Source organism: Bacillus sp. AFS015802 (genome assembly GCF_002561455.1).
Classification (GTDB): Bacteria; Bacillota; Bacilli; order Bacillales; family Bacillaceae_B; genus Rossellomorea.
The window spans coordinates 57,672-173,014 of record NZ_NTUP01000013.1; the positions used below are offsets into that span (position 1 = coordinate 57,672).

At 42.4% G+C, this 115,343-nt stretch carries 103 protein-coding genes, 1 tRNA gene, 1 riboswitch and 3 other annotated features (2 of these 108 cut by a window edge); of the genes, 17 read left to right on the plus strand and 87 right to left on the minus strand.

Going from position 1 to position 115,343, the window contains the following annotated elements; genetic code table 11:
* The 4 genes from pyrH to CN378_RS09300 form a co-directional block, all read right to left on the minus strand.
* Positions 1–22, minus strand: partial view of a UMP kinase gene (pyrH, locus tag CN378_RS09285; protein WP_483295072.1) — the 5' portion only. The gene continues 707 nt to the left of window position 1, outside the view; only the first 22 of its 729 coding nucleotides appear in the window; the start codon lies at positions 20–22; its stop codon lies off the left edge, out of view.
* A gap of 232 nt (positions 23–254) precedes the next feature.
* Positions 255–1,457, minus strand: a complete 1,203-nt coding sequence (gene thrS, locus CN378_RS09290) for a threonine--tRNA ligase (RefSeq protein ID WP_098351612.1) — start codon at positions 1,455–1,457, stop codon at positions 255–257.
* A gap of 50 nt (positions 1,458–1,507) precedes the next feature.
* Positions 1,508–1,731 (minus strand) — a binding site (T-box leader).
* 35 nt (positions 1,732–1,766) lie between these two features.
* Positions 1,767–1,991, minus strand: a binding site (T-box leader).
* A gap of 73 nt (positions 1,992–2,064) precedes the next feature.
* Positions 2,065–2,886, minus strand: coding sequence for an undecaprenyl-diphosphate phosphatase (locus tag CN378_RS09295; RefSeq protein ID WP_098351613.1), 822 nt, complete (start codon positions 2,884–2,886; stop codon positions 2,065–2,067).
* A gap of 297 nt (positions 2,887–3,183) precedes the next feature.
* Positions 3,184–4,041: a YitT family protein gene (locus CN378_RS09300; protein ID WP_483295075.1), complete on the minus strand. Its 858-nt coding sequence runs from the start codon at positions 4,039–4,041 to the stop codon at positions 3,184–3,186.
* 475 nt (positions 4,042–4,516) lie between these two features.
* On the opposite strand from CN378_RS09300, the gene CN378_RS09305 reads away from it, so the two are divergent.
* A complete protein-coding gene (locus tag CN378_RS09305) occupies positions 4,517–5,764 on the plus strand; it encodes an ATP-binding protein (RefSeq protein ID WP_098351615.1) in 1,248 nt (415 codons plus the stop codon).
* A 135-nt stretch (positions 5,765–5,899) separates the two neighbouring features.
* The gene (locus tag CN378_RS09310) at positions 5,900–6,247 is read left to right on the plus strand and encodes a hypothetical protein (RefSeq protein WP_098351616.1); all 348 of its coding nucleotides are present in this window, start codon (positions 5,900–5,902) and stop codon (positions 6,245–6,247) included.
* Between the two features lie 89 nt (positions 6,248–6,336).
* Here CN378_RS09310 and CN378_RS09315 read toward each other — a convergent pair whose 3' ends face one another.
* From CN378_RS09315 to CN378_RS09340, 6 genes are all read right to left on the minus strand, one after another.
* Positions 6,337–8,190 carry an LTA synthase family protein gene (locus tag CN378_RS09315; RefSeq protein ID WP_098351617.1) on the minus strand — a complete coding sequence of 618 codons (1,854 nt, stop codon included), beginning with the start codon at positions 8,188–8,190 and terminating at the stop codon, positions 6,337–6,339.
* The gene (locus tag CN378_RS09320; RefSeq protein WP_098351618.1) at positions 8,187–9,797 is read right to left on the minus strand and encodes an aminotransferase class V-fold PLP-dependent enzyme; all 1,611 of its coding nucleotides are present in this window, start codon (positions 9,795–9,797) and stop codon (positions 8,187–8,189) included. Before CN378_RS09320 ends, CN378_RS09315 begins: the two co-directional genes overlap by 4 nt.
* Positions 9,798–9,808: 11 nt before the next feature.
* Positions 9,809–10,384 (minus strand): glycerol-3-phosphate acyltransferase, encoded by a 576-nt coding sequence (locus CN378_RS09325; protein ID WP_257141086.1) that lies wholly within the window; start codon positions 10,382–10,384, stop codon positions 9,809–9,811.
* Between the two features lie 66 nt (positions 10,385–10,450).
* The gene (locus CN378_RS09330) at positions 10,451–11,179 is read right to left on the minus strand and encodes a YwaF family protein (RefSeq protein WP_257141087.1); all 729 of its coding nucleotides are present in this window, start codon (positions 11,177–11,179) and stop codon (positions 10,451–10,453) included.
* 233 nt (positions 11,180–11,412) lie between these two features.
* Positions 11,413–12,858 (minus strand): sensor domain-containing diguanylate cyclase, encoded by a 1,446-nt coding sequence (locus CN378_RS09335; RefSeq protein ID WP_098351619.1) that lies wholly within the window; start codon positions 12,856–12,858, stop codon positions 11,413–11,415.
* A gap of 100 nt (positions 12,859–12,958) precedes the next feature.
* Positions 12,959–13,756: an alpha/beta fold hydrolase gene (locus CN378_RS09340; protein ID WP_098351620.1), complete on the minus strand. Its 798-nt coding sequence runs from the start codon at positions 13,754–13,756 to the stop codon at positions 12,959–12,961.
* A gap of 475 nt (positions 13,757–14,231) precedes the next feature.
* Between CN378_RS09340 and CN378_RS09345 the strand changes: the two genes are divergently transcribed.
* A complete protein-coding gene (locus tag CN378_RS09345; RefSeq protein ID WP_098351621.1) occupies positions 14,232–15,125 on the plus strand; it encodes a glycerophosphodiester phosphodiesterase in 894 nt (297 codons plus the stop codon).
* Positions 15,126–15,170: 45 nt separating this feature from the next.
* Here the strand turns inward: CN378_RS09345 and CN378_RS09350 are convergent, their stop codons facing one another.
* Positions 15,171–15,467 carry a TIGR04104 family putative zinc finger protein gene (locus CN378_RS09350; RefSeq protein WP_098351622.1) on the minus strand — a complete coding sequence of 99 codons (297 nt, stop codon included), beginning with the start codon at positions 15,465–15,467 and terminating at the stop codon, positions 15,171–15,173.
* Between the two features lie 190 nt (positions 15,468–15,657).
* On the opposite strand from CN378_RS09350, the gene CN378_RS09355 reads away from it, so the two are divergent.
* Complete coding sequence (locus CN378_RS09355; protein WP_098351623.1) at positions 15,658–16,434, plus strand: MBL fold metallo-hydrolase; 777 nt, start codon at positions 15,658–15,660, stop codon at positions 16,432–16,434.
* Between the two features lie 42 nt (positions 16,435–16,476).
* On the opposite strand, the gene CN378_RS09360 is transcribed toward CN378_RS09355, so the two are convergent.
* From CN378_RS09360 to CN378_RS09370, 3 genes are all read right to left on the minus strand, one after another.
* The gene (locus CN378_RS09360) at positions 16,477–17,082 is read right to left on the minus strand and encodes a YitT family protein (RefSeq protein WP_098351624.1); all 606 of its coding nucleotides are present in this window, start codon (positions 17,080–17,082) and stop codon (positions 16,477–16,479) included.
* A gap of 129 nt (positions 17,083–17,211) precedes the next feature.
* On the minus strand, positions 17,212–18,279 hold the full coding sequence (locus CN378_RS09365; RefSeq protein ID WP_098351625.1) for a bifunctional transcriptional activator/DNA repair enzyme AdaA: 1,068 nt from the start codon (positions 18,277–18,279) through the stop codon (positions 17,212–17,214).
* 144 nt (positions 18,280–18,423) lie between these two features.
* Positions 18,424–18,969, minus strand: a complete 546-nt coding sequence (locus CN378_RS09370; RefSeq protein WP_098351626.1) for a hypothetical protein — start codon at positions 18,967–18,969, stop codon at positions 18,424–18,426.
* Positions 18,970–19,150: 181 nt separating this feature from the next.
* Between CN378_RS09370 and CN378_RS09375 the strand changes: the two genes are divergently transcribed.
* Positions 19,151–19,447 carry a hypothetical protein gene (locus tag CN378_RS09375; RefSeq protein ID WP_098351627.1) on the plus strand — a complete coding sequence of 99 codons (297 nt, stop codon included), beginning with the start codon at positions 19,151–19,153 and terminating at the stop codon, positions 19,445–19,447.
* Positions 19,448–19,688: 241 nt separating this feature from the next.
* Entirely contained in the window at positions 19,689–20,075 is a 387-nt protein-coding gene (locus CN378_RS09380) for a hypothetical protein (RefSeq protein WP_142323589.1), read from the plus strand.
* Between the two features lie 58 nt (positions 20,076–20,133).
* Here the strand turns inward: CN378_RS09380 and CN378_RS09385 are convergent, their stop codons facing one another.
* The 7 genes from CN378_RS09385 to CN378_RS09415 form a co-directional block, all read right to left on the minus strand.
* Positions 20,134–20,739, minus strand: a complete 606-nt coding sequence (locus CN378_RS09385) for an alpha/beta hydrolase (RefSeq protein WP_098351629.1) — start codon at positions 20,737–20,739, stop codon at positions 20,134–20,136.
* Between the two features lies 1 nt (position 20,740).
* Positions 20,741–21,733: a ring-cleaving dioxygenase gene (locus tag CN378_RS09390; protein ID WP_098351630.1), complete on the minus strand. Its 993-nt coding sequence runs from the start codon at positions 21,731–21,733 to the stop codon at positions 20,741–20,743.
* Between the two features lie 172 nt (positions 21,734–21,905).
* Positions 21,906–22,751 (minus strand): STAS domain-containing protein, encoded by an 846-nt coding sequence (locus tag CN378_RS09395; RefSeq protein ID WP_098351631.1) that lies wholly within the window; start codon positions 22,749–22,751, stop codon positions 21,906–21,908.
* A 914-nt stretch (positions 22,752–23,665) separates the two neighbouring features.
* Positions 23,666–27,112: a methionine synthase gene (gene metH / locus CN378_RS09400; protein ID WP_098351632.1), complete on the minus strand. Its 3,447-nt coding sequence runs from the start codon at positions 27,110–27,112 to the stop codon at positions 23,666–23,668.
* Complete coding sequence (locus tag CN378_RS09405; RefSeq protein WP_098351633.1) at positions 27,093–28,943, minus strand: bifunctional homocysteine S-methyltransferase/methylenetetrahydrofolate reductase; 1,851 nt, start codon at positions 28,941–28,943, stop codon at positions 27,093–27,095. Before CN378_RS09405 ends, metH begins: the two co-directional genes overlap by 20 nt.
* A gap of 17 nt (positions 28,944–28,960) precedes the next feature.
* Complete coding sequence (gene metC / locus CN378_RS09410; protein WP_098351634.1) at positions 28,961–30,145, minus strand: cystathionine beta-lyase; 1,185 nt, start codon at positions 30,143–30,145, stop codon at positions 28,961–28,963.
* Positions 30,138–31,262, minus strand: a complete 1,125-nt coding sequence (locus CN378_RS09415) for a methionine biosynthesis PLP-dependent protein (protein WP_098351635.1) — start codon at positions 31,260–31,262, stop codon at positions 30,138–30,140. Before CN378_RS09415 ends, metC begins: the two co-directional genes overlap by 8 nt.
* Positions 31,263–31,354: 92 nt before the next feature.
* Positions 31,355–31,465: riboswitch (SAM riboswitch) on the minus strand.
* A gap of 308 nt (positions 31,466–31,773) precedes the next feature.
* Between CN378_RS09415 and CN378_RS09420 the strand changes: the two genes are divergently transcribed.
* Entirely contained in the window at positions 31,774–32,907 is a 1,134-nt protein-coding gene (locus CN378_RS09420) for a zinc-dependent alcohol dehydrogenase (RefSeq protein WP_098351636.1), read from the plus strand.
* Positions 32,908–32,988: 81 nt separating this feature from the next.
* Here CN378_RS09420 and CN378_RS09425 read toward each other — a convergent pair whose 3' ends face one another.
* The 18 genes from CN378_RS09425 to CN378_RS09505 form a co-directional block, all read right to left on the minus strand.
* Positions 32,989–33,987, minus strand: a complete 999-nt coding sequence (locus CN378_RS09425; RefSeq protein ID WP_098351637.1) for a tryptophan--tRNA ligase — start codon at positions 33,985–33,987, stop codon at positions 32,989–32,991.
* A gap of 53 nt (positions 33,988–34,040) precedes the next feature.
* Positions 34,041–34,284, minus strand: a binding site (T-box leader).
* A gap of 67 nt (positions 34,285–34,351) precedes the next feature.
* Entirely contained in the window at positions 34,352–34,978 is a 627-nt protein-coding gene (locus tag CN378_RS09430) for a metal-dependent hydrolase (protein WP_098351638.1), read from the minus strand.
* A gap of 97 nt (positions 34,979–35,075) precedes the next feature.
* Positions 35,076–35,702 carry an NUDIX hydrolase gene (locus CN378_RS09435; RefSeq protein ID WP_098351639.1) on the minus strand — a complete coding sequence of 209 codons (627 nt, stop codon included), beginning with the start codon at positions 35,700–35,702 and terminating at the stop codon, positions 35,076–35,078.
* Between the two features lie 22 nt (positions 35,703–35,724).
* Entirely contained in the window at positions 35,725–36,381 is a 657-nt protein-coding gene (locus CN378_RS09440; RefSeq protein WP_098351640.1) for an HAD-IA family hydrolase, read from the minus strand.
* Between the two features lie 224 nt (positions 36,382–36,605).
* Positions 36,606–36,785, minus strand: a complete 180-nt coding sequence (locus CN378_RS22310) for a hypothetical protein (RefSeq protein ID WP_142323590.1) — start codon at positions 36,783–36,785, stop codon at positions 36,606–36,608.
* 113 nt (positions 36,786–36,898) lie between these two features.
* A complete protein-coding gene (cls, locus tag CN378_RS09445; protein ID WP_098351641.1) occupies positions 36,899–38,113 on the minus strand; it encodes a cardiolipin synthase in 1,215 nt (404 codons plus the stop codon).
* Between the two features lie 137 nt (positions 38,114–38,250).
* A complete protein-coding gene (locus tag CN378_RS09450; RefSeq protein ID WP_098351642.1) occupies positions 38,251–38,796 on the minus strand; it encodes a VanZ family protein in 546 nt (181 codons plus the stop codon).
* Positions 38,797–38,878: 82 nt separating this feature from the next.
* Positions 38,879–40,783: a selenocysteine-specific translation elongation factor gene (gene selB / locus CN378_RS09455; protein ID WP_098351820.1), complete on the minus strand. Its 1,905-nt coding sequence runs from the start codon at positions 40,781–40,783 to the stop codon at positions 38,879–38,881.
* A 205-nt stretch (positions 40,784–40,988) separates the two neighbouring features.
* Positions 40,989–41,180, minus strand: coding sequence for a hypothetical protein (locus CN378_RS09460; RefSeq protein WP_098351643.1), 192 nt, complete (start codon positions 41,178–41,180; stop codon positions 40,989–40,991).
* Between the two features lie 22 nt (positions 41,181–41,202).
* Positions 41,203–41,799: an SCO family protein gene (locus CN378_RS09465; protein WP_098351644.1), complete on the minus strand. Its 597-nt coding sequence runs from the start codon at positions 41,797–41,799 to the stop codon at positions 41,203–41,205.
* 102 nt (positions 41,800–41,901) lie between these two features.
* Entirely contained in the window at positions 41,902–42,198 is a 297-nt protein-coding gene (locus tag CN378_RS09470; RefSeq protein WP_098351645.1) for a hypothetical protein, read from the minus strand.
* Positions 42,199–42,303: 105 nt separating this feature from the next.
* Positions 42,304–43,464, minus strand: a complete 1,161-nt coding sequence (locus CN378_RS09475) for a Ger(x)C family spore germination protein (protein WP_257141088.1) — start codon at positions 43,462–43,464, stop codon at positions 42,304–42,306.
* Positions 43,445–44,920, minus strand: a complete 1,476-nt coding sequence (locus CN378_RS09480; protein WP_257141089.1) for a spore germination protein — start codon at positions 44,918–44,920, stop codon at positions 43,445–43,447. Before CN378_RS09480 ends, CN378_RS09475 begins: the two co-directional genes overlap by 20 nt.
* Positions 44,921–44,979: 59 nt before the next feature.
* Positions 44,980–46,059 carry an endospore germination permease gene (locus CN378_RS09485; RefSeq protein ID WP_098351647.1) on the minus strand — a complete coding sequence of 360 codons (1,080 nt, stop codon included), beginning with the start codon at positions 46,057–46,059 and terminating at the stop codon, positions 44,980–44,982.
* Between the two features lie 146 nt (positions 46,060–46,205).
* A complete protein-coding gene (locus tag CN378_RS09490; protein ID WP_098351648.1) occupies positions 46,206–49,340 on the minus strand; it encodes an SbcC/MukB-like Walker B domain-containing protein in 3,135 nt (1,044 codons plus the stop codon).
* On the minus strand, positions 49,337–50,482 hold the full coding sequence (locus CN378_RS09495; RefSeq protein WP_098351649.1) for an exonuclease SbcCD subunit D: 1,146 nt from the start codon (positions 50,480–50,482) through the stop codon (positions 49,337–49,339). The genes CN378_RS09490 and CN378_RS09495 overlap by 4 nt, the downstream gene beginning before the upstream one ends.
* Positions 50,483–50,637: 155 nt before the next feature.
* Entirely contained in the window at positions 50,638–50,775 is a 138-nt protein-coding gene (locus CN378_RS09500) for a YvrJ family protein (protein WP_098351650.1), read from the minus strand.
* A 146-nt stretch (positions 50,776–50,921) separates the two neighbouring features.
* Complete coding sequence (locus CN378_RS09505; protein WP_098351651.1) at positions 50,922–51,446, minus strand: hypothetical protein; 525 nt, start codon at positions 51,444–51,446, stop codon at positions 50,922–50,924.
* Positions 51,447–51,747: 301 nt separating this feature from the next.
* On the opposite strand from CN378_RS09505, the gene CN378_RS22600 reads away from it, so the two are divergent.
* A tRNA-Sec gene (locus tag CN378_RS22600) sits at positions 51,748–51,843 on the plus strand.
* 58 nt (positions 51,844–51,901) lie between these two features.
* On the opposite strand, the gene CN378_RS09510 is transcribed toward CN378_RS22600, so the two are convergent.
* Positions 51,902–53,227 carry an ATP-binding protein gene (locus CN378_RS09510; protein WP_179884861.1) on the minus strand — a complete coding sequence of 442 codons (1,326 nt, stop codon included), beginning with the start codon at positions 53,225–53,227 and terminating at the stop codon, positions 51,902–51,904.
* Between the two features lie 197 nt (positions 53,228–53,424).
* Here CN378_RS09510 and CN378_RS09515 point away from each other — a divergent pair, with 197 nt between their 5' ends.
* Positions 53,425–53,850, plus strand: coding sequence for a DUF2621 domain-containing protein (locus tag CN378_RS09515; RefSeq protein ID WP_098351653.1), 426 nt, complete (start codon positions 53,425–53,427; stop codon positions 53,848–53,850).
* A 163-nt stretch (positions 53,851–54,013) separates the two neighbouring features.
* On the opposite strand, the gene CN378_RS09520 is transcribed toward CN378_RS09515, so the two are convergent.
* From CN378_RS09520 to CN378_RS09535, 4 genes are all read right to left on the minus strand, one after another.
* The gene (locus CN378_RS09520; protein ID WP_098351654.1) at positions 54,014–54,493 is read right to left on the minus strand and encodes a site-2 protease family protein; all 480 of its coding nucleotides are present in this window, start codon (positions 54,491–54,493) and stop codon (positions 54,014–54,016) included.
* A 167-nt stretch (positions 54,494–54,660) separates the two neighbouring features.
* On the minus strand, positions 54,661–55,140 hold the full coding sequence (locus CN378_RS09525) for a CcdC family protein (RefSeq protein WP_098351655.1): 480 nt from the start codon (positions 55,138–55,140) through the stop codon (positions 54,661–54,663).
* A gap of 122 nt (positions 55,141–55,262) precedes the next feature.
* A complete protein-coding gene (locus tag CN378_RS09530) occupies positions 55,263–55,622 on the minus strand; it encodes a response regulator (RefSeq protein WP_098351656.1) in 360 nt (119 codons plus the stop codon).
* A gap of 130 nt (positions 55,623–55,752) precedes the next feature.
* Positions 55,753–56,460: a cytochrome c biogenesis CcdA family protein gene (locus CN378_RS09535; protein ID WP_098351657.1), complete on the minus strand. Its 708-nt coding sequence runs from the start codon at positions 56,458–56,460 to the stop codon at positions 55,753–55,755.
* A 265-nt stretch (positions 56,461–56,725) separates the two neighbouring features.
* Between CN378_RS09535 and CN378_RS09540 the strand changes: the two genes are divergently transcribed.
* Positions 56,726–56,902: an aspartyl-phosphate phosphatase Spo0E family protein gene (locus CN378_RS09540; RefSeq protein ID WP_098351658.1), complete on the plus strand. Its 177-nt coding sequence runs from the start codon at positions 56,726–56,728 to the stop codon at positions 56,900–56,902.
* Between the two features lie 100 nt (positions 56,903–57,002).
* On the opposite strand, the gene CN378_RS09545 is transcribed toward CN378_RS09540, so the two are convergent.
* From CN378_RS09545 to yneA, 9 genes are all read right to left on the minus strand, one after another.
* Complete coding sequence (locus CN378_RS09545) at positions 57,003–58,805, minus strand: ABC transporter ATP-binding protein (RefSeq protein WP_098351659.1); 1,803 nt, start codon at positions 58,803–58,805, stop codon at positions 57,003–57,005.
* 3 nt (positions 58,806–58,808) lie between these two features.
* Positions 58,809–60,557 (minus strand): ABC transporter transmembrane domain-containing protein, encoded by a 1,749-nt coding sequence (locus CN378_RS09550; protein WP_098351660.1) that lies wholly within the window; start codon positions 60,555–60,557, stop codon positions 58,809–58,811.
* A 155-nt stretch (positions 60,558–60,712) separates the two neighbouring features.
* Positions 60,713–61,834, minus strand: coding sequence for a CamS family sex pheromone protein (locus CN378_RS09555; protein WP_098351661.1), 1,122 nt, complete (start codon positions 61,832–61,834; stop codon positions 60,713–60,715).
* 187 nt (positions 61,835–62,021) lie between these two features.
* On the minus strand, positions 62,022–62,243 hold the full coding sequence (locus CN378_RS09560) for a YneF family protein (RefSeq protein WP_034759902.1): 222 nt from the start codon (positions 62,241–62,243) through the stop codon (positions 62,022–62,024).
* 84 nt (positions 62,244–62,327) lie between these two features.
* On the minus strand, positions 62,328–62,765 hold the full coding sequence (gene sirA, locus CN378_RS09565) for a sporulation inhibitor of replication protein SirA (protein ID WP_098351662.1): 438 nt from the start codon (positions 62,763–62,765) through the stop codon (positions 62,328–62,330).
* Positions 62,766–63,033: 268 nt separating this feature from the next.
* On the minus strand, positions 63,034–65,037 hold the full coding sequence (gene tkt, locus CN378_RS09570; RefSeq protein WP_098351663.1) for a transketolase: 2,004 nt from the start codon (positions 65,035–65,037) through the stop codon (positions 63,034–63,036).
* 187 nt (positions 65,038–65,224) lie between these two features.
* Positions 65,225–65,458 carry a DUF896 domain-containing protein gene (locus CN378_RS09575; protein ID WP_060673267.1) on the minus strand — a complete coding sequence of 78 codons (234 nt, stop codon included), beginning with the start codon at positions 65,456–65,458 and terminating at the stop codon, positions 65,225–65,227.
* A 105-nt stretch (positions 65,459–65,563) separates the two neighbouring features.
* Positions 65,564–66,214, minus strand: a complete 651-nt coding sequence (locus CN378_RS09580; RefSeq protein WP_098351664.1) for a YneB family resolvase-like protein — start codon at positions 66,212–66,214, stop codon at positions 65,564–65,566.
* An 11-nt stretch (positions 66,215–66,225) separates the two neighbouring features.
* Positions 66,226–66,552, minus strand: coding sequence for a cell division suppressor protein YneA (gene yneA, locus CN378_RS09585; RefSeq protein ID WP_179884862.1), 327 nt, complete (start codon positions 66,550–66,552; stop codon positions 66,226–66,228).
* Positions 66,553–66,706: 154 nt separating this feature from the next.
* On the opposite strand from yneA, the gene lexA reads away from it, so the two are divergent.
* A complete protein-coding gene (gene lexA / locus CN378_RS09590; RefSeq protein WP_098351666.1) occupies positions 66,707–67,327 on the plus strand; it encodes a transcriptional repressor LexA in 621 nt (206 codons plus the stop codon).
* A 205-nt stretch (positions 67,328–67,532) separates the two neighbouring features.
* On the opposite strand, the gene glnA is transcribed toward lexA, so the two are convergent.
* The 4 genes from glnA to hflX form a co-directional block, all read right to left on the minus strand.
* Positions 67,533–68,867 (minus strand): type I glutamate--ammonia ligase, encoded by a 1,335-nt coding sequence (gene glnA, locus CN378_RS09595; protein ID WP_098351667.1) that lies wholly within the window; start codon positions 68,865–68,867, stop codon positions 67,533–67,535.
* Positions 68,868–68,903: 36 nt separating this feature from the next.
* Positions 68,904–69,320 (minus strand): MerR family transcriptional regulator, encoded by a 417-nt coding sequence (locus tag CN378_RS09600; RefSeq protein ID WP_098351668.1) that lies wholly within the window; start codon positions 69,318–69,320, stop codon positions 68,904–68,906.
* A 148-nt stretch (positions 69,321–69,468) separates the two neighbouring features.
* On the minus strand, positions 69,469–70,737 hold the full coding sequence (locus tag CN378_RS09605; protein WP_098351669.1) for a methionine gamma-lyase family protein: 1,269 nt from the start codon (positions 70,735–70,737) through the stop codon (positions 69,469–69,471).
* Between the two features lie 17 nt (positions 70,738–70,754).
* Entirely contained in the window at positions 70,755–72,008 is a 1,254-nt protein-coding gene (gene hflX, locus CN378_RS09610) for a GTPase HflX (protein ID WP_098351670.1), read from the minus strand.
* A gap of 204 nt (positions 72,009–72,212) precedes the next feature.
* On the opposite strand from hflX, the gene CN378_RS09615 reads away from it, so the two are divergent.
* Positions 72,213–72,821, plus strand: a complete 609-nt coding sequence (locus CN378_RS09615) for a trimeric intracellular cation channel family protein (RefSeq protein ID WP_098351671.1) — start codon at positions 72,213–72,215, stop codon at positions 72,819–72,821.
* Between the two features lie 56 nt (positions 72,822–72,877).
* Here the strand turns inward: CN378_RS09615 and spoVK are convergent, their stop codons facing one another.
* The 6 genes from spoVK to CN378_RS09645 form a co-directional block, all read right to left on the minus strand.
* A complete protein-coding gene (gene spoVK, locus CN378_RS09620; RefSeq protein WP_098351672.1) occupies positions 72,878–73,825 on the minus strand; it encodes a stage V sporulation protein K in 948 nt (315 codons plus the stop codon).
* Positions 73,826–74,214: 389 nt separating this feature from the next.
* The gene (gene hfq / locus CN378_RS09625) at positions 74,215–74,451 is read right to left on the minus strand and encodes an RNA chaperone Hfq (RefSeq protein ID WP_098351673.1); all 237 of its coding nucleotides are present in this window, start codon (positions 74,449–74,451) and stop codon (positions 74,215–74,217) included.
* Between the two features lie 28 nt (positions 74,452–74,479).
* Complete coding sequence (gene miaA / locus CN378_RS09630) at positions 74,480–75,439, minus strand: tRNA (adenosine(37)-N6)-dimethylallyltransferase MiaA (RefSeq protein ID WP_098351674.1); 960 nt, start codon at positions 75,437–75,439, stop codon at positions 74,480–74,482.
* A gap of 235 nt (positions 75,440–75,674) precedes the next feature.
* Entirely contained in the window at positions 75,675–78,059 is a 2,385-nt protein-coding gene (locus CN378_RS09635) for a penicillin acylase family protein (RefSeq protein WP_098351675.1), read from the minus strand.
* 113 nt (positions 78,060–78,172) lie between these two features.
* On the minus strand, positions 78,173–78,739 hold the full coding sequence (locus tag CN378_RS09640; RefSeq protein WP_098351676.1) for an MFS transporter: 567 nt from the start codon (positions 78,737–78,739) through the stop codon (positions 78,173–78,175).
* Positions 78,736–80,187: an FAD-binding oxidoreductase gene (locus CN378_RS09645; protein ID WP_098351677.1), complete on the minus strand. Its 1,452-nt coding sequence runs from the start codon at positions 80,185–80,187 to the stop codon at positions 78,736–78,738. Before CN378_RS09645 ends, CN378_RS09640 begins: the two co-directional genes overlap by 4 nt.
* 203 nt (positions 80,188–80,390) lie before the next feature.
* On the opposite strand from CN378_RS09645, the gene CN378_RS09650 reads away from it, so the two are divergent.
* Positions 80,391–80,837, plus strand: a complete 447-nt coding sequence (locus tag CN378_RS09650; RefSeq protein WP_098351678.1) for a DUF4385 domain-containing protein — start codon at positions 80,391–80,393, stop codon at positions 80,835–80,837.
* A gap of 50 nt (positions 80,838–80,887) precedes the next feature.
* Here CN378_RS09650 and mutL read toward each other — a convergent pair whose 3' ends face one another.
* The 4 genes from mutL to CN378_RS09670 all read right to left on the minus strand — a co-directional run bounded on the left by mutL (position 80,888) and on the right by CN378_RS09670 (position 87,111).
* A complete protein-coding gene (mutL, locus tag CN378_RS09655; protein WP_098351679.1) occupies positions 80,888–82,753 on the minus strand; it encodes a DNA mismatch repair endonuclease MutL in 1,866 nt (621 codons plus the stop codon).
* A gap of 12 nt (positions 82,754–82,765) precedes the next feature.
* Positions 82,766–85,387 carry a DNA mismatch repair protein MutS gene (gene mutS, locus CN378_RS09660; protein ID WP_098351680.1) on the minus strand — a complete coding sequence of 874 codons (2,622 nt, stop codon included), beginning with the start codon at positions 85,385–85,387 and terminating at the stop codon, positions 82,766–82,768.
* Positions 85,388–85,556: 169 nt separating this feature from the next.
* Positions 85,557–86,159 carry a DedA family protein gene (locus tag CN378_RS09665; protein WP_257141091.1) on the minus strand — a complete coding sequence of 201 codons (603 nt, stop codon included), beginning with the start codon at positions 86,157–86,159 and terminating at the stop codon, positions 85,557–85,559.
* Between the two features lie 133 nt (positions 86,160–86,292).
* Entirely contained in the window at positions 86,293–87,111 is an 819-nt protein-coding gene (locus CN378_RS09670; protein ID WP_257141092.1) for a hypothetical protein, read from the minus strand.
* 130 nt (positions 87,112–87,241) lie between these two features.
* Here CN378_RS09670 and CN378_RS09675 point away from each other — a divergent pair, with 130 nt between their 5' ends.
* Positions 87,242–88,168 (plus strand): VanW family protein, encoded by a 927-nt coding sequence (locus tag CN378_RS09675; RefSeq protein ID WP_098351681.1) that lies wholly within the window; start codon positions 87,242–87,244, stop codon positions 88,166–88,168.
* Positions 88,169–88,258: 90 nt separating this feature from the next.
* Here CN378_RS09675 and CN378_RS09680 read toward each other — a convergent pair whose 3' ends face one another.
* The 12 genes from CN378_RS09680 to CN378_RS09735 form a co-directional block, all read right to left on the minus strand.
* On the minus strand, positions 88,259–89,614 hold the full coding sequence (locus CN378_RS09680) for an aspartate aminotransferase family protein (RefSeq protein ID WP_098351682.1): 1,356 nt from the start codon (positions 89,612–89,614) through the stop codon (positions 88,259–88,261).
* Between the two features lie 21 nt (positions 89,615–89,635).
* The gene (locus tag CN378_RS09685) at positions 89,636–91,102 is read right to left on the minus strand and encodes a CoA-acylating methylmalonate-semialdehyde dehydrogenase (protein ID WP_098351683.1); all 1,467 of its coding nucleotides are present in this window, start codon (positions 91,100–91,102) and stop codon (positions 89,636–89,638) included.
* A 162-nt stretch (positions 91,103–91,264) separates the two neighbouring features.
* Positions 91,265–92,857, minus strand: coding sequence for a PucR family transcriptional regulator (locus tag CN378_RS09690; protein WP_142323591.1), 1,593 nt, complete (start codon positions 92,855–92,857; stop codon positions 91,265–91,267).
* A 52-nt stretch (positions 92,858–92,909) separates the two neighbouring features.
* Positions 92,910–93,098, minus strand: coding sequence for a hypothetical protein (locus tag CN378_RS09695; protein WP_098351685.1), 189 nt, complete (start codon positions 93,096–93,098; stop codon positions 92,910–92,912).
* A gap of 20 nt (positions 93,099–93,118) precedes the next feature.
* Complete coding sequence (locus CN378_RS09700; protein ID WP_098351686.1) at positions 93,119–93,325, minus strand: hypothetical protein; 207 nt, start codon at positions 93,323–93,325, stop codon at positions 93,119–93,121.
* A gap of 36 nt (positions 93,326–93,361) precedes the next feature.
* Positions 93,362–94,828 carry an NCS1 family transporter gene (locus CN378_RS09705; protein ID WP_483295076.1) on the minus strand — a complete coding sequence of 489 codons (1,467 nt, stop codon included), beginning with the start codon at positions 94,826–94,828 and terminating at the stop codon, positions 93,362–93,364.
* Positions 94,829–94,963: 135 nt separating this feature from the next.
* Positions 94,964–96,391, minus strand: coding sequence for a dihydropyrimidinase (gene hydA / locus CN378_RS09710; RefSeq protein ID WP_098351688.1), 1,428 nt, complete (start codon positions 96,389–96,391; stop codon positions 94,964–94,966).
* 16 nt (positions 96,392–96,407) lie between these two features.
* On the minus strand, positions 96,408–97,694 hold the full coding sequence (gene preA / locus CN378_RS09715; RefSeq protein WP_098351689.1) for an NAD-dependent dihydropyrimidine dehydrogenase subunit PreA: 1,287 nt from the start codon (positions 97,692–97,694) through the stop codon (positions 96,408–96,410).
* 24 nt (positions 97,695–97,718) lie between these two features.
* Positions 97,719–99,074, minus strand: coding sequence for an NAD(P)-dependent oxidoreductase (locus tag CN378_RS09720; protein WP_098351690.1), 1,356 nt, complete (start codon positions 99,072–99,074; stop codon positions 97,719–97,721).
* A gap of 83 nt (positions 99,075–99,157) precedes the next feature.
* Positions 99,158–100,048 (minus strand): nitrilase-related carbon-nitrogen hydrolase, encoded by an 891-nt coding sequence (locus tag CN378_RS09725; RefSeq protein ID WP_098351691.1) that lies wholly within the window; start codon positions 100,046–100,048, stop codon positions 99,158–99,160.
* 429 nt (positions 100,049–100,477) lie between these two features.
* The gene (locus CN378_RS09730) at positions 100,478–101,926 is read right to left on the minus strand and encodes a carbon starvation CstA family protein (RefSeq protein WP_098351692.1); all 1,449 of its coding nucleotides are present in this window, start codon (positions 101,924–101,926) and stop codon (positions 100,478–100,480) included.
* Positions 101,927–102,263: 337 nt separating this feature from the next.
* Entirely contained in the window at positions 102,264–104,432 is a 2,169-nt protein-coding gene (locus tag CN378_RS09735) for a DNA topoisomerase III (RefSeq protein ID WP_098351693.1), read from the minus strand.
* Between the two features lie 150 nt (positions 104,433–104,582).
* On the opposite strand from CN378_RS09735, the gene CN378_RS09740 reads away from it, so the two are divergent.
* On the plus strand, positions 104,583–105,572 hold the full coding sequence (locus CN378_RS09740; RefSeq protein WP_257141093.1) for a YeiH family protein: 990 nt from the start codon (positions 104,583–104,585) through the stop codon (positions 105,570–105,572).
* 138 nt (positions 105,573–105,710) lie between these two features.
* On the opposite strand, the gene CN378_RS09745 is transcribed toward CN378_RS09740, so the two are convergent.
* From CN378_RS09745 to CN378_RS09780, 8 genes are all read right to left on the minus strand, one after another.
* Positions 105,711–106,247: an outer spore coat protein CotE gene (locus tag CN378_RS09745; RefSeq protein ID WP_060673296.1), complete on the minus strand. Its 537-nt coding sequence runs from the start codon at positions 106,245–106,247 to the stop codon at positions 105,711–105,713.
* A 262-nt stretch (positions 106,248–106,509) separates the two neighbouring features.
* On the minus strand, positions 106,510–106,941 hold the full coding sequence (locus tag CN378_RS09750; RefSeq protein WP_098351694.1) for a YlbF/YmcA family competence regulator: 432 nt from the start codon (positions 106,939–106,941) through the stop codon (positions 106,510–106,512).
* Between the two features lies 1 nt (position 106,942).
* Complete coding sequence (gene miaB, locus CN378_RS09755) at positions 106,943–108,508, minus strand: tRNA (N6-isopentenyl adenosine(37)-C2)-methylthiotransferase MiaB (protein WP_098351825.1); 1,566 nt, start codon at positions 108,506–108,508, stop codon at positions 106,943–106,945.
* Between the two features lie 258 nt (positions 108,509–108,766).
* Complete coding sequence (locus tag CN378_RS09760; protein ID WP_098351695.1) at positions 108,767–109,672, minus strand: NAD-dependent epimerase/dehydratase family protein; 906 nt, start codon at positions 109,670–109,672, stop codon at positions 108,767–108,769.
* A 2-nt stretch (positions 109,673–109,674) separates the two neighbouring features.
* Positions 109,675–110,835: a DegT/DnrJ/EryC1/StrS family aminotransferase gene (locus CN378_RS09765; RefSeq protein WP_098351696.1), complete on the minus strand. Its 1,161-nt coding sequence runs from the start codon at positions 110,833–110,835 to the stop codon at positions 109,675–109,677.
* A gap of 10 nt (positions 110,836–110,845) precedes the next feature.
* Positions 110,846–111,496, minus strand: a complete 651-nt coding sequence (locus CN378_RS09770) for an acetyltransferase (RefSeq protein WP_098351697.1) — start codon at positions 111,494–111,496, stop codon at positions 110,846–110,848.
* A 5-nt stretch (positions 111,497–111,501) separates the two neighbouring features.
* Positions 111,502–112,452, minus strand: coding sequence for a glycosyltransferase (locus CN378_RS09775; protein WP_179884863.1), 951 nt, complete (start codon positions 112,450–112,452; stop codon positions 111,502–111,504).
* A gap of 28 nt (positions 112,453–112,480) precedes the next feature.
* Positions 112,481–113,773, minus strand: coding sequence for a nucleotide sugar dehydrogenase (locus tag CN378_RS09780; protein ID WP_098351699.1), 1,293 nt, complete (start codon positions 113,771–113,773; stop codon positions 112,481–112,483).
* 214 nt (positions 113,774–113,987) lie between these two features.
* Between CN378_RS09780 and CN378_RS09785 the strand changes: the two genes are divergently transcribed.
* Positions 113,988–114,674: a galactosyltransferase-related protein gene (locus tag CN378_RS09785; RefSeq protein WP_098351700.1), complete on the plus strand. Its 687-nt coding sequence runs from the start codon at positions 113,988–113,990 to the stop codon at positions 114,672–114,674.
* A 133-nt stretch (positions 114,675–114,807) separates the two neighbouring features.
* Positions 114,808–115,343 carry the 5' portion of a CsxC family protein gene (locus CN378_RS09790; protein ID WP_098351701.1) on the plus strand. It continues 265 nt past the right edge of the window, so only the first 536 of its 801 coding nucleotides appear in the window; it begins with the start codon at positions 114,808–114,810; its stop codon lies beyond the right edge, outside the window.

Sequence of the window (115,343 nt, forward strand, 5' to 3'; positions counted from 1 at the left end):
TTAACACCCTCTTATATCCCATCTTCATTCCCCCTCATGACATAAAAAAAGCTAAAAAGTAAATGAATTACCTTTTAGCTCTTAAATGGGAAGAAGAAATAGCGGTGCATTTCTGTAGAATAGCGCTCATTCTTCCTCCCCCTTTCATTCTATTCAGAATTTTCCTTCTGTTAGTTTATAGAAAATACAGGAAATGGTCAAGTGCATTTTCATCATTTTTTTCACCTTCATTTTATTCAACCATCCCTACTCATTTACACCATCTCTTCTTTTAACCTGTTAATAACCTCCTTTATCTTTCTTACACCTATGTTCCCTTGTTTTCTTTTTCTGAGGGATACAGAATCCTGTTGGATTTCTTTGTCACCTATTACCATCATATATGGGACCCTTTGCATCTCGGCATCCCTGATTTTCATTCCCATCTTTTCAATCCGTTCATCGATTTCCACCCTGAAGCCTTCTAATTCCAGCTGTGACTTCACCTCTTGGGCAAACGGGATATGGGCTTCAGAGATTGGAAGGATCTTCACCTGATGAGGTGCAAGCCAAAGAGGAAAATCTCCTCCGAAGTGTTCAATGATGATAGCCAAAAACCGTTCGATCGATCCATATATAGCGCGATGAATCATAATCGGTCTTTGAACCCTATTATCTTCACCTATATATTCACACTCGAATTTTTCGGGCATTTGAAAATCAAGTTGTACCGTTCCACACTGCCAGCTTCTTCCCAGACAATCGAGAATATGAAAGTCGATTTTCGGTCCGTAAAAGGCTCCATCTCCCTGATTGACGTGATAGTCGACTCCCCTTGCTTCCAGTACTCCCTCCAGATCCCCTTCCGCCTGATTCCAAAGTTCAACAGACCCCATAAAATCTTCTGGGCGAGTTGAGAGCTCAACCTTATATTCGAAGCCGAACTTCCCATAAAAACGATCAATAAGATCGAGTACTTTATGCAGCTCTGCACGGATTTGATCTTCTCTTACAAAAAGATGGGCATCATCTTGTGTAAAGGAGCGGACCCTCAATAACCCACTCAAAGACCCCGAAAGCTCATGACGGTGAACCAATCCAAGCTCTCCATAACGAAGGGGTAATTCCCGGTAACTCCTCCGTTTGCTTTTATAAATCAGCACTGCTCCTGGACAACTCATCGGTTTGATGGCATATTTCTGATCATCCACTTCAGAGAAATACATATTCTCGTGGTAATGGTCCCAGTGTCCCGACTTCTCCCACAGCTCCTGTTTCATCATGACCGGTGTCCTGATTTCCTGATAGCCCGCCTTCCGGTGCTCCTTCTTCCAAAAGTCCTCCAGCTCATTTCTCAGCAGCATCCCTTTAGGTAAATAAAACGGCATGCCTGGCGCTTCCTCCATGGATATGAATAATTCAAGCTCCTGTCCTAATTTCCTATGATTACGCTTTTCAACCTCAGATTGAATGGACATCTCTTTTCCTCCTTTAAATTTTTAATATAAAAAACCGCACTCATCCCTAACCAAGGGACGAATGCGGTCGTGGTACCACCCTAATTCCGAAGTACTAAAATTTATGAGTTCTTCGCTCAAGTAAGATAACGGTTTTCCCGATTATGGATACTATCAATTCCCCATAATAGCTCCGAGGCGGTAAATCACTTCCTTTCTACAGGGCTTGCAGCCGAATGGCCCTGTTCTCTGGTAAGAAAGCATAAATGATTCGTGTCCTCTTCATCGCACGCTATTCAATTCAACTAAAAAGACCGCACTCATCCCTAACCAAGGGACGAGTGCGGTCGTGGTTCCACCCTAATTTCGAAGTGCTCACATTGTGAATCCTTCGCTTAAGTAAGATAACGGTTTTCCCGATTATGGATACTAAAAGTTCCCCATAATTGCTCCAAGGCGGTAAATCATTCCTTCCTCTTCAGGGCTCTCAGCCTGTGACCCTGCTCTCTGAATAAGAGAATAGTGAATGACTCATGTCCTCTTCTTTGCTTTCGTATAGTATATTCCAATTACCATCAAAGTGTTATTGAAATTATATGGTAGTATTTTCTAACTGTCAAGAGTCATTTTATACAAAAACAATTAAAATAATGACGACAAGAATAAGACGGTAAATGGCAAAGGGGATTAACTTGATTTTATTGATCACCTTTAAGAAAAAGTGAATGGACAAATAGGCAAAAAGAAATGCACTGATAAACCCTACTAGTAAAAAGGGCATGAATTCAGCATTAAAATACATCCAGTTTTTCATAAGAGACAGGGCACTTGCACCTAACATGATCGGTACAGCCATGATAAATGTAAAATCCGAAGCTGCACGATAACTTAAACCGAGTAGAACGCCTCCGGAAATGGTAGACCCCGACCTTGAGAAGCCTGGCCATAGTGACAGACATTGAATCAGGCCAATCATAAACGCTTTCTGATGGGTGATTTCATCAACCGTTTCAACCGTCTGTTCCTTAGGACGGAATATATCCGCAGCGATCATAAGAAATGCACCTATGGCTAGTCCGGCAAGAACCGTGTTAAGTGAAAAGAGATGTTCGTCAATGTAATCCTCAAAGAGCAAACCGAGGAGAACCGCAGGAAGTAAACCAACCAATATATGTGTTAATTTTAAACGCGGCGACCTGCTTTCATTACGTGAATTCAATCCCAGTAACCCCTTGAATCTGTCACGGAACACAATGACGACGGCCAAGATGGAGCCCAATTGAATCACTACTTTAAACGTATTTGCAGGATATTTACCCAGCACTTCTTTCGATTTGATCCATAAGTCGTCCACTACAATCATATGACCAGTAGAGGATACAGGGGCAAACTCCGTTAGACCTTCTACCATTCCCAGAATAAATGCTTTAATCAGGATTACATATTCCATTGATTGCTTTTCTCCTCTAGTAAAGATGAAATTGTTTTTGCATTGTTACGTGGAAAGTCGACCATCGGGGGCTGTACCCAAAAGAATGGAGAATATTCTTTATAACAATCTAGAATATATTACTACAAGTATTGAAAGGCGACAATAAGAATTTTTTCATACAAATCCACCTATGTTATGGAGTCAAATTATGACATGCTTCCGTTTGGTCTTGTACGCAAAAAAGCACAGAAATAGGAGATTTCCCATTCTGTGCTCATAGATGTACCTTAAATAGACTGCCAATCTATAAGGAAATTAATGAATATCTTTCTTCTTAAACCTTCCACCCCTTACTTCTGCAATATCCGCAATGGCCAGAAAGGCAGATGGGTCATGCTCAGCCACGATGTCCTTCAACTTTGCCTCTTCAAGTCGTGTAATGACGCAGAATATTACTTTTTTGTCATCACCTGAAAAGGCACCTTCTCCCTTCAAATAGGTGACCCCCCTCCCTAAACGGTGCAGGAGGGCATCCCCAATCCCTTCATAATTTTCACTAATGATCCAAACAGATTTAGATTCATCCAACCCTTTTATCGTGATATCGATGATTTTAAATGCTACATAATAGGCAAGGAGTGAATACATCGCCCTGTCCCAGCTAAATACAAAGCCTGCACTGGCTAAAATGAAAAGGTTCACAAACATGATGATTTCTCCAACAGAGAAGGGAAGTCTTTTACTGGATAAGATGGCAAGGATCTCTGTTCCGTCCAGGGAACCACCGTAGCGGATGACCATCCCGACTCCTATTCCAAGGACGATGCCTCCGAAAAGGGAAGCAAGCAAAATATCCTGCGTAAAGGCTGCAACGGGATGAAGGAAAGTTGTAGAAATAGAAAGAATGATGATGCCATAAAGGGTAGAGAACGCGAAGGTTTTTCCGATTTGTTTATAACCGATGAAGAAAAAGGGGATGTTCAGGATGAAGATAAACAGTCCAAGCTTAATGCCGGTTATGTGGGAAAGCATGATGGAGACACCGACGATTCCTCCGTCGATGACCTGATTGGGAACAAGGAAAATCTCAAGACCGACAGCCATGATCACTGCTCCGATCGTTATCAGGATGACCCTCTTCACCACCTCTTTCAGGGGAATCTTCTTATGCATGACCTTCACCTGCCGGGGTTCATGTACAATCTGTCCTTCCATCATCTTCATTCCTCCTCGTATAAGGTACCTTTACAGTACAGCCTCTGAATAAGAAATTGTCCAGATTCCACCATAGAAACTCACCGATATGTATTGCTCACCTGACCCTTCCCCACAACAATAGCTTGTATAACTTATATATTCTATCCTCCACGCTAAAATACCTGCAAATCAAGAGGGACGGACCTTTCCTTTCACTCTCTCCAACCATCATTGTAGAGCTGAAATCCACTTCACACCTGCTTTAACAATAGGTTAACCTGGGTAGACTGCTTTTAAAAACAAGCTTTACAGAAGGTCCGTCCCTCAAACAATAGTAAGATTTGACTAATAGAGGGAAATGAAGTATTTTTATTACTTGTATGTTCATGTTATGTACAGGCTGGGAGCGGTTGTGTTCTCACGTTAAGTAGTTTTTTTGGAGGCTTTTCTTTTGATTACATTAATCAAAGCACTATTGGTCAATATTACGATTTTATTTTCTTTTACTTATAATGCAAATGTATTATTTCCTTTTAAGGAAAAACAGGATTCCGGTTTCAAACATAAGATCACGTACGGACTGGTTGCATCATTCGGAGCACTGCTGTGCATGCTGTATCCGATTGAAACCCTTGGGGAGACCCACTTCGATTTACGGATGATCGCGATTCTGATTGCCACTATTTATGCCGGATTATTGTCAGGCTCGATTGTTTTATGCTGCGTGATCGTTTTCCGCTATCTAATCGGTGGTCCATACGTTGCGGTAGGCATTGCTGTTTCAGTGCTGCCCTTTATAATTGGGATTATTTTCCGTAAGATGCTATTGAAGACACAGTATAAATGGCTGGCGAGTACTGGGATTTTCCTTATTCATTCGCTCCTCTACATCATGATCATTAATTTGTTTATACCTATTCTTCACCTGCCATTTTATTTCATTTATTTTACTATTTTCTACTTAACCTTTCTTGCTCTGGTGTTCATCATTGAACATTTGATTCGCACCAATAAGCAGATTGAAGAGATGGTATACCTGGATAAGTTGAACATGGTTGGACAGATGGCGGCTTCCATAGCACATGAGATCCGCAATCCCCTTGCAACCGTAAGAGGGTTCATTCAGCATCTAAGCGAGGATTCAGAGGATGAACGATTGAAGAGATACTCCCCCCTCATACTGAATGAATTGGATCGAACAAACAAAATTATTACGGACTACCTTAGCGTGGCAAAGCCAAGCGGATTTCACCTGTCCAGGCTCAACCTTGAAACCGTCATCGGGGACTGTGTGGATTTATTAAGACCCTTTGCTTCCTACTCCAATACATCCATCGTTTTTCACGGTAGTGGCTCCCATTATATTAAGGGAGATGAGGATCATATGAAGCAAGCCTTCATGAACATCATTAAGAATGGGATCGAATCCATCGAGGGCCGAGGGGAAATCTCGATCAGTCTAAAAGAAGATCCTTTCTCACACTCTATCATCATCATAATCTCGGATAATGGGAAAGGGATGACCGGAGAGCAATTAAAGAAAATCGGTTTACCCTTCTATACGACGAAAACAAAAGGCACAGGATTGGGGAGTATGGTGACAAATAAGCTCATTCGTGAAATGGGTGGCATGATTGAATACGAAAGTGAATTGAAAAAGGGAACTGTCGTAAAGATCAAATTACCACTTCTACCATAAAAAGAATCTCTGTAAAGAGCTTAGGCCCACTAAGCTCTTTTCTTATGGGGATTCCTCGTCCCTTCCTTTTCGAACTGTGATACACTTATTTTATCAGGATTTTCCAACAATCATTTTGAAAGAAGGAATCGAAGGATGAACAAAAGATGGACGTTTCTTTTTTTATGTGCAGTAATCGTGACACTCTGTATGATTACGATTCTCAACAAACCGAATGAAAAGGATTTTGAAAAATGGTTACAGGAAGAGTATATGATCGACTGCAACGAAGACTGCTCCATCATCGAAATGGAAAGTGTCAGTGGGGATATAACTGAGAGAATCAAGTATGCTGACGTAAGTGGCACCTATTCTCCCGGTTTGTTCACACTGCAGATAAGCAGACAATACAAAAGTCTTAATGACCCTAAGCAAATGATCAATATTAAGGTGATAGGATTTAACGGAAGATTTTACCCATTGCAATCGAAGGATGAATGGTAAGGTGGTTTGTTTACATAATTATATTATAGTTATCAAATTAGGTTCTTTTTTAAATGAAAACCCCGGCTCTCTTAAGCCGGGGTTTTCATCTATTCGAGGAACCTCAATAAATCGCCGTATAGAATATCATCTGACATCCTTAACTCTTTTCTGACGGTTTCCTTAAATGGCTCGCATAGAGATTCACTTACAGATTCCTCACTCTTTTTCTTGTAACATACATTGTCTTGAAAAATGTACTTATCTGTTATGAAATCGCCATCCCGGAAAATGACGGGATGATTTTCATCACGGGTGAACAGGCTGTGACCAAAAGAAAGAGTATTCTTTGATTCAATGCCCATCAGATGCAGGACCGTCGAACGGATATCGATCTCCCCTCCGATGGTTTCAATCGTTCTGGCTTCTTCACCCGGAACGTGGATGATAAGGGGGACCTGCTGAAGCTTGGCGTGATTGACCGGAGTATCCTTCTGACCCAGGAGCTCAAATACCCCTGGCTCATATTTCTCTGATATTCCGTAATGATCTCCATAAAGCACCACTACCGTATTATCATATAGACCGTTTGCCTTAAGCTTCTCAAATAAGGTCTTGATTGCTTCGTCCTCATAACGCACCGTTGTGACATAACGATTCACGACATCTTCATTCGTAGCGGCTTGGTCGATGAACTGGTCCCCTTCATCCAATAGGAAGGGGAAATGATTCGTCAACGTGATGAGACGGGTATAAAATGGCTGAGGGACTTTCTCAAGATGGGAGATGGTCTGTTCAACAAAAGGAATATCCTTTATCCCATAATTCACCGAATTTTCTTCTGTTACTCTATAGTCCCTCTTGGAGAAATAGCGATCATAGCCCAGCGACTCGTACATCATTTCCCGGTTCCAGAACGTCCTTTCATTCCCGTGAAAAACAGCCGCATAATAATCTTCCCTCTTTTTCAGGATATGAGGAAGGCTTTGATACTGATTATCGGGTTTCCTCACGAAAGCGGAACCGCTTGATAAGGGATATAGCCCTGTATCAATCATAAATTCGGCATCCGATGTTTTTCCTTGTGCCGTCTGGTCGTAAATATTACTGAAGTAAAAACTGTCCTTAATCAGTGAATTCAAAAAAGGTGTAATTTCTTTTCCATTCACTTTTTCGTTGATCACGAAATTCTGTGTGGACTCCAAACTGACTAAAATCAGGTTCTTCCCTTCAGCAACCCCAAAGAGATCGGAGGGTTTTTTCTTCATTGATTTCGTATACTTAATGGATGCCTCGGTATCTGATTTACTCGCGAATATTTGGGAAAATGGGTTCGTTGCTGCAATTCCGATATCGAACATGTGGTAATTGTATGGACCTACGGATTTCACCATTTGTTCTCTGTCATAGGATTCGGCAAATAAATAGGGTGATTTCACTAAACCCATTGCAACGGTAATCAATAGCAACGCAAGGCTCAATCCAATATAAGTGAACTTCCATCGGCTTGTCATCGTGAAGGGAATCGTCTGCTTCTTTTTTACCATCCATCCGGCAACGATGATATCAACCAATAGTAAGAGATCCCACGGGCTCATCAATTCAAACGTGCTGGGTCCGATGCCTCCTACGTTCTTAAACTGAAAAAGGATGGGGACCGTGACGAAATCCGAATAAAACCGAAAGTAGAGAAGGTCCCCATAAAGGAGTCCGGTAGCTATTCCCATCATAAGCAGGACCAGGCCCCGTTTAACTTCCTTAAAAAAATAAAAGCTGAATCCGATTAAAATCATTAATGAACCGACCGGATTCATTAATATTAGCAATAAGTCCAGGTAAGACTCTATACGGAGATTGAATCCTATGAAGGATACCAAAACGGTCTTGATCCAAAGGGTTAGAATGGCAAACCCCAATAATTTATGCGTTTTAAAACGATGGAAAAATTCTGCAGCCCTACTCATTTCACTACCTTTGAATCCATCATGCGTTGATATTCCTTGATGAGCATTGTCATTGCTTTCAAAACCTTTCGTTCATTATATGATCCCATGAGTGCTACCTGCACCCAGTTCCTTTTTATCAGGTATTCACTTTCGTAGCTTAAAAGAATGCCCTTACTTTTGCAGGCATCACCAAATTGTCTACTACACTGTTCCCTGTTTAGTGCAATTGTAATCACCCCAGGGGAATAAAGTGCATCCCCAAGTAAATGAAAGCCTCCTTCCTTCAATACTTCCCTCACTTGCCTGGAGATTTCAAGCGATTTTTTATAGTCCATTACCTGGAGGGCTTCTTTCAATGCACCTAAAAGATTTGATGAGTGCGTGTAAGGAATGCTTTTATTCATAGCATACATCCCCACATCCAGGTATCTTGGGATCGAGGCAGATGGATTGATTTCTTCCCGGTGAAAAATGATCGCCAGTCCTGGATAAGAACCTATCCCCTTACCGCTGACCGAGGTTGCGAGGTATACTTCTTTCAAATCCAACGGCACGGTTCCGAGTGAGCTGCATGCATCAACACAGAGTTCTACACTGTATTTTTGACAGAGTGAAAGGATTTCCCCGATATTGTATAAGTACCCCGTCGATGTCTCACAATGAACGGTCCATAGCCACCCTATGCCGGGATCACACTGAAGAACGCTTTCTATTTCCTCAACCGTGATCGGTTCATTCCAGTCCTTCTCAATGGTATGATAGGACAGATTGGATCGATTTCCGTGATCGATTAAACGATAGCCAAATTCCCCATTTGCCAGGATAAGACCTCTTCCTGGAATCCTTTTCAGCTGGGCTGCAACCATATCATTGGATAATGTCCCGGTCCCCACTGCCAGCTGTACATGATTCGCATTGGTCATTCCCCTTAAGTTCTTTCTTACTTCTTCCATTTCCCGGATAAATGAGCTGCTTCTATGAGATGACGAACCTCTTTTAAGCGCCTCTTCTACTCTGCTGTGAAGGGGGACGGGACCAGGAAGGAACGATTGGGTGATAGTCTCCTCAGACTTTCGTATCATTAAACGCTGAAATGCTTTCGTTGAATTCTCAAAGCTTTCCCGGGTCAGATACATGGGCTGAAATCTTGCACTCTCATCACCAACGAGATCAGCAAATGGGATAAAACCGATGCGATTGTATAGTTTAAGCTGACGCACGGTCCCGGAAATAAGAGCCATCGTATATCCCATTTCTAAACAATAGGATACCAGACGGTCACATAATTGATAGAAGACCCTCGTACTTCTATACGCTTCTTTAACTGATAGCAGCCTGATTTCACAAGGAATGGCCCGCTCTGGTAAATACCCATCAAGATCATTCAGCTTTTGATCCAGTGAGAAAGGGCGTTTGGACCTTACAGCGATCATGCCCACGACTTCATCCTGAGCCTTTGCTATCACATATGTATTTTCATCGTCAAATTTATCTACAAGCTTACGAGTATCATTTTCTTCATGCTGAGGAATTTCTTCTACGAACGTTTGATAATTTAACGAGTAAATTTGTTGAAATTCATCTGCATCCCCAGCTATCTTATATTGCAGAGTATGATTATGCATACTTGTACCTCCTATGTTTCGGCAGAATGATGAAATGATCTGTTATGGAACATGAGGACAGTCACAAATAAAGCCCCTAATCCTGCTGCTACTATGAATGAACCCTCAATCACATAGGCTGTTATCGGGATGCTCCCCATCGAAATAAACCCGGCTAACGAATACTTCCTAATGCTTATATATGACAGGGCCATTATGATAGCGAAAACACCGATGCTTACCGGGCAGAGGAATAATGCGGAAGCCAGATATACAACAATTCCCTTCCCACCGTGAAACCCAAGTTGGATGGGATACAAATGTCCCAGCATGACCATTATCGAGCTCAGGATCAAATAACCCTCCCCGCCAATCAAGGTAGAAGTCAGGGATAATGCCAGAATCACTTTACCTGCGTCGATCAGAAGGGTCATGAAAAATCCTTTTTTCCCTGCGACCCTTCCTGCATTGGTTGCACCAACATTGCCGCTCCCCATTTTCCTGATATCTTTCCCGGTGAAGATTTTCACAACATAAAAAGCTCCCGCGATGCTGCCCATTCCATAAGAAAGCAACATGACTGCAATTAACATCAAACTTTGACTCATCATACCTGCTCCCCATTATTCTTATATGTTAATAGACGAATCAACCGAGAAGAAAGTTTCATATATTTACCTATTACCTCTCCTCTTCTCCCTCACTAGATAAAACGGAGCATATAGAAGGAGAAATAAGAGAAGACTGACCCCTTCGAGGGATAAAAGGTACCATGGATATTCCCCCAAATAATCGATTGGACTCGCATTATACGGTTTATGTGAGAGAAACATGTAATTCGCTCCGGTGATCCTGTTCACAATGTATACGATAACAGCAATCGTATTCAAAGCCAGGAAAGCCCTGACGAGGGAGCCGATCGACAAACTGTATCCTTCGATCCATACCATATACAAACACGCTAATATAATGGTTAAATGTGCCAGGAAGAATTGAAAATATCGAAAGTGAGGAAAACCAAAAAACAACTCCGGAGTGACGATGGCTATGAACGCACCCGACATACTGGCAAAGAAACTAATCTCAAAGATTCTATAGCTTTTGCTTATGAGCATGATCGTACAGAGATATAGGGATAGCGAACATAGTTGGAAAGGCAAGTTAATCGTTACATCCCACTGATCGTTTATGATATACCAAACCTGAAATGACACTTCACTCAGTACCAGCAAAACGATCAATAGCCATTTCAGCACGCTCTTCAGACTGCCCTGAACATGATCCCTGCTTACAAATAACCCCACCATGCAACCAAGACAAATGATAATGGCCACAAGATGAGAAACCGAAAACAACACAAACGGATACTCCTCATACCTAAAATTCATAACCTCTACAACCACACCCCCAATCCCCCTGCATATCTATACTATATTCTCCCATCCACCCTTCATTTCCTTTAAAGGGACGGACCTTAATTTTTTCACACAAACTCCCTATTTTAAGCTTTCATCCGCCTTTCAATAGGGACGGACCTCAACACCTGTTTTCCATACCCCAAATGAGATACAAAAAATCCCTGTCAGGAACACTTATGGTTCCTGACAGGGATTTTCCACTATCCAGCCCAATCACTTCAATCTATGGTAAATCGATTCCCTCCCAAACGCTTCGATTGATACATAGACCGATCTGCCCGTTGAATCACAGACTTAAAGTCGTCCTTCCGATCACCAGAGGAGACGCTCACCCCAATACTCACACCCACAAACAACTCTTGATGCATATCAAAGGCGAAAGGCAGAGAAAATGCAGACAAGACGTTTTCAGCCAATGCTTCCACTGCATATTGGTCCTCATTCTTCACAAGTAGAACAAATTCATCGCCTGAAATACGGTAACAAGCTACCTCATGCGATTCTTTCAAAGCATTCAACCGACTGCCAATTTCCCTGAGGACGAAATCCCCAACAGAATGGCCATAGGTATCATTGATCCTTTTAAATTGATCGATATCCAAAAATAATAAGGCATATGGTACATCGCAATCGAGGAGGTCTTCGTGCAGCGCCTTTCTATTTTTCAGCTGGGTAAGTTCATCGGTCCTTAACAACCTCTGAATTTCGAGATGTGATTCCATTCGAAGAAACTCCATGTTCATCCATTCAGTACCCATATTCAGTAAGTCTTCATGCACCTTCATTCTTTGTGAAAAAGCGGTATCTCCCTTTTCCTCCGCAAAGAAAAAGCAGCCTTTTGCCTTGCCACTATCAACGATCGGTAAGAGATGGACCTGGGTATCACCGCAATGTATGCATCCTTTATCGTTGCTGTGTTTCAAATATGTCTGCATGCCGCTTCGTAATTCACCATCCGGAAGCAGAGGAAGTTCCCTTTCAGCTTTATAAAAGAGAAGATCATCATGATTCCAATAATATATACCCATTTTCTCTGTACCTATTAATAGAGAGAGGGCATGCAGCAACTCCATTTGCTTCTCATTAATAGAGCCTGGTGATGTAAAGGTCGCATGAAACCTTTTTAAAAAGGCTTCCCGGCTTTCTTTCATCTTTAATTCTTCCTGAAGTTCTATTTCTGTCGTCACCCACTTACCAAAGCTTAACAGTAAATCCAGTTCTTCATGTGAAAACGTTCTCGGTTTGGTTCCGACAATACAAAGGGTTCCGATGACATGCCCTGACTTCACCTTCAACCCGACACCTGCATAAAACCGGATCCCGTATGTCTCTCCATAATGGTATACAGGAGCATCCGGATCCTGCAGAGTGTCCTCCACTACGAAAGAGGTCTTACCGTTTATCACGTATTGACACATCGACTCGGTTACAGGTGAACGAGTTACATCTCTTTCTTCTTCATAAAGGCCCGCGGACGATTTGAATAGCTGCTCGCGATCTGTCAGCAAATTGATTTGACAAATATCCACTTTAAATACTTCTTTCACTATCCTGGTAATCCGGTCGTATCGTTCTTCCCTGCCGCACTGATAGATGCTCATACAAGTGAGGGCATGTACACGGTCCTGGTTTGTTAGATCGTTCTCCCCGCGAGAATGGTCCATATCTTCACTCCCTTTATATGTGACGTTATGTACGATGATCTCTGTTCATGAATTACACAAAAAATCTCCCATTCCGACGAAGAAATGGGATCTATACATGCTATTGAACCTTCCGCAGAGTGAACTCCTGATTATTATGGATAAAATCAAGAGCCAGCCGATTAAATTCAGTCGGTCTCTCTACATTGCAAACGTGACCGCAACCATCAAGGAAAACCTTCACAGCAGAAGGGTCTCCCTTTGTATCCTCATCAAGTGAATCGATAAACAAATGATCTTCTTTTCCCGAAATGTAAAGCTTTGGAATATGCGATGCCTTTTCCTGAACGGTGGCATAGGTCGATTTCATATATGGGGTAAGCTGATACCACCCCAGAAAATCCTTCCGGTTCATTTTCTTTGCTTCCCGGATAAATAGTTTCCTTGAAATTCTATGATTGCTTTTAGGCATCATTACATATGCAAATAGTTTATACAACCACATGAATGGAATCATGCTCTTCACTGCATGACCTACCTGAAGCAAAGTGTTGGCAAATAGCGTAAAACGAGTGATGCAGCCTCCCAGAACCGCCGTTTTCACCCGATCCGGCACTTGTTGCATCAGTTCATGAATCACCACTGAACCGAGAGATATCCCGATGAAGTGGGCTTGTTCGACCCCGATTTCATCAAGGACCTTTACTACCTCACGAACGATTAAATTAATTGTAAACGGATCTTCATATGTTTCAATTCCCGGTGAATTTCCATGACCAGGCAAGTGTATCGTCACTACGTGATAATGTTTCTTAAAGGTTTCCAATTGTTTGCAGAAGATACTTGAAGTCCCCCCGATTCCATGGAGGAAAACCGCATACTCTTTGCCGACTCCCTGATGTACGATGTATTCTAGCATCCATTTCTCCTTATAAACAGCACAACCTACCAAAAGACTGGAATGGATCAGGTGATTAACCAAGCACCGTTTTCCTTTCGTTACGATTATCATGAATAGGAAATTCGGTTTTATGATTCAATCGCATGATGCACTCTACCCTCTTGAAGCCTTACCTTAATGTATCTCTTATTCTATCCTATCTATAGGTTCTTTGTCATATAGAATCCGAAGAAATTCCGAACATTTTGTGATGGATCAATATGGTTCAATATTGAAGATTCAATACAAGGCCATACTTCGTGATATAAAAAAAGGATACAGGATTTTTTTCAAATCCCCTCTCACTTCTTCAATCTTTCGACATGCGCCTTTCGCCTCAGCTGTCATATTGCATTAATACAATGTTCACAGAACCTTTTCAATCAAAGAGATTTCCTTTCATATTCATTTTATATCCTTGAATTGAGCTTACAATCAGAAGGGAGACAATAAAATGAATACTCTTGTAAAAAATGTTTGTTTATCTGCAGCAATAATAGGAATCGGGGCCGCTACCGTCCAGCCCGCCTTTGCGCAATCTGGTCATCCATCTATGAATGACAATAAGATTCTCAACATCGCCCACAGAGGGGGATCAGGTTACGCTCCGGAACACACCCTTGCATCCTATGAAGTGGGAGACGAAATGGGTGGGGATTACATAGAACTTGATCTCCAAATGACAAAAGACGGTGAATTGATCGCCATGCATGATGAAACACTTGATCGAACCACGGATGGATCAGGTCTGGTAAAGGATTATACGTTGAAGCAAATCAAAGAACTGGATGCGGGCTCCTGGTTCAATGACATGTATCCCGAAAAGGCTAAGGCTGAATATAACGGCCTTGAAGTACAGACTCTCGAGGAAGTCATCCAACATTTTGGAAAAGACAAACACTATTATATTGAGACAAAGTCACCTGAAGTATATCCGGGCATGGAAGAAAAATTACTGAAGATACTTGATGAATATAATCTGACACGACAAAACGGCCCTTCCAGTAGAGTGATCATTCAGTCCTTTAGTGAAGCGAGCCTTCAGAAAATCCATGACATGGATGAAGATATCCCCCTTGTCCAGTTAATCGACTATAAGAAGGATGCAACCATCACAGAGGCAGAGCTTGACCATTATGAGGAATATGCAGTAGGTCTTGGGATGAGCTTCAAGAAAATCGATGAAGAATATGTAGAAAAAGTGCGCAATCACGATCTTCTTATCCACCCTTATACTGTCTTGGAAAAGGAAGATATGAAAAGATTGATCGAGTGGGGAGTAACAGGAATGTTCACGAACTATCCTGATCGTTTAGAAGAAGTATTGAAAGAAATGAAAAAGAAATAGAGTAGATAGACAGAACAGAGCTGCCCGGTCGGCAGCTCTGTTTTTTTATCCGTGTTTGTGCTCATATTTAACAAATAACGGAAGTATAAGGGAAATCATAAAGGCCATTAGGACAATGAGGGCGAATGTAACCGGTTTTGATAACCCTTGTTCAGGTGCAATCACTAAACCGAATATCACGGCTGGAACGATAATGAGAAAGGAAACTAAAAATTTTGAACCAAAGCTGATCGTATGCCTTTTTCCACATTGACTGCATTCAATCGGCTTATAAGAGCTCCAGATCGAAAATAATAATTCTTTCCATTGAAATTGATTCTTACATACAGTACACTTCTGCAAAACATTTCCCCCTAGGTATTACAACTGCATTTTTCTCTAGTTTACCATTTTTGGCATCAAAGGAATAGGCCATATTAAAGGTCCGTCCCTCATCTCTCTATCGGTTTCGGAATAATAAGGATAAAAGAAGGGATTTCATTCTTTCAGACGAATATTGTACTATAACACTAATTTGTAAGGAGTAACGACAGTGATACAATCATTCAAGTTAAATGTCCAGACATTGGGTCAAAGAATGCCCGTATATATGTTTCAGGTCGATGATGTTTTGGTCGATACGGGACCCTATAGTATGAAAAATGAAGTCCGTTCCATTTTTAAAGAGCTTCCGATCAAACGAGTCATTCACACTCATCATCATGAGGACCATACCGGGAATAGTGCCTGGATAGAAAGATTTTATTCCATTCCTCAATGGATTCATCCCCTTGGAGTGAAAAAATGCACTCAAAGAACCAAACTGCCTTTCTACCGGGCGTTGTGCTGGCATAATCGTTTATCCTTTCATCCCATGCCCCTTCAGCAGAAGGTTTTTGAGACACAACACCATACGTTTGAAGTCGTCCATACACCGGGACATGCCGAGGACCACATTGTTCTTATTGATGAAGAAAAGGGCATTTGCCTTTCCGGTGATCTATACTTATTTCATTCCCCCACTTCTAATTTTTCGTTCGAATCAGTTCCTGAATTGATCCGTTCCATAAGCAAAACATTGTCATACTCTTTCGAGGAGGTATATTGTTCTCATCAGGGATACCTGAAACAAGGAAGAAAGCTATTGGAGAGGAAAAGGGATTATCTTCTTCACCTTCAAGACTCAGTGACCAAAGCTCATTTGGAAGGAAAATCACCAAAGGAGATCCGAAAACAATTATTGCCCAAAAACAGACTATTTCAATATATCTCACTCTTTGAAAACTCCCCCAGCCACACCGTAAAATCAATCATCAAAGATATATCCTAAAGAAAAGGTCCGTCCCTCAAGTGTGAGGGACGGACCTTTTCTTTAATAGTTTTCCAGGCGGGGAAGGCTTCGCTTGATATCGAGCTTGATAATGATATCCACTATCCTGGTTCCAATAAACTGACAAGCTATGGCAAATAGAATGATATTGAAATCTACGACGATTCCTGTAAAAAGTAACACACTACCATTAATAATGAATAATGTTTTCCCTGGTGAGTACCCTCTCAGCTTAGAAATGATAAGGGCTAAAATGTCCATTCCCCCTGAGGATGCCCCCATCCTGAAAAGGATACCGACACCGATACCAAAAAGGATGCTCCCAATTAGAAGATCCACGAACACAAATGAAACAGCACCAGTGAAAAAAGGGTCTAAAACGTCTACCACCACTGATGTGACTGTTACGCAATACATGGTCCAGCAGGCATTGTCCTTACCAAGCCATTTCGCAGCTGCACCCAAAAAACAGGCATTCAACCCCCATAAGCTAACGGCAAATGGGATATGCAGCAGGTAGTTAAGCAGTACACTCACACTTGCTGCACCACCGGAAGGAATGAAGTGGGGAAACAGAAACACAGCCATGGCCAAACCTTGTACACTTGATGCTATCCCTAATAATGCAGCTTTTTTCAAAATATCCATATGTACATTGCTCCATATTCTATAAAGGACTCTCTTTCATAGTCTAGTAGCTCTTAATAGAATCTGCAACAACTATTAATTATGAACACCTTGAATCTCCTAACAGACTATGAACCTATCTCCCGTGAATCATAAAACCTGCCCATTCTTATTCGCCACCTTCTTCTCATGCTCAATCAGCCATTTTTTTCTGGAAAGACCTCCTGCATATCCCGCCAGATCACCACTTGCTCTGATCACTCTGTGACAAGGTATGACGATGGCCAGCTGGTTACAACCATTGGCTTTGGCCACTGCACGAACGGCCGACGGATGATCAAGGTTTTCTGCAACCTCCGTATAAGACCTTGTTTCTCCAAATGGAATTCTCTTTAGTTCATTCCAAACATTGTTTTGAAACGGGGAGCCAAGCATATGGAGAGGAGTCTGAAAAGCTGACAAGTCTCCATTGAAATAAGCGTTCAGTTCCTTTTCAATCGAACGAAGAGGCTCTGAGGTCCCAGGGATGATGGCCGCTTTTGTTTTCTCCCTCAACCTTTCCACTTCCCGCTCTAGTCCCCTTCGGTCAACAAACTCTAATAAATAAAGAGCTTTTTCATCAGAAATCCCGATCATTGGCCCGAGTTTTGTATCGATCCACGCTACTTTAAACACATGACTGTGCTGGGAGAAAGTTGGAGACGTTCCCATTATCCTTGAAAAAGCATCTCTAAACCCGCTGCCAGATTCATAACCTGTTGCATGTTGGGCATCAATGACCAGCGCTCCAGATCTGATTTCCTTCATGGCCAGCCCCATTCTGCGGGCTCTCGCATATTCAACAAATGTCATGCCGAACCTTTTCTTAAATTGGCGCCGTGCAGTGGATGCATCGATGGATAACTCTTGAAAGTCCTTATCCTTCCAACGCTTTTCCGGATTGCCCTCTACCTCCTCCACCAACATTTTCACCACTTCTGATACACTATTCGGATGAGATAAAGGCTTACATCTCTTACATGGACGAAAGGACCCCAGCAATGCTTGTTCTGCTGTTTCGAAAAATTCACAGTTTTCGAATTTTGGTTTTCTGGCTGGACAAGCCGGACGGCAAAACACACCCGTTGTTTTCACTCCTACGTAAAAAACACCTTCATAGTCTGTTCTCTTTTCCACCAATGCTTGATAATATTCCAGTTGCAATTCAAAAGAAATCATCCTTAACCCCTCCACCTTTTGTTCATAATTCTATTATAACGACAATAAAAAAACGATGCCGCCGAAAATCAGGCATCGATTTTTTATGCAATGGGACCGTTAAGATTCATTTATAATATTAAAATGTTCTACATCAGTAATTTTTTACTTATCTACCTCTATCACAATATCCCCAACCCGTTCACGATTATCCTCAACCGTGATCTTCCACAAACCGGCTTCCTTAAACGACAAGATTATCGGTACCGAATAAGCTCCTTGAGTGAATCTTGATAACCCATTCTTCACTTCGATTTGCTCCACTGAGTCCTCTTCCCCTTTTTTTTCAAGAAAAATGATCAGATTCTCATGATGTCCCCATACCAATAATGATGTCTGATATTCTTTTTTAGCCTTAAACGTCTTATTGAATGCTATGGCTGCTTCATTCTTCTCCCCCTGGAACAATTCGATCTCACCTTCATCATTTTCGACTTGAATAATCGCACTTTCACGCCACTCCTCATTCTTCACAACGACATAATTCAAAATAAATAAGATTCCTGAAATCACGGTCAACGTGATCAAAATATTTCTGAATGAATTTGTCTTTTTAAAAGAATTCAATAATTCAGATTGAGGAGCAACTCTTCCAGCTATAAGAAAAACCCCTACAATGCCGAGTAACAAACACCCTAACACTAAATACATATAATCCCCCCTCTTTCACCTTACTACCTATACATACGAAGCCCACACACAAAAGTTTCATATTTTTGTAAGCCAGCGTGGGAAGAACCTCTTCTGTTTTTCTGAGAAAAAGCAGGGATTTCCCTTTCCGGTGGAAAATGTATCACTATAACGATAAATGAATAGAATAGGAGTTTTTCACATGAAACTGTCAACCGAGCAATGGAACAAGGGAAAAGCCTATATCCAACAGAATGCAAGGGCTCTTGAGCAAAAGTTATTCAACTATTACTTTGAAGAGGGAAGTAAAGATGAAGCCATTGAGGAGTTATCAACTTATCAGAACACAGACGGGGGATTCGGTCACTCCATCGAGCCCGACTTCCGCCTGGCGATTTCCTCCCCCTCTCGCTACGACGATCGGATTACAGCATGCAAAAGTGTTAAATCTCCCTGCCAATCATCACATCGTCCAACAGGCAATGGATTATTTGGATAACGCATACAACGAGGAAATCAACGGTTGGAATGCAGTGCCAGAGGGAGTTAATTCTGTGCCCCATGCTCCCTGATGGCATTTCGACCGAGAAAAGGGACATTGCAGCGTCCAAACGACCTGGGCAAATCCAAATGCAGAAATCGTCGGATACTTTCACCGTTTTCAACCTGGGCATCCCCGGCTTCATGAGTGGACAGAACTGGCGGTCCATGAGCTTTCTAAATTAGAAACACCGATTGGAATGCACGATTTCCTTTGTTACCAGCGGATGCTGAATGAAGTAGATGGAGATACGAAATCCAATCTGTTCAATATCCTTGCTTCACATGTACAAAATACGGTGTGCACCGATCCAACAAAATGGAATGCTTATGTCTTAAAGCCGCTGCAGGTAGCCGGTAGTCCTTCTTCACCATTTTATGAGTCAATGGGAGATGTAATTCATATGCAATTGGAGAAGGAGATTGAATTCCAGCACCCTGATGGGTATTGGGAGCCCAATTGGTCATGGTTTGGCCGCTATGATGAAACATGGCCGGTTGCCGAGAAGGAGTGGCGGGGGATTTTGACCCTGGAGATGCTGAGGATCCTCAACTCATATCAATACCTTGACATTTGGCATGATTGATAGCTATATATACCCTGCAGAAAAACTCCGGAAAACGTTTGATCCGGAGTTTTTCCTATCATATAAAGTTATTCTCAAACCAATGCTTCGCTTCATCCACTTCTTCACGTCGAAGCTCATGTCCGCCTTCTGTCCAAAACTCAGTAACGTGAGAACCGGCCTCTTTTAAGTTTTCCACCAGTTCCTTTGTCTCACCCAAGGGAATCAGTGGATCTCTCTTACCCGCTCCAATAAAGACAGGAACGGTGGATAAATCCGGTAATTGCACCCCGCGTCTCGGAACCATGGCGTGAAATAAGATTCCGCCTTTTAATGCTCCCTTCATGTGGTACATCAAGCTTGCCGCTATGTTTGCTCCATTGGAATAGCCCAGGGCTACGACGTTGTGACGATCAAACCCGTATTCCTTCGCGCTTTCCTCAATAAATTGATTCAACTCATTCGTACGGAATAATAAATCTTCTTCATCGAAAACACCTTCACGTAAGCGTGCAAAAAAACGGGCCATTCCATTCTCTTCCACGTTCCCTTTCACACTTAATACGGAAGCTTCCGGTGCAATCATTTCAGCGAGGGGCATTAAATCGCGTTCATCCCCCCCTGTCCCATGAAGCAATAAGAGTGTCGGCCATTTTTTGTTTCCTTGTTTGAATAGATGCTTCACCTTATTGTCCCCCTTTTTCTTTCGTATCCAATGGTTTTAACTTCGCTTCAATGGACTCTCTTTGGGCTTCAAAATATGGTGGAAGGGATAAATTTTCTCCTAATGTATCAAATTCCTCATCCGTTTCAAACCCGGGACCATCTGTCGCAAGTTCAAATAGGATCCCATTAGGTTCACGGAAATAAACGGAACGGAAATAGTAACGCTCAACAAAACCTGAATTCGGTAAACGGTTTTCCGTTATCCATTCGACCCATTTCTTCAATTCGTTTTCGTCTTCAACACGGAATGCAACATGGTGGACACTTCCTCTTCCCGGTCTTTCTTGAGGGATGTCACTTCTCTCTTCAAGATACACTTCTCCCCCGGTTCCGCCTTCCCCTGTTTCAAATACCCGGATGTCTTTTTGTCCCTCTGTGTCAGAAGGAAAACTCCCTGTTTCTTTAAATCCTAAAACATCAGTCAAAACAATGGCTGTGTTCTCCCCACGTGCAACGGTTAGGGTGATAGGACCTAACCCAACCACCCCATGTTCTACAGGAACCGGACTCTTATCCCATGGTATTCCACCAGCCACTCCTTCATTCGATTCATCTGATACCAGCATAAGTCGCTGTCCTTCAAAATCACGGAAGCTCAATGTTGCGCGTCCAGTGCGATGGGAAATGTCATCATGATCCACATCCAACTCTTCAAATCGGCGCTTCCAATAAGTCAGTGATTCATCTGTGTTCACTCTTAAGGAAGTTAATGAAATACTGTTCGTGCCTTTATAGGTGTTCCCTGCATGGGGAATCTCAAAGAATGTAAGGTCCGTTCCAGGATTACCTCTTTCATCTGCATAAAAAAGATGGTAAACAGAAGTATCGTCCTGGTTGATTGACTTTTTCACCAGTCGAAGTCCCAGTGTTTTGGTATAAAATTCATAGTTTTTCCTCGCATTTGCTGTTATGGCTGAAACGTGATGCTGCCCTTTTAATGGTTTCAAGTTCATTTTATATTCACTCCTCAAGAAGTAGTATTTCCTTATACCTTTATCATACACAATAATTATCTTTAATTCAAGATATTTAATTTCAAAGCTTTATTTTTAAATATTAAAAATGGCTGAAGTAAAAATAAAAAGCATCCATACAAAAGGTACGGATGCTTCTCAATCTTTTCGGTTAAACGACTTCATTGTTTTTGATCGTCAGTGCCTGTGACAAAGTTGATGTAATGGTAAGGTTCTCAAAATTCAAACCAAGTTGAACCGCGGTTTGGGCAATTTCCGGTCTCAGCCCTGAAAGAATCGGTTTCACACCGATTAGCTGAAGCGCATCGATTAGCTGAAAGATTTGATGCGCTACCATCGTATCGATTAAAACGACGCCTGATAAATCGATAAATAATTGGGAAACTTCCATTTCGACACACTCTTCTAATGCATTCTGTAAAATCAGTTCCGCTCTTGATGGGTCAATGTTACCAACAAGAGGCAGCAGGGCCGTTTGAGGATTCAATGATATGATCGGTGAGCTTAATTCATTAATGATTTCCTGCTGATTCTGTATCTGCTGATCCACCACTTCCGACTGCAATTCGACAAAACGCAGCATCACTCGATCGAATGAATCTTGAATCACTTTGTTCCACATGTTAAAGGGCTCAAAGATGTCTTCATCCATGTGTTCTTCGGCATATTCTTTCAAAAAATCCAGGTATTGATTTCTGACCCTCATAAATTCCTTAAGTATATAGTGAGTGGGGGTTTCTAAATGTTCTTTATCTTTGGCAATGGACAGGACCCATTCATCGATTTTCTTATAAAAGGTCTCTCGATCCTCTGCAAACACATTGCAAAGAATTCCATGAAACTCAAAGTTTTGATTTTTTAATGTTTCTATCACCTTTGGGTCAGCTGAAGAATAAACACCGGTTGTCGTACTTTTATCCAATGAGTTATACCATTCATCTGTCAATTGACGAGCCTTGCTTAATAAAAATGTATGTAATTCTTTGCTTCTATGCATGTATGATTCCTCCTATGATATCCATCAAAATGATCAATTTCCTCTTCCCTATAAGACGTCATGTGAAGTCGGGAAATCACACTCTTCCAAGTAGCATTTAATCAGATCAACAGCCAGTATGTCTCAAGAATTTTTCGACATTTTCCTCTACCACCCCCTATTATATAACACATTCAGGTCATAATGCCATTCGGAGTATTTTTCTGTTCGGAATTATTTTTGAGTGGATTCTTTTTTCCAGACAGATCTACTTTGTGATTTGATCATTTTTACGAATTAATAATAAGATTTTTCAAAATAATTACATCATTTTGTAAATAAGGTCTACAATTCACAATATAAAGTGTATAATGGGGGTATAAACTAAGATACTGGATAAAGTGAGTCTCGATATACTATTTCGATGAAAGAATATCTCAACTGGATACCAACCATAAATCTTAATATGATGTCGTAATCCTGCTACTTGGTCATTTGTCAAAATAGTTGGGAGCTGATGAGAGAGTGAAAAACAATCTGACAAGAAGGTGTATTGAAACACTTGCTATCCAAAGTGCCTATCATTTTTGCGAGTCAATCGGAATAAAACCCAGTTTGCTCAATCTATCGATGGTCTCGGGATTCTCAGAAGAACGAATATTGGAAATACTCGAAACGAAGTTTAGTAATCAAAGTGTTAAAGCAGAAGATCACTCTTTTTAACTCTGTATTTTCCCCTTTATTACTCTACAAGCCGATTACCCTTCATCCCCAAATGAAAGTCCTTTTCTTTACGTACCTATCCATTTTTATTCTGATATAGATGAACCTCTGTTACCCTGTCAATAGAAACATAAGAACAGACTTTAGAACGTATCCAGCTAAAGAGCAAAAAGGCAACTTCACACTGGGAAGTTGCCTTTTTCGTATAATATTTATAATACGTTGAAGTATCTTGCTTCCGGATGAGCGAAGACCATTGCCGTTACCGAAGCTTCCGGTTCCATCATACATCCGTCCGTCAACTGGATTCCGATTGTTTCCGGTTGTATAAGCTTAAACAGCTTTTTCTGATCTTCGAGTTCTGGACAGGCGGGGTAACCGAACGAAAACCGTTGGCCTTGATAATGGGTCCGGAATCGGTCCTGCATGGTCAAGTCAACTGGATCAGGAAAGCCCCATCTGCTCCTCATCATCTCATGCACCCTTTCGGCCAGCCCCTCCGCTGTTTCTAATGCTATTGCCTGCAGGGCGTGACTTTCCAGGAACCGTCCTTCTTCCTTCAACTCTTTCGCCCACTGCCTGATTCTCACACCGGCCGTTACGGCAAAGAAACCGACATAATCCATTTCTCCGCTGTCTACCGGCCGCAAATAATCGGCTAAACACAAATGCTGATTTCCCCTTTGTCTTGGAAAATGAAATCGTTCTATTTCTGTGGAAAAATCATCCGGTTGATAAATAATCACATCATCTCCGTCTGATTGAGCAGGAAAGAATTGATATCTGGCGGAGGCCTGAATCATCCCTTCCCTTTTTGCTTTTTGGAATAACTCATCCGTGACGGCTTTTAGACCGACAGTCCGTTCGTCCCCTTCTTCCAGTAATCTTGATATTTTACCTTTTATCCCCAAATGATGACCAAGAAGCATTTGCTGATTAATATATGGATGTATTTGATCAAGGGAAAACTCTCTGATGGTGTGTGGAATGAAGTCAGATGGAACATAAACTTTTACATCCTTTGCAACAGTTGAGCGCACTTTCACTGCAACTGAAGATGTAATTTGATTCGGTGAGTCTTCATTCAAAACGGCTTTACTTAATTTTTCGCGACTCTCTGCTTCGAGCTTCAGCCTGGTTTCTTCATGTTGGATTCCATTCATGATGCCAAGTCCATCCATGGCATCCTTCGCATAAAGAACCAATCCATCATATTCCCGTCCGATTTTGTTTGTTGTGAATTTCCGTGTGAGAGCCGCTCCCCCCACTACGAGAGGGACTGAAATATCTGACTGCTTTAAATCTTGAGCCGTGATGACCATTTGCTGGGCAGATTTCACAAGGAGCCCGGACAAACCTACGATATCGGGCTTCTCTTTCCGGATGACTTCAATCAGTTCCTGCGGTGTTACTTTAATACCTAAATCGATCACATTAAACCCGTTATTACTGAGGATAATATCAACGAGATTCTTACCGATATCATGGACATCCCCCTTGACCGTAGCTAAGATCACCTTCCCCTTAGTAGATGAACTTTCGGTTTGTTCCATATGCGGTTCCAAATGAGCAACGGATGCTTTCATCACTTCTGCACTCTGTAATACTTCCGCTACAATCAGCTGGTTATCATTAAATAATCTCCCCACTTCACTCATTCCGGCCATCAGGGGACCGTTAATGATATCTAGGGGCGCATCATATTTTTGAAGAGCAAGGTTCAAGTCATCAATCAGACCTTCTTTTGTCCCTTCAACTACATAATGAGCCAGTCTTTCTTCAAGGGTCATGGTGTTGACGGGAACCTTTACTTCTTTCTTTTTGCCTCTGTAGAATGCTGTAAATTCGGCAAGGGTCTCATCTGTCGTCTCAAATAAGAGTTTTTCGGCCATTCGGATTTCTTCCTCAGGTATAGAGGCAAAACGCTCTAACTTTTCCGTATTGACTATGGCATAATCAAGGCCGGCTTTCGTACAGTGATAAAGATACACAGCATTGAGCACTTCTCTGCCAACAGGAGGCAGTCCGAAGGAAACGTTGCTGACCCCCAGTATATGAGGACATTCCGGTAAGGCTTCTTTAATCTGCCTGATTCCTTCAACTGTGGCATTGGCTGATCCGATGTATTGCTGATCTCCTGTTCCGACAGGGAAAACGAGAGGGTCAAAAATGATGTCTTCTGAGGCGATCCCGTATTTTTCTGTTAACAGTTTATGTGAACGAAGGGCAATCTCTACTTTACGGGCGACTGACACTCCCATTCCTTTTTCATCGATCGTCCCCACCACAACCGCCGCTCCAAATTCCTTTATCAGTTTTGTAATCTTCTCAAACCGCTCTTCCCCATCTTCAAGGTTAATAGAATTTATGATGACTTTTCCTTGGGAATATTTCAAAGCGGTCTCAAGTACCTTTTCATCCGTAGAATCAATGACCAGAGGAACCTTCACTTTTTTTACCACTTCCTGGATAAACGCATTCATATCATCTACTTCTTCACGATCGGGATCAGCAAGGCAAATATCAATTACCTGAGCTCCATTTTTCACTTGTGCTCTCGCTATCTCTGATGCTTCTTCTATCTTATTCTCTGCAATCAAACGTTTAAATTTACGTGAACCTATGACATTCGTCCGTTCACCGACCAAAATGGGTCTTCTGTCTTCGTCTTCGTAGACGAACGCCTCAATTCCCGACACTGCATGAGGGTGTGACTCATTGGGTTTACGGGGAGGTAATCCCTTCACCACTTCAGATAGGGCCCGGATGTGCTCCGGTGTCGTTCCACAGCACCCTCCAACAAGATTCAGCCATCCTTTCTCTGCAAAACCTTTCATTTTTACACTGAGTGAATCAGCGGTCTCATTGTAATTCCCCTCTTCATCCGGAAGTCCTGCATTAGGATAACAGCTGACATAGGAAGTGGCCAGACTCGATAAGGAACGGATATGGTCACGCATGAATTCAGGGCCTGTTGCGCAGTTGAGACCGACGACCAAAGGATTTAAATGTTCAAGGGATAAATAAAACGCTTCAATCGTTTGCCCGGCAAGTGTAGTGCCCATCGGCTCAATGGTTCCGGATAATAAAATCGGGATTTCTTTCCCCCTGGACTCAAAAGCCGACCGGATTCCGAGGTTTGCCGCTTTAACATTTAACGCATCCTGACTCGTTTCAAGTAACAGTACGTCCACTCCTCCATCGAGAAGACCTTCTGCTTGAACCCGGTAGTTGTCTGCCAACTCATCGAAGCTCACCCCTCCTGTAACGGATAGGGTCTTGGTGGTGGGACCAAGAGAGCCTGCCACAAATCTGGGCCAGCAGCCGGTTGAGATATCTTCTACTGCTTTTCTGGCGATTTCAGCTGCCACTTTATTGATTTCGTATGCTTTATGACCCAACCCATATTCGTCCAACACAATCGGAGTGGCTCCAAACGTATTCGTTTCAATTACATCGGCACCTGCTTTCATATATTCCAGGTGAATCTGATAAATGACCTCCGGCGCTGTCAAAACCAAATTTTCATTACATCCTTCAAGCTCTTCCCCGCCAAAATCTTCAGGGGATAAATTCGCTTGTTGAAGCATCGTTCCCATTGCTCCATCGAGTACGAGTATTTTTTTCCTAAGCTGTTCTTCAAACAAAGTGATGGCCATAGGGAACCTCTCTTTCTGTGATGGTTTTCTCTTGTATATGATGAATGAGCTCAATGCTCATATCGTACCTGACAAAAGGAGTGATTAGATAAATACCATTGAAAAGATCTATTGCCGTATCAAGTAAGTCTTTCGCTATTTCCATTCCGACGGCTCTTGCAATGACGGGATCACTTCCCGCTTCCCTCATTCTTAGTCTTGTTTCTTCCGGAACATTGATCCCCGGTACTTCATGATGGAGAAACTCTGCATTTCTCGAACTGATCAATGGCATGATTCCGATAAAAATCGGAACATCTAAATGCTGCGTAGCTTCATGTACCTGGACCAGCTGTTCTTTGCCGAAGATCGGCTGAGAAATGAAATAGTCAGCCCCTGCTTTCTTTTTCTTTTCAAGCCTTTTTACAGAAGCATCCAAATGACGGAAATTCGGGTTAAAAGCTGCGCCTACTGAAAATTGAGTGCGTTCCCGGAGTGATTTACCGGAAAAGGATATCCCCTCATTGTTCTGTTTAATGAGTTCGATGAGTTCAAGGGAAGATAAATCATAAACGGAGGCTGCCCCGGGGAAATCTCCAATCTTGGCCGGATCACCCGTAATCGCTAATATATTGTGTATACCTAATGTGTGTAAGCCCATTAAATGGGACTGAAGTCCAATCAGGTTTCGATCCCGGCACGTAATGTGAACGAGGGGGGTCAGGTCATATCTGGACCTGACCAGGCTTCCAATGGCATCATTACTGATACGGGGCGATGCCAGCGGATTGTCAGCAAGCGTAAGTGCGTCAATCCCGGCCCCCTTCAAAGCCTCAGCTCCTTGGAAGAATAGCTTCGTGTCTAGATGCTTAGGTGGATCTAGTTCAACAATGATCGTTTTCTTTTCCCTTACCTGCTCATGCAGCAGGTTACCCTTGACAGAAGATGCTGATAACTGAACAACCTTTTTCTTTTTTACGACTTTTTCCTTCACGGGCTCCCGGCTTTTTAACCTGCTTGCCACTGAACGAATGTGATCGGGTGTCGTACCGCAACAGCCCCCAATGATCCTCGCACCTTGCTGTCGCAATTCATTGCTGATATCCCCAAAGTAGTCAGGTTCAGCAGAATAATAGAATCGGCCTTCTTCATAGTTCGGGAGGCTTGCGTTCGGATAAACGGACAGAAACGCCCTTTTAGGCAACGGAACTTCTTCCAATGAGTTCACCATATGGAATGGACCCATGCGGCAATTGATGCCGACAACATCGGCCCCCAATAATTCTAATTGCCCGAGGGCATCTTTTATTTCCATCCCATTTTGAAGAACTCCGGTTTCATGAAGGGAAACTTGAGCAATGACAGGAATGTCCGCTTCACGCTTCGCAATGTTTAACACAGTGGTCAATTCCTCGAAATCGTAATAGGTTTCAAGTAAAATGCCGTCTACACCCTCTAATAATAAACAGTATAGCTGTTCCCTGAAGCTTCTCTTGATTTCTTCCAACGACACATTTTGTTTAATCGCCCTGATTCCCCCGATGGTGCCCAGAATATAGGTGTTGTCACCCGCTGCTTTTCTTGCCAGACGCACGGCAGCCGTATTTATTTCCTTTACCGAATCCTCCAATCCGTATCTGGAAAGCTTTTGGTAATTGGCCCCATACGTATTGGTCTGAATGATATCTGCTCCAGCATCTATATACTCTTTGTGGACTTTCAATACTTCATTTGGGTGGGAAAGATTCAATTCTTCAAAACATCTATCCACTCCATATGAATACAACAGTGTCCCAATCGCTCCATCAGCGATCAAAATTCTCTCTCTCAGTGCTTCCAGTAACGGTTTCATGACATCCCCTCCTTTATTTATAAGTTGATTACGTTGTTTCTTTTGATCTTTTGGATACTATCCAAACCATGTTGAAGATCCTTAATCAATTCATCCACGTTTTCAAGGCCTACTGATAATCTCAATAAACCATCCGTGATCCCCCTTCGTTCCCGTTCCTCTTTCGGCATGGAAGCATGTGACATCCTTGAAGGATACGAGAGGATGGATTCAACTGCTCCTAAACTGACGGCGAATACAGGGATGTTGACATGTTGTATGAGCTGCTTCACTTCCTGTTCCCCTTTTAACCGGAAGGAAAGAACCGCGCCGGGGCCCTCTGCCTGGCGAACCTGGATTTCACGACCGGGGTGATAGCTCAAACCCGGGTAATACACTTCTTCAACTTCCTTTCTCTTTTCTAAGAAGCTTGCAATCTTATAAGCCGATTCAGAAGACTCCTTCAACCTTACGTGCAGTGTTTTCAATCCTCTTAAGAGCAGCCAGCAATCCTGGACCCCAAGGACAGCACCAAACGAATTCTGCAGGAAAGCAAGTTTTCCAGCAATCTCTTCATTTCCAGTGACGGCAAGCCCCGCTAACACATCACTGTGTCCGGCAAGGAATTTCGTTGCACTGTGGAGGACAACGTCCACACCGAGTCTGATCGGTCTTTGAAGCAGTGGGGTCATGAATGTATTATCAAGGAACGTCAAACACCCATTTGCCTTGGCGAGCTTCACGACCCCCTCAATATCCGTGATGTTCAGAAGTGGATTTGATGGTGTCTCCATATAGATCACTTTCGTATTGTGCTTGATTGAACAAGCCACTTCATGTAAATCCTTCATGTTCACAAAAGAATAATCAATGCCGAACTTAGTGAGAACCTCCGTGATCATCCTGTAGGTCCCTCCGTACACCTCTTCTGATACAAGGACATGATCTCCACTTGACAATAATAAAAAGCTTGTTGAGATTGCCGCCATTCCCGAGGAAAAGGCAAAACCCCTTACCCCGCCTTCTAATTCAGCGATCGTTTCTTCGACTGTTTCCCTCGTTGGATTCCCCGACCGGCTGTAGTCGTACGTTCCATACTGATCAAAGTTCTGTTGATGGAAGGTTGTCGCATGATGAACCGGCGTAGAAACCGCTCCTGTCTCTTTATCGAAACCGTGAGAATGAATGAGTGACGTTTGAAGTGAAAATGGTTTTTTACTCATACGTAAGCACCTCTTTTTCCAATTGATGAAATACATTCTCCAAGTCTTCAATCAGGTCATCAATATATTCAATTCCTACAGAAAACCGCAGGAGTCTGTTGCAGATCCCCATCCTTTTTCGTTCTTCTTCAGGAATGTCTGCATGGGTCTGGGTGGCAGGATAGGTGATGAAGCTTTCAACTCCCCCTAAGCTTTCAGCAAATGTGATCACTTTTAAATACTGGAGGAATGGCCCTACCCATTCTTCCTTTGCCAGCCGAAAGGAAAGCATGCCGCCTTTACCCGGATATAAGACGTCCGTTATACATCCATGCCCTTCAAGATACTCCGCCAGTTTTCTTGCGTTCCTTTCATGCTGGGCCATTCTGAGACTAAGGGTTTTCATCCCTCTCAATAAGAGCCAACAATCAAAAGGTGCCAGAACCGCGCCGATTGAATTCTGAATGGTGTAGATCTTTTCCGCCAGTTCCTCTGTCTTCACGACCACAACACCCGCCAGGACGTCGTTATGTCCACCCAGGTATTTCGTGGCGCTGTGAATAACAATATCCGCTCCTTCTGTTAGTGGCTTTTGAAGAACGGGTGTGAAGAAAGTATTATCGACAATCAAGAGCAACCCATTTTGTTTTGCAATGCCGGCAACCCCAGAAATACTCGCTTCATTCATCAATGGATTGGTCGGCGTCTCAAGAAAAATGGCTTTGGTTCTGTTCGAGATCTGTTCTTCTATAGAGCCGGAATCACTTGTATCGACAAAATGAAATTTGATACTGTATTGTGCTTCATACTGAACGAATAAACGGTAGCTTCCTCCGTATAGATCTTTGGATACAATCAATTCGTCGCCTGTTGAGAACAAGCCCAGGATCGACTGTATCGCTGCCATTCCCGAACTGAAGGCAAATCCCCTGTGCCCTTCTTCCAATAAACTAAGTGTTTCCTCTAATGTGCTGCGGGTCGGATTTCCGGTCCTCGTGTAATCATAACCGGTCGATTGGCCGATCCCCTTATGTTCATAAGCCGTCGATAAATGAATGGGTAAGCTGACAGCACCCGTTGCAGGGTCTTTCCGATTTCCCGCCTGGACAAGCAACGTATCGATATGTTTGTTCAACATTCTTCTCTCCTTTTCTCTCCCTGAAAACGAAAAGGGTAAAAACAAAAAAACCTTCTTATTGAAAATAAGAAGGTTTTGTACGTTCGTTCTCCCTCTTATCGTCCAAGTTGACATCAACTTGCTGGAATTAGCACCATACCTAAAACTCGCGGCTGGTTGCTGAGGTGTCTTCGGGCCAGTCCCTCTACCTCTCTTGATAAGAAACAATATGAATTTGTAAAGTGCTTTCCCATAACTTATACCAAACAGATAAGACTGTCAATGAAAAGTTTGAATTTTAAATTAATTTTTTCATTTGGTGAATTTCCCAACGTTGCGGACGCTTGAATAAATAATGGTAATTAAATCCAATTTAAAAATTGATGAAGTACTGTCCAAACAAGATTTTTATAACAAGACTTCCTCATCGGCTTATCGAGCTTTTCTAAATCGGGCCGCCCTAATGTTTAACACACTCCAAAAGAGTTTAAACACATAGAAGAATCTTACAAAATTTACAGGAGTGATGATAGTGAAGGGTGTTACGTTCCAAGGAAAAGAAAAGATGGTCGTGAAAGAAGTAGCGGATCCAGAAATTCAGGTGAATACTGATATTATAGTAAGGATTACTGCAAGCGGAATTTGCGGTTCAGACTTACATTTATACAAAGGGGGGATAGAACCGGAACAAGATTATGTTGTGGGACATGAACCGATGGGTATCGTCGAAGAGGTCGGATCGGAAGTGAAATCGCTTAAAAAGGGGGATCGCGTTGTTATCCCTTTTAATATTGGCTGTGGGAAGTGTTTTTTCTGTGAGAACCAAATGGAAAGCCAATGTGATGAATCCAATCCCCATGGAGAAGTTGGCGGTCTTTTCGGATTCACCGAAATGAATGGTGGATATCCAGGTGGTCAAGCGGAGTATCTGCGGGTACCATATGCAGACTTCACATCATTTAAAGTCCCTGAATCAAGTCAACTGGAGGATGAAAGTGTTCTCTTCCTTTCAGATGTTATACCCACTGCTTACTGGAGCGTAGAAAACAGTGGTGTAAAAAAAGGGGATACGGTCATAGTGTTAGGTAGCGGTCCAATTGGGTTGATGGCCCAGAAATTCGCTAAATTGAAGGGCGCGGAAAGAGTCATTGCTGTAGACCAGGTAGATCATAGACTTGCTCATGCAAAACGTACCAATCAAGCAGAAATATTTAATTTTCAAAATCATAGCGATATAGGGTCTATCCTGCATGAAGAAACAAAAGGGGGCGCTGATGTTGTGATAGACTGTGTTGGAATGGATGGGACCGTTCAGCCAAATGAATCGTTCGGTTCTGACTTTGATAATCAATTTGGGACGATAAGTCCGATCAAGACAGCTTCAGAAGCGGTTCGGAAGTTCGGAACTGTTCAATTGACGGGTGTATATGCTACAGAAGCAAATCGATTTCCCTTAGGGGACTTTTTCAGCAGGAATGTTTCCATTAAAATGGGACAAGCACCCGTGATTCATCTGATGCCAAAATTATACGATATGATTGAAGAGAAGCAATTTGATCCTACCGACATCATCACCCATACCTTTTCGATTGAAGAAGCGGCCAAAGGGTATGACATTTTCGATAAGAAGTCCGATGGAAATATTAAAGTAATCCTCAAACCTTAAAGATATAGAAAAAGCCACAGTCTGACAAGATGCGGCTTTTTCTATATTTTCTTTAGATACATTTTCTATAACAAGTGTTGATCAATGATACAAACCGATCTTTTGTTTGATTTCTTTCATAAAAGGGATGATTTTTTTTCTTGCCTTTTCGGCACCATTTTGCAGAATCTGATCCATTGCCTCTGTGTCACTTAACAATTCGTTATACCTGTCACGCGGTTCTTTCATAAACGAGTTCATCACAGAAAACAATTCTGCTTTTGCTTCTCCCCAGCCAATTCCGGAATGAAACCTCTGTCTCATTATTTCGGTTTGTTCTGACGATGAGAATTCTTTATATAACGAAAAAATGACGGATGAGCCGGGATCCTTTGGTTCCTCGGGAAGAGAGGAATCCGTTTTAATTTTATTGATTAGTTTTCGAAGCTTGTTTGGTTCTTCGAATAATGGGATTGTATTGTTATAGCTTTTACTCATTTTTCGTCCATCAAGTCCCGGGAGGACAGACGTCTCCTCCTGTATGCCATAGTCGGGAAGAACAAACGTTTCACCATATTGTTTATTAAAACTTTCCGCTATGTCCCTTGCAATTTCAACATGCTGAATTTGATCCTTTCCAACCGGAACTAATTCAGTTTGAAATAAAAGAATATCCGCTGCCATCAATATCGGATAGGTGTATACTCCCATGTTGACTCCAGAATCCACTTCTCTGCCACCATTTTGATTTTCTTCAACTATTGATTTATACGCATGTGCCCGGTTCATTAGCCCTTTTGGTGCAAAACAAGATAGGATCCAGCTTAATTCAAAGATTTCCGGAACATCAGATTGACGGTAAAAAATCGCTCTATCTGGATTCAAGCCTAAAGCTAACCACGCTGCCGCCACCCCATAAGAAAGTTCTTTCATTTCAACGGGATCATGGATCTTTGTTAAGCCATGATAATCCGCAACAAAATAAGCGGTGTTATAAGATTGATTCTCTGCCAAACCCAAGGCCGGTTTAATCGCACCGATATAATTCCCTAAATGAATACGCCCTGTTGGTTTGATACCGGTCAAAACTTGTTTTTTCATCATTATCCCTCCCTTAAATCATGAAAGAACACAAAAAGGGCTTCCCATCCTTGTAAAAGGACGAGAAACCCGTGGTGCCACCTTCATTCGTTTACCTTCCGTAAACGCGCTTTTCATGTACAGAAGTTCAGACTTCTCTACATTGTCTCTTTTACCGGTGAGACCATCCGCCATAACCTACTGTTTTCAGCCTGGTAGCTCCAAAGCCCATTCAACGACCTTCCCACACTGATTTCCACCAACCATCAGCTCTCTGAAGTGTTTCGCTCGCCTACTCTTCTTTATCATTGCCGTTGCAAGTATTTACTTGTTTCCATTATTTTAATGCATCGGAAAATAATGGTCAATAGGTGTTCGCATATGATTATATTTCTTTCGAGGATAGAGGAAGAAAAAGCTTTATGCCTCTTTTATTAAAAGGAAGAAATTTCATATCCGCGATCAGGTGACTGCTATACCCGATTACACACGCTTCGAATACTCCATCTATCATTAAGGAAGACTCCAGATAATGGGCAATCACACCATAAAAGATGATTCCAAGGACTGAGTGGGTATAACTGCGATGTGGAACGAATGAGGCAATGAAAATATATATCCCCAACAACCATAGCCACGTTTCATTCAATTGCCAACCGCATGCCGTCACGCCGATCCCGGTGATCATCAGCATCCTTCTCTGTGTGATGAAACTTGAGAGAATCATCATTCCGGCGCCATAACCGATCCCAAGCCACTGTTCTTTACCGATTCCTTCAAGATAGCTGTATACCATCATTAAAAAACCAATGATTTGTGCCACTGACCTGATCATTTTCGAGGAAAGAGTGACCCTGTTACTAAGCTTTCCATCAATATCCATATCAGGCATGAGCCCGGATACCCCGCCTATTGCAACAAGTGCTGCGGTTATATCCGGACCAGATCCAAATGAGTTGGCCACAATAAATCCTGTTGCTGCCCCGATTGCCATATGTGCTGTGCCGTTCAAGTGTGACCTCCTACTCTCATATTTCATTATGTATGTACTAGATTACTATAATAGCCTTTATACTCCTTATTGACTATGGGAAAGATGCATTAGTTTCTTAAAGTCGCCCTGATATCCGATTGATGATTTCTAAAAGATAGGATCTTTCGTGGGGGACGAAATGATGGTAACCCACCTTATGACCCAACCGTTGTTTTATCCCTTCCTTAGATATAAGAAATCCCTCTATATCGATTTCTTGTTTGACATCTAGAATGAGCGATTGAAAATCTTTCACCGTTGAACGGAAGATACCAGAGACTTCTTCCCGCTGAAGGTGAAATTGTTCATATGATACCGGCTTTGTGTAGAGAAATACGTTAGTAAACTCCCTGTCCGCCATTCCTTCTTGTAAGAGCTCCCCTTTTACGACTCCCAGAGGATGCAGTTCCTTAAACGGTACGGGTATCCCCAGCTCTTCATGGACTTCCCTCACACCGTCTTCGATCTTCTCATCAGCCAGTATATGGCCTGCAGCTGTAATATCCAAAAGGCCCGGGTAATCCTTTTTATTGTCACTTCTTAATTGAAAATAAACAAAGCTTTCCTTTCTGCTGTCATCATAATGGGCAAGCCAACAGTGAAAGGTCTCATGCCAATACCCTTTTGCATGAACCTCTGACCGGCTTGCCACTCCAATCCTAATACCATTACCGTCCAAGACGGCCAGTTTTTCGGTCTCCACGAAATCCCTCCTCTGCTTTATATCATTTAACCTTTTCCAAATAATCTTTGATTTCCATCAGATCATGGACCACAATGTCTGCTTCAAGCAATTCGTTTTCCTGTGAAAAATCAAAGGCACAGCCGATTGAAAGAAACTGATTCTCCTCAGCCCCTTTGAAGTCCGATTTTCTATCACCGATCACCACCCCGTGAGTGAGGCCATGATTCTCCTTCACTTTGCGCAGTAACTCACCCTTATCCTTTGATTCAATCTCCTGGATGCTGTACCAGGAAGAAATCCATTGATCCAACGAGTAATATTTCACGATCGCATCCAAATAATGAGGATAACCATTGCTTGCCACAAAGATTGGAAACCCTCTTGCGGCCAAATAGGCCAACAGGTCCTCTGTATGGGGATAGAGAGCCCCCATCCCACTTAAGATGTTTTCAATCAGCTTATCTTGAAATATCTCATTCACTTTTTCATGTACGTGTATGGCGTGATGAGGTAAAAGGGTCTCCCATACAACAGAAAGGGGAACCCCCATGATTTCCCTGCATTCTTTAAGGGGAGTATCCCCCTCCCACATCTCTTCATCTCTAAGTAATTGGAAGGTATCATGAAGTGAAGCTTCCAGTATGCGGTTGGTTTGAAATAACGTACCATCCATGTCAAAAATCATTGCAGCTTTCATTATATTCTCCTTCATTCCCATTCGTACAATCAGAATCTTTCATGATCCATTCTGAACTTTTCGGATAGGCTCGACTAAAGCCTCTCTTATCATATCAAATTCAGGACCATTTTGAAGCAATCATCAAAGGTATTCATTGCCCTTTAGCGGACTTCTCAGCCAAAAAAAAGACACTTGAGAACTTCCTCTTGTGTCTTTTTACTTTCAAAGTATTTTCCGTTTTTCTAAGACGCGTTTGGAAGGTAAAAGAGGACCGTCAACATCATGCCGATCACAGAGAAAATTACAATCGTGACTGCCACCGACCGGTGATACTTCGAAACATGTTTCTTCTTTGACACGTTAAAAAACGTAAATGCCATTAACGAAAGAACAAACAAAGCTATAAACAAGAGCTCGCTCATGGACAATCCCTTTCTTTAGTAAGGTGTATACATCTATACTATATGAGAACACTTTACCATAATTTCTTATTCAACAAAAATGATTAAACCCATCTGGATATTTCAAGTAATCGTCAGAAATAAAAATAGAGCCACGGGGGAGTTTTTTGCAAAGCTTTTTCCCAGGACGGTAACTCGTTAAAAGCTTGCTCCGTCAACTTTTCACTATCCTTTATATCTTCTTTGATGAGGGACTCCAAACGCCTGGCAACTTCTTCGTCCCGGATGATGCAGTTGCCCTCATCATTTAAATAAAAGCTTCTCGGATCCCAATTCGCTGTCCCGACGTCTGCCCATTCATGATCAATGACCATGACCTTGCCATGGAAGAAACCTTTTTGATACAGGTAAAGATTCACTCCCTCTTTCAAGAGGCCCTTTTCAATCCGGTAGCTCGGGGGCTTGGTAAACCAGGCATCTGTATGATCAGGTACAAGGATATTCACCTTCACCCCTCTTTTGACAGCGTTTTTTAATGCAGTGATCAGTTTATTGTTTGGGATAAAGTAGGGGGTAGTAATGGTCACACTCTGTTCTGCTTCATCGATCCATTCGGTGGTTCTTTCGACCAGACCGTCTCCCGTAGAAAAGAGAAAATGAACATTGCCTCCCAAGCTGTCATTGGAGGTGTATGGATCGTGATCACTCTTCATCCTTTCCCCACCGTCCTCATCCCAATCCGTCTTGAACTGCCTATATACTTCTTTTCCTGCATCGCCTGTCATCCGTAGGTGGTAATCTCTCCAATAGCCCAGCTTCGGATCTTTCCCAAGATATTCATCACCCATATTGAAGCCTCCGATATAGGCAATTTTCTCATCTATGGAGATAAGCCTGCGATGGTTCCGGTGGTGAAGGGAATAGAAGGCGTTTTTAAAGGAAATGGGCCTGCTTTTCAGGACCTTCACCCCGCCCTTTTTCAGTTTCCTGATTGTATCCCGATGGATATCAGATCCAATAAAGTCGACGGACAAGCGGACGTCTACCCCTTTTTGAGCCTTTTCAATCAATAAGTCAAAAAAACGATTGGAGACTACATCATCCCGAATGATAAAAAAGTGGATCCATACGTGATTCTCAGCATGCTCGATATCTTCAAATAGGTTTTCATAAAAGCTTTTTCCCGTATTAAAGATATCGATTGAAGCGTTCCTTGAAAGCGTCTCCGTGATCGGGTGAGTCTCTGTATAGTTTTTCATCCCCTGTCTTACATCCCAGTTCATAATGAGGATGAATAGGATGGAAAAACCAGCGAACATCACAAATCCCTTTACTCCTTTTTTCAACATGAGAACTCCCCTCCCTCGCTATGTACTAGTATCTTTTGTCTAAGGGAGGGGACTATGCATCCTCGGTTAAAGTTTATCATCCAGTTCAGTCAATCAAAGTCAAAAAAAGCGTCAACGCTATGTCGACGCTTTCACCTTTATTTCTTATTTATTACCAGCAACTTATATATATAATGGGCGATGACAAATAGTATGCCTCCAACGAATGATCCCAGTGTATTCATTATCCAGTCGTCAATATCCGTTGCTCTTCCCAAGGGCAGATAATATTGGGCGAGCTCAATTCCAAAGGAAAACATCCCCCCTAAGAACGTGACCATTAAAATGAGTTGTTTCGAGTGTCTCATCCACCATGCGAGAAAAAAGGTGAAAGGAATAAATAACACAATATTGGCCAGGAGATTCCGAATCGGCACATCCAAATGATTTCTGTAAATTAAATTCAACTTAAGATTGGAAAAAGGATCGAAATTCACGGACCCCTCGGACACGTTTTCCAGGGGAGTCAAGGTGATCAAACAGATGCCCCCTATTGAGATACAAGTAAATAATACAGGAAGTAAATTCATCCATCTGCCCTTCCCTCTTCTTTTTTTCCAAAAGGAGATCGCAAAGATAAGGGTAACCGTCAGAATGATCATAATTGGAAGAACCCAGCCAAATGCGCTCCATAATTCTTTCATAATTTCCGAATCCTACTTTCCTCTATGCTGCAGACCAATCAGCAACATTTCTCTTTTAATAGCTTTTATCAACAAGAGCATTTTATATTTCAAACTTCCTTTTCAACCCTTTGTCCATAAAGCCAATCCACTTGCGTTTTTCGTCAATACGAACCGTTAAGCCTTCCTTATCAAGCTTTTCTAAAAACGGGATCATATATTTTCTGGATAAGCCCAATACTTCTTTCGCTTCTCCTACATGAAATGTTTCATCTGTATGCTGCTTCAAACGAAATAATGCATCGTTATAGACCTTAATTGAGTATGAAATCCGCTCATCCAAAGGTACTATTTTCTTCTCTTGCACGAAAAAATGATAAAAGTCCGAGTGCCATTTCTCGGGAATCCCAACCTGTTTAAAATACTCTTCCATGTCACGCACCTGTGTTCCGTCACGTTCCAGTGAAACGAGTAGCTGACTGCACCTTTTCTCCCATTCAGGGGGGAGACGGGGGAAGAAGCCGTCTAAATGAACAACTCCATTTTCTTGCCCATACCTCCCTTGCTCCAATGCATAATCTACCAGAGCCCCAGGATATTCACTCAAGTGTTGTTTTAATTCCCCTCGATTGACTCCCTTTAATAACGGGAAATCATCATGAAATTTTGTGAGGATTTGGTCAAGCATATTCTGGCATTCTTTAACGATCTTACGGTGGGTAATGGTTGAATCGGAAAGGTGGATCCAGTCCTTTTCCTGTAGTGATTCATCCAATCTTTCTTCTTGAAGGGAGACTTCTTTCATTAAAAAGTCCCTCCTTACAGATTTATGTCGATCAAGTACTTTTAGCACCCGTTCACCTGGCGTCCCGTCCATTTCGGATTGAAGGAAAGCAATCGTCTCTTCCCCAAACGGGTATTTGCCCCCGTTCGGCTTGATGATCCATCCACCACCGATCGTTTCAACCGGTGATGGTCTTCTGACAATAAACCGGTCACCCCTTTTAACCACGATGTGTTCATCAAGACGAATCTGACATAGGATCGTGTCGGTGTCAGCATGCACCTTATTTCGATCAAAGAATACAAGCTTACCCATGACCTCAGAAGTCCCTGAGTGAACCATGACCGTCATTCTTTGCCTGATATCATATTGGGATGCATTCAACACCTTGAGGGAGACGTCAATGGTGTTCGTTATAAAAAAATGAGTGGAGCTGACAAGTACATTTCCCCGTTTAAGCTCTTTATAGTCCACTCCGGAAAGATTGACAGCAGCCCGTTGACCTGCGTATCCCTTTTCGGCCTTGTGATGATGTACTTGTATTTGTTTCGCTCTTGTATGTATCCCTTGTGGCAGGACACTCAGTTCCTGACCCGTTTCCAAACTTCCTTCATAGATGGTCCCTCTGACCACAGCTCCCTGCCCCTTTATCGTAAAGACCTGATCGATGGGTAATCGAAAATCACCGGAAGTATCCCTTGAAGGCATCTTCTTCAAAGAAGAAATGATCGCTTCTTTAAGTTCAACCACCCCTTCTCCCGTTACACTATCCGCTAACAGAATCGGAGAACCTTCAAAAACCGTATCCTTCAATTCTTCGATTACTTCTTCACGGGCCATCTCCCTTAAATCTTCTTCAACTTTAGCCGTTTTCGTCAGAACTACGATGCCTTGTCTTATTCCTAAAAGGGACAGAATATCAAGATGCTCCTTTGTTTGAGGCATCACACCTTCATCAGCGGCGACAACAAGGATGACCAGATCAATTCCTGCCACACCTGCAATCATCTGCCTGATGAAACGCTCATGACCGGGAACATCCACTACAGAGATTTCCATACCCTCATCCTGATATAAAGAGGCGAAGCCGGGTTCTATTGAGATTCTGCGCTCCTTTTCCTCTTTAAGACGATCCGTATCTACAGACGTAAGTGCCTTTGTGAGAGTCGTTTTTCCATGATCGATATGTCCGGCCATCCCAATCGTGTAATATCTTTTCCTCATCCTCCCACCACTCTCTATGTTTTCTTTTTGAATCTGAAAATCAGCACTCCTGCCATGATGGCAAAGCAAATCCCAAACAGAATCCCTTTCCATACTTCCCCTTCAGAAAAGGATTTCACCACCCAGATAAAAATAAATAATGAGATTAATACGTCAAAAATCAGTATTCCTTTAGAATTTCGAATATATATTCACCTGCTGTCCTTTAAGCTGTAGATTCTTTCACTTTATCATGTTTCTTCATCAATGCTCCACCATGGCGATATTCACCCGTCAAAAGGACGTTTTGAACCGCGTATGGATCCCTACCGGCTTCCAACCCCATTATATTTATTATAAGCGTTACAATCCCGATATCGGAATGGGAAATGATAAAAAAAAGAGAATCACCTGACATTCTGTGATTCTCCCTGAAAAAACTATTCAGATCCTTCTTTGATTAATGTTTTCATATCTTGAACAATTTCGTCATAAGGAACATCACTATTGCCACTGTAGGTTTTGACCACTGTACCTTCCTGGTTCACCAGGTAGAAGCTCGTCCCATGGATCATCTGATCTGAATTGGGGTCGTCCGCTACGATCGAACGGAATGAATGCTCGGCAAGATCCTTCACTTCATCAAATTTGTAGCCCGTTAAAAGATCCCATTTACTCGTGTCTGCTTCAAAGTTCGATATGTATTCTTTCAATGCGTCTGGCGTATCTTTTTCAGGATCTACACTGAAGGAAACTATTTTGTAATCCTTTACACCCTCTTCTTTAAGCCTCTTCTGTAACTTAGTCAAGTTGAACGTCATTGGGGGGCAAACTGTTTCGCAGCTGGTGAAAATGAAATCCGCAATCCATACCTGTCCTTTTAAATCCTTTAAGCTGACTGATTGATTATTCTGATTCGTATAGGAAAAATCCTTCACTTCATAATCTGTTTCTGCTTGAAAGTCACTATTGCTGCAACCTGCAAGGAGAATCCCGATGATCGCCATCACCACAATGAACGTTTTGGTTTTTGACATCTATATCTCCTCCGACTTCTATCTTTCTCTCCCATTCTATGTTAGTAAAAAGAGGATAAAAAAACAATTCCTACAGGGGATTTTCATTGTCTATTTTGTGAATCATTCGTTTCTATCCTCTACCTTCTTCTTTGAAAATAAATAATGGAGAGTGAACCCATGAACGACCATTATCGTAAGGAAGGCCAGGAAATAATAAAACACCCCCATCACTCCGTCCGATTTATCCTCTGTTATGAGCCACCATACGGATGCAAAGAGAAGGAAGAGAAATTGGAGTGCCACTCCTTCTAAAAATGGTTTCTTATAGGTATTAAAATCCAAGAGCCGCTTCCAGCTCCAACCAATTGCAACGACGGCAGATACTACTAATAACAATAAATAAATGCTTATTTTCACCGTGATTCCTCCTTCTGTTAACCTACCTCCATGTTATGCAATCTTAATGTAAAATGAAAGAGAAAATGGAAATACACCCGGTGTTTTCCATTTTCTCTTTCATGTTTACCTCGTTTCTTTAATATATCGGTAAGCATTAAAATGCTTAATTTCAAGTTTTACCTTTACTTGCTTCAAGGAATCATCGGTAAGGTAAAACCGATCATTACGATTAACGAGCTCATTAAATTCACCTGGGTGGGAGCGATACCACTTTTCCCCGACATCAAGAAGATCCATTTCCTTCTCGATCCCCATTTTATATACTTTTGTGATTTTTTCTTCCAACGATTTTTGAAGTTTATCCTGTAATCCTTTAAAGGGCACATCTTTTATCTTCTCCAACATTTCCGCTTCCACAGTTACTTCCAATGAAAATTCCGGAAAGTTTGAATGACCTTTAGTGTATTTCACTTTAGGTTCATCAGCGGTCAATTTGAACGTTGACAATAACTCTCCCTCGTCATACAGGGCATAATCGAGGGAATTCTTTTTATTCTGGAGCCAGTCTACAGTCATGGAATCATCGGCAGAAATATAACCTTTAAATGTTTCATCCTGAAAGACACTATATCCATTCAGAAATAGGGATGCAACTTCCCCATCTGAATGCCATGACTGGCGATCGATATTGACATTTGGAATCAATGCCGTGCCCATCGGTTCGTAATATTCCCTTAAGAAATGCATCAAGCTCGTTGAATCGATATCATTCTCGATTCCCTCTGACTTTTCTTCGGTCAGAAGTACTGTGTAAACAGGGGGATAATCAAATAATCCCTTTGTGCTAAAAATATCTTCTATGTCTGTGTCCGTCACGAACAATTCGAGACTCGGTCTCAGTGAACGATTCCTCCCAATATCCTCCAACACTTCTTTGAACTTATACTTTAACAGGTTCCTGGAAAGGACGAGTGTCTTGGTGTGACCGAAAAACAAAGGGGGCCTTGATACGCGGTATAAGTTACTGACCGCCATGTTAAGAGTTTTTCCTTTTGCTGAACCGACAAAGGTGGGGATGGGATCCGTCGACCTGCTTCCTTCCTGCTTCGCCACATTGGCAAAATTCAAGCCCTGAAGGTAAGCCGTGTACTCATCCTTCGCTTCATCATAATCCAAACCGATTGCGACAATATAGGTCAAATCCTGTATATTCTTTGATCCTGTGCACCCTGTTAATGCAAAGATTGAAAGAATGATCATGAATTTAATGCTCTTGTGATCCATTTTCATCCATCCCTTTCCTCGTTTGGTCGTCTGGACTGGTGGAAGAGGTCCGCTGCTTATAGAATTGGATCGGCATCCTGAAAAACGCGCGGATGGCTTCTTTCCAGCCAATAGGGGCAACCGTTCCTAAATACGGAGTCCCAAACGACGAGAGGGTGGAGAAATAAAGGATCGTCAGGATGAAGCTCATGACGACACCAAACAAACCAAAGAATGTACTTACCAATAATACTACGAACCTGAGTACCGTGGTTCCATATTTCAGGGATTGATTGACGAGGGTAAAGGAGGATATATATGTAATGGCACCAATGACCAGCATAGTGGGAGATGTCATGCCTGCCCTGATGGCAGCATCCCCTACAATCAATCCCCCCAATACGGAAACAGTCTGTCCGATCGCTCTTGGTAGGCGCACACCCGCTTCGTTAAAGAATTCAAACAAAAACAGGACAATAAACATTTCCACCGGTGCAGACAGCGGTAATCCGAACCGGGACATCGAGATGGTTGCCACAAGCAGATAGGGGATCTGTTCAATGTTATAGGCGGAGAAAGCCACCCATAGGCCAGGAAGGAATGCAGATATCAATATTCCGACCATCCTTATGATTCTCTCCAGTGACACATACACATAATTGATGCTGGAGTCTTCCGGCGACTTGATTTGCAGCAATAAATTGACCGGGGCTAAGGAAATAGTCGGAAACCCGTCTACAATCAGGGCAAACCTTCCTTGATTCAACGAATCCACGATGAAATCCGGTCTGCCCGTATAGTCAAAACTTGTGAAGATCGAATAGGGATTATCATCAAGAAGCGATTCCAGATGTTGATTCCCAGTCAGCACATCGATATCTATCTTTTCCAGCCTGGCATACAATTCATTCAGCACCCTGTTATCAATGACATCATCCAAATACATGATGGCGATATCCGTGCGGGACCTTGTTCCTATTTTAAACTTTTCCACACATAGTGACGGGGTGAACAGTCTTCTTCTTATTAATGAAATATTCGTATTCAAGTCTTCAACGAATCCATCTTTAGGTCCGCGGATGGAGGTTTCCAATGACGATTCTTCCGGGACCCTTTTTGGCAAATTCCCTGCATGGATGGATAAAATCCTATCCTCAATGAAAAATAGGACAAACCCGGAGAACAGGGTTGAAGATATTTCATCCATCGATTGATTCGTGACATCCCCCGCTTGAAACATACTCTCTATTCTTTCTGTATAAGAATCACCTATAACATCTTCGAGCTTCGGAAAAATATATTGATCCAGATAATGCCGGTCGACCAGACTATCAAAATAAACGATCTGAATTTCCTTTTCTTTAAAGAAATGAGGTTCAATCAATAAATCCTGACTGCGTGAAAATAAATTCCTTACTTCTTCCAAAGTACTTCCCTTGGCTTCCTTCTTCATCTTTTCATTAGAGGCTTTCTTCATAAAGAACATCCTTTACTAAATCGCTCTGGTGTCTGTTGGTGGGATCCCATCTCTTTTTCTTATTTAATAAACCGTAAAATGATGGCTGAAACGATGATCTGTATCATGAAAAGGATGACCGTCATCGGAAAAAACAAGTCAAATAAAAACATATAAAAGTCATAGGTATCAATACGGAACAGCACCAGCCCGAAGAAAACAATAAAAATAGGGACCAATACTTTCAACGATATCCGATATTGATCTTTCTTCTTCAAAAGCAGCGCCCCCAGAAGAAACATAAACAGACTGATCCTGATCAATGCCCCACTAAGCCACTGATAAAGCGCAAAGAAATCCAAATGGGTGATGAACTCCCCTATGGATAGAATCCTCCATTGTTCATACGCAGGATATCTCAAGTTCGCTGATTCCACTGGACCGAATTCCATGATCGATGCTGTAAGGGGACCGAACATAAGCCCCATGAAGATCAAGCCAAGGACGATTAAATGATGAAACTTTATCTTTCCTTCGCTATACGGCTGAATCAGTACGATCAAGTATAATTCGAGCAGACCGCTCAATACAAAGATCATCCCTTTCATGACCGGTTGATAGCCATCACTGAGGATCGGGAATAAAAGGCTTGGATCCTTTAGATTAGTATTGGTGATTGCAATGAAAAATCCGAATATCATGACCAGGGGTAATAATATCCCGCTTGCGATGGCCATATGTTTAATTCCTGCCCACGTGATGAGAAAGCAGATGATGAGAATACCACTCCACACGATAAATGAAGGCACATCTGCCAGAAAATAGGCGCTTAACCATAGTATTAAATCAACAAAGGTTATGTATGCACTAGAAAATAAAAATAAACCGATGGGAAGAGAAAACAATAGGACCGCCCACCTTGGCCATTTCTGTTGAAGCAAATGAAAGAAGCCTTCCTTCGGGGAATGCTTGATGATGTAAAAGATGAATAAAGACATGATTAAAAGGATGGGGTAGCTTGCGAGGATACTGATCCATCCATCCCGGCCGGCTGCCCGAAGAATATTTGGGATCAGCATGACATGGTTTAATAGGCCCGTTGAAAGAATCAACAACAACAGTAACTGTCTCGGAATCAAGATTTTTCGGATACTCTTCATAAGAACTCTCCAATGGTTTCATCGTTTTACCTCTATTTATGTCCCAGTTAACCAATTTAAAACATCCCGAACGCACCCATTAGATAAATCATCTCCATATAAAAAAGGCCAAGGAAGTTCCTTGACCTTTTTAAAAGCGATGAGAACTAGGCTAAGAATTGGAATTCCGCCCTGCTTCCACTTTGTGAAGATATGACCTCGAGCCGGGCATCGATTCTCTCTTTCAATTCGGGAACATGTGAAATTAACCCTACTAATCGGCCGCTGCTTTGAATATCCATCAATGCTTCGATTGCATGATCGAGGGATTCCGGATCGAGAGTCCCGAACCCTTCATCAACGAACATCGTCTCTAAGGAGACTCCACCGGCGTATTGCTGGACGACATCTGCCAGTCCCAGTGCCAGAGCCAGGGATGCCTTGAAGCTTTCCCCGCCGGATAACGTCTTGACATGTCTCTCCTGACCCGTGTATTGATCAAAGACTAGGAGTTCTAAACCGCTCTGTACATTTCCTTTACTCCGGTCCGTTTTCCGGATCAATTGATATCTTCCGGAAGTCATTTTGGTCAATCTCTCATTCGCCACCTGAAGGATGTCCTCAAGGAAAGATGCCAGAACATATCGTTCGAATGTGATGCGATTGGCATTCTGTCCACGCGCTACCTCTGCCAGATGTCCCACCGTTTGGTATCTCGACTCAAAATGCTTTATCCCTTCGTTTATGGTTATGACTCTCTTCATGATGAGCTCATTCTCTTTTCTATTCGTCATGACCTTATTAAGCTCGTCATTTACGCTTCTTAATTCCTGTGTAACCTGGATGATGCTTTCTTCAATCTTTTTGACATCGGGCGGCTGTTTATCTTTTAACAGCTGATCCATATCAGATAGACGATCAGAAACCGAACGCAGGTCCTCACCGAATTTTTTCACCTTTTCCTGAAGTGCCTGGATTTCCTCTTCAGATTTTTTCGCTTCCTGGAACGCTTTGTAGTGGGAGAAGCCTTGTTGGCTGAGAAGTGCCAGAAACGATTCTCTTTCGGTTTTCATCTCGGCATTCACTTTCTCTATCTGAGCTTCTTTATCCTTCAGTTGTGACTCCTTTACACTGTATAGATTTATCAGCTCATAGTACTGCTTTTGAGCGCGTTCAAATGAGGCCTTTAATTCTATTTGTTTATGTTTCTCTTTACTCAGTACATTTAGAAACTGAGTTTTTGTTCGGAGGTCCTCGGGGATGGACTCCTTCACTTTTTCAAGTGTGGTATTTTTGGTGTGGTACAACGTATTGAGTTCTTGAAGATTTTCTTGATTCTTCCCTCTCAAGCCTTCTAGTTCCTCAAGTTTTTCCCTTCCCTTTCTTATTTCTTCCCTTACAGCCCTTATCTGGTCCACATCTTTTTTCTTTGCCGTAATGTCAGTCTTCAAGGAATCGATCTCTACTCTCATCCCGTTAAGCGTACCATCGACTTCGAGGGGATTAAAGTCATGTTTTTTTTCACGTATTTTGTTAATGGCATACTCCATCTGCTCCTGAATGCCCTGCGTTTTCGTTTCCACTTGAGCGATGGCGAGGCTCAGCTCTTTCTCTTCCCGTTCCAATTCCTGCTGCTTTCTTTTGGCAGCCTTCAGATCTTCCGCGGACGGTAAAGAATCTACCTTTACGGCTGGATTCGGATGATGCTCTGATCCACAGACGGGGCAGGGAGCATGATCTGATAAACCTCTGGCGAGTAAAGCTGCTTGAGCGGAATTCCACGTTTCTTCTAAAAACGCGACCGTTTCAGACGAATCCCGGACACGATGTTGTAGTTGACCGTATTGTTCTTTGAATGTTTCTTCCTCGGTTTTTACACGTTGGAGGTTTTGCTCCATCTTTTGAAGTTCACTGACCTGGTCCAGTAAGGAAAGCTTCTCCTGTAAGGTTTTTTCAAGATGAAACAAATCTTCCTGACCCGACTCTCCTTCTTTAAGGCGTTCCTCACGTTCTTTTATCCCATTCTGTAAAAATGAGATTTGCTCTGTCTGTTTCGTGATGATCTGCTGCTGTCTTTCGTATCTTTCTTTCAATTCCTCCGTATCAGTAACTAACGCATCCAAAGAGTCTATATCGTTTTCCATATTTTCAAGCTGAGTGATTCTCTTTGAAACTTGATCCCTGAGATTTTCATTTTTCGTTTCTGCTTCTAACGCCGTTTTAGCTGTCATGAGCTTTTCAGAGAAGACTTGTTTTTCCTCGGATAGTCTCGCTGATTGACTTTTCAGTTCATTTAGATCCCGGTTAAGTTTATGGCAATACTCATCTTGTTGAATCAAACGTGAAGCTCTTTGGGCGAGTAGGATGGCTTCATCAATGGATTCCATTTCAGGCTTAAGTGTTAAAAGATATTGTTTCTGATTACTTAGTTTCTCCTGAAGATCGTATTGTTCGACCAGGCCTTTTGCTTCTGCCATTTCCTTCTGAAGGACATCCCGTTTCTCCTGGACGTTTTCATATTGTTGTTGAAGTTCCTTCTCCTTTTCTTCCATTTTTTCAATCTGAGGGGGGAGAAGGTGAAGAATTTGATGATCATTCAAAGGATTTTCCAATAGTAATGATTGAAGTTCTTCATTTTCTTCAAAGTGAATTCTAAGTAATTCCCTTGTCCGCTCCTCCATGGAGGTTTCGACGGCCCTTTTCAAATCGTCTGCCTCGGATTTCAGTTTTTCCTGGATCGTTTTATATAGTTCTGTATGAAAGAGGCGCTGCAAGATGAGCTCTTTGTCTTTACTATCCGATGTAAGGAGCTTCCGGAATTCTCCTTGAGGAATCATAAGGATCTGCCTGAATTGGTTGGCATCAAGCTGGATCAGCCCTTTGATCTTCTCGTCCACCTCTCTTACATTTGCTGCAAGGAGCTGTTCATTCCCACCTTCATCGTAGACGTATAGTTCGGACCTCGCATTGATGGTTGTATATCCCTCACCCCTTGCTTTCTTTTTGTCCTGTTGGGGTGAACGCCAAATGCGGTACGTTCTGCCTCGTAAACTGAAGAGAAGTTCTACTTCTGTTATATCATCGTTACTCGCAAATTGACTTCTTAATTCGGTCGGACTTCGGTCTTCTCCGCTTGCCTTTCCATAAATCGCGTAGGATATCCCATCGAAGATCGTTGTCTTTCCGGAACCTGTTTTTCCCGATATCACGAACATCGTGCGGTTACCAAGCTCGCGGAAGTCAATGGTTTCTCTGCCTGCATACGGTCCGAATGCTTGCATCACCAGTTGGAGGGGCTTCATGAATGATCGACCTCCTTTCTCGCTAATTCAATCACATTTTTTACTACTTCTTCTTTTTCCACTGTGAAATCACCTGTCGTCATATCACTGTAGAACTCTTTGAATAAGTCGAGTTCCGACCGTCTTTTATCCTCGAGGACTTGGAAGGTATTTTTCTTTTTGGCATCTGTCAGATCCCTTTTTCTCTCAAGGTGAAGGACGTTCGGGTAAACTTGTCGAAGTTGATTGATCGGATCGATTAACGTACCTTCGTCATGAAGGGTAATCTTCAGATAGTCATCCACTTTCTGAGACTGATAGAAAGATGGGTCGAGCAGTTCTTCCATAAGCCCCTGCAGTTCTCTCATATCCTGTTTAGGCTGAAGGACTTTTTCCCGCAAATGAAATCTTCCATCCTCCTCCATTTCTACAATGGTAACCGATTTCCTCTGAGCAGCTTCAGAAAAAGAGTACTTCAACAGAGAGCCTGAATACCTGATCGTTTCATGTTTAATCGCGTCCGGGCTATGAAGATGTCCCAGGGCAGTGTAGTGAAAAGGGCTGAACACGTCTGCCGCCACACAACCTGATCCCCCGACGGAAAGGGTCCGTTCCGAATCCGACGTTTTCCCGCCCAGCACGAATGCATGACCAACGAATACATGTGGTTCATCAGGGTTCATATTTTCTTCGATTCTCTTCACAATGGCTTCCATCGCTGCATGATGACTATTAATCGAATCTTCTTCCAGTACTTGTCTGACGGTGCCGGGTTCGGCATATGGAACACAGTGGAAGTTCACCCCACGAATGTTGATGGGCGTAAAGTCATTGGTTACCTTTCCCTTTAAATAAAAATGGCTATGACGGTACCAGGAAGATCCAAAGGAAAGCCTCTCTGCACTATCATGATTCCCTGATACAGCAACGATCGGTGTGTTAAGCTCTACATTGATGCGGAATAATACCTCGTCCAACAGCTCCACGGCTTCTGTAGGAGGCACAGATCGATCGTAGAGGTCACCTGCAATGACGACAGCATCGGGTTCCTCCTCTTTCACAAGCTCTACGAATTGCTCCAATATGTATCGTTGTTCTTCTGTCATATATATGCCATGCACCAATTTACCCAGGTGCCAGTCAGCGGTATGTATGAATTTCACCTCTGTTGTCTCCTTTCCAGTCGTTCTTATCTCTATCTAAATTATATCAAACCCGCAAGGTTTTCGTGCAAGGAAAAACCATTCAAGAACAAACGTTCCCTTTTTTGATCCATCCATCATAAAAAAAGAGACCGTACCAGCCGGTCTCCTTTCCATTATTCCTTGAGCTGCTGAGGCAGTGTCTGGATCGATGTGATGACGGCATCGAGCTTTGTCTCGATTCGATAAAGAAGATACATCGTGACCACAATCGGAAAGCCTACTTCAGAAACAATTGAGATAATAGAATCCATCCTCTCCCTCCTTTCATATGTTATATAGGAAAAGAATGAGGAAAAGGATACCAAAAACGAAAAAAACGAATCCATGATTTTATGGATTCGCTTTTCATCTTACCTCATACTATCTTCACTATGAGAAAAATGTTTCCTCTTTACTATTAACCGTTTAAATCGCTGATTAAGCTTGAGCTTACCAGACCAGCTTCATCAAGGATTTCTTTGATTTGGTTTTCTGCTTCATTTAATTTTTCATCGGCTTGCGTCAGATCCGCTTCGCCATCTTTAGCCAGTGCTTCGGCTTTCATATTATAGGATTCTACAAGGGTGGATTTAAATGATTCCACTGCTTCCTTCTGATCTCCCAGACCTTTAGGGATCTCCATTCCTTCGACTGCTTCAGCGGATGCTTTCGCTGATGCTTGAGCAGATTCTTTCAGTGTAGCAAGTTCATCCCCTGACGGAGGCTCTTCCCCTGCCATCGCTTCTTCATAGCCATTTAAATCGATATCAACACCATTGACGGTGGTGGTTAAGTTTAAATAGAAATCCATTAAATCTCCAGCCACATCCGTGTTCTCATCCACGCTTGCCGCTTCGTCTTTTTTCGTTTCATCAGAACCTGAATCTGAACACCCAGCGAGTGCTAATGATAAACCAAGACCTAGTAACCATACTTTTTTCATACTTGTTTCCCCTCTCTGTCTACATCAATATGTGCAAGTATTGAAAGCAAGCAGTTCCATCAGGAAATCGCTTACTTCATCTATAATAAGCCGGCAAAAAGTATCTTATCACGGGGATAATCCAATGGTAAAGAAATATTTGCAGATTTCTCCAAAGTTTAAATCTTATAAATATTTCAAATAAACAACATTCTTGAACTACTTTGTGAACATGAATTTCTAGGTCGTTCGTACGAGAACCTCTTTAAAACATTTGAACAAGCTTTTATCCCATGGTATAACTTATATATGCTTTATTTTCGGGGCTGATTGTTAAGCTGGTGCTTGCCGGAGTCTTCAAAACTTCAGGGAGGCGCGTGCCGTCTCCGCTGGGTTCGATTCCCAGGCAGTCCCGCCATTTTATAAGAATACCCATACATACTAAAGAACCCTTATGCACGCATAAGGGTTCTTTTTCAATAATTTTGCAACGCTTCCCTTCTCTTTCTATCTGACGCCTGTACGCCTTCAAACAAGATGTGAAAGGTTGTTCCTTCACCCTGTTCGCTTTGTACCCGGATATCTGCTCCGTGATCGCGAAGAATTCTCAGACATATTGTAAGGCCGAGACCGGTCCCTTTGGTTTTGGTCGTGAAGAAGGGCTCACCAAGTTTATCCAGGGTTTCCTTCTTCATCCCTACACCCTCATCCTTGAACGTAAGTTGTACTTTGCTGTGGGCGGTGATTCCTGCGTTTATCGTAATCGTTCCTCCATGAGGCATGGCTTCTATGGCATTTTTTATTAAATTGATAAATACTTGTTTTAACTGATTTTCATCGCCGCGGATATACAGCTCTCTTTCATGAAAATCCGTTTGAATGTCGATATTATATAAAATGGCATTCGTATTCAATAGTCTCGCTACATGATCAAGTGTATCAACGATATTGATTCGCTTATATGTGACGGATTGCGGTTTGGCAAGAATCAATAACTCACTCAGCACAAGTTCGATCCGCTTGATTTCAGAAAAGACAATCCCTAAGTATTCCTTCGTTTTCTCATCGGCATCATCCCGTAATAACTGCAGGAAACCATTTATTGACGTCAAAGGATTTCTAACCTCATGGGCGATCCCGGCCGCCAATTGCCCCGCAACAGAGAGTTTCTGAGACTCGATTGCCAGCGTTTCGTTCATTTCGATTAATTCTTCTTCATTATGTACTCTTTCGGTTATATCTGAAATGGTCCCCACTGTACCCAAAAGTTCCCCATTTCCGTTATAATTCAGCTTGATATTGACTTCACCCCAACGAAACTGACCGTCCCTCTTTTGGTAAGAGAGATCCATCTTGGTTTTTTCCCTTTTTAAACTGATGCTTTGCCTTACAAGTCGGAGAATTTCATGACGTTCGTGCAGGGAGATGAAATGGAGGGCATTCTTATGCAGGCTTTCTTTGACTGTGTAACCCGTATAGTCTTCCCAGGATTGATTGAGGAATTGAAACTCGCCTTTGGCATTTGTATGAAAAACCACTTCATCAATACTTTGAAGGACATGCTGCATCTCTTCATTGAGAAGCTTCACTCTCTCTTCACTCTTTCTAAGTGCAGCTAAGGTCTTATGGCTGATGTCATAATTTTTCCCCATATAGTAGCTGATAAAGAGAATCAATAAGGTGAACACCATATCCACCCTCATATCGACGGGATAATGAAGAACAAAATAATAAATAAAATCCCACGTGATGACTAATAAAAGTCCAGTGAATATCGAAGCTATCCTGCCTCTGTATTTCATCCTTCGAGCCTCCTGTCCGTAAGCTTTTAGAATACGATCGAAATAGAAAGAATTTTCACGATATTTGTTATTTATTAGTATATCATTTCTAATTAAGCACAGTATAGACTTCTTTTGTAAAAACCATGATATTCTTGTCACAGACATTCTCCTTGTCTATAATTGAATAGGATACGCTTTTAAACTGAGGTGAAAACATGCTTGAAGGTTGGTTCTTATATTTCATCCTTTTTTGGGTCGTTTTTTTAGTGGCTTCATTTGCCATAGGGGGATTCTTCATGTTCCGGAAATTCTTAAAGAGGTTCCCTAAAGAGGATGGCAAATCGGATTTGGATTGGGAAGAGCATTATGTGAATGAAACGATCCATCTGTGGGGCGAAGATGAAAAGAAAATGCTTAATGAATTGGTTACACCCGTCCCGGAATTATTCAGGGACGTAGCGAAGCAAAAAATCGCAGGGAAAATCGGTGAATTGGCATTAAATGAAAGGGCAGAAGCCATTACACGGGAATTGGTCATCAGGGGATATATTTTGGCCACTCCCAAAAGGGACCATAAGTTTCTCAGAAAAAAACTCGATGACATGCAAATAGAAGTTACCCCCTACGAACATTTATTCTAAGATAACAGGCAGGGAACATAATGGGATCGATACTTGTTATTCCGATTGTTTTATATTTAATTTTCATGGTTGGTGCGGCTATTCTGTATGTAAAATGGAAGAAAGCCCAAAAAGGTAAACGTTAATTCGTTTACCTTTTTTAAATGCTTATTTTCTATTTTGATTAATCAATGGGATCTTCTGCTTTGCCAAATCGTATGACGTCGAGAATCGCTTGACCATCACTCGGTTTTCCATCTCCATTCCTGAAAGGAAACAAGGAAAAAAAGATAAAGTAAACCGAGAAATATACAAATTGATAGAAAAAGATGTGGACAGGTATGACGCCCTGATAAATCAGAAAGTTAATTGAAAGTATCGCAATCAGGTTGAATAAACTGCCTGACATATAAATGAGTACATGTACCCATACTTTATCATATTTTAACTCACGATATTGACACCATCCCTCCATGAAATACATCCTCTTCACTTCCAACGGGCCAATATTGATCAGGTGCTTACCGGTTCCGATCGCGAATTTAATCTTGGCCCCGAATAATCGCGCAATCAGGATATGACCTGCTTCATGTACAATCGTCACCAATGGCAGCGTAAGAAAGAATGCCAGAAAAAATGTCCATATATCTGCTAACGTAAACAATCGTTATCCCACCAATATCTTTTAGTATTTTTTCATCTTCTCTCTCTTTGCCCGAAATGATTCACCAATAAGCTTATTTGGCAGCATTGTAATAAAATCGTAATCCTATAGTGGTATTTCCGCCAATATAAAAAGCAGGGTGAGTCACCCTGCTTTTTAATGGTGTATTAAATTGAATTCGTCGTCAGATCTTGATTTTCCTGATGCAGCTTTCTATATTGGAAATACATGGTTATTCTCCACGGGACGATCATGCCAAAAGCAAGTATCCAAAACATTCCGCTCAGTTCTCCATAATCAATCGAAGTACTAAGTATCGACTTGGCTACAATTCGGATTAACAGGAGGCCGATTAAAATGAAAGCAAACGCTTTGGAACGCTTTAAATAAATATCATTATCTCGAATCTCGAACTTGGAAGTCTTGATTAACAAGAGAGAGAATACCATCCCAACTGTAATGGCCTCTAAAAATTCACTTACATTGACCCGGAAGACAGGAAATAAGAACATCAATGCACCTGTACTCATAAAGAGTGGCGGTAAAATGATTTTCTTACCGCTTACCGGTTTCTTCTGAGCCTTCATCCTGATAAATATCACCATAAATCCCATGCAAATCGCTACAATGGATGAAGCAATCATCATAAAGCATCATCATCCTTTTATAATCTACTTTCATACCTTCCTATATTATAGCCCAAATGGAGGAAAAACGAAAACACAAAAAAGAGAGAGTGAATAGAAGCTTCAATCTCTCTTTCGGTTCATTACCCTAACACTCTTTTAATGGCTTCATCTACCCGTACTTCATCAAAGGGTTTGACAATAAAGTCCTTAGCCCCCGCTTCAATGGCCTCCACTACGACCTTTTGTTGTCCCATCGCCGAACACATGATGACCTTGGCTTGAGGGAATTCGGCGAGAATCTTCTTAACGGCTTCTATACCATTCATATCCGGCATGGTTATATCCATCGTTACCAGGTCAGGCTGAAGCTCACGATACTTCTCCACGGCCAAAAGTCCGTCTTCAGCTTCCCCAACGACTTCATGGCCGCTGGATGAAAGCATGTTTCCAAGAGTCAATCTCATAAATTTCGCATCATCCACTACAAGTATCGTTGCCACGGATGTTTCCTCCTCGTATACACTATCGATGTCCATTAAGTATATTTACCTGATTCATCCATTTAAACTATACCATAAAACGTAATATTTATTCAATTTTAATCTGTTGATGAGCACCTGATAATTGGCATTAAAATCCTTGAAAGCCACCGAATATGGATGTAAAGTAGGCAAGGATGACTGTCATCCAGTCAAAGAACAGCATGATCCCGACAACAATCATGACGTATCCCCCTACTTTCACGATCTTCCCGCTGTTCTTTCTGATCCATTGCATTCTGCCGATGAAGAATGACAGGATGAAGAAAGGAATGGCAAACCCTAATACATAGGCTGTCATATACATGACACCGGATCCGGGATTGGTTGCTGCAAGTGCCAGTACCGAAGCAAGGATCGGACCTGTACAGGGAGTCCATCCTGCAGCGAATGCCATTCCGATCAGAATGGAACCCACGAATCCTGCAGGTCTATTCTTAAACTCAATTCTGCGATCCTTCATCAACGCTTCCGGGGTGAAGATCCCTATGACGACTAATCCGAAGATCACGATGAATATGGCGCCGAGCTGCCGGATGAGATCCTTATAATTTAAGAAGAAGTTACCGACCAGGGAGGCTCCAAAACCGATTGCTATGAAAATGGCAGAAAAACCAATCAGGAAAAACAGTGTATGTAATAAGCTTCTTCTTTGGAGCATGGCATTATCCGTTTTCAATTCATTTACACTCATACCCGTTATATAAGAAAGAAAAGCGGGATATAAGGGGAGGCAGCATGGGGAGATAAAACTGAGAAAGCCGGCCCCGAATGCTAAGAAAATATTAATATCAGACATCTCTACATCTCCTACATTACAGTATATATATTTATTCTATCAAACAATCCTTCAAACTATGAGGAATGATTATGTGAAAGATTTGTGACCATTTCGTTACAACCCCTTTTCACTCTTTCATTTGTATTAAAGTCTCTTTTCTTTTTATGAAACCGATAATTTTACTTTGAAAAAAAGTGCTGTTTTCGTTATACTAATAAAAAGTTACAGTTATTACTAGTTTTGTATTCCACTTGTCAGGATATACAAAAGAAAGGAAACAGCCGTGTCTAAAAAAGAGCTTCTCGAACGAATTGAAAAAAAGCGCGCTCAATTAATTGATATTGTTGCTGAAAACGGACTTACGTCACCTCAAGCTATTCAATTTAGTCAGGAACTTGATCGTCTGTTAAATAGCTACAACTCACAATACATAAAAAAATGCACACCCCAAATGAGCTGAACCTGACCTTTCACACAAATAAATGATTCCCATATAAAGCTTACAGCGAAAAGGGAGACTCCGAATCTACGGAGTCTCCCTTTTATACGGCCAAGGCCTACTACGTCCCTGATACGGCATCCTCCATGCCATGGACCAACCCATTTTGAAGGAGGTACATTTTATGGTATATGCCTTTTTGAAGAAGTAACTCCTGATGGCTGCCACGCTCTACAATTTCCCCATGATGGAGCACCAGGATCAGATCAGCATCCTGAATGGTCGAAAGCCTGTGAGCAATGGCAATGGTTGTTCTGCCTCTTCTCATTTTCGTGAGGGCATCCTGGATTGCTTCTTCCGTTTCTGTATCAATATTTGCTGTGGCCTCATCGAGGACAAGAACCTTAGGTTTGGTGGCAATTGTACGGGCAAAGGCGATCAGCTGACGCTGTCCGCTTGATAATGTTGAACCCCTTTCGACCACAGGATGCTCATATCCTCCCGGAAGTTTTTCAATGAATGTATCCGCCTGAACGAATGCAGCTGCCTCTTCAACTTCTACATCAGACATCCTCTCATGATGCATCTTGATATTATCCCGTATGTTTCCATAAAAAAGGAAGGGATCCTGGAGGACGAGCCCCATCTTCCGACGAAGCTCTCCCATCGGGTACGATTTGATGCTACGGCCATCTATGGAAATGTCGCCACGGTGAAATTCATAGAATCTCATTAGTAAATTGATAATGGAGCTCTTACCGCTTCCGGTATGCCCGACGAGTGCGACTGTTTCACCCGGCTTCGCTGTGAAGGAAATATCCTTAAGGACATCATTCTTCCCGTCATAAGAGAATGAAACATTGGTAAACGTTATTTCCCCTTTCACGATCGTTCCATCCCCATCTTTCATAGTCTGACCAGGGGTAAGCTCTTGTTCATCCAACAGCTTAAAAACACGCGATGAGGCAATGATGGCCTGTTGAAACATGGACAATCTCATCATGATTTGATTGACTGGTTCGAAAAACCGGTCCAGATAGTTCACAAAGGCATACAGGACACCTATTTCAATCGGCTGATTGAACGATGTGATTCCAAAATAGCTTAAAACCACAATTAAAGCGGCGACATACACAAGATCGATGGCGGGCCTTAACAATAATCCATCCACCTTGATATTCCTCATTCCTGCGAGATAGTGCTTTTCATTGATTTCCCCGAATTCTTTCCTAAGTCTTTTTTCCTGCCGGAATACTTGGATGATCGACATCCCCTGAAGAGACTCACTGAGCTTGGCATTGAGCTGACTCAATCTTTCACGCATATCCTGATAGAAAACGGAGCTGTATGTGCGATACATCTTCATGATCATGAAGATGACCGGTAAGATGAATAAGCAGAAAAAAGCCAACCGGGAATTGAGGGCGAACATGGCTATGAAAATCCCCGTTAAAAGGAAAGCCCCTTGAATGAATGATACCAGGACACTTACGAACATATCCTTAATCGCTTCTGTATCATTCGTTACACGGGAGACAATGCTTCCTGCGGGGGTTTGATCAAAGTACTTCATACCAAGGTTTTGAACCTTCGTAAAGACGTCCACCCTCAATTCCTGGATGATTTTCAGGGCTATTTCCTGAAATTTTAATAATTGGAAGTACGAAATCAAGACATTTCCCACCTGAATGAATAAATAGGCCGCCGCTAAACCCATGAGCGGGGCATAAGGGAACAATCTGGGCGTTAAATAATCATCAATGAAGACCTTTATGATGATTGGCCCCAACACGTCACCTATAGTGGTCAGCAGCAATAATGAAAAAGCGACCAATATTGTTTTTTTATGAGGCTTTGTATATCTCATGAGGCGGAAAAAGATATTCCGCTGCTCTTTCGGTGTCAACGTTTGTATACGATCCATTATTCACCCTCCATGTTCCACGAGTTCTTCTAACTGTTGACGAAGATACATCTCCCTGTACCAGCCTTTTTTCTTCATTAGTTCCAGGTGGGTACCTTTTTCGATGATTTTCCCTTCCTCGAGGACGATGATCAGGTCTGCATGTTGAATGGCACTGAGTCGATGAGAAGTGATCATCGTTGTCTTACCGGTCCGGTTATACTTAAGGGAAGTCAGGATGGACTCTTCTGTTTTGGCATCCACTGCCGAAAGGGAGTCATCGAGTATGAGTACTTCAGGATCCATTAAGAGCGCCCTTGCAATCGATATCCTCTGCTTTTGTCCACCCGACAGGGAGACTCCCCGCTCCCCTACCATCGTGTCATAGCCTTCAGGGAACCGGCTGATATCGTCATGAATGTGGGCTAGTGCTGCTGATGACTCAACGTCTTCTTTCGATGAAAGAGGATTCGTGAACGCGATATTTTCTATAATCGTGGCTGAAAAAAGAAAGTGATCTTGTGGGACGTATCCGATGCATTCACGCAGACGCCTTAATTGATAATATTTGATTTCATTGCCACCATATTTCATTTCACCCTTATACCCGTCAAATTCTCTCAAAAGGAGCTTTAACAGCGTGGTTTTACCTGCACCCGTCTTTCCCACGATACCGATGGTCTGGCCCTTTTTTATGGTAAAGTGAATGTCTTCCAGCGCATGCACTTCCTCACCAGGGTATGAAAAAGAGGTAACCTTGTATTCTATATCACCGGTTGGGGCTTGATCCATGGCTTCGGGACCATCCTGTATATCTACCTTTTCATTCAGGAGCCCGGCAACCCGATCATACGATGCACGGCCTCTCTCCACAATGTTAAATAACCATCCAAATGCAAGCATTGGCCAAATCAGGAGCCCGAGATAGGTGGTGAAGGAAATCAATTCTCCTATCGTCAGCTCACCGCTTATGACAAATCTTGAACCGAATACAATCGACAGGAAGAAAGAAATCCCTACTATAATGGAGATGGTCGGATCAAATAAAGAATCTACCCTTGCAACGGAAATATTCTTCTGAACCACCTCTTCTGATTGCTTCCTGAACGACTCGATGTCCTCCTTCTCCTGCCCAAAAGTTTTTATGACCTTCATTCCCGTTACACTTTCCTGGGTTTTATCATTCAATGCAGAGAAGGCTTCCTGGGCTTTATGAAACCTTTTATGAAGGAGTGTCCCATAATAACTTGTCAGCATCGCCATGAACGGCATGGGGATCAGGGCGATGAGGGTCAGCTTCCAGCTAATCGTAAAAGCCATTGCCAACACAACAAAGCCTCCCGTAGATAAGGAGTCCACAAGGGTCAATACCCCTACGCCCGCAGTCTGTTGAATTGCCTGAAGGTCATTTGTTGCGTGTGCCATCAAATCCCCTACACGCCTTTTTTGATAAAAGGCCGGAGACATTTTAGTAAAATGATGATAAAGGTCGTTCCTCAGTAAGCGGGAAAGCTTGGTGGCGGATCCGAAGATCATGATTCTCCATACGAAACGGAGGCCGTACATAGATAGCGCAGTGAAGATCAAAATCAACATCCATTTCACCATGTCTTCTGTCGAGAGCGAGTGCTCCTTTATACGATCGACCACGATCCCAACGACCTTCGGTGGGATCAATTGAAGAAAAGCCACCAATAACAGAAGGAGGGTTCCTGTGATATATGACTTTTTCTCCTGCAGAAAAAACCACTTCAAATCTAAAAAGACTTTCATACTGTTTCCCCCGAATCATTATTAAATCGACTCTTTATTTTACCAAATTTCAAAAAAATGAGAAATCATTTTTTTCATTACTGGTCCTTTTCATTCCAAATACAAAAAAGCATCCCTTATCATGTTAAGAGATGCTTTCAGGTCTTTATTCATTCTTAATGGATTTGCACAAATGGTTCTTGGTCTACTTCTTTGACGATGGTAGCTTTAAGTCCCTTTGGGGTTTTCACATAAAGGTAAACAGGCGTATGCGGGAAGTAGTCGACGATTTCAGGACCGATCGCCTGAGCAAACCCTATCAATTCGGTTTCCTTCACCATGCCAGTATGTACATCAATGACCAGTTTGTTTAATGCATCCTTCTTATAGAGGCCTTTTCCGACAAATTCAATATCCTGATGAGAGAAGTATTTTGACACATAATCTTCTAAATCCCGGATTCGGTTATACAGATCCCGGTCCTTTTCTTCCCCTTCGTCACTCGGGAAGTAGTAATATTTATCCGATACATCATCCCAATTTTTAATACTATTATCGTTTCCGTCCAAGTAGGTAGTGGAGATATAGTTCCCAGGAACCACACTATTTAACGGCTGAAGTTTATAAATAGAAATCATGATGGGGATATTTTTCAATTCTTTGATTGCCCTGACACGACTGGCTACCGTGCCGGCCACTTTCTTTCCGTATTCCTCCATCATTTTCTCGCTGATGTTCGCTTCATCAAAATGCATTAGCTTCTGATCGTCTTCCACACGGATGTAATCGATCGAGTTCATCGCAAGACCGAGGGAAATCCCCTTGATATTCCCTTCCGAATCTACATAATTCTGCTCATGTATGTAAGCCAGATACATGGGGTTTTTCTTTTCCAGCTCCATCTGCTGTTCCCATGTCATGTCATCAGAAATTTTAAGCTCCGGGTTGAGACCCAGTTTATTGGTTTTGGACTTCCTCCCAAGCCAGGAATTTAACTTCTTTAAATACTGCCCCTCTTGATAAACATATTTTTCAGGAGAAAAATGCTCAGTGGACAATGACATAAGACCCGTCTCAATTTCATCCATATCACTGCGGTTATTGATGGTCATTGTAATGAGGCCGCGATTCACAGCTTTTTTTTCCTTATTCACTTTATAATTTAAATATTCCCGCGCGTCACCTGCAGCGCTATTTTGAATTTCAAGCGTTTCATCATCTATCACTTCTTGAGGCTTATTGCTGCATCCGGCAACAAGAATCAAAAGAGACAGTGAAACAATCATCCATTTTTTCATATGACTCCCTCCGGACTATATTTTATCATACATTCAATTTTAATCTCTCTGATAATCTTTAAGTTTTTATGAATTCACGAAAATAATCCCATTTTCCTAACCCATTTAAGGATCTTTGAATGGTTCCCCTCGCAACAGGATGCCCGATAAATAGAAAAAGCACTCATCACCTGAGTGCTTCCATCTATTACTTCATGTTCTTATTCATTGCATTCATCATTTGATTGATCTTTTTCTGGGATGGTTTTTGCCCCATTTGCATCATCATCATGCGTAACATTTGCTCGTTGATTGGTGGATTTTTCTTAAGATAGCTCATCATATATTTACGAGCAATGAAAAATCCTAGTGCCACTCCGGCAAGTAATGCCAGAACGCCTACTAGAATAAGTAATCCAGTCGTTCCCATACTCTTACTTCCTCCTTCATGTTGTCCTTTTAAAAGTGTACTAAACCCTGAAACATTATACAATATTTTGGTCGAAATTTCATATTAATATATAAACTTTCTTTGTTTTATCGGTTTTAACCATCCAAAACGTTCATTTTTTATATCTATTGCCAAAAGCTGGCCCATATTTCTTCTTAAAATTTCAAAGTAGATGTACTCTGATTCATCGTGCCCCCAGGCATTCAAGGTCATCGATTTTTCATTCAATACAAGCGTGGCGCCTGAATCCATTCTCTCGATTGTCGCAACGGAGTCAACCCAGGCTGCCCCTTCAACCTTCATGATTTCATTCTGCAGGAGTCTTTGAGTAGGAAGGTATGGTATAGGCTTCGTAATGTAATCTACTTGTTTTGAGATGATATCGTGAAGATCACCTGTACTCGCTTCCCAATCAGAAAACAACTGATAGAACATTCTTTCACGACCATAATAGTGCTGGACAAACAATTCTTCAATCCAATAGATTTGATAATTTCGCACCTTTTCTCCCTCCTACCTTTCTTTCATATAGTATAAATCAACTAGAAGGGAGTCATTGTCACAAAATGTTGAAAATCTGCACTAGTTTTGTCGAACACGTTCTGCCTCAGGTTATTTCGGATATTATCGAAATGAAGATACGCTTACCCTTTACCCATTCTATTCCAAATATACTCCTCCACAAAGCAACAAGATTCAAACTATTTTACCCAGATAAAAAGGCCGACTCCTTAAAGAGTGTAAGGAGCCGACCTTTTTTCATTCACCATTACTGAAGTAAAGCTTTGATTCTTGACACAACATTCTCTGAAGTGAAGCCATACTCTTCCATGACTTTCGCTCCGGGAGCAGATGCACCATAACCATTGATCGCTAAGATGTCACCTTCATCTCCAACATATCGATCCCAGCCCATTGGTGATCCCATTTCGATTGCCAGGCGTTTTTTCACGCTCTTAGGGAGGATTGATTCTTTGTATTCTTTAGATTGTTTTTCAAAACGATCCCAAGAAGGCATACTTACGACGGAAACACTGATTCCGTCTTTTTCAAGGGCATTCTGGGCTTCTACTGCAAGATGTACTTCAGAACCAGTCGCAATCAGCAGGGCATCAGGCTGATCTTTACCGGAAGCTGAAACCACATACGCCCCTTTATCTACCCCATTGTAGGCTTTATCAGCCGTACCTTTAAGGGTTGGAAGATCCTGACGGGATAGAACCAACATCGTTGGCTGATCCTTGGACTCTAACGATAACTTCCAAGCTGCTGCGACTTCATTACCATCGCCAGGACGGATAACTGAAAGGTTAGGCATAGCGCGAAGGGAAGCAAGTTGTTCGACAGGTTCATGAGTAGGGCCGTCTTCTCCGACAGCGATACTATCATGTGTGAATACATACGTCACAGGTAACCCCATTAAAGCCGCTAAGCGGATGGCAGGTCTCAGGTAGTCACTGAATACGAAGAATGTTCCTCCGAATACTTGAAGCCCACCGTGTAGAGCCATACCATTCATGGCAGCACCCATACCGAATTCACGAACTCCGAACCAAATATTTCGCCCTTCATATGATTCAGGCATAAAGTCTTTCTCATCCTTGATCATCGTTTTATTGGATCCAGCCAGGTCAGCGGAGCCGCCGATGAATGAAGGAAGGTTTTTAGCGATGGCATTCAATACCTCACCGGATGAAGCACGGCTTGCCAGTGCTTTTCCTTCTTCATATACAGGGATGTCCTTATCCCATCCTTGTGGAAGTTCACCTTTGATCGCTGCCTCTAATTGAGCTGCCAGTTCCGGATGATCCTCTTTGTATTGAATGAACAGGCCAGCCCAATCTTGTTCTTTCTCAGAACCTGCCTGTTGTATTTTTTCTTCGAAGCGGCTGTAAACCTCATCAGGAACATGGAAATCCTGATCGAATGTCCACTTGTAAGATTCTTTTGTAAGCTTCATTTCCTCTTCACCAAGTGGCGCACCATGAACCGCTGATTTACCTGATTTGTTAGGTGCTCCGTATCCAATGACCGTTTTCACTTCGATCATTGTCGGGCGGGATGTATCCCCTTGCGCTTCTTCGATGGCTCTTGAAATTTCTTCAAGGTCGTTTCCGTCTTCTACGCGGATGTACTGCCAGCCGTAAGATTCAAAGCGGCCCTTCACACTTTCAGAGAATGATTTATCCAGGTCACCGTCAAGTGAAATATCGTTGGAATCATAAAGAACAACAAGGCGTCCTAATTTCAGATGAGCTGCCAATGAAGCGGCCTCTGAGGAAACCCCCTCCATTAAATCCCCATCTCCACAAATGGAGTATGTAAAGTGATCGACCATATTGTACTGGTCCTTGTTGTATGTAGTGGCCAAATGTCTTTCGGCTAACGCCATACCGACTGCCATGCCAATCCCCTGACCAAGCGGACCTGTCGTCGCTTCTACACCAGGAGTGTGCTTATACTCGGGATGTCCTGGAGTTTTACTTCCCCATTGGCGGAAATTTTTCAGGTCATCCATAGAAACATCATAACCTGATAGGTGAAGCAGGCTATATAATAGCATCGAACCGTGTCCCGCTGATAAAACGAAGCGATCGCGGTTGAACCACTCAGGGTTTTTGGGATTATGATTCATGAATCTTGTCCAAAGTGCATACGCCATAGGAGCTGCACCCATAGGCATTCCCGGGTGTCCGGAACCTGCTTTCTCAATTGCATCGATCGACAAAGTACGGATAGTATTAATGGCTAATTGATCTGTGTTATCAAACATATGTCAGTCATCCTTCCTTTTAATGTACCTTATTAATATTAATCTTCTTTGGTAGTTTATACAACTATCTTGAATGATAACATGACTTTATGATGGTTGAAAATAAAAACCCTTGTCATTTCATGAGGGTTGAGAATGAATCAAAAAACTTCCGGGCCCGTTTAAACAGGACAGGAAGTTCGTTATCTCAATGCATTTTCTTTTTAGTCTGTATATCCTTGATCTTCTTGGGAGTGACTTCATTTCCTTCGGGGTCAAAGATCCTTGTATTTTCTATCGTACCCTTCATCGATTGACGAAATGTTTCTAGGTATTCTTTTCTTAGTTTGGTCTGTTCTTTTGCTTCCTGTTCAGTCAGTCCGCTGCTCTTGGACTTTTTGGCAAGCTCATTGATCCGATTCATTTTTGTTTTTGAAAGCATCTATAAAAACTCCTTTATTGCATAGTCGGCAAACTCTAAAACACAACTGAAAGCTGCATATTATACTATCGTCATGTTACTAGATTAAAGGAGAGAAAACAAGGTTTAAGCATCATCAAGCGATGCCACATACTCTTTATAACGTCTATGTACCGTAGCTTTGGAGACATCGTATCCGAAGCCCCTGAGGGTAGCTGCGATCTCTGCAAAGGTCAATTCATTCCTTCTCAATCGCACGATTTCTCCTACAGGAACTTCGATGCGCTCCCTTCCATCCACGTTCCCTTTGTTTTTTAAATTCTTATGAGGTTGAAAGCCATTTTCGACAGCCCTCTTCATCCCCCGTTTGATTTTCAGATTATGAAGTTTTCGTTGATACTCCTCTACCATACTGACGATGTTGATGACCATTGAATCGGACTCTGATAAATGAAGCTCCCCGCTATGGGTCTGACTGATGATCTTCACCCCCTCTTTCAAAAGGCAGTGAATAAGGGCTATCTTCGCATTTCCCCTGCCGATCCTTGTCTCGTCCTGGATGAGCACCGCCTCAATCGATTCATCTTTAACCAGATCCAAAAGCTTTAAGACACCCGGTCGATCCAACTCAAATCCGCTTGCCTGATCCTTGATAATCTCTTCAATTTCATACTGATGATCACGTGCCAATTTGACCAGTTCTATTTCCTGGCGCTCCAGGGACGTTTCCTGCGTATTCTTCTTCGTGCTTACCCTGCAGTAGATTACTGCCTTCATCTTCTATCCCTCTATTCTTCATTCATTACCAGTTCAACATCTGATTGGGTGGACATGGTTGGATTCTCTATCGGTAACACAAGTGATTCACCTGGTTTAATAGAGAAAGAGGTTAATTCGTTTTCCTCCCCCACCCATGCGATAAATTCTTCTACTGTCATAGAATATTCCTCATTATACTCTTTGGCAATAGTCCAAAGAGTGTCGCCGTCCTTCACCGTGATGCTATGGTACGAGGGCTGATATGCGGCATTGATCAACAAATAGGCGGCCGATAAAAAAACTAAAACAAATAATATAATAATATAAGAGAATCGGGTCCAAATATGTGCTAACATAAAATTACCTCCATGCGAATGTTTGTTCTGTTTTGTTACATTCATTGTAATACGAACATCCGTTTGGTGTCAACAAAATTCGAACTTATGTTTGTATCAGTCCGGGTGACATGCTATAATGGGAACATAAGATCTATAATAGAGGTGCGTGAACATGACAAAATTGTCGAAAAGACAGCAGGACATACTACAATATATTAAAGTTGCGGTCAGGGAAAAAGGGTATCCTCCTTCCGTACGTGAAATCGGGGAAGCCGTCGGTCTTGCTTCCAGTTCGACTGTACATGGACATTTAGCAAGGCTTGAAAGTAAAGGTCTTATCCGTCGTGATCCAACTAAACCGAGAGCCATTGAAATTCTGGACCTTGAGGAGGATGCGATTCCTCGACAACGGGTTGTGAACGTTCCTTTAATCGGTAAGGTTACAGCCGGTCAGCCCATTACGGCTGTTGAAAATGTAGAGGAATTCTTCCCTCTCCCCGAACGGATGGCACCTTCGGATGAACAGGTCTTTATGCTTGAGATCATGGGTGACAGTATGATAGAAGCCGGGATTCTGGATGGGGATTTTGTCATCGTACGCCAGCAGCAAACTGCGAATAATGGAGATATTGTCGTAGCCATGACGGATGAAGATGAAGCGACGGTTAAACGCTTTTTTAAAGAAAAGGATTATGTTCGACTTCAGCCCGAGAACTCAACCATGGAACCCATCATCTTACGAAACGTTTCCATCTTAGGGAAAGTGGTAGGAGTCTATCGTCAAGTTCATTGATTACGGTACCCGGTATGCATCATGCATACCGGGTTTTCTCTCATCTATAAGCCCAAATGAATGAAACCCTAAAAGCCTGAGGATATAGCCCAATCCTCAGGCTTTTTTGTATAAGAGGGACTATCCATCCTCCTTGATAACGGTCGCGTACATCCCTTGAAAAAGCAAAAACCCCCGACAACAAAATGTCGGGGGTTTCCTATTTTTAATACATTTGAATGTATTGCTCGCGCTCCCATGGGTGTACTTGTGTACGGAACATATCCCATTCGATTTCTTTCGCTTCCACGAAGTGTTCGAAGATGTGTTCTCCAAGAGATTTAACGATTACTTCGTTTGATTTAAGGATTTCAAGAGCTGCATGTAATGTTGCAGGAAGATCAACGATGCCTGCTTCTTCGCGCTCTTTTTTGTCCATGACATAGATGTTGCGGTCAATTGGCTTCGGAGCTTCCAGGTTATTCTTAACTCCATCTAATCCTGCTGCCAATAATACAGCCATCGCAAGGTAAGGGTTTGCAGCTGGATCGACACTGCGTACTTCTACACGTGTACTTAATCCACGGGATGCAGGAATACGGATTAACGGGCTTCGGTTACGTGCAGACCAGGCGACATAACAAGGTGCTTCGTATCCTGGAACTAAACGTTTGTATGAGTTTACAGTCGGGTTCGTGATTGCTGTAAAAGCAGTGGCATGCTTGATGATACCAGCAAGGAATTGACGGGCAGTATCACTAAGCTGCAGGTCACCTTTTTCATCAAAGAAAGAGTTCACTCCATTTTTGAATAAGGACATATTACAGTGCATTCCCGAACCATTTACACCGAATAATGGTTTCGGCATGAAGGTTGCGTGTAAACCATGTTTACGTGCAATCGTTTTAACCACCAGCTTGAATGTCTGGATATCATCACAGGCTTTTAATGCATTTGCATATTTGAAGTCGATCTCATGTTGACCAGGGGCTACTTCATGGTGAGAAGCTTCGATTTCAAAGCCCATCTCTTCTAATTCCAAAGCGATATCACGACGACAGTTCTCTCCTAAGTCGGTAGGAGCCAGGTCAAAATAGCCACCATTATCATTTAACTCTAAAGTAGGTTCGCCATTTACATCTAATTTGAAGAGGAAGAATTCCGGCTCAGGTCCAAGATTGAAGTCGGTAAACCCTAGCTCTTCCATTTCACCTAAGATACGCTTTAGGTTGTTACGGGGATCTCCCTCGAATGGAGTGCCATCCGGATTGTAGATATCACAGATCAGACGGGCTACCTTACCTTTTTCGGCTGTCCATGGGAATACCAACCATGTATCAAGATCCGGGAAAAGGTACATATCTGATTCTTCAATACGAACGAATCCTTCGATGGAAGAACCATCAAACATCATCTTGTTGTCCAGTGCTTTTTCAAGCTGACTAAGAGGGATTTCTACGTTCTTAATCGTCCCTAAAATGTCAGTGAATTGTAGTCGAATGAACTTAACTCCTTCTTCATTCGCTAATCTTAACACATCATCTCTAGTATACTTTGCCATTTACGTAATTCCTCCTCAAGTGTATTAAAGGTTTATTTAATGAAAAAAGCGGGACATATCACCTTGACGCAGAGACGATCGATTGAATCGGCCTGAATGCATTAATTCATTGCGAAGCAATTTACGCAGCTCATCGTCAGATAAATCCTGTCGTGCTTTTTCTTCCTTTTCATTGCTTACGTCAGATACTACTTTGCTTTCATTATGACTGGATACAGAAAAGATTTTCTTTATCCCTGCCATGTTGATACCTTGATCTAACAGATCCTTTACTTCCAATAACTTATCAATGTCATTCAAGGAAAAGAGCCGGCGATTTCCCTCGGTCCTTGCCGGGGTTATCAGCTTGTGCTCTTCATAGTATCGAATCTGACGAGCCGTTAAGTCCGTGAGCTGCATGACAATACTAATAGGAAACAATGCCATCGTTCGACGAATTTCACTTCCGCTCATCTTGATTCCTCCTTTTGTTTTCCTTCTTGACTATATTATATGTAACGTTAGGAGTTCTGTCAATCAAATGTTAGATTTTCTTACATAAGCAATCAAAAGAAAAGGATAGTCGGCTATAGACTATCCAATTACTTCTTTATTATCCTGTTTATATGGTGATTAAACCTTTTTCAATCAAATTGTCTATTGCCGAACATACAGCGATTTTCACGTGAGAATAAGTTAACCCGCCCTGAACGTAGGCGATGTAAGGCGGTCTAATGGGTCCATCCGCTGATAATTCAATGCTCGATCCCTGTATGAACGTGCCGGCAGCCATGATGACATCATCCTCATAACCAGGCATATAATTCGGATATGGCGTGAAATGGGAATTTATCGGTGAGGCAAATTGGATTGCCTGACAGAATGCGATCATCTTTTCCCTGTCGTCGAATTGAACCGATTGTATTAAGTCTGTCCGGGTGGCAAAAGGTGATGGGTCGGTGTTCATACCAAGTTCGGTCAAAAGAGCGGAAGTGAAGACCGCACCTTTCAATGATTGGGCCACTACATGAGGGGCCAAAAAGAATCCTTGATACATTTCCTGAAGGCTGTACAGGGACGCCCCTGCCTCAGCACCGATTCCAGGGGAGGTCATACGGAATGAACAGGCGTCTACATATTGTTTCTTCCCGACAATATATCCCCCAGTCTTTGCAAGTCCCCCACCGGGATTTTTGATTAGGGATCCGGCCATCAGATCTGCCCCGACGTGACAAGGTTCTTTCTCCTCGACAAATTCCCCGTAGCAGTTGTCCACGAAGACAACGATTTCCGGATTGATTTCTTTAATGAAAGCAATCATTTCCCTTATTTCTTCTATTGTAAAGGAAGGACGATTCGCATATCCTTTCGAGCGCTGGATCCCGACCATTTTCGTCCTTTCGGAAATGGTCCGGGCCACCTTTTCAAAATCGACTCCTCCAGATTCATTTAAATCAACGCTCTGATAGCCGATCTGGAAATCTTTAAGGGAACCGGTCCCTTCTCCACGGATCCCGACAATTTCCTCTAACGTATCATAGGGTTTTCCCGTTATGTACACCAGTTCATCTCCTGGACGAAGTATTCCGAACAAGGCAATGGAGATGGCGTGGGTACCGGAAATGATTTGTGGTCTCACAAGCCCGGCTTCTGCCCCGAATACATCTGCGTAGATGCTTTCGAGCGTATCCCTTCCTGCGTCGTCATACCCATAGCCTGTTGAAGGGATGAAGTGAGAATCACTTACCCGATGCTTTTGAAATGATCTTAAAACGTTGAACTGGTTGCTTTCAGAGCGTTCATCGATCTTTGAGTGAACTTGTTTGATATCTGCCTCTACTTTCTTAACAAGTGATTGTAATGTTGTTCCATTTACTAGTTGTTCAAACATTTGGATTATGTTCCCCTCTACCTTTGAAATTTCTTGATGCTTCCCGCGACTGGATGATCTTCAAGGTGAAAACCGCTCATTTCATATACTTGACTCTCTTCAAGGAATTCCAATTTTCTCAAGATTGTTTCTCTTTTTAATTGTGACAGGAGCTTTCCTTCATTCGCAGGAATGAACGCATGATAAGGTATCATTTGTTTTTTCACGATTTCTTCGATTTTCACTAAAAGCTTTCCGCGGTCCCCCGCATTTAGGGCACTGATCAACATGTGATCCGCATCGCTTGACGGAACAAATTCCGGGTCCACCGCATCCCGCTTATTGTATACTGTCAATTGCGGTAATCCGTCCATTTGTAAATCCTTCAATAAAGAGTGTACAGTCCTTTCATGCTGACTGTAATCCGGATTGGAACTATCCACGATATGAAGAAGCAGGTCTGCCTCTTTCACTTCTTCGAGGGTGGAACGGAAGGCCGCAACAAGGGTGGTCGGTAAATCTTGAATAAACCCTACTGTATCTGTAAGTAAGGTTGAATATCCACTGGGCAGGGGCATCTTCCTGGTCATGGGATCCAATGTAGCAAATAATTGATTTTCTTCATAGGATTCTGCCAAGGATATCCGATTGAACAATGTGGATTTCCCTGCGTTTGTGTACCCCACCAGTGCAATCTGAAACGCTTTATTGCGCTTCCTTCTTTCCCGGTACCTTTCTCGATGATCGACAATGGTCTGCAATTGCTTCTTAATATCGTCGATTCTCTTGTGGATGTGCCGCCGGTCACTTTCGAGCTTGGTTTCACCCGGTCCCCTTGTGCCGATCCCTCCCCCTAATCTTGAAAGGGATGCCCCCTGACCGATAAGCCTTGGCAGCAAATATTGCAGCTGGGCAAGCTCTACTTGTAATTTCCCTTCTCTTGAACGGGCACGCTGAGCAAAAATGTCCAGTATCAGCTGTGTTCGGTCAATCACCCTGGCACCTAAATCCTTCGATAAATTCCGTATTTGACTGGGTGATAATTCATCATTAAAAATGATGATGTCAGGTTCGAATTGTTCTTCGAGGAGCATCAGTTCCTCCACTTTTCCCTTACCGATATACGTACCAGGATGAATCCTGTCCCGTTTTTGGGTAAGAGAGGCAACAACCTGACCTTGAGCCGTTTCAGTGAGTTCTTCAAGCTCATTTAAACTATATTGAAACCGCATGTCATCTTCTTCGAGTTGACATCCGACCAGTATGACTTTTTCTTTCGCTTCCTTCTTCAATCATCATCCTTCTTTCTCTACTTTTCATTCTATTTCTCATCATATCAAATCCGACTCGTAAACTCTATGTAAAAAGCAATCAAAAATGGTTGCAAATCAGCACAAACGTGTTAAAATCAGTATGTTTGATTATGACATAACACTTACTTCAAGATTCTACATAATGGCATGTAGCATATTGTAATAGGGTGAGGAGGAATGTGTATGACGTGGGAAGTACTGAGCATTATTGGTACCATTGCTTTTGCTATTTCAGGAGCTATCATTGCCATGGAAGAGGAATATGATATCCTCGGTGTTTATATATTGGGAATTGTCACTGCATTCGGAGGGGGCGCAATAAGGAATTTGCTGATCGGTGTACCCGTTTCTGCTTTGTGGGAGCAAGGGATGTTGTTTCAGATTGCCCTCCTTTCCATTACAGCCGTCTTTTTGTTCCCTAATAATCTCCTGAAACATTGGAGACGATGGGGGAATTTCTTTGATGCGATCGGTTTATCGGCTTTCGCTATCCAAGGGGCATTATATGCTTCCGAAATGAATCACCCCATCAGTGCGATCATCGTAGCTGCCGTTTTAACGGGGAGCGGCGGCGGAATCATCCGCGATCTCCTCGCCGGCAGGAAGCCTCTGGTGCTTCGATCGGAAATTTATGCTGTATGGGCCGTTCTTTGCGGTGCGGCGATCGGACTTGGAATTGTTCATTCAGCTTTCGAACTCTATTCTCTGTTCGTCATTACCACGGCATTTCGCGTACTCTCCTACTTATATAAATGGAGATTGCCGAATAGAAGCTTACGGGCAAGTGCTTAATAAAAAAAATGCATTCACTTGGTTGAATGCATTTTTTTATATTGATTTAAGTATGGTCATTCAGATCCATTTTTATGAAATACGAGGTCGTTGCTCCGGATGGTTAAGAGATCATGTCGATCATAGCAATTTTCCATTAAGAGCCTCATCGCCTGGGCACGTATCGATTTCTCCAGGACATTTCGCACATACCGTCCGTTTGAAAACGCCATTGGGGATAAGGTGTTTTTAGCACTGTTCAAATGTTCCCGGATCTTTCTTTCGGCATCATGACTTAGTAAGTACTGTTTCTCATCCAACATCCTTTTTCCTATTTCCATCAGCTGATCGACGGAATAATCGGGAAAATGAAATACGAGGGGGAATCGCGATTGAAGACCTGGATTCAAGGTAAGGAAGTGCTCCATTTCCCTTGAATACCCGGCCAAAATCAAGATAAAATCATGCTGTTTATCTTCCATATGCTTCACAAGCGTATCAATGGCCTCTTTTCCAAAATCCTTCTCTCCGCCCCGACCGAGTGAGTATGCCTCATCGATGAAAAGGATGCCCCCCAAAGCTTTCTTCACCAGGTCCCGTGTTTTCTGTGCCGTATGTCCGATGTATTCCCCAACAAGGTCGGCTCTCTCAGCCTCGATTAAGTGTCCTTTCGAAAGCACATTCATCTTTAAGAACAGTTTTCCTATGATTCTCGCCACCGTCGTTTTCCCTGTACCCGGATTCCCTTTGAACATCATATGAAGTGCTTGTTTTCCAGCCTTCAGCCCCATTGCTTCCCTCTTTTTATTCACATATATCCATGCATAAATTTCTTTCACCATCTTTTTCATTTCTTCCATTCCGACAAGAGATCCAAGTTCTTCTTCAATTTCTTTCAGCGCTACATGCTCTTGAGGGAGAGACTGAGGAATCGAATCTAACGTTTCACGGACCGAACTCCTCTTCTGGGAGTTCAATACGATGCTGATTTGGCCGTTATTTTTCATTCGCATTGGTTGATCCAAAGATTTCACCTCACCATTCTAGTGACAATTTACGCATCTAGTGTAAAGGGGTGAAAAACGCCTGCCATTTCACCTGATTTTTTTCGACAAATAAAAAGAATCCTGTCTATTCCTGCGCTTTCCCGAGAAATAAATAGAATTACGCTGAGATAACAATTTATCATTCCGTCCTTGCTTTTCTCAGGTCAAACCGTTCGAGACCCTCTAAAAACCCTTAGATTATTACCATTTCACGGTTTTCTTCAATATTTTTCAAGATTTAGAGTGATGGAAATACAGCCTCTCTTATCATCTTATTCACTTACAGTTCATTTCATTAACTTTTCTTGCAGTAATGACATTGACAATATAAAAAGCTGCCACAAGTGGCAGCTCTTATTACAAGATGATCAATTATTTTGTTCTTCAAAATTTATTTGAACATTTCGCTGCGGCGCGAATGTTGAGATGGCATGTTTAAATACCAGTTGCTGTTTACCTTCCGTTTCAAAAAGGACGGTGAAATTATCAAACCCCTTTACCTGGCCGCGAATCTGGAAGCCATTTAACAGGAATACCGTTACGAGTGAACCGTCTTTTCGCAATTGATTAAGGAATTGATCTTGGATATTAATGGATTGTTTCATGGTTAGTCCTCCTCTTTCTATCTCTACTTTACTTATTCGACTTTAGTTGAAGCTTTCCTGCAATAAATTCTGAAATATCCTCAATATTTTTGACATGCAGGCTCTCTTCTGTCATATCGAACCAGGCAACATCCATCTTATTTCGAAACCAGGTGAGCTGACGCTTCGCGTATCTCCGTGAGTTTTGCTTAAGATTTTCAATTGCCTGCTCCAGGCTGACGGCACCGTCGAAGAATTCATAAAGCTCTTTATAACCTATCGCTTGAACGGACTGAACGTCCCTCACACCTTCATCATATAACGCTTTCACTTCTTCCAAAAGCCCCTGTTCCATCATCAGCTCTACACGGAGGTTGATTCTCTTATATAGTTTTTCCCGATCCATGGTCAAACCGATTAATGCTACATCGTACTGCAGCTCATGAGTTTGGGATTCCTGATACTCACTCATGGTCTTACCGGTACAATGGTAAATCTCCAATGCACGGATCACACGCCGTGTATTATTGGGATGGATATTGAAAGCTGAAACGGGATCCACCTTCTTCAGTTTAACGTGAAGCCACTCGGATCCATGCTTTTCGAGATCCTCTTCCAGCTCAAGCCGGTAGCGTTCATCACCAGGTGTTTCGGTGAATTGATAATCATAAAGGACGGCTTGAATGTAAAGACCCGTCCCTCCCACGATCATAGGGGTTTTGCCGCGTGAATGAATGTCGGATATTTTCTTCCTGACAAGCTGCTGGAACTCCGCCACCGAAAAAGAATCTTCTGGATTTCTTATATCAAGCAGGTGATGAGGTACCCCTTCCATCTCATCTGCGGAGATTTTGGCTGTCCCGATGTCCATCCGTTTGTAAATCTGCATGGAATCACCGCTTATGATCTCTCCATCAAACCTTTTGGCAAGCTCTATACTCGTATTGGTTTTCCCGACTGCAGTGGGACCGATAAGGACAATCACTTTCTCTTTCTCCATTTTTGTCATATGTTCACTGCTTTCTATGTAACTGTTTCTTTACATATTATCGTACCATAATAATAGAAGGGATGAAATCACATCTTGTCAGTATAACCAATTCAATTTAGTTTATTCAAAAAAATTCCTTTTCCTCCCCTCTTCTTTGAAGACACTGTACCCGTTTCTTTCTATACTAAAACTTTACAAAATAGAAGGGTAAAAACCAAACTGCTCAGAGGAAATCCCTCTAAGCAGTATAGGTTCATTCAGGGTTTAGTATCAATCGATCTCCGGTTTGGCCTTTGAGGGACGTTTTATGATACTCTCCATTTACCCACGCATCGATTTGATTTTGATACCATTCACTTTTGTAGTGACCTGCTTGTCCAGGTCCGACGATGTGGTACCCGTTCGCCATATCCGAAGCATCGATCACGAACCTCCAGGAGGCACCGTGATTGACAATCCCCTCTTCATTATAGCTAGCAGCCTCCACTGTTACTCTGCTGCCTCCGACCGGCACAGGACCCCTGTCATTCAAAAACTTTTTCAAGATCGGAGAAGCTCCTGATAATGGATGTTCGAAGTACACTTTATGATACATTCCCCATTTCCATTCATCCATTGAAGATCCATATGCCTCCCCAAGCTCATCCAGTGCCTTAGCGAGAGAGGATGTTAAAAATGGTCCATATCCCCCACGATCCGAAAACCACTCTGACTCTTCCCCATCATGGGCTTTTCGAATGAGTTCATCGACAACACTTTGACGCCCTTCGAACAATTTCATCATATCTTCCGGTATGTCTTTTTGAAATAGACCCGTTGAAATTTCGTTCATCCATTGATGAAAAATCAGTGGAGCAGCTAAATCCTTATCATCCCTGCCGTTCCATGACTTCAGAATTTCAATGGCGTTTCTTTGATCAGCTGTCAAAGACCCCCTCTTTAAATCATGAGTCAGGATAGGAACAAATTCCCGGGCGTGTAGATTTTTCTGATCCATTTGCAATTTCCTCATATCGGAAAGGGTCAATTCGTCTTTTCCTTTTAAGTATTCTGAAATTCTCATATAACGATAAGGCTGTGCCCAGTGATGACTGATATGATAAGGGTAATCATCTGTCACCACTTTATTGTTCGCTGTTGCAACAAAGCCCTCTTCAGGGTTGATCACCTTCGGAAGCTCTTCAAAAGGTATGAATCCCTGCCATTCATAATCAGGGTCCCATCCCGGTACGGGAAGAAGTCCGTCCCCTTTCTTCCTGATGGGAATCTTACCATTCGCTTTGTAAGCAATCGTACCATCCTTGGACGCAAATACGAAATTTTGGGTAGGGACATGAAAGTCCTTCAGCGCCTCTTCGAATTCATCCCAATTCTTTGCTTTATTAATGTTCACGATGGCAAGTAGTTCAAGACTCGGATCCAGTGCCGTCCACCGCATCGACATGACCTTTTCCCCATCGTTCTGATGAGCGAACTCTGAAATGACCGGTCCATGTCTCGTGATCGTCACTACATAAGGAATGGTTTCACGATCCTTGACTTTAATAGGTTCCTTGATGATTGTGGCCATCTCCCATTTTTCATCATATAAAAAAAGATTGGGATTCCTTTCATTTCGTTTCTCTATATATAAATCCTGTACGTCAGGCCCCGTATTTGTGACACCCCAGGCAATATCTTCATTATGACCGAGGATGATTCCAGGTATGCCGGCAAAAATCACCCCACTCACATTAACTTCTGGGGATTCAAGGTGCATCTGATACCAAATGGAAGGAGTCCCTAACGAGAGATGGGGATCATCTGCGAGCATCGGCTTACCACTTCTGGTCTTTTCTCCGCTTACCACCCAGTTATTGCTTCCATTGAACTCAGGGGGAATCACAGCAGCTGCAAATGATTGCTTCAAATCAACCTGCATATCCCCAATGTCTGACAGGATGGCCGGAGCCCCTTCCGGATAGGAAGGAAATAGATCATACGCCTTCTCCTTCGGCAAATGATCCAGTGCCCAGTATCTGAAGGCCTGACCTTGCCAATGACCTCCCAAGTCAAAAGCCATGTACTTACCAATGGTCAGTGAATCGATGGGTGTCCACTTTTCAGGCTTGTACCCAAGAAGGGTAAATTCGATGGGAAGTCTGCCGCTTACTTTCGCATCCTCCATGAAGGCATTTACCCCCTCGGCGTACCATTCAAGTAGCTGCTTCGCATCATCAGGATATGCGGTGAATGAAACCTCCGCTGCCCTCCTCAAACCGAAAGTACGGAAGAACTTGTCCCGATCCACCGCTTTCTCACCGACGACTTCACTCAATCGTCCCGATGCCTGCCTCCTGCTTAAATCCATTTGGAATAAGCGATCCTGTGCTTGGACGTAGCCTTGTGCCATATACAGATCCTTCTCATTTTGAGCACGGATATGTGGCACCCCGTCTTTGTCCCTTATCACTTCTACCTTCTGAGATAAGCCGCTCATGGAAATTGTGCCGGATGTAACAGGAATAGACCTGTCAATGTAATAGTTTGCAAAGATCAGGACTCCAAGCAAAAAAAATAAAATGGTTCCTGCCGTCCACAAGGTGATTTTAAGACGCTTGTTCTTTTTCTGTTTCTGAAGCTCTACGCCTCCATTCATCCCATTTCCCCCTATAATTTATCGAATCTTCCGAAAATAACCATATCTCTATAATTAGCCTTTATAGGGGGTAATTCCTTCCCTCACAGTGAAGAAATTTCATCATAGTGCAATTAAACCTTCTCGGTCCTTACAGGGGCAGTTTGGTTTCCTTTGGACCAGGAAATCATGATGACGATCCCACTGATGATAAAGAAAAGAGAGCATGCATAGAAAAGAAAATGGATTGTGAAATATTCTAACATGACTCCAGTCCCCATGACGGCAATGCTTGAGAAAAGAGCGGTCCAAAAATGATACTCTCCAATACTCTTTCCTCTAGAAGCATGCTCTGTCACGTCACTGAGTACCACTTTCTCTGAAGTCTTCTGAATAGCACCCAGCATACCAAGTAAAACCTGGATGAAATATACCTCATGTATGGTACTTGCAGAAGGTAAGAATAGGAAAAGGAAACTCATTCCCACACTGTATATAATGAGTAGAAACTGACCTCCAATCATGTCAGACAGCCTTCCTATAAAACGGTGGCTGAAGGCTGAGCTTAACGTAAACAGCCCATATGCAAACCCAAAACTCGAAAAGTCACTTCCGATATTTTGAATGAATAGTAAGTAAAATGGGAAGGAGACACTCGAAGCTACCATGGCAAAACTTTGAGAAACAATTAACCATTTCATTTTCCATACTCCTCATAAAATAAATTCATAAACCGTTCTTCTGGATCGAATTTTCGCTTATAGCTGAAGAATTCTTCCGCATGCGGGTAGGCGGCGTGCAGCTGATCAACAGTGGGGTACTTATAATAAGGAAGATAATAGCTTCCCCCATGTTCTATGGTGATGTCGATCATCCCACGAATAGTATCACCCGTTTTCTTTTTTTCCTTTTCCCCCACCCCCTGATTGATTAATAGAACAAGAGCAAACATATCTTCTTTCGCATAAGACAAAACTGCTTCTTCACTCTGGTTCACATACCTCACCGTGACGTTCATTAAATTTATGTCCTTTTCAGACAGGTAGCCTCGTAAATCATCGATATATTCTTCATACTCCTCAACCGGTACAAAATACTCCTGTAAAATATCTGTATCGTTCTTCCCTTTGTATTCTAAAAAATCAGATTCTGAACGCATGACATTATTTCGGGTTTCTAAATCACCATCCCGCTTATCAAAAAAGGATTTCTGTAAACCCCAAAAGAGATTCTTCCCCCAATCAAAGTCTCTTGAGAGCCCGAGCAAGAATTTTGTTAGAAAAGTAAATTTATCCTTTTTGAGAGAAGCATAATCGCTATATTGTTCCTGTTTATCACTAACCCTGTAATTGGTAACATACATATCTTCAAGAAACGTATCCGGAGCAGTTGATAATCGTGCCAGGTGCATTTTCACATTATTATCGTTTAACACGTTTTGATTGAAATAATCTTCATATTCATCATAGTCTAACTCCTCTGTTTCTAATGTTAATAATTCATCAGATATAAGTTGAAGCTCAACGTCTAAAATCACCCCGAACAACCCGTATCCCCCAATGACGAGGGGAAAATACTCTGCATTTTCACTTCTGGAAACCTTGATGATATCACCATCGGGCTTTAATAATCGAAACCAATTCACCGTTTCAATTAACGAACCATTTCGTATGTCCCTTCCATGGGCATTCACCGATAATGAGCCCCCTATTGTAAATATATTTTGGGACTGCATCACTTTCACAGATAGTCCATGGGGATTCACTGCTTTTTGTATATCATCCCATGTAGCCCCGCTCTGGACATGAACAGTCTTATGGCCGGGATCAACACTGAGTACTTTGTTATAATCCGTCATATCCAGTACCACTCCATCAGGGTAGTATGTATGCCCTCCCTGACTGTGTCTCTTACCGGCAATCGACACTTTCAGATTTTCCATTCTTGCTTTAGTGAGCGCATCCACTATGCTATTTTCTTCACGGCCTTTAACGATTTTTTCGATTTTTGTTGGCATTAACCTGCTTACATCGGTGATGACATTTTCCAATTCGCTGCTATTTAATTTCTGATAAACCAGAAACAAATAGACAACTATAACAATACCAAACAATATCGGGATGAATTTTTTTCTCAAGAAAGCAAACATCAAAATCCCCCTTTCCCTTTTGGTGTAATTTTACACTAAATAAGAATAATATCAATACTGTTTCCTTTCTTAAGAAATTTTTATGCCATTATTAAAAACCCAACTAGTTACCATAATAATATTATCGACAATTAAACTCCGAGCCGTTTATTTCGTTTACTTTCTTGATAAAAATGGGTACAACCTATTTAGGAGGTGAAGGCATGTCTTTTGATTACAATCTTGATTTTGACTCCATTGACTTTCGGAAACATCCTGAAAAATACAGGGTGGGACGCGGGGAACAAGGCGTTTTACTTGTAGAGCCATACAAAAGCGAAATCCTCCCGGAATGGCGTTTTAAAACACCGGATATTGCAGAAGAATCTTCAGATGCAATCTATCGCATGTTTCTTCAATATAAAGATGAAAATGATTTTGTGGGAATGGATATGGCGAGGAAGTTCCTTCAGATGGGCTATACAAGGGCGCGAAGGTACGCCAATTATCCCGGGGGAAAGAAGTATAATAAGGAAGGTAACGTCAAGGACCGAAAAATTGATGAACAGAAAGCTGAATCAGCCTCAATATTTGAAACGAAATGGAAACTGGCAAGAGAAGATGCAGACTATTTGAAACGAAAAAAGGAACATCAGAATAAGTACGGATGATACATAAAGGGGGTATCGACCGTTTACTGGTCCATACCCCCTTTACCCTACTACATAATACGTTTGAACATCTTTTCCATTTCATAAGTCGAATAGTGAATAATGATCGGCCGGCCATGGGGACAGGTGAAAGGATCGCTGGTCCTTCTTAATTCATCCAGCAGCGCCTGCATATCTTCATTTCTTAAATGATGATTTGCTTTGATGGATCCTTTACAACTCATCATGATGGCTGCTTCTTCCCTCAATCTTTTAATATCGACCTTGTTCATTTTGATGATTTGCTCAATCATCTCTTCGATGGTTTGCTGCTCCTCCCCTTTAGGAAACCACTGGGGGTGGGCACGTACGATAAAACTGTTGTAACCGAAATCCTCCAGGAAAACCCCTACTTCCTCAAGAAGGGAACGATGTTCATTGATTTTTATATATTCATCCGTGGAAAATTCAAGCGTGAGTGGGACAAGGAGTTCCTGAAGCTCTTTTTCAACCTCTCCTACTTTCTCTTTATAAAATTCATACTTGATTCGTTCCTGGGCTGCGTGCTGATCAATAATGTAAAGACCCCGTTCATTTTGGGCGAAGATATACGTGCCGTGCATCTGGCCCACAAGATAAAGAGCGGGAACACGTGGTGCTTCGTTTTCTTCACCGGTGCCTTGACTCCCTTGATCCCAGGGTTCTTCCACTACCTCATTCGGATGAGTTTGAACAGGTGCTTGATTCGAAACGGACCTTGTCATTACACCCCTATCTTTCACAGGCGGCTGTGGCTCATACAGCTTTTCCATTTCTTCTTTAGGAAGCAGACGCTCCCGGACTGAATCCGGTCGTGCCTCCTGTCGTTTTGCTGAATGATCCAGGTTCATGAATGTCTGCTCCGATTTAGGTAGGGCTGCCTTAGGGGCAGTGGATCCTGACGGAATCAATTCCTTCCCTTTAAACACGCGCTTTATTCCTTCAGTCACCAGCGCATTCAGTTCTGTTTCCTTACTGATGCGGACCTCCATTTTGGACGGATGCACGTTCACATCCACGAGAATCGGATCCATCTCTATGCTGAGAAGCACTATGGGGTGACGACCAATGGGGAGAAGGGTGTGATATCCTTCCCCGATCGCTTTCGCCAGGGCATAGTTCTTTATGAACCTCCCATTGATCATTGTAGAAATATAGTTCCTGGAAGCCCGGGTGACCTCAGGCAGGGAAATATAACCCTTCACTTTAAAATCAAGGGACTCTACTTCGATCGGCACCATTTTCTTCGCGATCCCCACCCCATAAATGGCGGCCAGGACCTGCAGGACATCTCCATTGCCATGCGTGTGCAGGAGTGATTTGCCGTTATGGAGAAGCTTGATGGAAACACTCGGATGGGCAAGGGCAATCCTGTTGACCACGTCCGTTATATTGCCGAGCTCGGTATGAATGGTTTTCATATATTTCAACCGGGCAGGTGTATTGAAAAACAGCTGTGAAACTGTGATATCGGTCCCTTTTCTGGACGACGTGTTTTCAAATGAATTGACTTCTCCACCTTCTAGTTCAATGCTCGTACCCGGACCTTCACCCGTACTCGTTTTTAGAGTGAAATGAGACACCGAAGCGATACTCGGCAGGGCTTCTCCCCTGAACCCCAATGTCCGTATCCGGAATAAATCATTTTCATCTTTGATTTTACTCGTTGCATGTCTCTTAAAGGCTGTTTTGACATCTTCCATTTCAATTCCGTCCCCATTATCGATGATGCGTATGGACTGTAATCCGGCTTCTTCGATGTGGATCTCGATGATGGTACCCCCTGCATCTATGCTGTTTTCAAGGAGTTCCTTCACGACAGATGCCGGGCGTTCCACTACTTCCCCTGCAGCGATTTTATTCGAAAGGGAATCATCAAGCTGAAATATTTTCACCACAGTTTCACCTCCTTACTGTTTTAACTTTTTTTGGATTCCGTAGAGTGTATTCATAGCATCCAACGGCGTCATTTCAAGGATATCAAGTTTTTTCAATTCATCTAAACATTTCTTTTCTTTAGAAGTGAGCTTTTCTTTCTTTTGAGATTTCTCTGCTTCAAAGAAGGATAGCTGCGCCAAGTCGTTTTCATTTGGTTCCTGCTTCTCTGAAACCACTTCCCTTGAAGCGGCAGCCTCTTTGAAAGATGAGGGTTCTTCCTTCCGTTCAAGCTCAAGAAGGATTTCATTGGCTCTCTGGATTAAGGCCACGGGCAGCTCGGCAAGTTCTGCAACATGTATTCCGTAACTTTTATCCGCCGCCCCCTCTTTGATTTTATGAAGGAAAACAAGCTTTCCATTTTGCTCCATCGCGCTTACATGGACGTTTTTCACTTTAGGCAGCTCTTCTTCAAGCACCGTCAGTTCATGGTAATGGGTAGAGAATAAGGTTTTCGCCCCAATATGTTCATGGATGTATTCAATGATTGCCTGTGCCAGGGCCATCCCATCGTATGTGGAAGTACCGCGTCCGATTTCATCGAATAAAATCAGGCTTTGTTGAGTAGCATGAATGATGGCATTCTTCGCTTCGAGCATCTCGACCATGAATGTACTCTGCCCCGAAATCAAATCATCCGCTGCCCCGATACGGGTGAACACTTGATCGAATATCGGCAGATTTGCTTCCTCCGCCGGAACATAACAGCCGATTTGCGCCAGGATGCTCGTTAGTGCCACCTGCCTCATATATGTGCTTTTACCCGACATATTCGGGCCGGTAATGAGGAAAACTTCTCTTTCCTGATCCATATAGCAATCATTGGGAACATATTCCTGGGCACCCATCACCTTTTCCACCACGGGATGCCGTCCGTCTTTCAGGTGAATTCTTCTTTCTTCATTGAATACTGGTCGAGTGTAATGGCGTTTCTCGCTCACTGTTGCAAAGCATTGCAAAACGTCAAGTTCGCTGACAAGTTTCGCAAGCTTCTGCAAACGGGGAATGAATTCCTTCACCCTCTCACGGATACCAAGGAACAATTCGTATTCTAAATCCACGCTCTTTTCATCCGCTTGAAGGATAAGGGCTTCTTTCTCCTTTAATTCAGGGGTAATGAACCGTTCTGCATTGGTCAAAGTCTGTTTTCGTTCATAGCGCCCTTCTTCCAGGTGTTGAAGGTTCGCTCTTGTTACCTCGATATAGTAGCCAAACACCCTGTTGAAGCCTACCTTGAGAGACCTGATTCCAGTCCGTTCCCTTTCGTCCCGTTCAAGCTGGGCAATCCACGATTTCCCGTTTTTGCTAGCATCGCGGTATTGATCCAGTTCCTCGTGATATCCGTCCTGGATCAAGCTTCCTTCTTTTATGGACAAGGGAGGATTTTCTACCAATGCCAGTTCCAATAGGTCTGTCAACTCTTCACATGGATCCAGCCTTGAAACAAGCTCATCGGTCGCTTCATTTTCCAATGATTCGACTAAGTGCTTTAAAACGGGAACTTGCTGCAGGGATTTTTTCAATTGGATTAAATCCCTTGCATTCACATTCCTAAAGGCTACGCGGCCGGCCAGCCTTTCCAGGTCATACACTTCTTTTAAACGTTCTCTCAGGTCCTGCCTTTCGAAGAACCGTTCCAGCAATACTTCCACTACAGTCTGGCGCTTTTCAATTTCTTTTTTACGAATGAGTGGACGATCGATCCATTGCTTTAGGAGCCTGGCCCCCATGGCTGTCATGGTTTCATCCAATAACCATAGAAGGGAACCTTTTTTTCCTTTGGAACGGATGGTCTCTGTGAGCTCCAGGTTCCGCTTGGAGTAGTAATCCATTTTCATAAATTGGTGAAGCTGGTACGTTTCAACGAGTTGTAAATGATCCAAACTTCTCTTCTGTGTCCGGAAAAGATAATGAAACAGAAGGGAAGAAGCTTTAATGAGTTTATCTTGCTTCAGTGGTTGAACTAAATGAGTGAAGGCATGCCCAGGGCTGGAGTCCCGTTCATAGGACAACGTAACGTCGGTCCTTTCCTTGATTTTCACCTGAACTTCTTCTGCAAGATCTGGATGGATGACCACTTCTTTCGCCCCGATGGTCGATAACTCGTTCATCAACGCCTGCAGTCCGTCTGTAACAATGGTCACCTTGGTTTCCCCGGTCGTTAAATCACTATAGGCAAGTCCATAAGTGTCATCACTAAAGTCGGAAACTGAAGCAATATAGTTATTTTCTTTATCATTCAGACCTTTCCCATCCATAACCGTACCGGGTGTAATGAGTTGAACGACTTCTCTCCTTACGACCCCCTTGGCTTGCTTTGGATCCTCCGTCTGTTCGCAAATCGCTACTTTAAACCCTTTATCAATGAGCTGCTCTATGTAATTGGGAGCAGAATGATAAGGTACACCGCACATGGGAATGCGTTCCTTTCCTCCCCCATCACGGCTTGTCAGCGTTATTTCAAGTTCCTGCGATGCTCTTATGGCATCGTCAAAAAACATTTCATAAAAATCGCCTAAACGAAAAAATAAAAAGGCATCCTGGTATTCTGCCTTTACTTGTAAATATTGTTTTATCATTGGCGTATATTGTGTCATGGTTTCCTTCAAACCCTTCCAAGTAAATCTGCTATTCTCGACTATTCATTATATCATACCGATAAGGGCTGAAGCATGTAGTAGATTGAGGAAGCAGATTTTTACGTAAATTGTTTTTGGATTGCAAAAAAAATCCGCTTCCTTTAATCAGGAGCGAATTCCACCTCGTCTATTCTGCTTGTTTAGCGATACTTGACTCATCGTGTAAACAGTTGGACTTTGCTTTTGGTTTATACATGAACTTATATAGTAAGTAACCGGTAATCAGTACTGCCCCTCCGATCAGCAGGTAGGTTTGGACATGACTCATCAGGGATTGGACAGATTTTAAATTTCCATTTTTACCGACGATCAACATCGTGAGGGTAATCGGGAATATCCCTATGAAGGTCAATCCTCCAAATTTCCACTTATTCACTTTACTGATACCTGCCACATACGAGATATAATTACCGATGCCCAGTGGTCTCGTAATCGCTATGCTCCATAAGCCACATTTCCGGAACCATTTCTGACCCTTTTCTATTTTCTTTGAGCTGGTTTTCTCTTTGATCTTGTCCTTTAGCTTAAATCCGATACCATATGGGATATAACTAAATATTGTATAGATTACACTGCTTGTGATGGCCAATATCAACAGTTTCATCCAGGACGGGTCCAGAGCATACCCATACGTCAGGGTTACAAGGGCGCCCGGAAAAGGCAGGGAGGACGCTTCAATGGCATTTCCAGCGAATAAGCCCCACATTCCTAACTCCTTTATTAAATTCATGACAAACTCCAACATCGGTTCTTTCCCTCCACGATTCATTTATATACCCTTTTCCCTATTTAAGCTTTTAAAAACGCAAATGAAGGATAAGATTTCATCCACTGGAGGGAAATAATGTTACCGGATGATTCAACTATTTTATTTCAGCAGCGAATGTTTTACCAACGATTTTCCACTGATCTTCCAATGAATCTTTCCATAAATAAAACTGTACATTTTTTTCCTCTTGAGAATGATCGGACCGGCTCCATCTCACTCTGAACTGGATTTTCATTGCCACAAGAGCATGCAAATCCTCTACAGGCAGCATCGATCTTTGTGTAATCTGGATATGTTTAACCGAGGATAGGATGTTTGTTCTTGATCGTTTGTTTCCGGTCATAATGTGTGAAAGAAGTCTTTCGTCCTGTTGATTTATGGCAATCTCCAGCACATTGATCAATTCATATGGATCTAATTGGTATAAAAATTGGTCCAGTGCACCACCCGCTTTCAATATCATGACTTTATGGGCCAAGTCCGGGGTGGGAGTCTTATGGGTCGTACTTCCATAAAAATGAACACAGAAATGTCCCGGAAAATTATTTTGGAGTGCTCCTGCTCCATGAGGCATTCCATTCATGGAAGCGGAGATGAGTTGGTCACCTACCAACACAAGTATCGCACGGCGATCCCAGCTCCATTTACCACCATAGATGGTTTTCATTATTTTCGTGTCTTTTTCTGTAACCGGCTGCACATCCGCATGTTTACTTCCTGCCCTTCTCTGGACTTTAAAAGATTTTCCGGTATCTACATCAATGATTGTAAAGTAGGATTGATTTGGAATGATTTCCTTTATTTGTTCCCAGGGCAGGATTTCTACTTGAAAACTTGGCATGGCAACTGCCTGCCTGGCTCCAAATACAAAGAGCAATGACACGACAATCGTGAATCTCAGCATAAAAAGCATGTACGAAACCTCTTTTTTCCCTTAGTTTTTGTCCTCCAATTGCTGATTCATTCACTCAATTATTGGCAATCATGGCCGAACATGAAAAAATCCGACTTTACGGATACTACCAACGAAAGGGAGGATCCACATGCTACTTGCTAAACTGGCTTCAATTGGTCTTCTGGCGTTACCGGCAATGGTAAGTCATGATGAATTACATATCAAAACCCCAAATCAGTCACCCATTTCGGTAGAACGACAATACTTGGATGTACAATTATTGGATGAACCATTAATAAACGAAAACCATTATGAGAATTTCCTGTCTCAAGTACAGAATTCGGTTTACACCCAACCTCTTAATGCCTATATAAACGAAAATGGCCGGATTGTCTCCGAGCAGGCCGGCTATAAGCTCAATGAGAGAAAATTTCGTGAGGCGGTCGAAAGATTCTTCTTCTCAAACGGATCCGTGAAATTCCAGCCTCCCCTGTTGACACTTTATCCCAAGGTGGATAGTGAGATACTTGCTCACATAAGAACTCAAAAAATAGGACAATACGTCACATATTTCAATAAACAAAATGAGGAGCGAACACAAAATATAGCCCTGGCAACAGAAAAAATCAACAATACGGTTGTGTTTCCCGGAGAAGTATTCTCCTTTAATGGAGTGGTGGGAAAAAGAACGAAAGAAAAGGGATATAAAAAAGCTCCCGTCATTGTAAAAGGGGAACTATCAGAGGATATTGGGGGAGGTATCTGCCAGGTATCGTCCACCCTATATAATGCAGTGGATCAAGCAGGAGTTGCCATATTGGAACGATATCATCACTCGAAAAGAGTTCCATACGTCCCTGAGGGAAGGGATGCTACCGTAAGCTGGTACGGTCCTGATTTCACCTTTAAAAACGCATACAACCAACCGCTTCTCATTCGGGCGAAAATTGCAGGAGGACAAGTAATCGTAACCATCTATTCATCAGATCTTGTCAATGTAAAAAGAAGAAAGGTTCCCAGTGCTTCCCAGGAATTACCTCAGGAAAAACAAGTAGATCACTTTTTTCATAATTAAAACGGCACCCCCGCTTTCTGAGGGGTGCCTTCAATACTAAAGATTGCGATCGGATAAACCCATTTGTACGCTGGGAGGCATTTATCCTGATTATGTCAGTTGTTGAATTCCGTCAATGACCGTTGATAATAATCGATCCAAGTCTTCTTCTTCTATATTTAACGGTGGTGATATCGTCAGGACATTATTGTATCCGGCAACGGTAGCCCCATTCTTTCCGATAATCACTCCATGCTTCTTGCAATAAGCTATGACCGAATTTACTTTATCCAGCTCTAATGGTTCTTTGGTTTCTTTATGAGCCACCATTTCAATTCCGATCAAGAGGCCCTTTCCTCTGACATTTCCCACTTTCAGGTGATCTTGCAGGTGATTCTTCAATGTGTTCAATGCTTTTTCCCCAAGATAAGCCGACCGTTCAAAGAGCTTTTCATTTTCCATGATTTCAATGTTTTTCAATGCCAGGGCACAGGCTGCAGGATTTCCTCCGAACGTGTTGATATGACGGAAATAATCATATTCTTCAGAGCCATTGAACGCTTCATAGATCTCACGCTTCACAGCAGTGGCGGATAAAGGGAGGTATGCACTGGTGATTCCTTTCGCCATTGTGATGATATCCGGCTTTACATCATAGTTCATAAAGCCGAATGCCTTTCCGGTCCGTCCAAAACCACAAATGACTTCATCTACTATCAAAAGGGCACCGTGCTTCTCACACACTTCCTTGGCTGCCTTCATATAGCCATCCTGTGGCATGAGGATCCCCCCGCCCGTGATGATGGGTTCCATGATCAGGGCGGCCACTGTTTCACTTAGTTCCCATGTCATGGCCTGATCAATGGCCTTTATTCCTGGAAGGTCATGGGGATCTCCCACTGTCACTTCATCTCGATACGCGTCGGGAGGTGCAATATGGTGGAAGCCCGGAGCCAATGGTTCATACTTATATTTACGCTGAGCCTGACCGGTGGCAGCTAACGCCCCCATGGAATTACCGTGATACCCCCTGTATCTGGAAAAAATCTTATATCTTCCATGACCGCCCTTTTGCTGGTGATATTGGCGGGCGATCTTAAAGGCTGTCTCATTGGCTTCAGATCCACTGTTGGAGAAGAAGAAGACATAGTCCTCTCCAAGTAGCTGATTCAGCTTCTCTGCCAGTGCAATGGCAGGCTGATGACTTTGGGTAAGGGGAAAATAAGCCATTTTTTTGAGCTGCTCGTATGCAGCTTCAGCTAATTCCTGTCGCCCATATCCAACGTTTACACACCATAATCCCGCCATTCCATCAAGATACCTCTGTCCATCCTGATCTATAATCCACGATCCGTGTGATTCTGTCACAACCATTGTTCCCTCTGGATTATACGGTTTCATTGAGTGCCAGATGAGTTTCTCATCCCGCTTCGACCATACATTCTGAGATTGACCTGCTTTTACCATGAAGGTTCCCCCTAACCCCGATTAAAAATCAAATCGGGAAGTGATCATTTTCTTCCTAGTATAGAAATTTACTCCGTCTTTCCCGTTTACATGCATATCTCCATAGAAAGAATCCTTCCATCCCGAAAATGGGAAGAATGCCATTGTTGCAGGTACCCCAACATTGATACCAAGCATCCCGGCATCTGCTTCCTCCCTGAACTGCCTGACGGCCCCTGCGTCTTTTGTATAAATCGTGGCACCATTCCCATATCTGGACTGACGGATGTATTCGAGTCCCTGGTCCAAATCATCCGCTCTTAGAAGGCTGAGGATAGGGGCGAACATTTCTTCTTTAGCAATCGTCATTTCAGGTGTGACATGGTCGAAGATGGTTGCACCCAAGAAGTTTCCTTCCTTGAAATTTTCCATCTCTTTGCGGCCGTCCCTGATGAGGGAGGCCCCTTCTTTTATGCCTTTATCGATATAGCCGAGGGTTTTTTCCCGATTTTCCTTCCGGATGACCGGAGTAAGCAGTACTTCCTCATCCATTCCATTCCCGATACATAATTCATCTGCTTTTTTACTTAAAGCCTTGACGAACTCTTCATTGTCCCCGACCACCACTACTGCACTACATGCCATGCATCTCTGCCCTGCACTGCCGAATGCTGAACTGATGATATGCTCCGCTGCTTTCGTCAAATCCGCATCAGGCATGACGACATGATGATTTTTGGCTCCGGATAATGCCTGCACCCTTTTCCCTTGGGAAGCAGCTTCTTGATAAACGTATTTCGCCACCGGCTGTGATCCGACAAACGATATGGCAGAGACATCCTTATTCTCCAGTAAGCCATTCACTACATCATGGGCGCCGTGCACTACGTTTAAGACGCCATCCGGCATTCCGGCCTCGGTCAACAGTTCCGCTAGTCTGTTGGCTAAAATCGGGGTTCTTTCAGAGGGCTTCAATACGAAAGTATTTCCGCATGCGATGGCAAGCGGAAACATCCATAAAGGGACCATCATAGGGAAGTTGAACGGGGTGATCCCCCCTACGACCCCGAGTGGATACCGGAACATCTCAGAATCGATATCCTCGGCGATGCCGCTTAATGTTTCTCCCATCATTAACGTAGGTGCTCCGCAAGCGAATTCTACACATTCCAATCCACGCTGCACCTCGCCGTACGCTTCTTTGTATGCTTTTCCATTTTCCTGCACAACTAGTTTCGCAAGCTCATCGTGATTGTCTGAAAGCAGGGAATGGTATCTATAGAGAATACGAGCCCGTTTTGGCACAGGGGTTTTCTTCCAGATTTGGGACGCAAGCTTTGCTGCTTTCACAGCCAATGCAACATCTTCTTTAGTCGAGATGGGAACCCTTGCAATCTCTTCATTTGTGGCTGGATTCAATACCTCCAAGGTCTGGGAGCTGAGAGAGTCCACCCACTTGCCGCCAATGTAATTCTTTAATACCGCTACATCCTTTTTTATGACCGTCATATTTAGTTCCTCCTTATTTTCCTTTGTATGAATGCAGAATTTTCTGTATGCTGGATACTTCCATTATGAAAGAAGTTGACAGGGCTTTCATTAGACAATGTGTAAAATAACGATGCTCTTTCACTGGACACTTAGAAGATTCGGGACTTGAATCAACGTTCCCTAATGTATCTTCGTCCTTTGCATAAAACTAAGGGGCTGCAAATACTCATCTGCCGCGAGGAGAAATTCGATTGCTACACGTTTATCAGGAGTCATGAAGTCCTCACCTAATAGATCTTCTATTTTCTTAAGACGATGATACAGTGTCTGTCTGACAATAAATAACCTTTTGGAGGTTTCTTGCTTGGAGCCATGACATGACAGAAAGACTTTAAGTGTCTTCATGAGGTCACCGTCATGCTCCCGGTCATAATGTAGTAAGGGGGAAAGATACTCTTCTATCATTTCCCACAGATTTACGTTCTCATTAACAATGGATATCAACCTGATTAAATGAAGGTCATCAAAGAAATAATACCTTCCCCTATCATCGTTTTTAGATCTGAACTTAAGGGTTTCTCTCGCGGTTTCGTAGCTCTTATGAATAGCCATCATCTCCAGTTGATATTTACCAGTAGCAAATAGTGTTTGAGATGAATCCTTAAAGAATACTGATTTAAGGATCCTTTCATAGGCATCCGTCAACCGGGACTTCCAATCAGCAGCTTTCCGTGTATCAAGCAGGATAAAGATTACATCTTCCCCCATCTTTTCAGGTACCACCTGGAAGCCGCATTGCTCAAAAATACTTCTTGCCACCAGGTTAAAGAAGGGGAAGTCAAGTTTCTCCTTCTCTTCCGTCCTGCAAATACATACCACACCACCATGGATCGATATTTTCTGTTCAGCCATAAAAGCGGCAAGTCTCTCGCAAGATTGCTCTCCTTTTAACCATGACATGATCCATTTTGATTCTTCCAAGCGTTTTTGTTCATTGAAGTACAGCTCTCTCATCAGATATTGAGCAAGTGCCGTTGACGTGCGGTCGAGGATCAGCAGCTCATATTCACTGAAAGGGTGATCAAACCGGTAAATGCACAACTCGGCATATTCCTGATCAAACAGGATCACCTTTGCCGAAGCAAAATGATGATCGTGAGCCTCTTTGTGCTTATAGTATTTGTTCAGGAGAATCTCTTCTTCAGGAGAACACAAATGGGGATGAATTTCTACACCCTGTTCTTTTAACTGAAAAAGCACCTGCACATCCAATTCTTTATGTAGAACTTGAAGAATATCCCTGCAGTGATTGAAGGAAAGCAGCAGTTTGTTCAAGTTCTGCCCATAGGAATCGAGTTTCTTGATTCTCTCATACTGCTGATTGATGATGCTAGTGTGGATATCCTGCGTGATACTCACAAAAGGGACTTCTCTTTCAAACACAATGATCGGGAAATCATACGTATCGGCCCATTTCAGCACAGTTTGGGGTATGGTTGAGATATTCGTATCAAGCTCAATGCAGATAGCAGCTGCATCACAATCCACCAACTGTTGAATAAGGGATAGGAAGCAGCCTTCTTCCTGCAGGGCAATGCCGGTCGAAAGGATCAATTCATTACCGTTAAGAAGGTTCTTGATCGACGTCACTTCAACTACGTGGACCCATTTGACTTGCCTTGCGAGCCCGTTGTGTCCAGCAATCACTTTGGCATGTTCAAAATATTTTCTTTCCAGAATATCTTTCACCGAAAAATAGTAATGACTCTTCATGCTTCTCTCCTTCCGTGATAAATGGAGAAAAAGGATTGGCAGAACCAATCCTTCATTTTTCTTCAATATGGGGGATCGCAAACTGTATCTCCTCACTCCACCACTTCAACAGTTCTTCCTCACTCAGGTGTTTAGAAGACAGCACGGTTAACACCCAATCGATCAAGTCATCCGTCGTTTCCATTTTAAGTGGATGGAGCGACCATTCTTTACCTGTATGCAAGTCCTTCATGCTACTCATCCAGGTGCCCCCCTTAATAGTTATTGCGCATGAAATATAAGATTTGAAAAATACTTTCGTGCATTGGCCGTTTTTACATGCAAAGTGGCACTTCTTTTGTTTTCGGGATGCTTAAATACAACAAAGGCACCACTGAGATTTTCGGTTACCTTCTCCATTTTGAATCCTTTTTGCAGGAGAAAGTCAATCTTATCCCTTTCACTTAAAAACTCTTGATAATCTGACATCTCGACACCCTTTCATTCCCTCAAGTGATGTATGATTCAAGAAAAACTTGTACCCGTCGGGGATTCCACGGGGACGGTTTCTTCTTCCTCAATGATCCAATCACGTCCTACTGACATTCCAAGATATTTCTCGTCACTCGGATCAGAGATTTCAGCCTGCTCATACTTTTTGAACCACCAGTATTTTGCTAATACATAATAGCAAAGGGCGCCTATTCCGAATCCAACCAAAAATGAAAAGTTGGGAACGAAATATGAAGCGACAGCCCCGAGGATCCATGAGATGAAGCCTGCCAGATTGATTCCATTCATATAACTGAATTGTCCCCTGTCTTCATATAAAGCGGGCACATTAACGCGTCGCTTTCTAATAAAATAGTAATCTGAAATCAATATACCGACGATGGCAGATAGAATTCCACCTACAAATAGAAGGACCGGGATGATGACTCCGAAAAGATTCCAGGGCTGAACGATCGTACCAACGATCCCTGCAGTCAATACCCCTGCCCAGAAAGGGAATTTTGGTCCTCCCACATTTGAGAAGATGGTAGCTGCCGGGACGATATTCGCTGCAATATTGGTCGACCATTGTGCAAGGACGATCATCAGGAGTAGGATTCCTAAAATAAATCCGCTTGCAGCTTCCTGCAGGGCTACTACAGGATCATAGTTCAGGACGGCAATATAGGAGATTCCCCCTATCAAGACCATAAAGGCCTGAGTGATCGGTAACGCTACAAGGTTCCCGATGAGAGAGCTCCGATTTCTCTTGAACCAATTCCGTTCATTGCTTGGAGCTTTCATGAAGCGTGAAATGGACGGGATATCCGCTGAAAGCGTGGCCCAAAATCCCATGTTACTAAAAACCACAACCAGGAAAGCGGTAAAGGTCGCCACCCCTGTCACAGGGCTTTCCACCCAGTTCCAGATATCTCTCCCTTGTGCTGCGGCAGAATCTGATAGAGATGAATACATCCAGACGGAAATAAGAATGATGACCGGGGCAGCAAGGTCTGCAAAGCGTTCTACGGCTTTAATTCCAAGAGCCGTATTCACCAGCTGGAGAACCGCAAAAATCAGGAAACATACAAACCAATTATCAAAGCCAAATAATATATTTAGAATTCCATTCATGGCCGTGGCGCCGAAATAAGTGTTAATCCCAAACCACATGGAAGCTGCCAGCCCCCGGACAACGGATGGGATATGCGTCCCGATGGTCCCGAATGGTGCCCTCATGTAGACGGGGAATGATACTCCATGCTCGATCCCTATATCACCTGTTAAGGTAATAAAAAGACCTATTGCCAGAGAGCCGATGATCGTGGCTAAAACGACGAGGGGTAATGGCAAAGACACGACCCCGGCCCCGCCGATTGCAAAGGTTGCCAGAACGACAACCATCCCTACCCACATAAATGAATAACCAAGCTTTGTGATTTTTCTTTCGCTTGCTTTAATCGGAAGTAAATCAGGAGACTTTAAGTAACTTCTTTTCAACATGAACACCCCTTAGCGTTTGCTTCGAATGGCAAAACCAATCTTCATACGAGAGAGGAAAGCGGGTGCAGAAATGGAAGACTCCACACCTCGTTTTCATAGGAGTAGTTCTACAGATAGGATGGATGACGGTGATCAGGACTTGGATGATTGAAGTGATTCACTCTCTTCATTTAAAAGGAGCTTACCGTATTTTGCTCTCTTAATATACTGACCTGAGCCCTGTTTCCCTGCAAACTGTTTATCTTTAATGACATATTCACCTCTTGATAATACAGAAACAGGCTCACCTTTCACTTTCATGCCTTCAAATGGATTATAATCAGCTGCCATATGATGGGTCTCAGCAGAAATGACCCTCTCTGCATCGGGATCAAAGATGACGATATCCGCATCCGATCCTACTGCAATCGTTCCTTTCTGAGGATACAATCCAAACAACTTGGCGCTTCTTGTAGACATGATATCCACAAACTGGTTCAAGCTGATCCGGCCTTTTTCAACTCCTTCTGAGAATAATATGGATACACGGTCCTCTATGATCGGCCCGCCATTCGGAATTTTAGTGAAATCATCTTTCCCAAGATCCTTCTGCCCCTGGAAATCAAATGAACATTGATCAGAACCCAGGGTTTGAAGTTGACCGCTCTTCAGGGCATTCCATAAAACCTCCTGATGCCACTTCTCTCTGAGGGGGGGCGACCAGACATATTTGGCCCCTTCAAAATGAGGACGCTCCAAATAGGACTGATCGAGCACAAGATATTGAGGACAGGTTTCTCCCCATACATTCAAACCTTTGCTTCTTGCCGTTGTAATCTGTTCCACCGCTTCAGAACATGAGACATGCACGACGTATAACTGGGAATCCGCCAGTCCTGTTAGCTTCGCTGCACGGCCGGTGGCTTCCCCTTCGAGTTCAGGAGGTCTCGTCAAGGCATGATAAATCGGTTCCGTTTTTCCTTCTTCTAATGCCTTTTCGGTTAAGTATTCAATGACATCGCCATTCTCTGCATGAACCATGACGAGTGCCCCCAGCTCCCTTGCAGCAACAAGGGTCCTGAATAGTGTTTCATCGTCTGCCTGGAATACATTTTTATAAGCCATGAATACTTTGAAAGACGTGATCCCTTCCTGATCCATGACTTCAGGGAGTTGAGTGAGGACGTCTTCATTGATTTCACCGATCATCAGATGAAAGCTATAGTCGATGACAGCTTTATCCCTGGACTTCTGATGCCATGTATCGATGGCATTTTGAAGAGGTTCTCCCTTATTTGTCAAACAGAAATCTATTAGGGTCGTCGTCCCTCCGAATGCAGCGGCAATCGTGCCGCTCTCAAAGTCATCTTTTGAAACCGTCCCTCCAAAGGGCATCTCAAGGTGGGTATGCGGATCGATTCCTCCGGGGAAAATATATCTGCCACTGGCATCGATCACTTCTCTGTTTCCTGTATCAAATCCTCTTCCGATGGCTGCTATCTTCCCGTCTTGAATAAGAATATCGGCTTTATACGTGTCTGTTGCTGTTACAATAATTCCATTTTGAATGATTTTGTCCATTACCCTACCTCCTGAATTATTTCACTGCATTCACTTTAGATCCCGAAAGGTTACTCACTGCCGCTTGACGTTCGTTCCAGGACATCGGCATGTGCCCACTCGGAACTTCAATCATGTCAATGGCACCATCGACGGGACAGACAATCGAGCATAAATTACATCCGACACAATCTTCTTCCCTTACTTTTAAGTAACTGTTGCCACCTGGGTCCTTCAGCATGTCGATGCATTGATGAGAGGTGTCTTCGCATGCAATGTGGCATTTATTGCAATTGATGCAAATATCATTGTTGATTTTGGCCACCACGCTATAGTTAAGGTCCAAATTACCCCAATCGGAAAATTTAGGGACCGACTTCCCTACAATTTCCTGCACTGATGCTATCCCTTTGTCATCCAGATAATTATTCAAGCCATCCAGCATATCCTCGATGATCCTGAAACCGTGATGCATGGCAGCTGTACATACCTGGACTCCTGAAGCACCCATCAGCATGAATTCGACGGCATCCTGCCAGTTAGACACTCCCCCCATACCTGATATCGGGACGTTGATTCTCGGATTCCGTGCACATTCTGCCACCATGTTCAAGGAAATCGGCTTCACGGCCGGTCCACAGTAGCCTCCGTGAGCACCCTTGCCGGCAACGTGCGGAATGGTATTCCAGGAATCAAGATCTACCCCGGCCAGGCTGTTGATGGTATTAATCATACTGACAGCATCCGCACCGCCCCGAACAGCTGCTTCAGCCGTCACGGTAATGTCTGTAATATTCGGTGTCAGTTTTACAATGACCGGGGTTTTGGCCACTTCCTTTGCCCAATGGGTTTGTTTCTCCACCAGCTCAGGTACCTGTCCAGATGCCGATCCCATCCCCCGTTCAGCCATCCCGTGGGGACATCCAAAATTCAATTCCAGCCCATCGACACCAACATCTTCGACCTTCTTGACAATTTCATGCCATTTTTCCTGCTTCGGTTCGACCATTAGTGAAGCAATGATGGCGTGACCGGGAAATCTCTTCTTCGTTTCATATATTTCTTTTAAATTCACTTCCAGCGGGCGATCCGTAATGAGTTCGATATTATTGAAACCCGCTACCCTCTGCCCATTAAAGCTAACTGCTGCAAACCGTGAAGAGACATTTATGATAGGATCACCCAATGTTTTCCAGACGGCGCCGCCCCAACCGGCCTCGAAAGCCCTTTGAACCTGATATCCTGAGTTCGTCGGTGGAGCCGACGCTAACCAAAAAGGATTAGGTGATTTGATTCCCGCTAAATCGATGCTTACATTTGCCATGAATTTCCCCCCTCTTAGACAATCTTATTTCATTTGGACCGATGAACATTTCTCATGTAAATGATAGGCAGCCCGCTTTCCCTGCTCTGCTGCCGTGACGACCATGGCCTCACCGATCCCTTTTCCGAAGACGATGTCCCCGCAGGCAAAAATGGAAGGATTCGATGTTTGGAAGGTCTCAGGATCAACCTTTACCACTCCTTCAGAGTGCTCAAGCCCGAATTGTTCAATGAGTGTAAGATGACGTGTTTGCCCAATGGCCTTGATGACGGCGTCAACGGGCAAAACAAAGCCTGAGTCTTTAACAGGGAGTGGCCGCCTTCTTCCATCACCCCCGGGTTCACCCAGCTCCATCCTGATGCATTCGATTCCTGTAACTTCTCCTTTTTCATTTCCGATGATCCTTTGAGGAGCGGTCAACCAGCGGAATTCCACACCATCCTGCTTGGCAAATTCGTATTCAAAATCATAAGCTGTCATTTCTTCCTTTGTACGCCTATATAAAATCTTCACATTTTCTGCGCCGAGACGTACAGAACATGTTGCCCCATCAATGGCTGTGTTCCCTGCACCGATCACCGCCACTTTTTTCCCGACATACCCGTCATTCAACTTGCCACTCTTCGTTTCCTTCACAAATTCAATGGCATCATGTACACCTTTCAGGTCTTCGCCTTCGATCCTTAAATCAGGGACAGAAGACATTCCTGCAGCCAGGATGACAAAGTCATGGTTTGCCGCAATCTCTTCAGCAGATATATCCGTCCCTACCTTCACATTGGTCCGGATATCCACATTCAATTTCCTTACCTGCTCCACTTCCCAGTAGGATATGACCTTTGGAAGGCGGAATGAAACGATTCCATACGTATTTAACCCTCCCGCTTCTTCTTCAGCCTCATAGATCGTTACGTCATATCCAAACAGTGCAAGCTCCCTGGCTGCTGAAAGCCCCGCCGGCCCCCCGCCGATAATCCCCACTTTCTTTCCGTTTGGTTTTCCTGCTTCAAAGAGCACAGTGTCATTATGCCGCGCCCAATCCGTTGCATAACGTTGCAGATCCCCGATCATGATGGGTTTGGTAGAAGAGTTAAGAACACATGCGCCTTCACATAATTCCTCTGTCGGACAGACCCTTGAGCAGCTGGCCCCAACGGGATTGGCAGACATGATGGTCTTAGCGGACCCCTTTAAATTCCCAGAGGCGATCTTTTTAATAAATGAAGGTATATCGATTCCTGTAGGACAGGCTTGAATGCATGGTGCATCATAGCAATACAGGCAACGATTCGCTTCCTCAAGTGCTTCTCTTCCTGATAGCCCCTCGTGCGCTTCCTGAAAATTTTTCTCAAGATCGAGTAACGAAACTGTGTTAGACAAACTGACTTCCCCCTCTTCTTTTCCATTTAATGAATCATAGTGATGGAGCTCTTCATATGAGGTGAGTATAAATCAAATCTCCTTCAAGGAAGAAGAGCAGTCATTTCGTTGTAGGTTTCAGGTCTGCGGTCACGATAGAACTGCCAGGTATCCCGCACTTCCCGTAATAATTTTTTATTCATCTCCCCGATGATCACTTCATCCCGGTCCCTGCTTCCAATCGAAACAAAGCTGCCCCTTGGATCGACCAGATAGGATTGTCCATAGAACTCACCCATGTTCCATGGGCCTTCATATCCGACACGATTGATGGCTGCTAAATAGTAACCATTTGCCACTGCATGGGCAGGCTGTTCAAGTTTCCATAAGTATTCAGAGAGCCCCGCTACGGTTGCAGAGGGATTGAAGACGATTTCAGCACCCTTCAACCCCAACAATCGCGCCCCTTCAGGGAAGTGCCGGTCATAACAGATATAGACTCCGACCTTGGCATAAGCTGTATCAAATACCGGGTATCCGAGATTACCAGGTTTAAAATAATACTTCTCCCAGAACCCATATCCTTCCTCACCGACTCCCACGTGGGGAATATGCTGCTTCCGGTATTTACCCAGATAGGACCCATCTGCATCGATGACAGCGGCGGTATTATAGTAAGTGGCTATCCCTTCCCGTTCATAGATTGGTAGAACGATCACGACACTTAGCTCTTTAGCCAATTCCTGAAACAGCTTTGTCGTTGGACCATTCGGGATTTCTTCTGCAGAGTCATACCATTTCGGACTCTGTTCGGAGCAAAAGTACGGCCCATAGAAAATCTCCTGTAAGCATATGATTTGAGCACCTTTTTTCGCCGCATCTCTCACTAAAGCCACATGTTTTTTTATTGCCTCTTCTTTATGGACCTCCACTCCTTCACTTCCATCCACATCATGAGAAGCCTGAATCAGTCCGATTTTCACCAAGTCTGACATACTATTCCCCCTGTACACTTAGATTTTTATAATATAGTAAGCGCTTTCATTGACGTATATCCCAAATGTCGCACTTACTAGATTTCACTTTAAGGATTAAATTCAGAATTTTAAATATTTTCACTTTATTTTAACTCGTACCAAAACGGATTGCATCATACAATTTGTAACATGAACTTCCTTCAGCATTTGCCATTATGTATATTATTCTACTATTCGATCAATCCTGTCCGTTTCTCATAAGGTAGCATACGAACGATGCAGAATATGTAGAAATATTTGTTTAAATATTATAAAAATTCAGTTTTTAATCGACAAAATTCACACTTCCTGTCATTGTTTCATCTATATAAAGAAGAGAATTGTTTTATAGATCACAAATAAAAACAGCCTTTTCAGAAGAAAAGACTGTTTCTGTACAAAATGCTTTTAGGAATTTACAGATCTTACTTTCAAGGATCGCTGCCTCTCTGGTCTGTATTTTGTTACCTGTGTGACAAACCAGATGAGTACTGCCAGCCAGATGAAGGATCCAAGCACCATCGATAAGGAATAAGAAAATCCAAATCCCTCGGGCGCATAAAAAATGTAAGAGCTCACCACTGCCGTCATAAACAATGCCGGAAGACTACAAATCCAATGAAACTTTGCTTTTTGCAACAAATAAATGGACGCCGTCCATAACATGACGGTGGCTACGACCTGGTTCGACCAGCCCACATATCTCCATAGAAAGGTATAATCGATTTGAGTCAAGAGGAATGTAGGGACTGCCACTGGGACAACTAAAAGTACCGGCAGCCATTTTCCTCCTACTTCTTTCTTCGTTAGATCTGTTAATAAATCAGCAAGCATCATACGTGAAGACCGTAGTGCAGTATCGCCTGTCGTCACTGGAAGAATGATGACTCCAAGAACGGCAAGAATTCCTCCGAGAGTACCCAATGTCGTCTTACTGATCTCATTGACTACCCCTGCAGGTCCACCTGACGCCAATGCTGTTTGCAGACCCTCTGTTCCATTAAAGAATGCCATACCAGCAGCTGCCCAGATCAACGCGATGATTCCTTCGGCAACCATCGCCCCGTAAAATACTTTCCGGCCTTCACTTTCTCTTTTAAGGGTCCTTGCCAAGATCGGACTCTGAGTTGAATGGAAACCTGAGATTGCACCGCACGACACCGTGACCATTAATAGTGGCCATAAGGGCAGTTCTCCGGGATGCATGTTTTCAAACGTTAAATTCGGCACCGGATGTTCAAAGAAAAATAAACCGATTCCGATGGCCACTGCCATAAAGATGAGTACCGCCCCAAAAACCGGGTAAATCTTTCCGATGATTTTATTGATCGGTAATACAGTGGCAATGAGAAAATATGTAAAGATAATGACCAGAGAGGTCATAAAATTAAGCGGCGTCACCTCTGCCATTAGTTGTGCGGGTCCAGATGTAAAGGCAGCTGCTACGAGAATCATCAATACGATGGACAAAATGTTCATGACGGACTGAACGGGTTTACCTAAGTACTTTCCTACAATGGCAGGAAATTGTGCCCCGTTGTGTCTGAGAGAAAGCATCCCAGAGAAATAATCATGCACGGCACCTGCAAACAATGTACCGATGACAATCCAGAGAAAGGCAACAGGACCGTATAAAGCACCCAATATCGCACCGAAGATCGGACCTAACCCCGCAATGTTCAAGAGCTGAACCAGGCTTGCTTTCCACCAGCTCATGGGCATATAATCCAAGCCGTCTTTTTTAGCATATGCTGGTGTTACATTGGAATCATCAACACCAAAAATCTTTTCTACCACCTTTGAATAAATGAAATAACCAACTACTAAAATACAGATGGATGCAAGAAATGTGAGCATCACGATGTCCTCCCTTCGCTAATTGAAATTAACGTTTATTCTAATACGAAAAACGACAAAAGACAACAGAATTTTCTAAAAATATTATTTTTTCAGAATAAAAGAATGCTTTTGTTCCCATGAAAAACCTGCCGGAATAATAATGATAACGCATACATTATACCGAAAAATTTTTTCAGCATAATGAACACCCCTATCCATTTTGGAACGTTCATAAGCTGGAAAACACGATGAAATCATGTAAAGCGCCTGACCTTCATGAACCCCGTTTCTAACCGCATATATAAAAAAAGATGGGGATGACGGCCTATACAGGCGGTCATCCCCATGAAATTGATCATTGATCCAATTTTAACTTTGCCAGGGCATCAGCTAAAGCGGTATTGACAGGCTCATCCTTTTGCTGTGTTTTCAAATATTTATTAACATCCCTTTTTGTTGCTTTACTATTCTTTTCTTTCTTTCTTCGATCATTGAATGTGGATAGCTTCTCTCTATGTCCACATACACAGGTGAACATCTGCCCTTCCCCTTCTCCTCTTAAATCGAGACGTTTGTGGCAATTCGGACAGCGGGCATTTGTTTTCTTACTGATATTTTTCCGATGACCACATTCCCGGTCTTGGCATACCAGCTTCTTTCCATGTTTATTTTTGATTTCCAGCATTAAATTCCCGCAGTCCGGGCATTTCGTACCAGTCAGGTTATCATGGGAGAATTTCTTGCTGGAATTCTTGATTTCACTGACGGACTTCTTAGTGTAATCTTTGATTTCTTTCAGGAATTCCTGTTTCTTAAGAGATCCATTGGCGATTTTTTCAAGCTTCTGTTCCCACTCTGCGGTCAAAGTAGGCGACCTGAGTTCGGCAGGCGCGAGATCCAATAGTTGCTTCCCTTTAGAAGTAATGTGGATGTCTTTCCCTCTCGGTTCTATGACACCGGAATTGAAGAGCTTTTCTATGATATCGGCCCTCGTCGCAACGGTACCCAGTCCCCCTGCCTCATCTATCGTGGCAAGTAAGTCTTTATTGCTTGCTTTCATGAACTTTTTGGGATTCTCCATGGCGGATAATAGCGTACCCTCATTGAATCTGCCCGGAGGATTTGTTTGCCCTTCCGTTTCTTTAATAGAAAGAACAGCATACGTGGCCCCTTCATCCATTTTCGATAGTAGCTGATCTTTCTCAGAATCAAAATCGTACACTTCTTTCCATCCGGCGTCTACTATCCTTTTCCCTTTTGTCTGAAATGACACTGAGCCGATTGTTGCTGCTACAGTCGTTTGTTCATACTGATACGGAGGAAAGAAGACGGCCAGGAAACGCTTGACGATTAAATCATAAATTTTTCTTTCCCTGTCCTGTAATCGCTGAAGGGAAGGAGTTTCCTCTGTTGGTATTATCGCATGGTGATCCGTCACCTTTTGATCATCCACGTACGCCTTTGACAGCTGCATCGAACCCTGCAATGCACTGTGGGCCATCTTACGGTAAGGTTGAACATTCACCGCTTTCAATCTGTCCTTAAGCGTTGATACCATATCGCTCGACAGATGTTTACTATCTGTCCTGGGATATGTGACCAATTTATGCTGCTCGTATAATTTCTGCATGATCGAAAGCGTTTCTTTAGCAGAGAAACCAAAGATTTTATGTGCATCTCTTTGCAATTCAGTCAAATCATACAGGGAAGGTGCGTAGGTTTTCTTCAATGCTTTCTTCAATGATTGTATAAGGATTTCCTTCCTGCCTTTTAATGATTCCATGATATGAGTGATTTCTTCTTTAGAGAACGTTTTTGTATCGTTATTTTTCCCGTTGGACCATATAAATGTTCCCCTATCCGTCACAGCCTGTATCCCGTAATAGGATTGCGGGGTGAAATTCTTTATTTCTTCCTCTCGTTGGGCAATGATGCTCAATGTTGGTGTTTGAACACGTCCGCATGACAATTGGGCATTGTGCTTGGTTGTCAGGGCTCTTGTTGCATTCATCCCCACGTACCAATCAGCTTCGGATCTTGCCTGTGCTGCAGCATAAAGATTTTCATAGTTTTTCGCATCTTTAAGCCTCTGGAATCCGTCCTTGATGGCTTTGTCGGTTACAGATGAAATCCATAATCTTTTCAGCGGCTTGTTCACACGTGCTTTCTCGATGATCCAGCGGGCAACCAGCTCACCTTCACGGCCAGCATCGGTGGCAATGACGATTTCCTTAACATCCGTGCGGTTCATTTGGGCTTTGACTGTGCTGAACTGTTTCCCTGTTTTCTTGATGATGACAAGATTAAGGGACGGTGGGAGCATGGGAAGATCCTCGAGCTTCCATGATTTATATCGATCGTCGTAGCTTTCAGGTTCTGCAAGGGTCACCAGGTGTCCAAGAGCCCAAGTGACGATATAATCCTTTCCTTCCAAGAATCCATTTCCACTTTTCGTACATTGAAGTACTCTGGCAATATCTCTACCGACAGAAGGTTTTTCTGCCAGGACCAAAATCTTTTTCATGTGAAAAATCCTTTCATTACTGGGTCTATATTTTCTATATCTTTTCTATTTTAACATACAATAAATAGAGTAGTGCATTTTGGTTCACGTCATTAGGGAGATTGTACTATACTTATACATGGTCGATTTTAATAAAGGAGCTAATGAATTTTGCAGCATGACATACACAAAGGCTCCATTCTTCCCAAAGAAGCCTGGGGCCTCTTCATCATCCTATTAATCAGTTTACTATCAAGAGGGTTGGGCACCCTTTTTCCACTGATCGGCAGCTTGTTATTTGCGATCTTGATCGGGTCGATCCTCCAAAACACAACAAAACTCCCGAAAGCTTTCGATCCGGGAATACAGTTTACTTTGAAGGTACTATTGAAAGTGGCCATCGTTTTTCTGGGTGTCGGATTGAGCCTTTATGATATTCTCCATATCGGTCAAAGAGCTCTATGGGTGATATTTTTCTCTGTCACCATCGGCATTTCAGTGACTTATGTAGTCGGGAAATGGCTCCGTATCGATAAAAGGTTGAGCTTATTGATCGGTATCGGCACCAGCATATGTGGAGCCACAGCGATCTCAGCCGTTAAAGGGATCGTCGGTGCTAAAGAGGACGAAACCGCTTATGCATTATCAACGATAGTCTTCTTTAATTTAATTGCATTTGTTACGTATCCCATCATCGGGCACCTTCTCGACATGTCTGATCTATCGTTCGGGATCTGGGCGGGTACGGCCGTACATGATACTTCTTCGGCGGTTGCCGTAGGTTACGCATATGGAGACGAAGCAGGTGAAGTTGCGACGACGGTGAAGCTTGCCAGAACATTATTTCTGATTCCTGTTATGTTTATCCTTCCGTTTATCTTAAGGAAGAAAAGTACAGGGGGATCTCATTATAAGAAGGCCTTTCCGTGGTTCATATTTTTGTTCCTGGCCGTGTCGCTGCTTCATACGTTTGGATTGATTCCAATGACCATTGAGTCATACCTTAAGAGTTCGTCCAAGTTCATGATCATCATGGTGATGACTGCTGTGGGTCTTCAAGTAAAAGGAAAAGATATCATCCGTCTAGGAATTAAACCTCTCCTGACGGGATTGATCGCTTCTATCACATGCGCTGTCATCAGTTTATTGCTTATCCTCTAAGCGAAAACCTGACTGCAGTAATTACATTTCCATAAAAAAAGAGCATCTGCACAGATGCCCGTTGGTTCATATCCATTTTCCGACTGCTTACGTGCTAAGAAGAAAAAAACTAGGAAGAGGCCGTCTTCCTAGTCTATTTTATTCTTCGTCGCCTTCTAAGAAGTCTGGGTCTAACTCTTCAAATTCTTCATCATCCAAGTCGCAATCCCAGTCTTCATCGTCACAACCTTCTGGATTTACAAGGACACATACTTTCGTTTCTCCGATAACTTCCACAAGGAATTCACGTTCGACGTGAACGATGATTTTGTTACCGTTTGGTGAAATGACCGCTTCGCAGCAATTCGGCTGTTGCAGTACTCGGGCACATACTTCAATGTCGTCCAGGCAATCAGGGTCACGGTATTTCAATTTGATGCAATCTGTATACTCTACTCTTTCGGTTACAACAGATGTCTTTGTGTTGTCACTGTGAGAGTACCATACGTTGATTTCGTATGAACCGTGAACTTCAACCTTCTTGCCTACTTTGTGTGCTTCATACTGATGATTAATGATCCAGCAGCCTAAAATGCTCGATGGATTATGCGGCGGGCAAATCGTATGATGAGACTGTGTAAATTTACGTCCCTTCGCTACGACCGCTTTAGTAATAATCTCTCTATATTCTGCCATTCGAGCGAACCTCCTCATTCATTTTCAATTCATCTTATGCGACTATCTAGGTGTTTGTGCGAGTAAATTTAATTACATGATGGGATTGTTGCGAGATAATGTATTGTATGCGAATACCCATTGAATGTTCCGGGATGCACGACTTGGCAGCATAGAAAAAGTGGAAAAACACACACAAAAAAAGACCTTTGCAGGAAGGGGGGATATCCCCTTTTAGCAAAGGTCTTTTTTTTGTCGTTTGTCGTTTTATAAATCCCCGGAGTTAAGAACAGCTTCCAGGCGTTGAGTTTTTCACATGTGATCCCGTTTCTCCACGGAGTAAGTCTCCCCCGGTGGTTTCAATGATGTGATCGGTCACATTGTTTGAAATGACCGACGCAACGATTTGCAGTAAATCATTTACATCCGTTTGAGATTCCTTGAATTGTTGAACAACCGGAATTTCATCGATTTCTTTTTCAAGGTTTTCTATTTTAGCTTCAACCATTTTCAGCGCTTCGATCTTCCCATAATGTTGGAAGTTCACGGCTTGTTTTTGTAAGCTCTTGATACTCGCGATCATTTCACGGACCTTTTGATTCTCATGGATCTGTGCTTCGGCACGCTTGAAGAAATCCACTTCTTCTGTTTCCGCAATCATTGTTGCAAGTTCCTCTGCACGCTTCATAATATCGTCTTTTGTATACTTTGCCATATTATTTCACCTCTACCGCTTCCTGAAATTCTGTTCCGATCCGGCCCTCTTCAATCATTTCTCCATCCAATGACCAAGACTTGGCATCTGTGATCTTGACTTTTACGATCTTTCCGATGGCTGTTTTAGGGGCTTTGAAGTTTACAAGCTTACTGCGTCTTGTATAGCCCGCCAGGATTTCCGGATTCTTCTTACTTTCCCCATCCACCAGTACCTCAACGATTTTTCCGGTGTATTGCTTCATCGCCTCAGCAGAATATTCTTTCACAACTGCATTCAATCGCTGCAGACGTTCTTTTTTCACTTCCATCGGTACATTGTCATTCATCTTCGCTGCCGGGGTGCCTTCCCTTGGTGAATAAATGTATGTGTAAGCGGACTCAAAGCCTACTTCCCTGTATAAGGAAAGGGTTTCTTCAAATTGTTCATCGGTTTCATTCGGATAACCGACGATGATGTCCGTCGTAAGGGCCACGTCCGGCATGGCTTCTTTAATTTTACCCACTAATTCCAGGAATTGTTCACGGGTATACTTACGGGCCATGATCTTCAGAACATCTGTTGAACCGGATTGAACCGGTAAATGAATATGCTCAACGAGATTTCCTTTCCTGGCGAGCACCTCGATTAAATGATCATCGAAATCCCTTGGGTGACTCGTTGTAAAGCGGATACGTGGAATATCCACTTTACGGAGGTCCTCCATCAGGTCTCCCAGACCGTATTCGAGGTCTTCGATATCTTTCCCGTAGGCATTCACGTTTTGTCCAAGGAGAGTGATTTCCTGATATCCTTGTGCAGCCAGGTGACGGACTTCCTGGATGATCTCCTCGGGACGGCGGCTTCTCTCTTTACCCCGTGTGTACGGTACGATACAGTATGTACAGAACTTATCACAGCCGTACATGATGTTGACCCATGCCTTGATGTTCCCACGGCGGACCTTCGGGAGGTTCTCGATGACGTCCCCCTCTTTCGACCATACCTCTACGACCATTGCCTTGGACATATACGCATCTGATAGAATCTTAGGAAGACGATGGATATTATGGGTTCCAAAGATCATGTCCACCTGTTGATAGGTCTTCAAGATCTTATTGACAACCGATTCTTCCTGGGACATGCATCCGCATACTCCAATCAGCAGCTCGGGCTTTTCCCGTTTTAAATGTTTCAAATGTCCTAATTCCCCGAACACTTTATTCTCAGCATTTTCACGGATGGCACAGGTATTTAAAAGGATGACATCCGCATCATCTGTCGAATTCGTCGCTTCATAGCCGAGTGCCATGAAAATCCCTGCCATCACTTCTGTATCATGTTCATTCATTTGACAACCATAGGTACGGATATAGAATTTCTTTCCTTCCCCGAGGCCTCTATATTGATCATCGATTGTAAAGTCATTATGATATTGAATTTCTTCTTTCCCACGCTTCTTGGCATCTTTTAACGACGGCGGGATATAGACACTTTCAAAGTACTTGCTGAAATCCTTTTCGGATTTTTGGTCCGCTGGAGATCCAGGCTTCGATTGTTGTCCATGTTTTCGCTGTTCTTCGTTCATGAAATATCCCCTTTCTACCCCCATATCCAAACCGTTTTCTTCTATTATAAAAAAGGCAGGATGATTGGGATATACATTCTTGCACATTATAATAGTATAAAGGTTTTCCGTCCCTTGTACAATAGATGGGGGTAACTGTTGTAATTTGTATACAACTGCAACTTGCAATAATGAATGCTGCCATATAGTTATTCGACTTGCAATATACAAGGATTGTATGTAAAAGGGCTAAATATCCCTTTAGCCCTTTAAATCTTCTTACATATTACTTAAATAGCGATTTATTCCTTCTTCAATAGAGATGGCTGCTTTAAAACCTAATAATCTCTCAGCTTTAGTGGTATCAGGAATACGTTTATATATCTCTATATCTGATGGTCTGATTCCATTTTGACCCAAATTCTCATGAATGATTGATGAGGCTGCAGGAATTTTTTTCTTGAGGATCTCGACAAGTTCCATTATGGTTATGGGTCGGGAGTTTCCTATATTGAAATCTTCATAAACGTCCCCTTCATATTCAAAAGCTAATAAAGTGCCCTTAACAGCGTCTTTTACATGGGTAAAACAACGAACCTGACTCCCATCCCCATAAATGGGGATATCTTCTCCTTTGATGAACTTATTAACGAATTTTGGAATAACAAAATTGGTTGATTGCCCAGTACCGTAGACGTTAAAAAATCTGACCACACGGATGATGAAATGACTGTCGGCTTTTAATCTTAGCGTTTCTTCTGCTAATAATTTTGACTTACCATAAACCGATTTTGGAACCTTTTCATCATTTTCGGCAAATGGGATTTTAATCCCATCCCCATATACCTCTGAACTGGAGGAGAATAATAATCTTTTAATTCCATTTATTTCACATGCTTTAATGATATTTATTGTTCCTTGAAGATTCACTTGTAAAACCTGGCTTTTATTTTCCAAACACTTATCAACACCAACGATCGCAGCTAAATGGATGACCCCCTCCACATCTTTCAGAGATGAAGTTAAACCATTGATGTCGTTTAAAATGTCTACTTTTTCAAATGGGACATCTAACAAAGGCTTTTGAACATCTATTATTTTCACTTGATATCCTTTATCTAATAATTCTTCTGACAAATATTTACCGATAAAACCTGCTCCTCCTATAATTGCGACACTTTTCATCGTTAGCACCTATCCTTTTTTAAGTGAGATTTTATACATTTAATGACCCTGTCCTGATCTTCCCTTGAAAGACCAGAACCTGATGGTAAACACAAGCCTTGATTGAAAAGGTCTTCAGAAACGGATTGATTTGAATAGTGCGGATAAAACTTAGAGTATTTGTAGAGAGGTTGAAGATGTAGAGGCTTCCAAAGTGGACGTGATTCAATTTTTTCTTTTTCAAGTTTTTTTATTAGTTCGAAAGACGTGATTGGTTGTATTTCCGGATCAATCGTAAGGGCAGTCAACCATCTAGAAGAAGTACTCCCCTCAAGCTCCGGCATAAATGAGACGCCTGGGTAACCTGATAGAGCTTTTTGGTAGCGTTCAAAAATAATACGCTTACTCTTTATTCTTTCATCCAACGATAATAGCTGCGCTCTTCCTACCGCGGCTAATAGATTGCTCAAACGATAATTGTATCCCAACTCACTATGTTCATGGTGAATTGCTTTATCTCTGGCTTGAGAGGCGAGGAATCTTGCCTTTTCAATCAACTCCTTATTGTTCGACATAAGCATACCACCACCAGATGTGGTAATGACCTTATTACCATTGAAAGAAAAAACCCCAAAGTCCCCTATCCCACCGGTTTTTTCCCCATGATAAGTTCCCCCTAATGATTCGGCAGCATCCTCAATTAATGGGACTTGAAAACGGTCGCATAATACTTTGATTTCATCTAACTTTGCACTCTGCCCATATACGTGAACCACTATTACTGCCTTAGGCAATGAATTATTTATTTTTGATTCATGAAGGGCCCGTTCTAATGCAACAGGCGACATACACCAGCTATCAGGTTCAGAGTCAATGAATTCTGGAATGCCTCCTAAATAGACGACTGGATTAACACTGGCTATAAAGGATAGAGTCGATACAAATACCCGGTCTCCTTTGTTGACACCACACAGTGCTAGTGCAATATGGAGGGCAGCCGTTCCCGAACTCATTGCTGCACCATCTTTAACACCGATATAATTAGATAATTCCCTTTCAAATAAATCCACGTGTGGACCTAAGGGTGTAATCCAATTACTATCCACTGCATTTTTAAGGAATTCCATTTCCTTCCCTGTTAAGAAAGGTGGTGATAAATGGATCTGTTTTTCCTCTTTTTTCATCTGATATTTTTCACTCCTTTAATGATTTAATGGGTTTTGCCGGTACACCAACTGCCGTGCAATGATCAGGCAAGTCTCTAATAGCTACACCCCCCGCGCCTAAAATGGAAGATTTCCCTATTTTTACATGAGGGATCACTACTGAACCAGCACCTATTTCTACATTTTCACCCAACTGAACGTATCCGGAAATGTTACTTCCTGGATAAATGGTAGAAAAGCTGCCGATTACCACATCATGACCAATTGTTGTTGCAATATTTATAAGGACGTGGTCACCGATGGTGATATTTGAGGTGATAATCGCTCCTGCGCAAACTATACTCCCTTCACCTATATTGGAAAAACTACCAATCTTAGCAGAGGGATGGATCAAAGTCTTAAAGATAACCGAAGGATTTATAGATTTTATCTGATTCACAACTTTTTGTTTAATGCTAGGATTACCAATTGCGCATACTACATCAATGTTACCCAAATGTTTTATCGCTGAAGTAGTCCCCAAAACCGAATGACCATTTACTACTTGTTCCTTTTTCTCTATCGAGTCATCCAAGAAACCAATCACTTCCCATGTTGCTTTGTTTCTATTAATATCCTTGATGACGTCACTTACTTCCCTTCCTAGACCACCTGCACCTATGATGACGATTTTATTCAACTACCTTACCACCTTTGAGTTTTAATAAGATAATCCCTTACATATTTTACAAATTCCCCTGCCCTGATTTCGTGAGTATGCCTGCTTCTGACCATCTCGTATGCATTTTTGGTTATTCTATTCATTTCGTCTTGATCCCCAATATAAGAAAGGGCTTTTTTCAGGAAATTTTGATCATTAATCTCCACAAAAGTTTCACCATTAATAAATCCCAAATCCCGAAGTTCTGGAGAGCCAGGAGCTAATAAGAGTGTCTTGCATGCAGGAACTTCAAAATATTTACCGATTGGATATTTAAAAACAGAATCATCTGTAAAGAACATTTTGGCACTATTGATTTTCATGGCATAACGATCACCAATTATCGCTCCCTCTTCTTCAGAAAAATCCCTATAACCCGGATGTTCATAATAATGAAACCCATGTACATCTTTCATCTCATGGACAATCTTATTTCTTAGTTTATATATTCTTGGAGATATGTGACCCATGACTAAATAATTAATAGTTTTAGGCAAACGGTAATCCTTGTATATTTCCTGATTAATGCAAAGAGGCAACCATCTAAATTTATCTAAAAAATCAGGATATCTATGCCTAAATGCATCTCTATAATGTGAAAATACTAAATCGACTTGAAAGTGATTAACAAATTTTCTAAAGTGAAATCTGTTACCATGATGCAAATCACATATCAGAACACCTTTTGGAATGTTTACACTCTTTAATCCATACAAGTATTCCTGGTTTACTCTGTAATCTATATAATGATCTATATAGATGAAATCTGGAGTGAAACTGAGTTCCTTCATTATTTCCTTTATATGCCCACCTTTTTCGATAAATCTTATGTCCACATCGGAACGTCTTTTCAATTCGTCTTTAAAGTATTCAGAATCTTTTATCAACGAGTGAGTCTTGTCCTGTGTAAAGTAAAGAATTTTAAGTTTTTTCATCCTATCTATACCTCCGAAAATGTTTTCCCTACTGCCTTCCTGAACCCAACCTGATAATTTTTGCTTCACCTTTGAAATGAGAAGAAACATTCTTAGTATCAAAAATGAGTGTAGAGTGCTCTATTATCAACTCGATTGGTATGGAGGAATGATCTGTTAAAATTAATACACAGTCCGCGTTCACTAAATCTTCTTTAGTTAGGGGTGAACTTTTTAATTCTAACTGATCAACTATAATGTTATTGATATAGGGATCATGGAAGGATACATCGACTCCCAGACTCATCAATTTTTTTATAATGGGTATAGAGTGAGATTCTCTAGCATCATTAATGTCTTTTTTATAAGCAATTCCATAAATGAATACTTTATATTTGGTATCCTTTGGTTTAGGTAGATGATTGATTAGGCTATTCACAATGTATTCTGAAATACGATCATTAATCGTTTCTGCTGCATTTATCATCGAATTCTCTATTCCTACTTTTCTAGCCTTCCAATCAAGATAAAATGGATCTACCGGTATACAATGCCCCCCCACCCCGGGTCCCGGGTAAAACGGAGTAAACCCATATGGCTTTGTACTTGCTGCAGAAATCGCTTCCCAAATATCAATATTTAGCCCATCACATAACATGGCCATTTCATTAACAAAAGAAATGTTGATAAATCGATAGCTATTTTCTAAAAGCTTGGTAAATTCGGCCACTTCAGGTGAAGATACTTCCACTACTTCATTAAAAATTTTCTTATAGAATGTTCTCACTCTCTTCAAGCACTCATCAGTGACCCCACTAATCACCTTAGGAATATCCTCTACATGTATGCTTCTTGTTGCCGGGTCTATTCTTTCAGGCGAATAACCCAAATAGATATCTTTCCCTACTTTTAAATCATTTTTCTCCAGCAGTGGTTTTAATACTTCCGTGGTCGTACCTGGATAAGTAGAACTCTCCAAGATAATCAATTTCCCTTCTAATGGCTGCTCACCTAAATTGCTCCCAACTTCTAATAAATATCTTAATTCAGGTTCCTTGTTTTTCTTTAACGGTGTAGGAACACAAATAATGATGTGATCCATTTTGGAAACTATTTCATATCCGGAAGTAACCTTGAATCTTCCCGTTCTAAATGCATCAGTTATTTGTATAGGGTCAATGTCTGTTATATAGCTCATACCATTATTTAAATCATTAATTTTCCCTTTATCAATATCCACGCCTATAACATCAAATCCTTTTTTTACTAACAATAGCGATAAAGGAAGTCCTACATATCCTAAACCAATTACTCCCACACATTGTAATTTTTTTTCTGCCATAATATTAATTTCCCCCTCCCGATTATTAATTGCTTAATAGTATATGGACAAGGAGAGTGAAGGGTGTGGTCGATTTTATCATTCATATGAAAATGAAGAAGGTATTTTTTCATTTCTTTTAACAATGTATTGATTATTCGTAGTGCAATCAAATTCTTGTATTATTACATACTATGTAAATAGGAATATTTCTTATTGATAGGAGAGAATAGCAATGGAGATATCGATATTAATCCCTTTTAATTCTGAAAGTGAAATCAGAAAAAGATCTTTTGAATGGATTAAACGTTATTATACTTTGGCGTTTCCCGAGTCAGATGTATGTGTAGGTACAAGTACAGGAAGTCTCTTTTCAAAAGCTGAAGCGGTAAATCATGCAGCATCAGTTGCTCAAGGCGAGGTTTATGTGATTGTAGACTCAGATATCATCTGTGATCCCAATATCATCAAAGGTTCAATCAAACTATTAGATACTGAACCCTGGATCATCCCTTATAACAAAGTACTCGATATTACTCAAAATAGTTCAACAGAAATCCTCAACACAGAACCACTGTGGCCACTTCCAGATGCATTAGATACCAACCCAAGGAATACTACAGGTGTTATCCCAGTTGGCGGGATCAATATTATAAAGAAGGAATGTTTTGAAAAGGTTGGGGGCTTTGACGAAAGATTTAAAGGCTGGGGTGGTGAAGATGATGCTTTTGCCTCTTCAGTAAATACTTTCTGTGGTCATTTCAAAAGAATTCCAACTAGCATTTACCACCTATGGCACCCTACAGAAAAAAGCAAAAACATACATTATCAGTCCAATTACGATTTAGCTATGCGATATTGCAAGGCACATAGAAAGAAAGAGAAGATGAAAAAAATCATGAATGAAAGAGAGGAACGTTGAAGATGAACTTTCCTTTTGAATATAATGGCCAGCTCTTATAAAATTCCGCATTTATACTAATACATTCAACCATTCTAAATGGACTTGCATGCATAGTATGAAGTGAAGGTCAATTAAAAAGGAGGAAATATGAATGAGTCACAAACCAGACCAGCATCACTGTGTGAATTTCAACAAATCAGCATCTGTAGAACAATGCGGAAACACGGACAGTCAACCTGTCGTAGTACCTGGTGGTGAAACAAGAACGATCAGTGTTCCAGTAACGTTAGCCCAAAGAGAGGTGAACAGTCATTTAGTAGCGAATATTCATTTCCCAGATCCAGTATTAGAAATTAAAGATATAAAGAAACGAGTGGAAATCGTTCAATGCCGCTTAATGACTGAAACAAGAACAAATGGAGCATTCTCTGCAGCAGGTGCAACGTACCCCCTATTCCTTAAAGGATGGGTTAGAAAAAATATCCAGTATGCATCCCCATGCCATGATTCTGACGGACAATGTGTATCATCCGAAATCAAATCATTAACAACCAGAATTCCATTTGAGTGCATGACTAGCATTACTCTGGATGCACCGGTTCAATTACCAGAAACTAACAACCGTAGTGAGTTTGATTTCTTTAGAGCTCAGGATTTAGGAAAAGGATTCCCTGAGAAGGATAAATT

Excerpts from the sequence above, each read along its gene's own strand:
- CN378_RS09315 (WP_098351617.1), bottom strand. The coding sequence starts at position 8,190 with ATGAGTAGGGCTGCAGAATTTTTCCATCGTTTTAAAACGCATAAATTA.
- CN378_RS09760 (WP_098351695.1), bottom strand. The coding sequence starts at position 109,672 with ATGAAAAGTGTCGCAATTATAGGAGGAGCAGGTTTTATCGGTAAATAT.
- CN378_RS09480 (WP_257141089.1), bottom strand. The coding sequence starts at position 44,920 with ATGAAGAAAGCCTCTAATGAAAAGATGAAGAAGGAAGCCAAGGGAAGT.
- CN378_RS09425 (WP_098351637.1), bottom strand. The coding sequence starts at position 33,987 with ATGAAAAAACAAGTTTTGACCGGTATCAAACCAACAGGGCGTATTCAT.
- CN378_RS09395 (WP_098351631.1), bottom strand. The coding sequence starts at position 22,751 with ATGCATAGAAGCAAAGAATTACATACATTTTTATTAAGCAAGGCTCGT.
- hydA (WP_098351688.1), bottom strand. The coding sequence starts at position 96,391 with ATGGACAAAATCATTCAAAATGGAATTATTGTAACAGCAACAGACACG.
- CN378_RS09415 (WP_098351635.1), bottom strand. The coding sequence starts at position 31,262 with ATGTTGAACAAACATATCGATACGTTGCTTGTCCAGGCGGGAAATCGG.
- CN378_RS09775 (WP_179884863.1), bottom strand. The coding sequence starts at position 112,452 with ATGAAAAAACTTAAAATTCTTTACTTTACACAGGACAAGACTCACTCG.
- CN378_RS09295 (WP_098351613.1), bottom strand. The coding sequence starts at position 2,886 with ATGGAATATGTAATCCTGATTAAAGCATTTATTCTGGGAATGGTAGAA.
- CN378_RS09380 (WP_142323589.1), top strand. The coding sequence starts at position 19,689 with ATGCACGATTTCCTTTGTTACCAGCGGATGCTGAATGAAGTAGATGGA.
- CN378_RS09505 (WP_098351651.1), bottom strand. The coding sequence starts at position 51,446 with ATGAAAAAAGTATGGTTACTAGGTCTTGGTTTATCATTAGCACTCGCT.
- CN378_RS09785 (WP_098351700.1), top strand. The coding sequence starts at position 113,988 with ATGGAGATATCGATATTAATCCCTTTTAATTCTGAAAGTGAAATCAGA.
- CN378_RS09325 (WP_257141086.1), bottom strand. The coding sequence starts at position 10,384 with ATGAGTCAAAGTTTGATGTTAATTGCAGTCATGTTGCTTTCTTATGGA.
- CN378_RS09650 (WP_098351678.1), top strand. The coding sequence starts at position 80,391 with ATGTCTTTTGATTACAATCTTGATTTTGACTCCATTGACTTTCGGAAA.
- CN378_RS09515 (WP_098351653.1), top strand. The coding sequence starts at position 53,425 with ATGCTTGAAGGTTGGTTCTTATATTTCATCCTTTTTTGGGTCGTTTTT.
- CN378_RS09545 (WP_098351659.1), bottom strand. The coding sequence starts at position 58,805 with ATGGATCGTATACAAACGTTGACACCGAAAGAGCAGCGGAATATCTTT.
- CN378_RS09700 (WP_098351686.1), bottom strand. The coding sequence starts at position 93,325 with ATGTCAGATTATCAAGAGTTTTTAAGTGAAAGGGATAAGATTGACTTT.
- CN378_RS09500 (WP_098351650.1), bottom strand. The coding sequence starts at position 50,775 with ATGGATTCTATTATCTCAATTGTTTCTGAAGTAGGCTTTCCGATTGTG.
- miaA (WP_098351674.1), bottom strand. The coding sequence starts at position 75,439 with ATGACAAAAATGGAGAAAGAGAAAGTGATTGTCCTTATCGGTCCCACT.
- CN378_RS09405 (WP_098351633.1), bottom strand. The coding sequence starts at position 28,943 with ATGAAACCGTTACTGGAAGCACTGAGAGAGAGAATTTTGATCGCTGAT.
- CN378_RS09690 (WP_142323591.1), bottom strand. The coding sequence starts at position 92,857 with ATGAAGAGTCATTACTATTTTTCGGTGAAAGATATTCTGGAAAGAAAA.
- mutS (WP_098351680.1), bottom strand. The coding sequence starts at position 85,387 with ATGACACAATATACGCCAATGATAAAACAATATTTACAAGTAAAGGCA.
- CN378_RS09375 (WP_098351627.1), top strand. The coding sequence starts at position 19,151 with ATGAAACTGTCAACCGAGCAATGGAACAAGGGAAAAGCCTATATCCAA.
- yneA (WP_179884862.1), bottom strand. The coding sequence starts at position 66,552 with ATGTTAGCACATATTTGGACCCGATTCTCTTATATTATTATATTATTT.
- CN378_RS09345 (WP_098351621.1), top strand. The coding sequence starts at position 14,232 with ATGAATACTCTTGTAAAAAATGTTTGTTTATCTGCAGCAATAATAGGA.
- CN378_RS09560 (WP_034759902.1), bottom strand. The coding sequence starts at position 62,243 with ATGGGAACGACTGGATTACTTATTCTAGTAGGCGTTCTGGCATTACTT.
- CN378_RS09475 (WP_257141088.1), bottom strand. The coding sequence starts at position 43,464 with ATGGATCACAAGAGCATTAAATTCATGATCATTCTTTCAATCTTTGCA.
- CN378_RS09320 (WP_098351618.1), bottom strand. The coding sequence starts at position 9,797 with ATGCATAATCATACTCTGCAATATAAGATAGCTGGGGATGCAGATGAA.
- CN378_RS09730 (WP_098351692.1), bottom strand. The coding sequence starts at position 101,926 with ATGCTCACATTTCTTGCATCCATCTGTATTTTAGTAGTTGGTTATTTC.
- CN378_RS09550 (WP_098351660.1), bottom strand. The coding sequence starts at position 60,557 with ATGAAAGTCTTTTTAGATTTGAAGTGGTTTTTTCTGCAGGAGAAAAAG.
- CN378_RS09335 (WP_098351619.1), bottom strand. The coding sequence starts at position 12,858 with ATGGACCATTCTCGCGGGGAGAACGATCTAACAAACCAGGACCGTGTA.
- CN378_RS09750 (WP_098351694.1), bottom strand. The coding sequence starts at position 106,941 with ATGGCAAAGTATACAAAAGACGATATTATGAAGCGTGCAGAGGAACTT.
- CN378_RS09575 (WP_060673267.1), bottom strand. The coding sequence starts at position 65,458 with ATGCTTTCAAAAACAAAAATGAATCGGATCAATGAGCTTGCCAAAAAG.
- CN378_RS09390 (WP_098351630.1), bottom strand. The coding sequence starts at position 21,733 with ATGAACTTGAAACCATTAAAAGGGCAGCATCACGTTTCAGCCATAACA.
- CN378_RS09745 (WP_060673296.1), bottom strand. The coding sequence starts at position 106,247 with ATGGCAGAATATAGAGAGATTATTACTAAAGCGGTCGTAGCGAAGGGA.
- CN378_RS09510 (WP_179884861.1), bottom strand. The coding sequence starts at position 53,227 with ATGAAATACAGAGGCAGGATAGCTTCGATATTCACTGGACTTTTATTA.
- CN378_RS09450 (WP_098351642.1), bottom strand. The coding sequence starts at position 38,796 with ATGAAAGAATTATGGAGCGCATTTGGCTGGGTTCTTCCAATTATGATC.
- tkt (WP_098351663.1), bottom strand. The coding sequence starts at position 65,037 with ATGTTTGATAACACAGATCAATTAGCCATTAATACTATCCGTACTTTG.
- selB (WP_098351820.1), bottom strand. The coding sequence starts at position 40,783 with ATGAGGAAAAGATATTACACGATTGGGATGGCCGGACATATCGATCAT.
- hfq (WP_098351673.1), bottom strand. The coding sequence starts at position 74,451 with ATGAAACAATCCATTAATATCCAAGATCAATTCCTTAATCAATTGCGA.
- CN378_RS09675 (WP_098351681.1), top strand. The coding sequence starts at position 87,242 with ATGCTACTTGCTAAACTGGCTTCAATTGGTCTTCTGGCGTTACCGGCA.
- CN378_RS09525 (WP_098351655.1), bottom strand. The coding sequence starts at position 55,140 with ATGATGATTGCTTCATCCATTGTAGCGATTTGCATGGGATTTATGGTG.
- CN378_RS09640 (WP_098351676.1), bottom strand. The coding sequence starts at position 78,739 with ATGAAATGGTTAATTGTTTCTCAAAGTTTTGCCATGGTAGCTTCGAGT.
- metC (WP_098351634.1), bottom strand. The coding sequence starts at position 30,145 with ATGAGTAAAAAACCATTTTCACTTCAAACGTCACTCATTCATTCTCAC.
- CN378_RS09535 (WP_098351657.1), bottom strand. The coding sequence starts at position 56,460 with ATGTCTGATATTAATATTTTCTTAGCATTCGGGGCCGGCTTTCTCAGT.
- CN378_RS09685 (WP_098351683.1), bottom strand. The coding sequence starts at position 91,102 with ATGACGGTCATAAAAAAGGATGTAGCGGTATTAAAGAATTACATTGGC.
- CN378_RS09300 (WP_483295075.1), bottom strand. The coding sequence starts at position 4,041 with ATGCATAAGAAGATTCCCCTGAAAGAGGTGGTGAAGAGGGTCATCCTG.
- CN378_RS09465 (WP_098351644.1), bottom strand. The coding sequence starts at position 41,799 with ATGTCAAAAACCAAAACGTTCATTGTGGTGATGGCGATCATCGGGATT.
- CN378_RS09460 (WP_098351643.1), bottom strand. The coding sequence starts at position 41,180 with ATGTCAGGTGATTCTCTTTTTTTTATCATTTCCCATTCCGATATCGGG.
- CN378_RS09680 (WP_098351682.1), bottom strand. The coding sequence starts at position 89,614 with ATGGTAAAAGCAGGTCAATCTCAGAATGTATGGTCGAAGCGGGATGAG.
- CN378_RS09665 (WP_257141091.1), bottom strand. The coding sequence starts at position 86,159 with ATGAATTTAATAAAGGAGTTAGGAATGTGGGGCTTATTCGCTGGAAAT.
- preA (WP_098351689.1), bottom strand. The coding sequence starts at position 97,694 with ATGGCAAATGTAAGCATCGATTTAGCGGGAATCAAATCACCTAATCCT.
- CN378_RS09645 (WP_098351677.1), bottom strand. The coding sequence starts at position 80,187 with ATGTTTGCTTTCTTGAGAAAAAAATTCATCCCGATATTGTTTGGTATT.
- CN378_RS09340 (WP_098351620.1), bottom strand. The coding sequence starts at position 13,756 with ATGCTAGAATACATCGTACATCAGGGAGTCGGCAAAGAGTATGCGGTT.
- CN378_RS09370 (WP_098351626.1), bottom strand. The coding sequence starts at position 18,969 with ATGTATTTAGTGTTAGGGTGTTTGTTACTCGGCATTGTAGGGGTTTTT.
- thrS (WP_098351612.1), bottom strand. The coding sequence starts at position 1,457 with ATGTCCATTCAATCTGAGGTTGAAAAGCGTAATCATAGGAAATTAGGA.
- CN378_RS22310 (WP_142323590.1), bottom strand. The coding sequence starts at position 36,785 with ATGAGCGAGCTCTTGTTTATAGCTTTGTTTGTTCTTTCGTTAATGGCA.
- CN378_RS09490 (WP_098351648.1), bottom strand. The coding sequence starts at position 49,340 with ATGAAGCCCCTCCAACTGGTGATGCAAGCATTCGGACCGTATGCAGGC.
- CN378_RS09765 (WP_098351696.1), bottom strand. The coding sequence starts at position 110,835 with ATGAAAAAAGAGGAAAAACAGATCCATTTATCACCACCTTTCTTAACA.
- CN378_RS09735 (WP_098351693.1), bottom strand. The coding sequence starts at position 104,432 with ATGAAAAAGATTTTGGTCCTGGCAGAAAAACCTTCTGTCGGTAGAGAT.
- CN378_RS09555 (WP_098351661.1), bottom strand. The coding sequence starts at position 61,834 with ATGAAAAAATGGATGATTGTTTCACTGTCTCTTTTGATTCTTGTTGCC.
- CN378_RS09310 (WP_098351616.1), top strand. The coding sequence starts at position 5,900 with ATGAACAAAAGATGGACGTTTCTTTTTTTATGTGCAGTAATCGTGACA.
- CN378_RS09635 (WP_098351675.1), bottom strand. The coding sequence starts at position 78,059 with ATGAATGGAGGCGTAGAGCTTCAGAAACAGAAAAAGAACAAGCGTCTT.
- metH (WP_098351632.1), bottom strand. The coding sequence starts at position 27,112 with ATGGCCATCACTTTGTTTGAAGAACAGCTTAGGAAAAAAATACTCGTA.
- CN378_RS09600 (WP_098351668.1), bottom strand. The coding sequence starts at position 69,320 with ATGAGCGGAAGTGAAATTCGTCGAACGATGGCATTGTTTCCTATTAGT.
- CN378_RS09580 (WP_098351664.1), bottom strand. The coding sequence starts at position 66,214 with ATGAAGGCAGTAATCTACTGCAGGGTAAGCACGAAGAAGAATACGCAG.
- CN378_RS09485 (WP_098351647.1), bottom strand. The coding sequence starts at position 46,059 with ATGAAGAGTATCCGAAAAATCTTGATTCCGAGACAGTTACTGTTGTTG.
- CN378_RS09695 (WP_098351685.1), bottom strand. The coding sequence starts at position 93,098 with ATGAGTAGCATGAAGGACTTGCATACAGGTAAAGAATGGTCGCTCCAT.
- miaB (WP_098351825.1), bottom strand. The coding sequence starts at position 108,508 with ATGAACGAAGAACAGCGAAAACATGGACAACAATCGAAGCCTGGATCT.
- glnA (WP_098351667.1), bottom strand. The coding sequence starts at position 68,867 with ATGGCAAAGTATACTAGAGATGATGTGTTAAGATTAGCGAATGAAGAA.
- CN378_RS09365 (WP_098351625.1), bottom strand. The coding sequence starts at position 18,279 with ATGATTTCTTTTGAATTGCAACTGGAATATTATCAAGCATTGGTGGAA.
- lexA (WP_098351666.1), top strand. The coding sequence starts at position 66,707 with ATGACAAAATTGTCGAAAAGACAGCAGGACATACTACAATATATTAAA.
- cls (WP_098351641.1), bottom strand. The coding sequence starts at position 38,113 with ATGTTGAAAAAAGGAGTAAAGGGATTTGTGATGTTCGCTGGTTTTTCC.
- CN378_RS09605 (WP_098351669.1), bottom strand. The coding sequence starts at position 70,737 with ATGTTTGAACAACTAGTAAATGGAACAACATTACAATCACTTGTTAAG.
- CN378_RS09780 (WP_098351699.1), bottom strand. The coding sequence starts at position 113,773 with ATGGCAGAAAAAAAATTACAATGTGTGGGAGTAATTGGTTTAGGATAT.
- CN378_RS09725 (WP_098351691.1), bottom strand. The coding sequence starts at position 100,048 with ATGTCAGACTTGGTGAAAATCGGACTGATTCAGGCTTCTCATGATGTG.
- CN378_RS09670 (WP_257141092.1), bottom strand. The coding sequence starts at position 87,111 with ATGCTTTTTATGCTGAGATTCACGATTGTCGTGTCATTGCTCTTTGTA.
- CN378_RS09615 (WP_098351671.1), top strand. The coding sequence starts at position 72,213 with ATGACGTGGGAAGTACTGAGCATTATTGGTACCATTGCTTTTGCTATT.
- CN378_RS09440 (WP_098351640.1), bottom strand. The coding sequence starts at position 36,381 with ATGAAAGCTGCAATGATTTTTGACATGGATGGTACGTTATTTCAAACC.
- CN378_RS09360 (WP_098351624.1), bottom strand. The coding sequence starts at position 17,082 with ATGGATATTTTGAAAAAAGCTGCATTATTAGGGATAGCATCAAGTGTA.